This is a genomic window from Sphingomonas sp. DG1-23, assembly GCF_030730875.1.
Taxonomy (GTDB): domain Bacteria; phylum Pseudomonadota; class Alphaproteobacteria; order Sphingomonadales; family Sphingomonadaceae; genus Sphingomonas.
In genome coordinates this window covers 276575-391917 of record NZ_JAVAMA010000002.1, presented here as the reverse complement: position 1 = coordinate 391917, position 115343 = coordinate 276575, and the positions used below count along the sequence as shown (strand labels likewise).

96 protein-coding genes and 1 tRNA gene (2 of these 97 running past the window's edge) are annotated in these 115343 nt (G+C 67.0%); 60 read left to right on the top strand and 37 right to left on the bottom strand.

Annotation, left to right across the window (positions count from 1 at the left end; genetic code table 11):
* The 6 genes from Q9Q95_RS04885 to Q9Q95_RS04860 form a co-directional block, all read left to right on the top strand.
* A protein-coding gene (locus Q9Q95_RS04885) for a VirB4 family type IV secretion/conjugal transfer ATPase (RefSeq protein WP_306094476.1) crosses the window boundary here: on the top strand, nucleotides 1-244 show its 3' end. 2111 nt of this gene lie to the left of the window's left edge; 244 of the gene's 2355 nt are visible here — the last part of the coding sequence; its start codon lies off the left edge, out of view; it ends in the stop codon at nucleotides 242-244.
* 94 nt (nucleotides 245-338) lie between these two features.
* Nucleotides 339-1139, top strand: coding sequence for a virB8 family protein (locus tag Q9Q95_RS04880; protein ID WP_306094474.1), 801 nt, complete (start codon nucleotides 339-341; stop codon nucleotides 1137-1139).
* Nucleotides 1136-1840, top strand: coding sequence for a TrbG/VirB9 family P-type conjugative transfer protein (locus Q9Q95_RS04875; RefSeq protein WP_306094472.1), 705 nt, complete (start codon nucleotides 1136-1138; stop codon nucleotides 1838-1840). Before Q9Q95_RS04880 ends, Q9Q95_RS04875 begins: the two co-directional genes overlap by 4 nt.
* Nucleotides 1837-2931, top strand: a complete 1095-nt coding sequence (locus Q9Q95_RS04870) for a TrbI/VirB10 family protein (protein WP_306094470.1) — start codon at nucleotides 1837-1839, stop codon at nucleotides 2929-2931. The genes Q9Q95_RS04875 and Q9Q95_RS04870 overlap by 4 nt, the downstream gene beginning before the upstream one ends.
* The gene (gene virB11 / locus Q9Q95_RS04865; RefSeq protein ID WP_306094468.1) at nucleotides 2928-3920 is read left to right on the top strand and encodes a P-type DNA transfer ATPase VirB11; all 993 of its coding nucleotides are present in this window, start codon (nucleotides 2928-2930) and stop codon (nucleotides 3918-3920) included. Before Q9Q95_RS04870 ends, virB11 begins: the two co-directional genes overlap by 4 nt.
* Before the next feature lie 95 nt (nucleotides 3921-4015).
* Nucleotides 4016-5263, top strand: coding sequence for a sugar MFS transporter (locus Q9Q95_RS04860; protein WP_306094466.1), 1248 nt, complete (start codon nucleotides 4016-4018; stop codon nucleotides 5261-5263).
* Here Q9Q95_RS04860 and pgmB read toward each other — a convergent pair.
* The 3 genes from pgmB to Q9Q95_RS04845 all read right to left on the bottom strand — a co-directional run bounded on the left by pgmB (nucleotide 5242) and on the right by Q9Q95_RS04845 (nucleotide 9304).
* Nucleotides 5242-5904, bottom strand: coding sequence for a beta-phosphoglucomutase (pgmB, locus tag Q9Q95_RS04855; protein WP_306094464.1), 663 nt, complete (start codon nucleotides 5902-5904; stop codon nucleotides 5242-5244). The genes Q9Q95_RS04860 and pgmB overlap by 22 nt on opposite strands.
* Nucleotides 5901-8120: a glycoside hydrolase family 65 protein gene (locus Q9Q95_RS04850; RefSeq protein WP_306094461.1), complete on the bottom strand. Its 2220-nt coding sequence runs from the start codon at nucleotides 8118-8120 to the stop codon at nucleotides 5901-5903. The genes pgmB and Q9Q95_RS04850 overlap by 4 nt, the downstream gene beginning before the upstream one ends.
* A 92-nt stretch (nucleotides 8121-8212) precedes the next feature.
* Nucleotides 8213-9304 carry a LacI family DNA-binding transcriptional regulator gene (locus tag Q9Q95_RS04845; protein ID WP_306094459.1) on the bottom strand — a complete coding sequence of 364 codons (1092 nt, stop codon included), beginning with the start codon at nucleotides 9302-9304 and terminating at the stop codon, nucleotides 8213-8215.
* Nucleotides 9305-9395: 91 nt separating this feature from the next.
* Here Q9Q95_RS04845 and Q9Q95_RS04840 point away from each other — a divergent pair, with 91 nt between their 5' ends.
* On the top strand, nucleotides 9396-11861 hold the full coding sequence (locus Q9Q95_RS04840) for a TonB-dependent receptor (RefSeq protein ID WP_306094457.1): 2466 nt from the start codon (nucleotides 9396-9398) through the stop codon (nucleotides 11859-11861).
* Nucleotides 11862-11930: 69 nt separating this feature from the next.
* On the opposite strand, the gene Q9Q95_RS04835 is transcribed toward Q9Q95_RS04840, so the two are convergent.
* The 3 genes from Q9Q95_RS04835 to Q9Q95_RS04825 form a co-directional block, all read right to left on the bottom strand.
* Nucleotides 11931-13949 carry a glycoside hydrolase family 97 protein gene (locus Q9Q95_RS04835; RefSeq protein ID WP_306094455.1) on the bottom strand — a complete coding sequence of 673 codons (2019 nt, stop codon included), beginning with the start codon at nucleotides 13947-13949 and terminating at the stop codon, nucleotides 11931-11933.
* A gap of 73 nt (nucleotides 13950-14022) precedes the next feature.
* Nucleotides 14023-17430, bottom strand: coding sequence for a TonB-dependent receptor (locus Q9Q95_RS04830; protein WP_306094453.1), 3408 nt, complete (start codon nucleotides 17428-17430; stop codon nucleotides 14023-14025).
* A gap of 183 nt (nucleotides 17431-17613) precedes the next feature.
* Nucleotides 17614-19044, bottom strand: a complete 1431-nt coding sequence (locus Q9Q95_RS04825) for an MFS transporter (protein WP_306094452.1) — start codon at nucleotides 19042-19044, stop codon at nucleotides 17614-17616.
* Nucleotides 19045-19190: 146 nt separating this feature from the next.
* Between Q9Q95_RS04825 and Q9Q95_RS04820 the strand changes: the two genes are divergently transcribed.
* Together Q9Q95_RS04820 and Q9Q95_RS04815 are read left to right on the top strand one after the other, a co-directional pair.
* A complete protein-coding gene (locus tag Q9Q95_RS04820; protein ID WP_306094450.1) occupies nucleotides 19191-20204 on the top strand; it encodes a LacI family DNA-binding transcriptional regulator in 1014 nt (337 codons plus the stop codon).
* Nucleotides 20201-20989, top strand: a complete 789-nt coding sequence (locus Q9Q95_RS04815; protein ID WP_306094448.1) for an IclR family transcriptional regulator — start codon at nucleotides 20201-20203, stop codon at nucleotides 20987-20989. The genes Q9Q95_RS04820 and Q9Q95_RS04815 overlap by 4 nt, the downstream gene beginning before the upstream one ends.
* Before the next feature lie 99 nt (nucleotides 20990-21088).
* Here Q9Q95_RS04815 and Q9Q95_RS04810 read toward each other — a convergent pair whose 3' ends face one another.
* Complete coding sequence (locus tag Q9Q95_RS04810) at nucleotides 21089-21466, bottom strand: hypothetical protein (RefSeq protein WP_306094446.1); 378 nt, start codon at nucleotides 21464-21466, stop codon at nucleotides 21089-21091.
* Between the two features lie 75 nt (nucleotides 21467-21541).
* Nucleotides 21542-22216: a protein-L-isoaspartate(D-aspartate) O-methyltransferase gene (locus Q9Q95_RS04805; RefSeq protein ID WP_306094444.1), complete on the bottom strand. Its 675-nt coding sequence runs from the start codon at nucleotides 22214-22216 to the stop codon at nucleotides 21542-21544.
* Nucleotides 22217-22444: 228 nt separating this feature from the next.
* Between Q9Q95_RS04805 and Q9Q95_RS04800 the strand changes: the two genes are divergently transcribed.
* The 7 genes from Q9Q95_RS04800 (at nucleotide 22445) to Q9Q95_RS04770 (ending at nucleotide 34261) form a co-directional block, all read left to right on the top strand.
* Nucleotides 22445-23440 (top strand): nucleoside hydrolase, encoded by a 996-nt coding sequence (locus Q9Q95_RS04800; RefSeq protein WP_306094442.1) that lies wholly within the window; start codon nucleotides 22445-22447, stop codon nucleotides 23438-23440.
* A gap of 20 nt (nucleotides 23441-23460) precedes the next feature.
* A complete protein-coding gene (locus Q9Q95_RS04795; RefSeq protein ID WP_306094441.1) occupies nucleotides 23461-24924 on the top strand; it encodes a hypothetical protein in 1464 nt (487 codons plus the stop codon).
* Entirely contained in the window at nucleotides 24924-26615 is a 1692-nt protein-coding gene (locus tag Q9Q95_RS04790) for a multicopper oxidase family protein (RefSeq protein WP_306094439.1), read from the top strand. Before Q9Q95_RS04795 ends, Q9Q95_RS04790 begins: the two co-directional genes overlap by 1 nt.
* 633 nt (nucleotides 26616-27248) lie before the next feature.
* Nucleotides 27249-27935, top strand: a complete 687-nt coding sequence (locus tag Q9Q95_RS04785) for a hypothetical protein (protein WP_306094437.1) — start codon at nucleotides 27249-27251, stop codon at nucleotides 27933-27935.
* Between the two features lie 493 nt (nucleotides 27936-28428).
* Nucleotides 28429-29613 carry an efflux RND transporter periplasmic adaptor subunit gene (locus Q9Q95_RS04780; protein WP_306094435.1) on the top strand — a complete coding sequence of 395 codons (1185 nt, stop codon included), beginning with the start codon at nucleotides 28429-28431 and terminating at the stop codon, nucleotides 29611-29613.
* Between the two features lie 11 nt (nucleotides 29614-29624).
* On the top strand, nucleotides 29625-32825 hold the full coding sequence (locus Q9Q95_RS04775) for an efflux RND transporter permease subunit (RefSeq protein WP_306094433.1): 3201 nt from the start codon (nucleotides 29625-29627) through the stop codon (nucleotides 32823-32825).
* Nucleotides 32822-34261 (top strand): efflux transporter outer membrane subunit, encoded by a 1440-nt coding sequence (locus tag Q9Q95_RS04770; RefSeq protein WP_306094432.1) that lies wholly within the window; start codon nucleotides 32822-32824, stop codon nucleotides 34259-34261. The genes Q9Q95_RS04775 and Q9Q95_RS04770 overlap by 4 nt, the downstream gene beginning before the upstream one ends.
* A 3-nt stretch (nucleotides 34262-34264) precedes the next feature.
* Here the strand turns inward: Q9Q95_RS04770 and Q9Q95_RS04765 are convergent, their stop codons facing one another.
* Entirely contained in the window at nucleotides 34265-36229 is a 1965-nt protein-coding gene (locus Q9Q95_RS04765; protein WP_306094430.1) for a S9 family peptidase, read from the bottom strand.
* 155 nt (nucleotides 36230-36384) lie between these two features.
* On the opposite strand from Q9Q95_RS04765, the gene Q9Q95_RS04760 reads away from it, so the two are divergent.
* Nucleotides 36385-37002, top strand: a complete 618-nt coding sequence (locus Q9Q95_RS04760; protein ID WP_306094428.1) for an energy transducer TonB — start codon at nucleotides 36385-36387, stop codon at nucleotides 37000-37002.
* Between the two features lie 12 nt (nucleotides 37003-37014).
* On the opposite strand, the gene Q9Q95_RS04755 is transcribed toward Q9Q95_RS04760, so the two are convergent.
* A complete protein-coding gene (locus Q9Q95_RS04755; RefSeq protein WP_306094426.1) occupies nucleotides 37015-39864 on the bottom strand; it encodes a TIM-barrel domain-containing protein in 2850 nt (949 codons plus the stop codon).
* A 173-nt stretch (nucleotides 39865-40037) separates the two neighbouring features.
* On the opposite strand from Q9Q95_RS04755, the gene Q9Q95_RS04750 reads away from it, so the two are divergent.
* The 3 genes from Q9Q95_RS04750 to Q9Q95_RS04740 all read left to right on the top strand — a co-directional run bounded on the left by Q9Q95_RS04750 (nucleotide 40038) and on the right by Q9Q95_RS04740 (nucleotide 41827).
* Nucleotides 40038-40268, top strand: coding sequence for a hypothetical protein (locus Q9Q95_RS04750; RefSeq protein ID WP_306094424.1), 231 nt, complete (start codon nucleotides 40038-40040; stop codon nucleotides 40266-40268).
* A gap of 4 nt (nucleotides 40269-40272) precedes the next feature.
* Nucleotides 40273-40797: a gamma carbonic anhydrase family protein gene (locus Q9Q95_RS04745; protein WP_306094422.1), complete on the top strand. Its 525-nt coding sequence runs from the start codon at nucleotides 40273-40275 to the stop codon at nucleotides 40795-40797.
* An 85-nt stretch (nucleotides 40798-40882) separates the two neighbouring features.
* Nucleotides 40883-41827, top strand: coding sequence for a nitronate monooxygenase family protein (locus Q9Q95_RS04740; protein WP_306094419.1), 945 nt, complete (start codon nucleotides 40883-40885; stop codon nucleotides 41825-41827).
* 117 nt (nucleotides 41828-41944) lie between these two features.
* Here the strand turns inward: Q9Q95_RS04740 and Q9Q95_RS04735 are convergent, their stop codons facing one another.
* Nucleotides 41945-42403: a DUF1465 family protein gene (locus tag Q9Q95_RS04735; protein WP_306094417.1), complete on the bottom strand. Its 459-nt coding sequence runs from the start codon at nucleotides 42401-42403 to the stop codon at nucleotides 41945-41947.
* A gap of 76 nt (nucleotides 42404-42479) precedes the next feature.
* The gene (locus Q9Q95_RS04730; protein WP_306094415.1) at nucleotides 42480-42677 is read right to left on the bottom strand and encodes a YdcH family protein; all 198 of its coding nucleotides are present in this window, start codon (nucleotides 42675-42677) and stop codon (nucleotides 42480-42482) included.
* A gap of 150 nt (nucleotides 42678-42827) precedes the next feature.
* On the opposite strand from Q9Q95_RS04730, the gene Q9Q95_RS04725 reads away from it, so the two are divergent.
* Nucleotides 42828-42980: a YdcH family protein gene (locus tag Q9Q95_RS04725; RefSeq protein ID WP_306094413.1), complete on the top strand. Its 153-nt coding sequence runs from the start codon at nucleotides 42828-42830 to the stop codon at nucleotides 42978-42980.
* Nucleotides 42981-43087: 107 nt separating this feature from the next.
* Here the strand turns inward: Q9Q95_RS04725 and Q9Q95_RS04720 are convergent, their stop codons facing one another.
* Together Q9Q95_RS04720 and dksA are read right to left on the bottom strand one after the other, a co-directional pair.
* Nucleotides 43088-43465 carry a PilZ domain-containing protein gene (locus Q9Q95_RS04720; protein WP_306094411.1) on the bottom strand — a complete coding sequence of 126 codons (378 nt, stop codon included), beginning with the start codon at nucleotides 43463-43465 and terminating at the stop codon, nucleotides 43088-43090.
* A gap of 104 nt (nucleotides 43466-43569) precedes the next feature.
* Nucleotides 43570-44037 (bottom strand): RNA polymerase-binding protein DksA, encoded by a 468-nt coding sequence (dksA, locus tag Q9Q95_RS04715; RefSeq protein WP_306094409.1) that lies wholly within the window; start codon nucleotides 44035-44037, stop codon nucleotides 43570-43572.
* 418 nt (nucleotides 44038-44455) lie between these two features.
* Between dksA and Q9Q95_RS04710 the strand changes: the two genes are divergently transcribed.
* A complete protein-coding gene (locus tag Q9Q95_RS04710) occupies nucleotides 44456-45301 on the top strand; it encodes a hypothetical protein (RefSeq protein WP_306094326.1) in 846 nt (281 codons plus the stop codon).
* Between the two features lie 76 nt (nucleotides 45302-45377).
* Here Q9Q95_RS04710 and Q9Q95_RS04705 read toward each other — a convergent pair whose 3' ends face one another.
* Entirely contained in the window at nucleotides 45378-45719 is a 342-nt protein-coding gene (locus Q9Q95_RS04705) for a hypothetical protein (protein WP_306094324.1), read from the bottom strand.
* 114 nt (nucleotides 45720-45833) lie between these two features.
* On the bottom strand, nucleotides 45834-46292 hold the full coding sequence (locus tag Q9Q95_RS04700) for a host attachment family protein (RefSeq protein ID WP_306094322.1): 459 nt from the start codon (nucleotides 46290-46292) through the stop codon (nucleotides 45834-45836).
* Nucleotides 46293-46380: 88 nt separating this feature from the next.
* Between Q9Q95_RS04700 and serS the strand changes: the two genes are divergently transcribed.
* From serS to Q9Q95_RS04680, 4 genes are all read left to right on the top strand, one after another.
* Entirely contained in the window at nucleotides 46381-47652 is a 1272-nt protein-coding gene (serS, locus tag Q9Q95_RS04695) for a serine--tRNA ligase (RefSeq protein ID WP_306094320.1), read from the top strand.
* Between the two features lie 47 nt (nucleotides 47653-47699).
* A complete protein-coding gene (surE, locus tag Q9Q95_RS04690; RefSeq protein WP_306094319.1) occupies nucleotides 47700-48464 on the top strand; it encodes a 5'/3'-nucleotidase SurE in 765 nt (254 codons plus the stop codon).
* A 48-nt stretch (nucleotides 48465-48512) separates the two neighbouring features.
* On the top strand, nucleotides 48513-49580 hold the full coding sequence (locus Q9Q95_RS04685) for a M23 family metallopeptidase (protein ID WP_306094318.1): 1068 nt from the start codon (nucleotides 48513-48515) through the stop codon (nucleotides 49578-49580).
* Nucleotides 49581-49653: 73 nt separating this feature from the next.
* Nucleotides 49654-50661: a TrkA family potassium uptake protein gene (locus Q9Q95_RS04680; protein WP_306094316.1), complete on the top strand. Its 1008-nt coding sequence runs from the start codon at nucleotides 49654-49656 to the stop codon at nucleotides 50659-50661.
* On the opposite strand, the gene Q9Q95_RS04675 is transcribed toward Q9Q95_RS04680, so the two are convergent.
* On the bottom strand, nucleotides 50651-51424 hold the full coding sequence (locus tag Q9Q95_RS04675) for an AAC(3) family N-acetyltransferase (RefSeq protein ID WP_306094314.1): 774 nt from the start codon (nucleotides 51422-51424) through the stop codon (nucleotides 50651-50653). The two genes, Q9Q95_RS04680 and Q9Q95_RS04675, sit on opposite strands and share 11 nt — an antisense overlap.
* A gap of 36 nt (nucleotides 51425-51460) precedes the next feature.
* Between Q9Q95_RS04675 and Q9Q95_RS04670 the strand changes: the two genes are divergently transcribed.
* The 3 genes from Q9Q95_RS04670 to Q9Q95_RS04660 all read left to right on the top strand — a co-directional run bounded on the left by Q9Q95_RS04670 (nucleotide 51461) and on the right by Q9Q95_RS04660 (nucleotide 55084).
* Nucleotides 51461-51823 carry a DMT family protein gene (locus tag Q9Q95_RS04670; RefSeq protein ID WP_306094312.1) on the top strand — a complete coding sequence of 121 codons (363 nt, stop codon included), beginning with the start codon at nucleotides 51461-51463 and terminating at the stop codon, nucleotides 51821-51823.
* Nucleotides 51824-52166: 343 nt separating this feature from the next.
* Complete coding sequence (gene rimO / locus Q9Q95_RS04665) at nucleotides 52167-53495, top strand: 30S ribosomal protein S12 methylthiotransferase RimO (RefSeq protein ID WP_306094310.1); 1329 nt, start codon at nucleotides 52167-52169, stop codon at nucleotides 53493-53495.
* A 674-nt stretch (nucleotides 53496-54169) separates the two neighbouring features.
* Nucleotides 54170-55084, top strand: coding sequence for a hypothetical protein (locus tag Q9Q95_RS04660; RefSeq protein ID WP_306094307.1), 915 nt, complete (start codon nucleotides 54170-54172; stop codon nucleotides 55082-55084).
* On the opposite strand, the gene Q9Q95_RS04655 is transcribed toward Q9Q95_RS04660, so the two are convergent.
* Nucleotides 55081-55941: an aldo/keto reductase family oxidoreductase gene (locus Q9Q95_RS04655; protein WP_306094306.1), complete on the bottom strand. Its 861-nt coding sequence runs from the start codon at nucleotides 55939-55941 to the stop codon at nucleotides 55081-55083. The two genes, Q9Q95_RS04660 and Q9Q95_RS04655, sit on opposite strands and share 4 nt — an antisense overlap.
* 95 nt (nucleotides 55942-56036) lie before the next feature.
* Between Q9Q95_RS04655 and Q9Q95_RS04650 the strand changes: the two genes are divergently transcribed.
* A complete protein-coding gene (locus tag Q9Q95_RS04650; RefSeq protein ID WP_306094304.1) occupies nucleotides 56037-56954 on the top strand; it encodes a LysR family transcriptional regulator in 918 nt (305 codons plus the stop codon).
* On the opposite strand, the gene Q9Q95_RS04645 is transcribed toward Q9Q95_RS04650, so the two are convergent.
* Entirely contained in the window at nucleotides 56936-59293 is a 2358-nt protein-coding gene (locus Q9Q95_RS04645; RefSeq protein ID WP_371876690.1) for a membrane-bound PQQ-dependent dehydrogenase, glucose/quinate/shikimate family, read from the bottom strand. The two genes, Q9Q95_RS04650 and Q9Q95_RS04645, sit on opposite strands and share 19 nt — an antisense overlap.
* Before the next feature lie 241 nt (nucleotides 59294-59534).
* Here Q9Q95_RS04645 and Q9Q95_RS04640 point away from each other — a divergent pair, with 241 nt between their 5' ends.
* Entirely contained in the window at nucleotides 59535-60929 is a 1395-nt protein-coding gene (locus Q9Q95_RS04640; RefSeq protein ID WP_306094302.1) for a M17 family metallopeptidase, read from the top strand.
* Here Q9Q95_RS04640 and Q9Q95_RS04635 read toward each other — a convergent pair.
* Entirely contained in the window at nucleotides 60917-62836 is a 1920-nt protein-coding gene (locus tag Q9Q95_RS04635) for a bifunctional diguanylate cyclase/phosphodiesterase (RefSeq protein ID WP_306094300.1), read from the bottom strand. The two genes, Q9Q95_RS04640 and Q9Q95_RS04635, sit on opposite strands and share 13 nt — an antisense overlap.
* 124 nt (nucleotides 62837-62960) lie before the next feature.
* Between Q9Q95_RS04635 and Q9Q95_RS04630 the strand changes: the two genes are divergently transcribed.
* The gene (locus Q9Q95_RS04630; RefSeq protein ID WP_306094299.1) at nucleotides 62961-64334 is read left to right on the top strand and encodes an MFS transporter; all 1374 of its coding nucleotides are present in this window, start codon (nucleotides 62961-62963) and stop codon (nucleotides 64332-64334) included.
* On the opposite strand, the gene tpiA is transcribed toward Q9Q95_RS04630, so the two are convergent.
* Entirely contained in the window at nucleotides 64306-65052 is a 747-nt protein-coding gene (gene tpiA / locus Q9Q95_RS04625; RefSeq protein ID WP_306094297.1) for a triose-phosphate isomerase, read from the bottom strand. The two genes, Q9Q95_RS04630 and tpiA, sit on opposite strands and share 29 nt — an antisense overlap.
* A 116-nt stretch (nucleotides 65053-65168) precedes the next feature.
* Here tpiA and Q9Q95_RS04620 point away from each other — a divergent pair, with 116 nt between their 5' ends.
* Both Q9Q95_RS04620 and trpE read left to right on the top strand, forming a co-directional pair.
* Nucleotides 65169-67115: a peptidylprolyl isomerase gene (locus Q9Q95_RS04620; protein WP_306094295.1), complete on the top strand. Its 1947-nt coding sequence runs from the start codon at nucleotides 65169-65171 to the stop codon at nucleotides 67113-67115.
* A 1-nt stretch (nucleotide 67116) separates the two neighbouring features.
* A complete protein-coding gene (gene trpE / locus Q9Q95_RS04615) occupies nucleotides 67117-68622 on the top strand; it encodes an anthranilate synthase component I (protein WP_306094292.1) in 1506 nt (501 codons plus the stop codon).
* Nucleotides 68623-68652: 30 nt separating this feature from the next.
* Here the strand turns inward: trpE and Q9Q95_RS04610 are convergent, their stop codons facing one another.
* Nucleotides 68653-69066 (bottom strand): hypothetical protein, encoded by a 414-nt coding sequence (locus tag Q9Q95_RS04610; RefSeq protein ID WP_306094290.1) that lies wholly within the window; start codon nucleotides 69064-69066, stop codon nucleotides 68653-68655.
* 111 nt (nucleotides 69067-69177) lie between these two features.
* On the opposite strand from Q9Q95_RS04610, the gene Q9Q95_RS04605 reads away from it, so the two are divergent.
* From Q9Q95_RS04605 to Q9Q95_RS04575, 7 genes are all read left to right on the top strand, one after another.
* Complete coding sequence (locus tag Q9Q95_RS04605) at nucleotides 69178-69762, top strand: aminodeoxychorismate/anthranilate synthase component II (RefSeq protein WP_306094288.1); 585 nt, start codon at nucleotides 69178-69180, stop codon at nucleotides 69760-69762.
* 31 nt (nucleotides 69763-69793) lie between these two features.
* Nucleotides 69794-70489, top strand: coding sequence for an aspartate/glutamate racemase family protein (locus Q9Q95_RS04600; protein WP_306094286.1), 696 nt, complete (start codon nucleotides 69794-69796; stop codon nucleotides 70487-70489).
* A 74-nt stretch (nucleotides 70490-70563) separates the two neighbouring features.
* Nucleotides 70564-71559 carry an anthranilate phosphoribosyltransferase gene (gene trpD, locus Q9Q95_RS04595; RefSeq protein ID WP_306094285.1) on the top strand — a complete coding sequence of 332 codons (996 nt, stop codon included), beginning with the start codon at nucleotides 70564-70566 and terminating at the stop codon, nucleotides 71557-71559.
* Nucleotides 71556-72326, top strand: coding sequence for an indole-3-glycerol phosphate synthase TrpC (gene trpC / locus Q9Q95_RS04590; RefSeq protein ID WP_306094283.1), 771 nt, complete (start codon nucleotides 71556-71558; stop codon nucleotides 72324-72326). The genes trpD and trpC overlap by 4 nt, the downstream gene beginning before the upstream one ends.
* A gap of 159 nt (nucleotides 72327-72485) precedes the next feature.
* Nucleotides 72486-72950, top strand: coding sequence for a cyclic pyranopterin monophosphate synthase MoaC (moaC, locus tag Q9Q95_RS04585; RefSeq protein ID WP_306094281.1), 465 nt, complete (start codon nucleotides 72486-72488; stop codon nucleotides 72948-72950).
* Between the two features lie 64 nt (nucleotides 72951-73014).
* A complete protein-coding gene (locus Q9Q95_RS04580; RefSeq protein WP_306094280.1) occupies nucleotides 73015-73335 on the top strand; it encodes a hypothetical protein in 321 nt (106 codons plus the stop codon).
* Nucleotides 73336-73374: 39 nt separating this feature from the next.
* Nucleotides 73375-74307: a PilZ domain-containing protein gene (locus tag Q9Q95_RS04575; RefSeq protein ID WP_306094278.1), complete on the top strand. Its 933-nt coding sequence runs from the start codon at nucleotides 73375-73377 to the stop codon at nucleotides 74305-74307.
* A 23-nt stretch (nucleotides 74308-74330) separates the two neighbouring features.
* Here Q9Q95_RS04575 and Q9Q95_RS04570 read toward each other — a convergent pair whose 3' ends face one another.
* Nucleotides 74331-74846, bottom strand: a complete 516-nt coding sequence (locus Q9Q95_RS04570) for an SRPBCC family protein (protein ID WP_306094276.1) — start codon at nucleotides 74844-74846, stop codon at nucleotides 74331-74333.
* Nucleotides 74830-75189 (bottom strand): helix-turn-helix transcriptional regulator, encoded by a 360-nt coding sequence (locus Q9Q95_RS04565; RefSeq protein ID WP_306094273.1) that lies wholly within the window; start codon nucleotides 75187-75189, stop codon nucleotides 74830-74832. The genes Q9Q95_RS04570 and Q9Q95_RS04565 overlap by 17 nt, the downstream gene beginning before the upstream one ends.
* 109 nt (nucleotides 75190-75298) lie before the next feature.
* Between Q9Q95_RS04565 and Q9Q95_RS04560 the strand changes: the two genes are divergently transcribed.
* From Q9Q95_RS04560 to lexA, 3 genes are all read left to right on the top strand, one after another.
* Nucleotides 75299-76105: a hypothetical protein gene (locus Q9Q95_RS04560; RefSeq protein ID WP_306094271.1), complete on the top strand. Its 807-nt coding sequence runs from the start codon at nucleotides 75299-75301 to the stop codon at nucleotides 76103-76105.
* A 141-nt stretch (nucleotides 76106-76246) separates the two neighbouring features.
* Nucleotides 76247-77431: a gephyrin-like molybdotransferase Glp gene (glp, locus tag Q9Q95_RS04555; protein WP_306094270.1), complete on the top strand. Its 1185-nt coding sequence runs from the start codon at nucleotides 76247-76249 to the stop codon at nucleotides 77429-77431.
* Nucleotides 77432-77488: 57 nt separating this feature from the next.
* A complete protein-coding gene (gene lexA / locus Q9Q95_RS04550) occupies nucleotides 77489-78172 on the top strand; it encodes a transcriptional repressor LexA (RefSeq protein ID WP_306094267.1) in 684 nt (227 codons plus the stop codon).
* Between the two features lie 315 nt (nucleotides 78173-78487).
* On the opposite strand, the gene Q9Q95_RS04545 is transcribed toward lexA, so the two are convergent.
* Nucleotides 78488-80608, bottom strand: coding sequence for a ComEC/Rec2 family competence protein (locus Q9Q95_RS04545; protein WP_306094265.1), 2121 nt, complete (start codon nucleotides 80606-80608; stop codon nucleotides 78488-78490).
* 79 nt (nucleotides 80609-80687) lie between these two features.
* Between Q9Q95_RS04545 and gltX the strand changes: the two genes are divergently transcribed.
* Together gltX and Q9Q95_RS04535 are read left to right on the top strand one after the other, a co-directional pair.
* The gene (gene gltX, locus Q9Q95_RS04540) at nucleotides 80688-82130 is read left to right on the top strand and encodes a glutamate--tRNA ligase (RefSeq protein WP_306094263.1); all 1443 of its coding nucleotides are present in this window, start codon (nucleotides 80688-80690) and stop codon (nucleotides 82128-82130) included.
* Between the two features lie 25 nt (nucleotides 82131-82155).
* Nucleotides 82156-83439: a citrate synthase gene (locus Q9Q95_RS04535; RefSeq protein ID WP_306094261.1), complete on the top strand. Its 1284-nt coding sequence runs from the start codon at nucleotides 82156-82158 to the stop codon at nucleotides 83437-83439.
* Nucleotides 83440-83683: 244 nt separating this feature from the next.
* On the opposite strand, the gene Q9Q95_RS04530 is transcribed toward Q9Q95_RS04535, so the two are convergent.
* The gene (locus Q9Q95_RS04530) at nucleotides 83684-84547 is read right to left on the bottom strand and encodes a LysR family transcriptional regulator (protein WP_306094259.1); all 864 of its coding nucleotides are present in this window, start codon (nucleotides 84545-84547) and stop codon (nucleotides 83684-83686) included.
* A 126-nt stretch (nucleotides 84548-84673) separates the two neighbouring features.
* Between Q9Q95_RS04530 and Q9Q95_RS04525 the strand changes: the two genes are divergently transcribed.
* On the top strand, nucleotides 84674-84994 hold the full coding sequence (locus Q9Q95_RS04525; RefSeq protein WP_306094257.1) for a hypothetical protein: 321 nt from the start codon (nucleotides 84674-84676) through the stop codon (nucleotides 84992-84994).
* 39 nt (nucleotides 84995-85033) lie between these two features.
* Here Q9Q95_RS04525 and Q9Q95_RS04520 read toward each other — a convergent pair whose 3' ends face one another.
* The 4 genes from Q9Q95_RS04520 to Q9Q95_RS04505 form a co-directional block, all read right to left on the bottom strand.
* Complete coding sequence (locus Q9Q95_RS04520; protein ID WP_306094255.1) at nucleotides 85034-86431, bottom strand: ATP-binding protein; 1398 nt, start codon at nucleotides 86429-86431, stop codon at nucleotides 85034-85036.
* Nucleotides 86428-87543: a DUF2336 domain-containing protein gene (locus Q9Q95_RS04515; RefSeq protein WP_306094253.1), complete on the bottom strand. Its 1116-nt coding sequence runs from the start codon at nucleotides 87541-87543 to the stop codon at nucleotides 86428-86430. Before Q9Q95_RS04515 ends, Q9Q95_RS04520 begins: the two co-directional genes overlap by 4 nt.
* 35 nt (nucleotides 87544-87578) lie before the next feature.
* Complete coding sequence (locus Q9Q95_RS04510; protein WP_306094250.1) at nucleotides 87579-88754, bottom strand: hypothetical protein; 1176 nt, start codon at nucleotides 88752-88754, stop codon at nucleotides 87579-87581.
* Between the two features lie 202 nt (nucleotides 88755-88956).
* On the bottom strand, nucleotides 88957-90153 hold the full coding sequence (locus Q9Q95_RS04505; protein WP_306094248.1) for a DUF1343 domain-containing protein: 1197 nt from the start codon (nucleotides 90151-90153) through the stop codon (nucleotides 88957-88959).
* Nucleotides 90154-90406: 253 nt separating this feature from the next.
* Here Q9Q95_RS04505 and Q9Q95_RS04500 point away from each other — a divergent pair, with 253 nt between their 5' ends.
* Nucleotides 90407-90862: a DUF4126 domain-containing protein gene (locus Q9Q95_RS04500; RefSeq protein ID WP_306094246.1), complete on the top strand. Its 456-nt coding sequence runs from the start codon at nucleotides 90407-90409 to the stop codon at nucleotides 90860-90862.
* 401 nt (nucleotides 90863-91263) lie between these two features.
* Here the strand turns inward: Q9Q95_RS04500 and Q9Q95_RS04495 are convergent, their stop codons facing one another.
* On the bottom strand, nucleotides 91264-91797 hold the full coding sequence (locus Q9Q95_RS04495) for a DOMON-like domain-containing protein (RefSeq protein ID WP_306094244.1): 534 nt from the start codon (nucleotides 91795-91797) through the stop codon (nucleotides 91264-91266).
* 32 nt (nucleotides 91798-91829) lie between these two features.
* Between Q9Q95_RS04495 and tyrS the strand changes: the two genes are divergently transcribed.
* On the top strand, nucleotides 91830-93056 hold the full coding sequence (gene tyrS / locus Q9Q95_RS04490) for a tyrosine--tRNA ligase (protein ID WP_306094243.1): 1227 nt from the start codon (nucleotides 91830-91832) through the stop codon (nucleotides 93054-93056).
* A gap of 132 nt (nucleotides 93057-93188) precedes the next feature.
* Nucleotides 93189-93512, top strand: coding sequence for a PilZ domain-containing protein (locus Q9Q95_RS04485; RefSeq protein WP_306094241.1), 324 nt, complete (start codon nucleotides 93189-93191; stop codon nucleotides 93510-93512).
* A 2-nt stretch (nucleotides 93513-93514) separates the two neighbouring features.
* Here Q9Q95_RS04485 and recG read toward each other — a convergent pair whose 3' ends face one another.
* Nucleotides 93515-95575 carry an ATP-dependent DNA helicase RecG gene (gene recG, locus Q9Q95_RS04480; RefSeq protein WP_306094239.1) on the bottom strand — a complete coding sequence of 687 codons (2061 nt, stop codon included), beginning with the start codon at nucleotides 95573-95575 and terminating at the stop codon, nucleotides 93515-93517.
* 187 nt (nucleotides 95576-95762) lie between these two features.
* Between recG and Q9Q95_RS04475 the strand changes: the two genes are divergently transcribed.
* Entirely contained in the window at nucleotides 95763-96029 is a 267-nt protein-coding gene (locus Q9Q95_RS04475; protein ID WP_306094236.1) for a succinate dehydrogenase assembly factor 2, read from the top strand.
* Between the two features lie 138 nt (nucleotides 96030-96167).
* On the top strand, nucleotides 96168-99626 hold the full coding sequence (mfd, locus tag Q9Q95_RS04470; RefSeq protein ID WP_306094234.1) for a transcription-repair coupling factor: 3459 nt from the start codon (nucleotides 96168-96170) through the stop codon (nucleotides 99624-99626).
* A gap of 37 nt (nucleotides 99627-99663) precedes the next feature.
* Here the strand turns inward: mfd and Q9Q95_RS04465 are convergent, their stop codons facing one another.
* On the bottom strand, nucleotides 99664-100065 hold the full coding sequence (locus tag Q9Q95_RS04465; protein WP_306094232.1) for a hypothetical protein: 402 nt from the start codon (nucleotides 100063-100065) through the stop codon (nucleotides 99664-99666).
* Nucleotides 100062-102044 carry a bifunctional diguanylate cyclase/phosphodiesterase gene (locus tag Q9Q95_RS04460; protein WP_306094230.1) on the bottom strand — a complete coding sequence of 661 codons (1983 nt, stop codon included), beginning with the start codon at nucleotides 102042-102044 and terminating at the stop codon, nucleotides 100062-100064. Before Q9Q95_RS04460 ends, Q9Q95_RS04465 begins: the two co-directional genes overlap by 4 nt.
* Nucleotides 102045-102124: 80 nt before the next feature.
* Here Q9Q95_RS04460 and moaA point away from each other — a divergent pair, with 80 nt between their 5' ends.
* From moaA to Q9Q95_RS04445, 3 genes are all read left to right on the top strand, one after another.
* On the top strand, nucleotides 102125-103138 hold the full coding sequence (moaA, locus tag Q9Q95_RS04455) for a GTP 3',8-cyclase MoaA (protein ID WP_306094228.1): 1014 nt from the start codon (nucleotides 102125-102127) through the stop codon (nucleotides 103136-103138).
* Nucleotides 103135-103902 carry an NAD kinase gene (locus Q9Q95_RS04450; protein WP_306094226.1) on the top strand — a complete coding sequence of 256 codons (768 nt, stop codon included), beginning with the start codon at nucleotides 103135-103137 and terminating at the stop codon, nucleotides 103900-103902. The genes moaA and Q9Q95_RS04450 overlap by 4 nt, the downstream gene beginning before the upstream one ends.
* Before the next feature lie 104 nt (nucleotides 103903-104006).
* Nucleotides 104007-104081, top strand: a tRNA-Asn gene (locus Q9Q95_RS04445).
* 827 nt (nucleotides 104082-104908) lie between these two features.
* Here Q9Q95_RS04445 and Q9Q95_RS04440 read toward each other — a convergent pair.
* From Q9Q95_RS04440 to Q9Q95_RS04430, 3 genes are read right to left on the bottom strand one after another with little or no spacing between them, the layout of a single operon-like run.
* The gene (locus Q9Q95_RS04440) at nucleotides 104909-105781 is read right to left on the bottom strand and encodes a hypothetical protein (RefSeq protein ID WP_306094224.1); all 873 of its coding nucleotides are present in this window, start codon (nucleotides 105779-105781) and stop codon (nucleotides 104909-104911) included.
* Nucleotides 105778-106446: a bifunctional 2-polyprenyl-6-hydroxyphenol methylase/3-demethylubiquinol 3-O-methyltransferase UbiG gene (locus Q9Q95_RS04435; RefSeq protein ID WP_306094222.1), complete on the bottom strand. Its 669-nt coding sequence runs from the start codon at nucleotides 106444-106446 to the stop codon at nucleotides 105778-105780. The genes Q9Q95_RS04440 and Q9Q95_RS04435 overlap by 4 nt, the downstream gene beginning before the upstream one ends.
* A 2-nt stretch (nucleotides 106447-106448) precedes the next feature.
* Entirely contained in the window at nucleotides 106449-107312 is an 864-nt protein-coding gene (locus Q9Q95_RS04430) for a GIY-YIG nuclease family protein (RefSeq protein ID WP_306094220.1), read from the bottom strand.
* Between the two features lie 122 nt (nucleotides 107313-107434).
* On the opposite strand from Q9Q95_RS04430, the gene Q9Q95_RS04425 reads away from it, so the two are divergent.
* From Q9Q95_RS04425 to Q9Q95_RS04405, 5 genes are all read left to right on the top strand, one after another.
* A complete protein-coding gene (locus Q9Q95_RS04425) occupies nucleotides 107435-108565 on the top strand; it encodes a cysteine desulfurase family protein (RefSeq protein WP_306094218.1) in 1131 nt (376 codons plus the stop codon).
* Nucleotides 108562-109464, top strand: coding sequence for a DUF4007 family protein (locus tag Q9Q95_RS04420; protein WP_306094216.1), 903 nt, complete (start codon nucleotides 108562-108564; stop codon nucleotides 109462-109464). The genes Q9Q95_RS04425 and Q9Q95_RS04420 overlap by 4 nt, the downstream gene beginning before the upstream one ends.
* On the top strand, nucleotides 109461-112850 hold the full coding sequence (locus Q9Q95_RS04415; protein WP_306094213.1) for a hypothetical protein: 3390 nt from the start codon (nucleotides 109461-109463) through the stop codon (nucleotides 112848-112850). The genes Q9Q95_RS04420 and Q9Q95_RS04415 overlap by 4 nt, the downstream gene beginning before the upstream one ends.
* Nucleotides 112847-113647 carry a phosphoadenosine phosphosulfate reductase family protein gene (locus Q9Q95_RS04410; RefSeq protein WP_306094211.1) on the top strand — a complete coding sequence of 267 codons (801 nt, stop codon included), beginning with the start codon at nucleotides 112847-112849 and terminating at the stop codon, nucleotides 113645-113647. Before Q9Q95_RS04415 ends, Q9Q95_RS04410 begins: the two co-directional genes overlap by 4 nt.
* 77 nt (nucleotides 113648-113724) lie before the next feature.
* On the top strand, nucleotides 113725-115343 hold the 5' portion of the coding sequence (locus Q9Q95_RS04405; protein ID WP_306094209.1) for a sensor histidine kinase. 766 nt of this gene lie beyond the right edge of the window; only the first 1619 of its 2385 coding nucleotides appear in the window; its start codon is at nucleotides 113725-113727; its stop codon lies off the right edge, out of view.

Sequence of the window (115343 nt, the reverse complement as noted above, 5' to 3'; positions counted from 1 at the left end):
CGGCGGGTTCGGCCTGACCGAGCACGAGTTCGGCTTGATCCGCACCTTGCCCGACGACGCGCATTGCTTCCTCGTCAAACACGGCAATGAAAGCGTGGTCGCGCGGCTCAATCTGAGCGGCGAACGCGAATTGCTGACGATCCTGTCCGGACGCGAGCGCACCGTGCGCCTGCTCGACGAGATCCGCAGCCAGACCGGCGACGATCCGGCCGAATGGCTGCCGCGGCTGCTGGAGGTCGCATGAGCAGGATCGCAATCCGCGCCGGCCTGCCGCAAACCAGTCGCCGAGCGACGCGCGGTCGTGTATCCGCAAGTCCGGGGCGACGGGATCACGAGCAATGAAGAACAAGGCACGCGAGGCGCTGGACGCCTATTATCGCGAAGCCGGCAGCTGGGCGGAGGACCGGCACGAGGCGTTGCGCAAATCGCGCCGCACGGCGTGGATCGTCGGAAGCGTCGCTTGCGCCATCGCCTTTTTCGAAGCGCTGGCGCTGCTGATGCTGACTCCGCTCAAGACGGTGGTGCCCTATACCCTGCTCGTCGACAAGCAGACTGGCTTCGTGCAGGCATTGAAGCCGCTCGAGCCCGAGCAAGTGAGCGGCAATGCCGCACTGACCCAATCCTTTCTCGTCCAATATGTGATCGCGCGCGAAAGCTTCGACAGCGCATCGCTGCAGGCGAATTATCGCAAGATCGCGCTCTGGTCCGAAGGCAAGGCGCGCGGCGCCTATATCGCGGGGATGCAGGCGTCGAATCCCGATAGCCCGCTCGCCAGCCTGCCGCGCAGCACGGTCGTCGAGACGCGCGTCAAGAGCGTGTCTCCGCTCGGCGCCGGCGCCGCGATGGTACGCTTCGACACGATCCGCCACGATGCAGGCACGCGCTCGCAGGAGCCGCGCGCATGGGTGGTGGTGATCCGCTATCGCTATGCGGGCGAGCCGATGCGGCTCGAGGATCGTTTCGTCAATCCGCTCGGCTTCCAGGTCTCGCACTACCAGCGCAGTCCCGAAACACTGCAAACGCCCAATGCCGCGCCTGCCGCGCCGCAGGCGACGCCGGCCGCAGCGACACCGCTGGTCGTGGTACCCCGGCCCGCGCCGACGCCCACCGCCAGTCCGACGCCGGAGGTCGAGCTGTGAGGCACGCCACGGTCGTCGCGCTGTTCGCGGTCGCGTCCGCCTCCCCCGCGCTGGCCTGGCAGGATATGCCCGGCATGCCGGGGGCAACCGGCACGCGGGTGCGCAATGTCGACTACGTAGCCGATCAGGTGGTGCGCATCGAAGCGGCAGCGGGATACCAGCTCATGCTCGAGCTCGCCCCCGACGAGAGCATCGAGAATGTCGCCGTGGGAGACAGCGGCGCGTGGCAGGTGACGGCGAACAAGCGCGGCAACCGGCTCTTCATCAAGCCGATCCAGGCGGGAATCACGACCAACATGGTCGTGATCACCGACGTTCGCCTCTATTCGTTCGAACTCGTGCCGCTGCCCGGGCCGCAGCCGGATACCGCCTATTCGGTCCGCTTCCGTTACCCCGCGCCCGGCAGCAGCGGCGCTCCGAGCAAGGACGCCGAACCGACGGCGGGCCGCTACAAGATGGGCGGCGACGCCTCGTTGCGGCCGAGCGGCATGCATGACGACGGCGTGCACACCTATATCGAATGGCCGGAGGATCGCGCGCTTCCCGCGATCTACGCGGTCGACGCCAACGGCAAGGAAATGCTGGTCAACGGAATGATGCGCGATGGCCGCATGGTGATCGACAGCATCCAGGAGCGTCTGGTCTTTCGCGTCGACAAGCACCGCGCGACCGCCGTGCGCGTGGCGCCGGATCGCCGATGACCGCGAGCGCGCCTCCCCATACCGACCCGCAGCCGCCGGGTGAAGCGAACGTGATGCCGGTGGTCGCACGGTCCCAGCCGGGAGTGCCGACCTGGGCGATCATCGCGATCATTCTGGTTCTCGGCGCGATACTCTTCGTGGTGCTCGACGCGCGACGCAGGACCTTGACTGCGCCGGCGGTGCGTCCGGGCGCCGGCGACGGGGTTCCGGTCGCCGCCGCCCCGCCTCCGCTCTACGTTCCTCCCGTCGTGCCGCCGCCGGCGGCGATCGTCGCGATGCCGGTTCTGCCGCCCGCGCCGACGCCCGCCCCGCCCCCCGCGCCGGCACCGGTGGTGACCTATGTGCAGCAACCGATACCCGAGCCGCAGCCGGCACCGGCGGTAATCCCGCCGTCGCGGATCGCGACCGAGGCGACCCTGGTGATCGACAATACCACGCCGGGCGCCGTCGCCGCCCAGGCGGCGGGGGCGCCCGCCGAACAGAACCAAGGCAACCGCCAATCCGGGCAGGCCGGGGGCGTGGCGGGTGGCCGCGCCAGCGCCGGCGTGCTCGCCAATCGCGCCACGACCATCCCCCAGGGCACGCTGATCCCGGCGATCCTCGAAACCGCGCTCGATTCGACCCGCCCGGGGCTGGCGCGGGCGCTCGTCTCGCGCGATGTCCGCGGCTTCGACGGCACGCGGATACTCGTTCCGCGCGGCAGCCGGCTGATCGGCGAATATGGCGCGCAGATCGAAAGCGGGCAGAACCGGTTGCTGGTCAACTGGATCCGTCTGATCCGGCCCGACGGCGCAACGGTGGCGATCGGCTCGCCAGCGGCCGACCCGATGGGCAACACCGGCATCCGCGCGAGCGTGAACTCGCATTTCTTCGAGCGCTTCGCCGGCGCGATTCTCCAGTCGGCGCTCGATGTCGGCGTCAATCTCGCCTCGCGCTCGGTCGATTCCGGCGGAGTCGTGTTGCTTCCCGGCACCCAGAGCTTCCGCCCGCAGCCGACCCAGATCCGTCCGACGCTAAGGGTCAAGCCCGCCACCAGCATCTCGATCTTCGTCGCTCGCGACCTCGACTTCACCAGCGTCGAAGCGCGATGAGCGGCGCGAACGCCGAAGACGCCCCCGTCTATCTCCGTGCCTATCTCGCGCCCCTGACGGGCATGCTCGCGCGGCCAGACGTCACCGACATCTACGTCAACCGCCCCGGCGAGCTCTGGGTCGAGACGCTGGGAGGCGCGGTCGAACGGCACGATGCGCCCGGTCTCGACGCCGCCACGCTCGACCGCCTGTCGCGACAGATCGCCGCACTGTCGCATCAGGGCATCAGCCGCGAACATCCTCTGCTGTCCGCGGCGCTTCCCGACGGCGCCCGGGTCCAGATCGCGGCACCGCCGGCGACGCGCGGGCCGATGGCGATCGCGATCCGCAAGCACGTTTCCGCGGATCTGGGCCTGGCCGATTATGCCGCCGCCGGCGCCTTTGCGCATACCCGCCGCAGCACCCGGCCCGCCGCCGCGACCGTCGACGCTGAACTCGCGCGGCTGCACGAGGCCGGGGACATTGCCGGGATGCTCGCGCTCGCGGTCCGCGCACGAAAGAACATCCTCGTCTCCGGCGGCACCTCGACCGGCAAAACCACCTTCCTCAACGCGCTTATCCGCGAAATTCCGTCCGAGGAGCGGTTGATCCTGATCGAGGACACGCCCGAGCTGCACCAGCACCACGCCAATCTGGTGGGCCTGCTCGCAGTGCGCGGCGCGCTGGGCGAAGCGCGGGTCAACGCCACCGATCTTCTCGCCGCCTCGCTGCGCATGCGCCCCGACCGCATCATCCTCGGCGAGCTCCGCGGCGAGGAAGCCTATGCCTTTCTGCGCGCGATCAATACCGGCCATCCCGGCTCGATGACGTCGGTCCATGCCGATTCGGCCGAGCGCGCGATCGAGCAGATCGTGCTGCTCGTGCTACAGGCCGGCACGCAATTGAGCCGCGACGACGTGCGGCACTATGTGCGCAGCACGGTCGACGTCTACGTCCAGCTTGCCCGGATCGGCGGCAAGCGCAGCGTTGCCGAGGTGCTGCTGGCCTGAACGCCCCGGCAGCGAAATCGGGCGACTCATGAAAAGCATTCCATTGATCATCCGGCCGGGCTAGCGTGGGCGGAATATAGCCGCGGGAGAGGGTCATGGGGCGTCCGGCACTTGCCGTTATCGCATTGGCGACGAGCTACGCCGTGCTCGGCCTGCTGATGAACAGCGTCGGCACGGTCATCCTGCAATCGATCCAGCATTACGGCGTTTCCAAACCCGAGGCGGCGACGCTCGAGGCGTGCAAGGATCTGTCGGTCGTCGCGGCCTCGTTCCTCTTCGCGGTGCACCTGCCCAGATTCGGCTTTCGGCGCGCGCAGATCGCCGTGATGCTTGCCATCGCCGTCGGCGCGCTGCTGATGTCGGTCGCGGACAGCTTCGTCGCCACCCAGCTCTTCTTCGTGCTGACCGGCCTCTGCTTCGGCATCGCCAAGGTGGCGACCTATGCCTCGATCGGCCTCGTCCGGCCCGATCGCGAAGGCCATGCCAGCCTGACCAGCCTGATCGAGGGCATTTTCATGATCGGCATCCTCGTCGGAATCTGGATGTTCGGCTGGTTCATCGGCGGCGATCGCACCGGGCAGGACTGGCTGAACGTCTATCGCGTGATCGCCGCGCTCGCGGCGCTGGCGGCCTTGCTCTGGTGGTTCGCGCCGCTCGATGAAGCGCGCAGCCGCGCCCCGGCCGACATCGCCGCGCCGGGCTATCGCGACATGCTCGCGCTCGCCGTCCTGACCTCGACGATCGCCTTTCTCGCCGCGATCTTCCTCTATGTGCTGGTCGAGCAGAGCATCGGCACCTGGCTGCCGACCTTCAACAATCAGGTACTCCATTTGCCGAGCGCGATGAGCGTCCAGGCATCGAGCATCTTCGTCGCCGCGCTGGCCGTCGGGCGGCTGAGCGCGAGCGGCCTCGTCGCGCGGCTGGGATGGTTCCGGCTGTTGTTGATCTGCCTCGCAGCCATGGCGGCCCTGGTGGTGCTCACGCTGCCGACGACGCACGGTCTGCGGCTGCAGCCCGACGTGACATGGTTCAGTGCCCCGATCGCCGCCTATATCTTCCCGTTGATCGGCGTGTTCATGGCGCCGATTTATCCGATCGTCTCGTCGGTGGTGTTGAGCGCGCTGCCGCAACAGCGCCACGCGTCGATGGTCGGGCTGATGGTGATCTTCTCGGCACTGGGCGGCACGATCGGCTCGATCATCACCGGGATCGTGTTCGATCGTTTCTCGGGGCAGACCGCTTTCTATCTGGTGCTCGTCCCGATCGCGCTGATCGGCGTCGCCCTCTGGTGGCTGCGGCGGGTGACGGCGCGTGCGACGGGTCAGGCGGTTCCGTCGCAATAATCGCCGAGCCGGAAATCGGCGATCGACGGGATCAGGCGATCGGCTTCGGGAAGCGATCCGGCGGGACCGATCCCGAGCGACGCCATGCCGGCAGCGCGGATCGCAGCGATGCCGGCGGGGGCATCCTCGACGCCGAGCATCGCGGCGGGAGCAGTGTTCGTGGCGGCGGCGGCGGCGAGGAAGATGTCGGGCGCCGGCTTGCCGCGCGCGACGCCGGCGGGGTCGACCACGACATGGAACAGAGTTTCGACCCCCAGTCGGCGCAACAGCAGCGGCGCATTGCGGCTGGCCGAAGCCAGCGCGACCGCGAGCCCTGCGGCGCGGCAGGCCTCCACGGCTTCGCGCGCGCCCGGGAACAGATCGGCCGGGCCGAAATTCTCGATCTCCTCAAGATACCAGCGGTTCTTTTGCGCGGCGAGCGCGTCGCGGCGTCCGGCATCGAAGCCAGGACGATCGCCGAGGATCAGGGCGAGGCTGCCCATCCGGTCGACGCCCTTCAGCGCCTCGTTCGCTTCCTCGTCGAAAGCGATGCCGAGCGTATCGGCGAGCCGCTTCCACGCCCGGTAATGCGCCCGGGCGGTGTCGGTGAGCACGCCGTCGAGATCGAAGGCGACGCCGCCGAGCGGGCGCGGGAAAGTCATTGCGCCAGCGGCCCGGTCCAGCTTTCGCCGGGCGCAATGCGGATATCCTCGCCATTATGGGCGAGAGACAGCGCCGGCCCCGCGACGATTTCGTACCGCGCGCCCTCGCCCGTTACCGCCACCCGCAATTCGCTGCCGCGCCAGCGCATGCCGAAGCGGTAGCCGTTCCATGCCGCGGGCAGCTTCGGCCTGAAGCCGAACCCGTTTTCTCCCGGCCGGAAGCCGGCAAAGCCCCAGACCAACGCCAGCCATGATCCGGCGAGCGACGCCATGTGCACGCCATGATCGGTGTTGCCGTGCTGATCCTCGATGTCGACGAAGCTGGCGTCGCGGAAGAAACGCAGCGCCGCATCGTCATGGCCGACCTCGCTGGCGAGGATCGCGAAGCTCGAGGCAGAAAGCGTCGAATCATGGGTCGTGATCGGCTCGTAATAGTCGAACGCCCGGCGCTTGCGTGCCTGCGGGACGTCTTCGCCGCCCAGCACCATGCCGAGCACCAGATCGGCCTGCTTGCACACCTGATGGCGATAGAGCGTCATCGGGTGATAATGGAGGAGCAGCGGGAAACGATCCCCGGGCGTGCCTGCCAGATCCCAGCGCGGCTTCGACAGGAAGCTGGCGTCCTGCGCATCGAGATCGAGCGCGGAATCATAAGGCAGGTGCATCGCGTCGGCGGCGCGCGTGAAACGCTCCAGTTCGCTTTCGCGCACTGCCAATTTGCGCGACAATATCACCCAATCCGCGGGCGCCGCGGCCGCCATTTGGTCGGCGACCTTCCGGGCGAGCCGCAGATGCTTCTGCGCCATGCGATTGGTGTACCAATTATCGTCGACCAGCGCGGTATACTCATCGGGTCCGGTGACGCCGTGAATGTGGAATCCATCGGACCGCCAGTCGCCGAGCGCGAGCCACAGCCGCGCGGTCTCGATGAGCATCTCGGCGCCCATCTCGAACAGGAAGGCCTGGTCGCCGGTCGCATCGGCATAGAATCCGATCGCGAAACCGATCGCGGCGTTGATGTGATATTGCGCCGATCCGCTCGGATAATGCGCCGAGCATTCGCGCCCGGCGATCGTCCGCCACGCATAAAGCGCACCCGACCGATGATCGAGCGCGCGGGCATTGGCGCGGGCAGCGTCGAGCGTGCGGAAGCGATAGACGAGCATCGCGCGCGCCACCTCGGGCGCGACCAGGGCGAGCACCGGCAGCATGAACGCCTCGGTGTCCCAGAAATAATGGCCTTCATAGCCCTCGCCGGTCAGTCCCTTGGCGGCGGCGCTCGATCGCCCGTCGCGGCCCGCCGAGGCGAACAGGTGAAACAGATTGACGCGCAGCGCCGCGCTCGCGTCCGGATCGCCTTCGATCCGGACATCGGCACGCTCCCAGAAGGCGCCGAAAGCCGCGTGCTGCGCGGCGAGCGCGGCGTCGAAGCCGGCCGCTATCGCCGCATCCACACGGTCCTGCGCCTCGGCGCGCAGCGCATCCGACGTCGCGACGCCCACCGCATAGCCCGAGGCGACGACGAGCCAGTCGTCCTCGATCCGGGTGCGTTGCACCGCGGCGACGCCGATGCCGCTTCCGGGAAGCCGTTCGACGACCAGGCTCTCCTCGGCCTGTTCGGTCGCGAAGCCACCGGACGCGAGCTGCACGCCGATACGCGGATCGTCCGACTGGCCGACTGCACGCGGCGCGGCGGCGAGGAACGGCTCGAGGCGCGCCACCCCTTCCGCCTCGACGCGGAGGCGACGGAGCAAAAGCGGCGTGCCCTGGATCGGCACGAGGCGTTCGGCATGGATCGTGACCGCGCGACCATCGGCGAGCACCCAATGCGACCGCCTGCGCAGCAAGCCGGTGCGCAAGTCGAGTGCGCGGCGGGTCTCGACGAGATGCGCGGAAGCGAAATCGACCGGCGCGCCGTCGAGCAGCACCCGCAGCCCCAAAGGCTCGGCGACGGGAACGCGGGTGTCCGACGTTTCGGCAAAGCCGTGGAGCCGTTCATGATAGTGGATCGGGCTCTGTTCGAAGGCCTCGGCGAGGAAGGTCGAGGCGTGCGCGCGCTCCTCGATCACCCCGCGCACCCCGATCGTACCGTTCGAGAGCGCGAGGATCGTTCCGGCCCAGCCCGCGCGATCGGCATCGTCGCCGGCAATGACGAGCGTCCACCCGTCATCGGTGAACGTCAGATCCTGCTGCCGACCGCGTTCCGCGCCCCCCAAAAGCTCGCTCCTCATGCCAGTGCGGTTGGAGATAGCGGAGCTTTGATAACGATTTCAAGAATAATGCGCGACGGCTTCGCGGAGAGCCCCGCTCAGGTGTCGCGCTTGACCATCCGGGTCGGCAGCACGACCGAGGCGGGCCGATCGCCCTCGACCTGCTCCATCAATTTCTCGACCAGAAGCGCGCCGGCGACATCGGTCTTCTGATCGATCGTGGTGATCGCCGGGCTGAAATGCGCGGCCGGCGGGATGTTGTTGTAGCCGACGAGCGAGTAATCGCGGGGGGCCGTCAGCCCGCGATCGCGGAAGGCGCCGATCACGGCCATCGCGGCAGTATCCGAAAAGGCGAACACCGCGTCGGGCGGCGCCACGCCGGCGAGATAGGAAGCGACCGTCTCGGCAGTGACGGTGAACGCCATCGAGGCGATCGGCAGCAGGTCGATCGAGACGCCCCGCATGCCCTGCGCCGCGAGCTTGAGGCCCTCATAGCGCAAGCGCAATTCCTCATGGCGGATGTCGCCGACGAACAGCCAGCGGCGGCGGCGGTTGGCGACGAAATGCTCGCCGGCCAGCCGGCCGCCGCCGAGATTGTCGCTGCCGACCGCACAATAGCCGGCCTCGGGCGAGACAGCGCCCCAGACGACCAGCGGAATGTCGTGCTTGCCGAGCGCGCGCAGCATCGCGTCGCGCGTCCCCTGGCCGAGGACGATGAAGCCGTCGGCGCCGCGGGCGCGGTGGAAATCGCGAAAAGCACGGACATCGTCGAGCCCCGGGGGCGACAGCAAAAGGTCCTGGTTGCGCACCGACAATGCCTCGGAGACGCCGGCGAGCAATTCGAAGATGAACGGATCGCCGATCGCGCCATGCCGATGCGACCCGAAATCGAGCATCACCGCGACGGTGTTGGTACGCGCGTGGCGCAATTTCTGGGCGTTGCGATTGACCGCATAGCCGTGCGCCCGGGCGATCTCGAGCACGCGCTCGCGCGTCTCCTCGGTCACCAGCGGGCTGCCGTTGAGCACCCGCGAGACGGTGGGCGTCGACACTTCGGCGAGCCGCGCGATATCCTGCATCGTCAGCCTGTCCGAGCCGCCTTCGCGACTCCGCCGTCCCTTGATCGTGCCCCCGCTCATTCCCCGGTGGTAGGCGATCCGCCCACCCCGCAGCAAGCGCCGCGACGGCATCGTGACGCTGCCGTCTTGAAAAGCATTTCATAATTGCATAGCATTTACCAAAGCGAGGCAAGCGTGCCCGCTATTTTCAGGGGAGGTTACCATGCTTCGCACCGCATTTCTGATGCTCAGCGCCGCACCGTTCGCGCTCGCCGCGTCCGCCGTCCAGGCGCAGGACGCGCCCGATACCGGCGCCGCGGCCAGCGATTCGAGCCAGCGCGCCGAGGGCGACTCGCCCGATGCGGCCGACCAGACCGTCAGCGGCGAGGACATCGTCGTCGTCGGCACCGCCGGCGGCGGCACGCGCCGCCAGGATGCGGCTTTCGCGGTCACCACCTTGTCGAGCGACGCGATCGAGCGCGCCGCGCCCAACAGCACCGCCGATCTGCTGCGCACCGTTCCCGGCGTGATGGCGGAGAGCTCGGGCGGCCAGAACGGCGCCAACATCTTCGTGCGCGGCTATCCCTCGGGCGGCGACGCGCAATTCGTCACCTTCCAGCTCGCCGGCGTGCCGGTCTTCCCGCCTTCCACCCTCTCCTTCCTCGAGAATTCGCAGCTGATCCGGCTCGACGAGACGGTGCAGCGAGTCGAGGCGGTTCGCGGCGGCACCGGCTCGCTCTTCTCGAACGGCCAGCCCGGCCTCACCGTCAACGTCGTGCCGCGCACCGGCGGGGCCGACTTCCACGGCCTCGCGAAAGTCTCCTACACCGATTTCGGCGAGATTCGCGGCGATGCATGGATCTCGGGTCCGCTCAACGAAGACACCGGCTTCATGGTCGGCGGCTATTATGCCCAGGGCAACGGCATTCGCGATCCGCAGTTCCGCGCCGAGAAAGGCGGCCAGATCACCGCCAATGTCCATCATGATTTCGGCGGGCGCGGCTCGGTCGAGATCTATGCGCGCTATCTCGACGATCGCGGCCAATGGCTGCTGCCGATCCCGGTGGTGTCGACCAATGGCGAGATCAGCGCCTATCCCGGCTTCGACGCGGGCACCGGCGTGCTCGCCGGCCGCGAGACGCAGGTGACCACCAATCTCGTCGGGCGCCGGGTCGATCTCGCCGAAGGACGCGGTGCCAAGATATTCAACAGCGGCATCACCTTCGATTACGAAATCGCCGACGGGCTCCGCCTGCGCGAGCGCACCGCCTATCTCGGCGGCAACGCCGACACGATCGGGCTGGTGCCGGAGGGTCCGCCCGCTGCCGCTTCGGCGCTCGCCACCACGCTGGGCGGCGCCGGCTCGACGGTTTCGAGCCTGACCTATGTCAATGGCGGCGGCGCGGTTGCGGGCGGCGCCGATGCCCAGGTGATGCGCGCCGGCATCTGGGAAGTGCGCAAGAAGATCAGCTCGTTCGTGTCCGATTCGGCGATCGAATGGACGTCGGGCAACAACAAGCTCACCGGCGGCTTCTATTACGCCAATTACACGTCCTACGATAACTGGACGCTCGGCAATCAGGTGCTGCTCGCCGCCGAGCCCAATGCCCGGCTGCTCAACCTGACGCTCAACGGCGGCCGCGCGGCGACGCTCAACGGCTTTACCAGCGGCCCCGGCTTCCAGGTGCGCGCGCATTACGAAGGCAGCGACACTGCCTTCTACGCAGTCGACGAGTTCCAGCTCACCCCCGAACTGCGCATCGACGGCGGCGTGCGCTGGCAGCGCCACGTGGTCGACGCGACGATCCGCACGCCGGGCGGAACAGTCGATCTCGATGGCAACGCCGCCACGCTCTACGACAATTCGGTCTCGATACTCGGCGGGCCGCGCCTGATCGACTATTCGGATTCGGCCTGGTCGTGGACAGCAGGCGTCAATTACGACCTCACCGGCCAGATCGGCGTCTTCGCGCGCTACAGCCGCGGCAACAGCTTCCCGCAATTCGACAATCTGCGCGATGCCTCGGATGCGGACATCGCCAGTGATACCGGCCTGGCCGTCACTGCCGAGGTCGAGACCTATGAAGGCGGGCTCAAGGTCTCGATGCCGTGGCTCAACCTCTACGCCACCTTGTTCCACAACAAGTTCGACGGGCTCGCGACCACCCAGCTGGTCAACAACGTGCCGCTCAGCCAGATCGGCGGCGCCAAGGCGACCGGCGTCGAACTCGAGGGGGCGGTTCGGCCTTTCCCCGGCTTCAGCATCTCCGCAGCCGGAACCTGGCTCGACGCGACCTATGAGGACTTCTTCACCGGCGGCGGGACGACCGACAACACCGGCAACCAGGTCCAGCGCCAGCCGCGCTGGGCGTGGCGCGTGACGCCGGCCTATGAAGTCGATCTCGGCACGGTCAAGCCGTCGGTGTTCGCGACGCTGCAATATACCGGCGATCGCTATTCCGACCCCGAGAATGCACAGCTGCTGCCGCACTTCTACCAGCTCGATGCCGGCGTTTCGGTCGATGTCAGCGAACGGGTGAAGCTGCAGGTGACGGGCAACAATCTCACCAACGAGATCGGCCTCACCGAAGGCAATCCGCGGATCATCGGCGGGCAGGGCCAGGGCCCAATCCTCGCCCGACCGATCCTCGGCCGCTCGTTCCGTTTCAGCGCGGCGCTGAGCTTCTAACCCCTGCCCCCTCCTCCTCCGGCTTCGGCCGGAGGATATTTTTCCCCCTCGCGGGCGCGGGTCGCCCGATCAGCGGATCCGTCGAAAGCGGATCGCCGTACCCCCGCCGGGCGCGAGCGCAAGGTCGAGCACATCCACGCGCGTCACCACGCGCTTCTCAATTCTGTAAGCCTGCGGATTGGTGCGGTAATCGGCCTGCGGGCCATCGGCATAGATTTGCGCTTCGTAGCGCACGCCCGGCGCGAGGAAGCTGAGTGGCTGGCGCAGCGCACGGGCGTTCTCGTCGGTGATCGCGCCGAGATACCAGTCCTCGCCACCCCGCTCCTGTCGCGCGACGACGACATAATCGCCGATCTCGGCCTGGAGGGTGCGCGACTGTTCCCAGTCGGTCGGCACGTCCTTGATGAACTGGAAGGCATCGGGCCGCGCCTCGTAATTTTCGGGCAAGTCCGCGGCCATCTGCACCGGCGAATAGAGCACGACATATTCGGCGAGCTGAGTCGCCAAAGTCGACTGGACCCGGCGGGTCAGCTCGGTCTGGCCATGCGCGAGATCGAAGATGCCGGGGGTGAAATCCATCGGCCCGGCCAGCATCCGGGTGAACGGCAATATGGTGAGATGCTCGGGCGGGTTGGTCGGCACCCCCCAGGCGTTGAACTCCTGCCCGCGCGCGCCTTCGCGGCTGACCATGTTCGGCCAGGTGCGCCGCAGGCCGGTGTCCTTGACCGGTTCGTGCGCGTCGATCGCGATGCGATGCTTCGCCGCGGTCTCGACGACGCGGAGATGGTGGCGCACCATATATTGGCCGGCGAACCATTGCTTGCCGCCCTGGGCATCGACGATCTCGCCGCTGTGGCGGACATAGCCGGTCTTGACCACGCCGACGCCGAGCGCGGCGTACATCGCCATCGCATCCTCGAGTTGCGCCTCGTAATTCTCGACCGCACCGGCGGTCTCGTTGTGCCCGATCAGCCGGACCCCCTTAGGGCGCGCATAGGCCGCAAGCGCCGGCGCATCGAAATCGGGATAGGCGCGCGTGAAGCTGAACTTCTCGCCATTGGCGATCCAGTCGCCGTCCCAGCCCTGGTTCCAGCCTTCGACGAGCACCCCGCCGAAGCCGTTCTTCGCGGCGAAGTCGATATAACGTTTCACATTGGCGGTGTTGGCGCCATGGCGCCAGCCGCTGCCCCAGGTCGAGTGGTTGAGGTGCATCTCCCACCAGATCCCGACATATTTGCCGGGCTTGAACCACGAAACGTCGCCCAGCCTGTTGGGCTCGTTGAGATTGAGCTCGATCCTGCTGTCGGCCAGCGCCGCGGGGGAATCGCCGATCAACACCGTCCGCCACGGCGTGGTGAACGGCCCGGTCTTCTCCGCGGCACTGCCGTCGGGTGCCGGCATCAGCGAGGCAGTGAGCGTTCCCGTACCACTGCCGGCGAGCAGCATGCTGGGAAAGTCGACCAACGCCGCTTCGTGGAACGACAGATAGACGCCGTTGTCGCCCTTCAGCGTCAGCGGCGTCTCGGCGAGGGTGATCCGGCGGGCGTCGGTCTGAGTGTAGAGATATTCGTCGCGCTCCTGGCCGAGCGCCTGATACCACCAGGCTTGCTGCCGCCCGACGGGGCGGAACTGGGTGCGGTCAGCAGCGACCTTGACTGCCTGCCCGGCCGCGATGGCGCCATAGCCGTAGCGCAGGCCGATGCCGTCGTCGAAGATGCGGAAAGTGACGTCGACCGCGCGGTTGAGCGGCGTGTCTCCACTCAGCGTGACGGTCAATTCGTTGTGCCGGTCGCGGATCACGCGCTGCTCGCCCCAGGGCTGCTCCCAATCGGTGTCGACCGACTTGCGGCGCGGATTGGCGAGCGCGGCGAAGCGCGCGATCTGCTCGCCCTGAAAGCTGAGGCCCAATTCGCCCGGCGCCAGCACCGGCGTGCCGCGGCGGCTGACTGCGTAGGTCGCCCGGCCGTCGCGGACCTCGACGCAGAGTTCGATCGCTTTGCCCGGCGACTGCGCGCATTCGCGCGCCTCGGCCGCGGCAATGCCCTGCGCGAGGACGGCGAGCGAGACGGCAGCACGGCAAAAATGCATGGGAATTCCTTTGCTGGGCCCGAAAAAGGACGCGCCGCCGCCGGGGTAATCGCGGCGGCGCGAAGGAGGGTCCTCAGAACTTGGCGCGGACGCCGAACTGGAAACGGCGATCGACACGGCTCCACGCCGAGTCGAGATAGACCGGCCGCGCGCCCGGGGTTGCCGGAGAGTCGCCGAAGATCTGCTGCTGGTACACGCTCTTCGTATTGAGCAGGTTCGACGCGTCGACCGACAATTCGAGGAAGCGGTTGACCGAAAGCCGCAGCGATCCGTCGAGATAGCCCGCAGCCTTCTGGAACACCGGCAGGCCGATGCAGCAATCGAGATTCTGGGTCAGGTAGCGCGAGCGCCAATTATAGGCGAGGCGAAAGCCCACCGGGCCCTTCTCGTAGAGCGCGACCGCATTGAACGTATGCTTCGAGATGCCGGCCAACTGGTGCGAGTCGATCACCGATCCGGCGCCGCCCAGCGCCGGCTGCCCCGCGCCGACCGCGCCGAGATTGGCGCTCGACGAAGCATTGAGCAGGTTCGAGTTGTCGATGTCCGACTGGTGGACATAGGTGTAGTTCAGCTGCGTGCCGAGGCCGCTGAGCAGTCCCGGCAGGAAATCGAAGAAGGTCTGGAACCCCGCCTCGACGCCCATCAGCTTCCCGCCGTCCTCCGAATTGGCCGGCCCGAGGATCTGCACGGTCTGGGTCGACCCGTTGTTGGTGAAGCTGCGCGCAAACTGGCCGAAGCTGATGCTGCCGTTGAGCTTCTTGTAAAAGCCGGTGAGCGTGAACGAGCTGCTGCGACCCATATAATGCTCGAACGACAGGTCGAACTGGTCGGCGGTGATCGGCTGGAGCGCGGCATTGCCGGCATTGGCCTGGAACACGAAATTATAGCCGGTGACGTTCGCCGCGGTGTGCGCCGCGGTCGGCGAATTATAGACGATGTACGGCGAGTCCGGGGTGGTGTTGAGGATCGGCGCATTGATCGCAACGGTGTTGCGCAGGAAGCCGATATCGGGACGCGACATCGCCCGTGAATAAGCGAAGCGGAGGAAGCTCCTGTCGTCGAGCCCGAACCGGACATTGAAGCTCGGCAGCCATTCGGTGCTCGATGCCTTGTAGGTGTCGGGCGTGAAGCCGCCATTGGCGAAGGCGCGGATCTGCGGCGTGAGATAGCAGCTCGGATTGACGATGTTGTTGCCGCTCAGCGGGGTGCCGCAAGCCGGCAGATTGTCGAAGATGTTGCTCGCCGGAAAGGCGAGACTGCCTTCGCTGGTCTCGCGCGTCCGGACCACGCGCAGGCCGACATTGCCGACCACGCTCATCCCGCCGATCGTCTTGTCGTCGCCGCCGAAGCGCAGCATCAGATACGCCGCCTCGGTCTGCTCGCGAACCTTGAGCACTTCGCCCGGAGTAAAGCAGTCGTCGACCGTCGCCTCGGGCCGGTCGCAGATCGCGGTGTAGCCGGTCCCGACGGGAGAATTGGTGGCCGCACCGCCCAGCGCGCCGATCAGCTTGCCGAAATCCTTCAGCGTGTCGCGGTTGAGGAAGACGAGCGGCCCATTCGGGAAAACCTTCCCGTCATAGAATTCGCCCATCGAATAGGATTCCCAGATCCCGGCGCCATAGCCCTTGAAGTCGGGATGCCCGGTATTGCCCGCGCAATTGCCGCTATTGGTGGGATAGGCGCCGCCGGTGGTGTTGTCGGCGTTGAATCCCGGGCCGTTGCAGTTCCAGTTCGCGGCGATCGGCGTCCAGTTGAACGTCGAATAGCGGACATTCTGCTTGCGGTCGGCATAGCGCACGCCGGCCTTGACCGAGTCGAACCAGCCGTCCCCGCCGAATTCATATTCGAGGTCGCCGCGCAGCGCCAATTCGTTGGCGTCATTGTCCTCGACATGGCCCTGGATGAACGGGATCCAGTAATTGTGCGGGTTGGCGAGACCGCCCGCGGCATAATTGACGTTCGAACCCGGCAACAGTGCGACCTGAGGGGTGCCGTCTTCGTTGGTGCTGTACTGGAAATTCGCCATCGATCCGGCGGCGACCAGGATGTCGTTATTATAGGTCGATGCGTCGATATATTGCACGTCGAAATTGGCGTGCAGCTGGTCCGACACGTCCCATTTGAGATTGCCGGAAAAGTCGCGCGTGCCCTCGCGATGCGCGAAATTGCGCGCCTCGTTCTGCAGATACAGACCGTCGCGCAGCGTGGTGCAGACCGACGGCGCGGCGCAATTGTTGACGAAGGGCACGCCGGGGATGGCCGACCCGGCATTGATCGCGGCCTGAGTGCTCTCCCAGGTGCCGCTGAAGCTGCCATGTCCCTGGGTCAGAACGCCCGACTGGAGCATCCCGTTCGAACCGAACACCAGAGCGCCCGAGCCGTCCGCCGGCCCGAGATTGGTCGAGGTGCGCGGATTGAAGGCCGGCGTGCCGAAATAATTGCCGTCGAGGATCGTGTGGCTGGCGCGCTCGAACCATGCGTTGCGATAGTGCGAGTCGACATATTGCAGCGTCGCGCGGACGGTCCCGCCATTATTCTCATATTGCGCGGCGAGCGCGATGCCGCGGCGCTTGCGGTCATAATCCACTTCCGAATAGCGGATGCCGTCGGGCGCGTAGCGGAAGCCCGTGCCGCCGAAGGGATTGGCGGCGCAGGCGACGCTGCCGTCCGAATTCACCGTGCCCGCGGTCGCGGTGCCGAAACCGGCGCTGCAATAAGTGTCGATCTTGTCCATGATCACGCTCTCGGTGCGCGTGACCACCTTGCTCTCGGCATAGCTGGCGAGCAGGCCGAAGCGACCGATCGGGGTCTCGAAGACGTTGCTGATCAGCCCCGAGAATTCGGGGGTCCAGCGGTCCGAGCGGTCGCCATAGTTCATCCGGAAATTGCCGGTGACCAGCAGCCCCTTCTGGTCGAACGGCAGGCGCGTGCGCAGATTGACCGTGCCGGCCAGCCCGCCCTCGATCATCTCGGCGGTCTGGTTCTTGTAGGCGTCGACGCCGGCCAGCAATTCGGGCGAAACGTCGTTGAACTGGAGCCCGCGCGCCGAATCGGCCGAGAAGCTGTCGCGCCCGTTGAACTCGGTGCGCACCTGGGTGAGCCCGCGGATCAGCACGCCCGTGGGCTCGCCCGACGGGTGAGTGCTGTCGTCGGCGGACTGGAGCCGGCTCACGGTGATGCCGGGCACGCGCTGGAGCGCCTCGGCCGCCGACTTGTCCGGGAAGGCGCCGATGTCGGTGGCGGTGATCGAGTCGACGAAGGTGTCGGAATTCTTCTTGATGTTCTGCGAGGTATCGAGCGCGGCGCGCACGCCGACCACGACGATGTCGCCCCCTTCCTGCGTGGCATCGCCCTCGACCTGTGCCGTTTCCGGCTGGGTCTGCGCCTGCGCGGCCGATACGGCGCCGAATGCGATCAGCGCGCAGAGCGAAACGCCGCCCTGCAGCGCGCGGAACCGACGCGTCGAAAGATTGTCCGTCATGCATACCTCCCCATGTGCTCCGCTTTTCGCGGATGCGGTTCGGGCACAGCTCAGCGCTGCCCCTCTCGGTTGCATTAAATTGCGTAAGTTTGCACAACTTGCAAGTGGCTATTTTGCGCCTTCCTCTAGAGCGCAATCCCTTGCACGCCACCCTCATCTCGAAAACTTTTATGCAATGTTGCATTAGACGGGCGACGCCCTTGGAATGGTGAGCGCCAAACAGGCACCTATCGCCAGCGCCACCGCGGCGCCGGTCAGAGCTCCACCGGGAGCGCCGCCGAACGGGATCCGCACCAACGCGCCGAGCGTAGCGGCGGCAACGAGCTGGGGCAGCACGATGAAGATGTTGTGAATGCCCATATAGACGCCCATCTTCCGCGCCGGGACGCCGTCCGACAGCATCGCATAGGGCAAGGACAGGATCGCCGCCCAGGCCACGCCGATTCCGATCGCCGGCAGCCAGAGATCGCCGGCCCGCGCGAAGGTCGCGAAACCAAGCAGCCCCAGTGCGCCGCAGGTCAGGCACAAGGCGTGACAGGCGCGGCGGCCCACCCGGCGGGCGATCGCGGGGAGCACCAGCGCGACCAGTGCGGCGACGGCGTTATACTCCGCGAACAACATGCCGACCCAGTCGGCGCTGCGGGCATAGCCGGGCGAGGCGGGATCACGACTGACCGGATCGAGCGCGGCGACCGCCGGAATCGCATAGACCCAGAGCGCGAACATCCCGAACCAGGTGAAGAACTGGACCAGCGCCAGCCGCTTGAGCACCAGCGGCATGTGGAGGATGTCCTCGACGATCACGACCATGCCGATCGAGGTGCGCCCGCTCCGGCGCAGCGCCACCGCAGCCAGCTGTAGCAGCCCGAACACCGCCGCGATCCCCGCGATCAGATAGAGCTCGCGCGGCGGCTGCAACACCAGGGTGAGCGCCGCGATCAAGGCCCCGCCCGATGTCCAGCCGACGCCACTCCAGAGCAAGGCGGCAGCGCCGCGTTCGCTCGGCGCCTCGGGATGCGCGATATCGGCGGGGCCGGCAGCCAATGCCTCAGGCGGGCGCTCCGAGGTGGTCGCCACCGACCAGCCGACCGTCACCAGCAGCAGCACCGCGCCGGTGGCATAGGCTGCGGCGACGGTATCGCCCCCTCCCCGCACGCCGAACCAGTTGGTCAGCATCCATGGCAGCGCCGAGGCGAACACCGCGCCCGCGCCGATGAAGAACACCTGCAGCGCGAAGGCCGAAGTGCGCTGCGGCTCGGGCAAGGTATCCGCCACCAGCGCGCGAAACGGCTCCATCGCGATGTTGATCGAGGCGGTGAGCACCCACAGCATGACACAGGCCGACCACAAGGTGGTCACGCTCGGCATCGCCAGCAGCGCCAGCGCGGTGAGCAGGGCGCCCGCGAGAATATAGGGCCGCCGTCGCCCCAGCCGGCCCCAGGTCCGGTCGCTCAGATGCCCGACGACGGGCTGGACCAGCAGTCCGGTGATCGGCGCCGCGATCCACAACAGGGCGAGCTCGTCGACATCGGCGCCGAGCGTCTGGAATATCCGGCTGGTGTTGACGTTCTGCAGGCCCCAGACGATCTGCACGCCGAACAGGCCGATGCACATATTCCAGAGGTGCCAGACGGCGGGACGCCCTCGGGCGACGCGATCCGAACCGCCGGCGCGGGCCGATCGCTTTCTGATCGCTTGCAAAGTCCCCCTCACGATGCGCTACTAAGGCCGTGTTCGGCACTGCCGTCAGTCTGGGTCCGATGGGTAGCAATAGCAACAACAATACCACCCTGCAGGATCTGGCGACGCTGGCCGGCGTGTCGGTGTCGACGGTGTCGCGCGCGCTCAACGATCATCCGCTGATCAGCACCCGCACCAAGCAGCGCGTCTGGGCGCTGGCGCGCGATCATGACTATCCGTTCAAGCCGACCATGCCCGCGGGACCGATCGGCGCGGTGGGATCGATCGCGATCGTCACCCCGGTGATGCGCGGGCGGCCGCTGCCGCTGTCGCATCCCTTCTTCCTCGAATTGCTGGCCAATATCGGCGAGGCGGCGCGCGAGCGCGACTGCGACTTCACCGTCAGCCATACGTCGCCCACCAGCTTCGACGATCTGATCGTCGCGGCGACCACCAGCCGTGCGGACGGCCTGATCTTCCTCGGCCAGAGCATGCTCCACGAAGAGTTCAACCGGCTGGCCGAGACCAATGCCCGCTTCGTGGTCTGGGGCGCGCAATTGCCCGGGCAGCGTTATTGCTCGATCGGTTCGGACAATCTGCTCGGCGGCGGGCGCGCCACGCGCCATCTGGCGCGGCTCGGGCGGCGGCGGATCCTGTTCCTCGGCGGCAGCGATCCCGAAGCGATGCAGCGGCGGCGCGGCTATCAGGAGGCGCTTGCCGAAAGCGGGCTCGAGGCCGATCCCGACCTGATCGTTCCGGTCGAGTTCGAGCTCGAATCGGCTTATGCCGCAGTGAGCGGGCTGTTAAGGCGTGGCGTGGCGTTCGACGGCGTGGTCGCGGCAAGCGATCTGATCGCGCTCGGCGCGATCCAGGCGCTGCGGCGCGGCGGCAAGTCGGTGCCGCAGGACGTTTCCGTGGTCGGCTATGACGATATGCTGCTCAGCCGGTTGAGCACCCCGACGCTCAGCACCGTGCGGCAGGACACGTTCGCGGCAGGCCGGCTATTGGTGTCGCGAATCATGGACAAAGACGGCCATCAGGAGAGCAAGCGCTTGCCCACCGAGTTGATTGTGCGCGAGTCCTGCGGCGGATGAGCGACGCCGATCCCGCCGACATGCCGCGCGAACGCGCCGGCAGCCAGACGCTGCTGCGCGGCCTCGACATCATCGAGCAACTGAGCGGAGAGCCGCTGCGCGTCGCCGACGTGTCCGACCGGCTCGACCTGACCTTTCCGACCACCCAGCGGCTGGCCGCCGCGCTGATCGACCGCGGGTTCCTGAAGAAGCTGCCCAAAGGCAAGCTCGCGCTCGGCCCCAAGCTCGTCCAGCTCGGCTTCCTCGCACGCGAACAGATCGACATGCTCGGCCTCGCCCGCGCCGGCGCGGAGACGCTGTGCGATGCGATCGGGCTCTGCGTGTTCATCGGCGCGCGCGACGGCGACGTGGCGCTTCATCTCCACCGCGCGATGGGCCGCCAGCGAATCGAGGTGGCGACGCGTCCGGGAACGCGGCGCGCGCTCGCCGATACCGGGCTCGGCAAGGCGCTGATGTTCGACGACACGCCGGCTGCCTGGGCCCGGCTGTTCATGCTGGCCCGGCCCGAACAGGATGACGGGGCGGCGGCGATCGATGAGATGCGCGGGCATGTCGCGGCGGGCGTGGTGCTTCATCACAGCACCAGCGACGATACGATCCGTTCGGTCGCCGCACCGATCCGCGATGCGTCGGGCGCGATCGTCGCGGCGCTGAGCGTCGCCAGTCCGGTCCAGTATCTCGACGAGCAAAAGATGCGCGAAATCGCGCCGCAGGTCCTGCAGACGGTGCGCGAGATCAGCGCTGGGTTGGGCTGGCGCGGGCGAGATCCACGCGACCCCGGCTGAATAGACCAGTGCTCCTGCGAAAGCAGGAGCCCAGAGCTACGACGGGCACCGCTTGCGGCCCTGGGCTCCTGCTTTCGCAGGAGCACCATGGGAGCGAGGTTACGGCCGGCGCGGCTTGTTGCCGGGTCCGGCGCCGGGGCCGCGCCGCGGGCCCTGGCCTCCGCTGCGCGGCGGCCTGCGCTCGCCCCGCTGCACCGGCGTTGCCGCGGCCGGCGGTCCACGGCGCGGCTCGGCGCCTTGCGGGGCGACCGAATAGCCTTCCTTGAGCAATCGCGTGAAGGCCGAGCGGACATTGGTGGCGATCGCGGACTGCACTTCCTTCGGCAGATCGGCATAGGTGGTGTTCGGATGGATGCTGTTGAGTTCGCGCAGCAACGGGTTGGGAAGCCCGTTCGACGCGTCCTTCAGCGCCACGATCGAATCGAGGACGGTGGAGAACAGGATCTCCTGCATCAGGTCGGTAGCCGATTTTGCCATAGCCCCGCTTCAACGCCCGTCCGGGGCCGCGGTGTCAAGCGATGACTTGTTTCGCCAATGTGGCGGCAGCGCCGGCTAGACCGTCTCGAGCTCGGTGAATTGCACCGCCATCACTTCGCGGAGAGTCAATTCCTCGCCGTTGCGGACACCGCGCACCAGCCGCTGCGCGCCGGGCTCGCCGAGCGGCATCACCAGCCGGCCGCCTTCGGGGTCGAGTTGCGCGACCAATGCCTCGGGAAGCGTCTTCGCCGCCGCGCAGACGAGGATCGCATCGAACGGTCCGACCTCGGCCCAGCCGCGCGAGCCGTCGCCGATGCGGATCGCGACATTGTCGTGCCCCAGCTCGACCAGTCGCGCGTCGGCGATGCCGGCGAATTCCTCGACCACCTCGACGCTCCACACCCGCGCGACCAGCCGGGCGAGGATCGCGGTCTGATAGCCGAGCCCGGTGCCTATTTCGAGCACGCTGTCGCCCGGTTCGAGGTCGAGCAGATCGGTCATCAGCGCGACGATGAAAGGCTGTGAGATCGTCTTGTCGAAGCCGATCGGCAGCGGGCTGTCCTGATAGGCGAGCGCGGCGAATTGCGAAGGCACGAACAAATGCCGCGGCACGGCGAGCAAAGCGTCGCGGACGCGCGGCGAAGGCGCCGGCCGCCCGATCTCGTCGCGCAGCAGATCGAATTCGATGTCGATCACTTCGACCATGTGGCGGCGGAGGATCGCGAGATGCGCTTCGGTGAGCGGCTTCATGGTGATTTTCCTGAACGTGCGAAACAAATGAACGCACGAGCCGCCCGGCGGCAACATGTTTCCGCATTTCGCCGGTTGACTTCGGCGACGACTCGCAAGTTTTAACGAATAAAAGGAAATGCCACTCAATCTTGATGGAATATTTACCGTCGCAAGTTGCACCGGAACAATAACTGGCATAACGTCGAGTCCAACGCACAACTCTATTGATGCGCTTGGGGGATCGACATGTCCGAAGTCCCATCCATGCCTGCGACCGTCGACACGATGACGCCTTTGGTCTTCATCCACGACGCCGCGATCGACGATTTCGTCGCGACGCTGCTCATCGAATCGATGCCGCAATTCGATTTGAAGGGCGTGATCATCGCCAATGCCGATTGCGTGCCGCAGCCCGGCATCGAAGTCGCGTCGCGGGTCAACCAGTTCATGGGCAGGCCCGATCTCCCGCTGGGCCTGAGCAAGGCGCGCGGCTGGAACCCCTTTCCCTGGCCCTATCGCGACGACTGCATCCGGCTCGGCGGCATTCCGATCCTCGCGCCGTTCCAGTCGAACGTGCCGACGCCGCCGCCCTCGGGCGACGATCTGCTGGCCGGAATGCTCGAGGCGGCGATCGAGACGGGCACGCCGCTCACCGTCCTGCTCACCACCGGCTTCACGCCGCTCACCGAAGTGCTCGCCGCGCGGCCCGAGCTGGCGCAGGGGATCGGGCAGATTGCGTGGATGGGCGGCGCGCTCGACGTGAAGGGCAATCTCGATCCGTCGACGATCGACCCGACCATCGCCAATCCGCATGCGGAGTGGAACGTGTTCTGGGATCCGTTCGCCGCCGACGAAGCGCTGGCCAATCTGGGCGAGATCGCCGTATTCCCGCTGGACATCACCGATACCGCGGCGGTCACCCCCGCGCTGATGGCGACGCTGCAGGCGCAGGGCGCGCAGTACAGCTTCTCGCAATTCGCCTTCGAGGCATACGGCCTCGTCTCGGACGAGCCCTTCTACGACATGTGGAACGTCACCTCGACGGTGTGGCTCGACGCGCCCGAACTTTATGCGGCGCCGCGCCGGACGCCGTTGCAGGTGGTGCAATGGGGCTTCGAGCAAGGCTGGCTCCAGCCGGCGCCGCCAGGGTCCGGGCGGCCCTCGCACAACGTCTATCTCAGCTTCGCCGACCAACCGGGTTTCTACGATTATGTGACCACGCGCCTCGCCCGATCGGCGTGACGCAACAACAGGGGACGACCATGGGGCAGGTATTTCGCAGGTTCGCCCGGGCCACGGGGCTCGGCGCGCTGTTCGGGCTCGTCGCGGTCGGCACGACGAGTTGCAAGCAGGCCGAGGCACAGGGCGGTGGCAATGCGCCCGCCGCGCAGTTCGCCTTCCGCAATTCGGCCGATACGCCCCCGCCCAATCCCGGCCGGATCTTCAAGCTCAGCGACGATTACCCCAAGACCCTGCCCGGCGCCTGCGCCGAGTGCGACTGGCTCAACATCCCGGTGAGCTTCGACACCGCTTTTCCGCCCAAGGAGACGCCGCACGCCTGGACGCAGGGCAAATGGGCCGACTATATCGCCTCGATCCTGCGCTATGTCCGCCAGGGGCAGGATCCCAATCTGCGCGACGAAGTCGGCTTCCTCGTCGATGTCGGCGGCAGCACCCGCTGGTTCAACGTGCCGTGGATGGCCTTCGACCCCAGCGTCGGCCGCGAATATCGCCACGGCACCACCAACGAGCGCACCGCCGAGCTCGAGGATCTGATCGGCCCCGACGGCAAGCCGCTGCCGCCCGACGCGGACTCGATCGGCGCCGCGCATTTCCTCCCGCACATGACTGCGGCCTGCAAGCAGCGCTACCCGCGCGGGTTCGAGACCTGGTCGGTCGGCTATTACAATCCGCAGGGCGGCTATGCGATCGGCAAGGCGATCCCCAGGGACGGCGTGCCGAGGGTGGTCGACTATATGGGCTCGCCGATGCCCGACGGGCTGCCCTTCCCGACCGGCACCACGGTGGTCAAGGTGCTCACCACCAACGCCCCGGTCGATTGCGTGCCCTTCCTCGCCGGATCGCCCGAATGGCGCGTCAATCGCCACGTCCAGAACCCGAACACCAAGGAATATATGTGCAAGCGCGAGGTCCAGGTCTCGCGCATCGTCCAGATCGACGTCGCGGTCACCGACCCGCGCTCGCCGAGCGGCTGGGTCTATGGCACCTATGCCTATAACGGCACGATCAAGGGCGCGACCTTCTGGGACCGGCTGATGCCGCTCGGGGTGCAATGGGGCGCCGATCCATGGACCTTCCCCGCGGTGCCGAAGCGCGACAGCCTGCCGCTCCAGCAATCTGTCGCCAATCCGAAGATGGACATCTTCCAGCATATGGGCTGCCAGGGCCGCCTCGCCGGTCCCGTCGACAATCCGCAATCCTCGTGCATGTCGTGCCACGCCAGCGCCTATGCCGCGAAGCCGGGGTCGCTGTCGGTGATGGGGACCAACGTGCCGCCTTCGTTCGGATTCGACGGGCTGTGCCAGGCCTATTCAGCCGACAATGCCGCCTATTTCCAGACGACGCGCCCGCCGCAGAGCTTCCCCGGGGGCAAATATCCGAACGCGATGTCGCTCGACACCTCGCTCCAGCTCGAGGTCGCGTATCAGGAATATGGCCAGTTCGCGACGGCGAAGGCGCCCAAGCCCTGCAAGGACCCCAGCTGATGCCGGGGCCGGTATCGCGCCGCGACCTGCTGAAGGGCGTCACGGCGGCAGCGGCGGCGGGGGCGACGCTCGCCCCCGCGGCGGCAAAACAGGCGGCCAGGGCCGGCGGCGACTTCTTCGAGCTGCGCTGCGCCTTCAAGGACACGATCCTCGACGGCAACAAGGTGCGGCTGCGCGCCTATAACGGCCAGGTGCCGGGGCCGCTGATCACCACCCGGCCCGGCGAGACGATGCGGATCCGGGTGAGGAACGATCTCCCGCGCTACGATTCGCGCGGCTGGAACGGCAATCACAATATCCCGCACAAGCTCGACACCACCAACCTCCACGTCCACGGCATGGACGTCATCCCGCATCTGTTCCAGCCGCTCGGCACCAGCGACCCGCTCGCGCCGATGATCGGGATCGGGCCGGGCGAGCATCTCGACTACAGCTTCGAGATCCCCGACGATCATCCGCCCGGGCTCTATTGGTACCATCCGCACCATCACGGCTCGACCGCGGTGCAGGTGGTCACCGGGATGGCCGGCCCGATCATCGTCTATGGCAAGATCGACGAGGTCCCCGAGATCAAGGCGGCGCGCGACATCCCGCTGGTGATCCAGGATGTCGGCCTGTTCCCGAGCGACACCGATCCCAATCTGTGGACCTACGAGCCCAGGCAGAACGCGATCTGGCAGACCTTTGGCGGCAACGTCACCATCTACGATCCCAAGACCGGGCAGGCCGAGCCGACCAAATTGAAAGGCGGTTTCACCACCGGGGACTATGCGCTGCGTTATTACCTGATGAACGGCCAGCCCTTCTTCAAGGAAGTCCATGACAATGCCAACCCGACCAGCCCGACCCCGAGCCAGCTGAAGCCCCAGCGCATCCGCATGCGCCCGGGCGAAGTGGTGCGCTTCCGCATGCTCAACGGCTGCTCGGACAATCTGATGCCGATCCTCGTCGAAGGGCACGACATGCATCTGATCGCGCTCGACGGCGTCAATTTCGACGCGGTGCGCACGATCGCGCCCTACGGCGCCGACGGCGGCGGTCAGGTGATGCTGTCCCCCGCCAACCGCGCCGAATTCCTGATCAAGGGCAACAGCAAGCCGGGCGTCTACCGCATCCTCCAGCTCGCCCAGTCGCAGCAATTCCTCGCCAGCCCGCAAAAGGTGATCTGCGAGATCGAAGTGGTCGGGACCCCGACCAACATGGCGCTGCCGACCAGGCTGCCGCCCGCCGCGCGTTATTATCCGCTGATCAAGCCGTCCGAGATCAAGAATATCCGCACGATCGAATTCGGCGGCACTTTCCCGGGGGTGGTCAACCCCTTTGTCGGGATCGATTTCCTGATCAACAACATGCAGTACGGCGAAAGCGCAGTGCCGACCGTGGTCAATCTCGGCGATTGCGAGGAATGGCATCTGGTGGTCGAAGGCGCGCATCATGGCGGCACCGAGGGGCACCCCTTCCACATCCACGAAATCTCGTTCGAGCTCATCTCGATCAACGGCGTGATGCAGCCGCCGGGGACGTTCATGGACACGATCTGGGTGGCCAAGGATACGACCGTGGTGGTGCGGATGCGCTTCATCGGCTGGCCGGGAAAGACGGTCTTCCACTGCCATATCCTGCCGCATGAGGACACCGGGATGATGCAGAATTTCCTGATCAGGCCGGCGGGTGGGACGGGGCATCATTAGGCTGAGAGCCGTCGCGGCGCGTTGCGGGGGCATCCGTTTCTTACGTCATCCCGCCGCAAGCCGGAATCTCGTGCGGTTGCTCTCCCGCGCCTTCGCCTGAGGTCCCCGCCTTCGCGGGGATGACGGGTGCTGATTCGGGCAGTCGAAGTTGCGAAAATTGCGGGTCTGGCGCGGTTTTCGCCGGATCCCCATCGGAAGCCCGGTGCGGCGCGCCGGGGACGCCCCTGCTACGCGCCGCCCGCGCGACACTGGCGCGCCGCCGACGCGCCCCACAGGCGGCACCAACGCGGCGTGCACGCGGCGCATACGCATCGGCACATAACTCCCGGCAGAACCTGCCGGACAGGCCCGCGTGCCGCGATCGGTTCGACGATTGCGAAAGAGCGGTCGGTAATTTCGGCCGCCTGCGGCAAGCAGACGAAATCCTACATTGCAAGGGGCGGGTTCGTATCCCCTCCGTCATCCCGGATGTCAGGCCGTAACTCATAAAAGCGGACGGGCAGGAAACGCCCCGGAAACAGACATTCACGCCGGTCTGCTATCAGCCATTGCAGACATATGCACAGCGGCACTATTGTTGGGCGGTACTTCACGCCTAGCCGTCTATCACGATCTTTCGAAAAGGAGTGTCGAGTGGGCCTGTCCAATGTTCCCCGCTTCGGCTCCTATAGCTTCGAGACATGGGCGGATCATTGGCGAGACGCGCTGCTCTGGGACCCCCTTGCTTCGTTTACTGTAGTGCTGGCCCTCTCGACTGTGGCGCTCTGGCTTGCAACCAGAAAGCTTTGGAAAGGGGCAGAGGCTCAAGCTATCCTTCAATATAGAGCCTATGTCGGCATCGATCGTATCGACGTCACAAAGATACCGATGGAAAGCGAGGAGCCCGTTTCCGCTTGGAAATTTGAGTTTTGGTGGACGAACTCTGGTTCAACGCCTGCGCGAAATTTGTCCATTATCTCGGGGCATTATCTACACGACAAAGTTATGACTAAAGATCATCGTTACGATAAACAAAACACAATCATTAGGAACTTCAACTTAAGGCCTAATGGTGAAGCAGCGGGAACGATTGTAATTCCTACTAAGTTGTTGACCGCATATGGCCCTAGAATGAAACTGTATGTATACACTTCGGTTGAATACGATGACATATACTCGCGTACCCGCCGTAGGCGGACGGAGTTTTGCGCAGAGGTCTTATTTTCGGAGGACTGCTATCATCGTTCCTGTGTCGTCAATATGCCCCTCTACGGGCCATACAACGGGGCAGATGAAGATTGTTTGTTTAAGCCACGTGAGAAACTACTTGGATCGAGATGAAGCGAATGTCAGCTAATCACCCGGTCTCGGCCGTTGACGCCTTCCCCGAAGCGGCCGTTTATGCGTTCACGCCCCAGGCTGTCCCGGAAACCGGAGGTTTTACGTTGGAAAGCCTTCAGTCCGGGATCCACCGCGCCGCTTGATGCTTGCCTCACGGTGGATCCCGGACAGCTCGATTTTCTATTCAAATCCGAGATTTGAAGAAAATCGGCTTCCGGGATGACGATCGGGGATATGAACCCCCAGCCCCGATCCTCACCCGATTTGCGGGAATCTCGCGCCCGCGCCGTCTTATCACGAAGTGCTCGATCTCCGATGGCGTGGCGCTGCGCGCCGCTACGGATTCGAGCCTTTGCCGGGTTTCCGAAGGAACGGCTGCACTTGCGCCCGGGCTCCGCAGCCTTGCGCCTGATGCATCCGTACCGATAGGTACGAATCTGCTTGCAACCCCGGCCGAGTGCTTTAATTGCTGCACCGCAGAAAGGGGAAGCTTGTGCGTCTTGCGCTTGGTATCGTTGCATTGTCGTTGCTCGCCGGATGCGGCGGAGAACAGGCACCCCCTGCCCCGCCGCCGGCGCAGGTGACCGTCGCCACGCCCGTCCAGCGCGAGGTGGTCGACTGGGACGATTATACCGGCCGCTTCGTCGCGCCGCAGGACGTCGAGATCCGTCCGCGCGTCAACGGCGTGGTCACGGCGATCCACTTCCGCGACGGTCAGGACGTGCGCCAGGGCGCGCCCTTGTTCACGATCGATCCGCGCCCTTACCGCGCCGCGCTCGCCCAGGCCCAGGCCCAGGCGACCCGCGCCAATGCCGCGCTGTCGAACGCCCGCCAGGTCACGGCGCGCAGCCGCAAGCTCGCCGGCGCACAGGCGGTCAGCACCGAAGAGCTCGAGGCCAACATCGCCGCCGAGCGCACCGCCGCGGCCGATCTCGCCGCCGCGCGCGCCGCGATCGACAATGCGCAGCTCAATCTGAGCTTCACCACGGTCCGCGCGCCGTTCAGCGGCCGCATGTCGGACCGCAAGGTGAGCATCGGCGACTCGGTCGCCGACGGCCAGACGATCCTCACCCGCATCGTCTCGCTCGATCCGATCTGGTTCGAGTTCGAAGGCGCCGAGAGCTTCTACCTCAAGAATCTGCGCCAGGATCAGCGCGGCGAACGCGGCTCCTCGCGCACCACCGCCAACCCTGTCCAGATCCAGCTCGCCGACGAAAGCGAGTATCGCTGGAACGGCCGGATGGAATTCCTCGACAATGCCGTCGATCCCGATTCGGGAACGATCCGCGCGCATGCCGTGGTGCAGAACCCCAACCGCTTCCTGACCCCCGGCATGTTCGGCCGCGCCCGGCTGCTCGGCTCGGGCACCTACAAGGCGATGCTGATCCCCGACGAGGCGATCGTCACCGACCAGACCCGCCGCCTCGTCTATGTCGTCGGCAACGACAACAAGGCAGTGCCGCGTCCGGTGGAAGTCGGCGCGACGGTGGAGGGCCTGCGGATCGTGCGTGACGGCCTCGCCCCGACCGACCGGGTGGTGATCACCGGCGTCGGGCGGCTTCAGCCCGGCGCGCCGGTGCAGCCGGTCAAGGGCGTGATCAAGGCCGATCCGACCAAGCAAGCCGCGCCGACCGCTCCGACGCAGGAGCCGGCCTCGGGCCAGGCGACTGTCCGCTAGGGACCGCACCGATGAAATTCCCCCATTTCTTCATCGAGCGGCCGATCTTCGCGGCGGTGCTCTCGATCCTGATCGTGATCATCGGGGCGATCGCCTATCCGTCGCTGCCGATCGCGCAATATCCGAGCATCGCGCCGCCGACGGTGGTGGTCACCGCGACCTATCCGGGCGCGAGCGCGGAGACGCTGGCCGAAACCGTCGCCGCACCGATCGAACAGGCGATCAACGGCGTCGAGAACATGATCTACATGACCTCGTCCTCGACCGGCAACGGCCAGACGCAGATCACGATCGCGTTCAAGCAGGGTACCGATGTCGATCAGGCGCAGGTGCTGGTGCAGAACCGCGTCCAGCAGGCCGAACCGCGCCTGCCCGAGGACGTGCGGCGTCTGGGCATCACGGTGAACAAGAATTCGCCCGACTTCCTGATGGTGGTGTTCTTCACTTCGCCCGACGACAGCCTCGAGATCCCGTACATCTCGAACTACGTCACCCTGCAGGTGCTCGACCGGATCGCGCGCGTTCCCGGCGTCGGCCAGGCCCAGGCGTTCGGCGGCCGCGACTATAATATGCGCGTATGGATCGACCCCGGCCTCGCCGCCGCGCGCGACATGACCGTCGACGAAGTGGTCAATGCGATCCGCGGGCAGAATCTCCAGGTCGCCGCCGGCGCGGTCGGCCAGCCGCCTTACGGCAAGGCCAGCCCCGCCTTCGAGCTGGGCGTGCAGGCCAAGGGCCGGCTGAGCACCCCCGAGGAATTCGGCAAGGTCGTGGTCAAGCGCGACACCGAAGGTCGGCTGACCTATCTGCGCGACGTCGCGCGGATCGAGCTCGGCGCGCAGGATTACAGCTTCAACGGCTATCTCGGCGGCAAGCGCGCCGTCGGCATGGGCATTTTCCAGATGCCCGGATCGAACGCGCTGGCGACCGCCGACGCGGTGAAGAAGGAACTCGACACGCTCTCGCAGAGCTTCCCTGCGGGCATGAAATATTCGATCGACTACAATCCGACCGAATATATCTCGGAATCGATCAGCGCGGTCGAGCACACCTTGGTCGAGGCGCTGATCCTCGTGGTGCTCGTGGTGCTGGTCTTCCTGCAGAGCTGGCGCACCGCACTGATCCCGATCATCGCGATCCCGGTGTCGCTGGTCGGCGCCTTCGCGGTGCTGCTCGCGTTCGGCTATTCGCTCAACACGCTGTCGCTGTTCGGGCTCGTCCTCGCGATCGGCATCGTCGTCGACGACGCGATCGTGGTGGTCGAGAATGTCGAACGGCTGATGGAAGAGGAAAATATCGGCCCGCGCGAAGCCGCGCACAAGACGATGGACGAAGTGTCGGGCGCGATCATCGCGATCTCGCTGGTGCTGGTCGGCGTGTTCATCCCGACCATGTTCATCCCCGGCATCTCGGGCGCCTTCTACCAGCAATTCGCGATCACCATCGCCTCGGCGACGATCATCTCGGCGTTCGTCTCGCTGACGCTCTCGCCGGCTTTGTGCGCGCTGGTGCTCAAGAAGCCCGAGCACGACAAGGCGCCGCGGCCCGGCCTGCTCGGACTGCCCGGGCGCGCGGGCAAGAAGTTCAATGCCGGCTTCAGCTGGCTCTCGCACCGCTATAGCCGCCTCACCGCGCGGCTGGTGCGGATGCTGGTGATCGTCGGCGTCGTCTATGTCGCGCTGATCTTCGTCGTCGGCTGGCGCTTCACTGCGACGCCGAGCGGGTTCATTCCGCCGCAGGATCAGGGCTATCTGATCGGCGTGGTCTCGCTGCCGCCGGGTTCGTCGCTGCAGCGCACCGACGCCGTGGTACGCGAGGCGATCAAGGAATCGATGAAGCTCGACGGGGTGCAGACCTCGATCGGCTTTGCCGGCCTCGACGGCGCGAGCTTCTCGACCGCGCCGAACGCAGGCGTGGTGTTCTTCGCGCTCAAGCCGCACGCCGACCGCAAGCAGAGTGCCGACGAGATCCAGCAGGCGCTCTATCCGGCGCTCGGCGGGATCAAGGGCGGCGACATCATGGTGATCGCGCCCCCGCCCGTCCCCGGCATCGGCACCGGCGGCGGCTTCAAGATGATGGTCCAGGACCGCAGCGGTCAGGGCTATCAGGCGCTGGCGCAGGCGAGCTTCGCGATGATGATGGGCGCGAACCAGGCCGAGGGCGTCGCCGGCGCCTTCTCGCTGTTCAACACCGGCACCCCGCGCCTGACCGCCGAAGTCGACCGCGACCGCGCCGAGCGGATGGGCGTGCCGGTCGCCAACATCTATTCGACGCTCGGCTCGTATCTCGGCTCGGCCTATGTCAACGACTTCAACTATCTGGGCCGCACCTTTCGGGTAACCGCGCAGGCCGACGCCGCCTATCGCGACGACGCTTCGGACATCCAGGCGCTGAAGACGCGCTCGGCTTCGGGCAAGATGGTGCCGATGAGCGCGGTGATGGCGCTCAAGAACGACGCCGGACCCTATCGCGTCGTGCGCTACAATCTCTACCCCGCCGCCGAATTGATGGGCGACACCAAGCCCGGTTTCTCCACCGGCCAGTCGCTCGACTCGATGGAGGCGCTCGCCGCGCGGACCCTGCCCAAGGGCATGGGCTTCGAATGGACCGAGCTGGCGTTCGAACAGCGCCAGGCGGGCAATACCGGCGTGATCGCCTTCGGTCTCGCGGTGGTGTTCGTCTTCCTGCTGCTCGCGGCGCTCTACGAGAGCCTCGTGCTGCCGCTGGCGGTGATCCTGATCGTGCCGATGTGCCTGCTCGCCGCGATCCTCGGCGTGAATCTGATGGGAATGGACAACAATATCCTGACGCAGATCGGGCTGGTCGTGCTGATCGGCCTCGCCGCCAAGAATGCGATCCTGATCGTCGAGTTCGCGCGCCAGGGCGAGGAGGAACAAGGGCTCGAACCGCGCGCGGCGGCCGAGCAGGCGGCGCATCAGCGCATGCGCCCGATCATCATGACCTCGATCGCGTTCATTCTCGGCGTGCTGCCGCTGGTGATCGCGAGCGGCGCCGCGGCGGAGCTTCGTCAGGCGCTGGGCGTCGCGGTGTTCTTCGGGATGATCGGCGTGACCTTCTTCGGCCTGCTGTTCACCCCGGCATTCTACGTCATGGTCCGCAAGCTGGCGGGCTGGGCGGAACGGCAGCGCGCGCGCTTCTCGCACAAGAAGCCCGACGCGCCGCATGCGCCCGAAGCGGAGGCCATGGCATGAAGCGCCTCTCGATCCTCGCCGCAGGCCTGCTCTCGGCCTGCGCGGTCGGCCCGAACTATGAGCGGCCCGCGACGCCGCCGACCGCGGCGGGCAATTTCGTCGATCCCGGCGTCACCAAGGTCTCCACCGGCGCGGTCGAGGGCGAATGGTGGCATTTATTCCGCGATCCGGTGCTCGACCGGCTGGTGGTCGATGCGCTGGCGCACAATACCGACATCCGGGTCGCCGCCGCCAATCTGAAGCGCGCCCGCGCCTTGCTGTCGGAAGCGCGCAACCAGCGGCTGCCGACCACCGACCTCAGCGCCCGCTACACGCGCCAGCGCCAGGGCGGAAACGCAGTCAACTTCCCTGGCGTGCAGAGCAGCGAATTCGACTTCTTCCAGGTCGGGCTCGACGCGGGCTATCAGGTCGATCTGTTCGGCCAGGTATCGCGCTCGATCGAGGCGGCGCGGGGCGACCTCGCCGCGGCGCAGGCCGGGCTCGACGCCGCGCGCATCGCCATCGCCGCCGAGACCGCGCGCACCTATGCCCAGGCGTGCAGCTTCGCCGCGCAGGCTGCGGTGGCACGCGAGACCGCGCAGCTGCAGGACCAGACGCTCGGCCTCACCCGGCGGTTGCTCGAGGCGGGCCGCGGCACCCAGCGCGACGTCGACCAGACCATGGTCCTTGCCGAGAATGCGCGTTCGCAGGTTCCGCAGTTCGAGGCCGAGCGCCGCGCCGCGCTCTATGCGCTCGCGACCCTTACCGGCCGTCCGCCGGCCGAGACCGATGCCGCAGCGGCAGGATGCACCGTCGCGCCGCAGGTCAGCGGGCTGATCCCGGTCGGGGACGGCACCGCCCTGCTCGCCCGCCGTCCCGATGTCCGTCAGGCCGAGCGCCAGCTCGCCGCCGACACCGCCCGGGTCGGCGTGGCGACCGCCGCGCTCTATCCCTCGATCCGCCTGCTCGGCTCGGTCACGCTCGGCGCGCAGGATATCGGCGACCTCGCCAAATCGGATTCGTTCGGCTTCTCGCTCGGGCCGCTGATCAGCTGGAGCTTCCCCAATATGGGGCAGGCCCGCAGCCGCCTGCGTCAGGCCGAAGCGACGTCGGAGCGCTCGCTCGCGGCATTCGACGGCGCCGTGCTGACGGCGCTCCGCGAAGTCGAGCAGGCGCTCGCCCGCTATTCGGGCGAGATCGAGCGCAACGTCGCGCTCCGCCGTGCCGAGACTGCCGCGACCAACGCCGCGCGGATCGCCGGCCTCCGCTTCTCCGCGGGCCGCGACACCCTGCTCCAGCGCATCGACGCCGAACGCGACCGCGCCAGCGCCCGCGCCACGCTCGCCCAGTCCAACGCGGCGCTCGCCGAAGCGCAGGTCGCATTGTTCAATGCGCTCGGCGGCGGCTGGGAGACTGCGCCGGCGCCCGTGCGACGCGAGCCGGCCGCCACGCAATAAGCCTCAATTCTCCGGCGGATCGGCCGGATTGTGTTTGGCGAGGAAGCTTTCGAGACGCGTGAGGAAATCGGCGAGGTTGGCCGAACTCTCCAGCCCATGGCCCTCGCCCTCGTAAAAGGCGGAGGTGATCTCGGGCCCGAGATCCTTTCGCCTGGCGAGTGCCTTGATCATCTGTTGCGCCTGTTGTGCGGGCACGGTCTTGTCGAGCGTCCCGTGCGCGATCAACACCGGCACGCGCAGCCGCGAAGCCTGGGCGAGCGGCGACAGCGCCTTGAGATCGGCGTCCTTCTCGCCGCGGATCCGCTGCTGCCATTGCTTGAAGTAGCGCGTCGCACTGAACATCTGGCGATCGTAGCGCAGCATGCCGGGCAGGTCGGTCACGCCGGCGAGGCTCGCGGCGCAGCGATAGCGTTCGGGGTTGCGGATCGCACCCCACAAAGCGACGTAACCGCCATAGGATATCCCCATGATGCAGACCCGCTTCGGGTCGATGATGCCCTGGCCGGCCAGCCAGTCGACGCCGTCGTCGACATCGTCCTGCATCTTGCGGCCCCATTGGCCGTAGCCCAGCTCGACGAAGCTCTTCCCATAGCCGGTCGATCCGCGGAAATTGGGCTGGAGCACGGCATAGCCGCGGCTGGCGAGGAACTGCACGTACGGATCGTAGCGCCAGCCGTCGCGCGCAAAGGGCCCGCCATGCGGCAGGAGGATCAGCGGCAGGCCCTTCCCGGCCCGCCCCTGCGGCAAGGTGAGATAGCCGGGGATCGAGACGCCGTCGCGCGCCGTGTAGCGGATCGGCGCGACGGTGCTCAGCCGCGCCTCCGAAAGCTTCTGATAGGGCTTCACCAAGGTTTCGAGCCGCCGCGCGGCCACGTCGAACGTATAGAAGGTGCCCGGATCGCTCGCCCCGCCCGACCAGATCAGCAGATGCTTCCCGTCAGCGCTGCTGTCGATGACGACCGAAGCAAGATCGGGGAAAGCCTTGTCGAGACGCTTCTGCACGGTCTGCATCGCGGGCGATATCCACGCCACCCGCGTGCGATCGTCCTCATAGGAGATGCCGGCGATCGCGCGCGTCTGCGGATCGGGAACGATCGCGGTGACGTCGACGGCGGGATGTTCGTAGATCGCCTCGCCGATCTGCCCGCTGCCGAAATCGAAACGATATGCCGCGAACCGCCCCGTCCGCGTATTGGTGACGATCGCCCCCATATTGTCGCCCGGGAAGAAATAGACGCCGTCGACCGAGCCCTCGCTCTCCTCGAACCGCGGCGAGCGCACTTTGGCGAGCGCCGCGCCGGGCCGATCGCGATACCACATCGTCCAGCGGTCATCGTCATAGGCGATGCCGGCGCGGACCACGCCATTGGTGTCGGCGAACCAGCTCCAGACATTGGGCCGCGCCTTCTCGACGATCTCGCTGGCGCCCGAGCCGAGATCGATGCGCCGCACCAGCGGTGTCTCGCCCACGGCCTTCGGCGCGGCGAGCAACAGCCACTCGCCTTCCGGATCGACGTGAAGCACTTCGCCGGTGAGGAAAAGATTGTTCTTCGGATCGAGATCGTGAAGCGCCCCGGTCCGAAGATCCAGCACCGTCAGCCTGGCGATCTGCAGCGTGAGGCCGAGCACCTCCAGCACGAGATCCGACCGGACGAGCAGCCGGTTCGGACCGGCCCAGCGCACGTCCGAAATGGGAAGCGCGCCGACGTCATAATATTGCGGCTCGGTCGCCGTGCCCGCGAGCGTGGTGACGAGCAGCCGCGTCTTGACGCCGTTATGCTCGACCGCGGCGACCCTCGCCGCATCGGGGGACAGTTTCGGCAGCGAGAAAGCGGGCTTCTCGGCAAAGACCGCCGCAGGGATCGGGACCGCAGCGGGAAGCGCCGCCGGCGTTTGCGCAGTCGCACCCGGCGCGCACAAAAAGAGAAATGCCGCGCCGCCGAAACGGCTCAGCCGAATTGCCCGCATGATCGCCCCCTTCGCCGAGGACCGGCGACACGCCGAACCTAAAGCGGGGCCGCCGCGCAATGCAAGCCTCGCTGCCGTAGCCCGCGGCGCGTGACGATTGCCTATCGGCCTGCCGCACGTCATGCTGCCTTCCTCGCATTCGAGGGAGGCCGTTGATGATCACGCTGTTGCTCGTAGCCCTGCAGGCCGCGCCGCTTGCCCCCGAACCGCCGCGGCTCGTCGATCCGCAGCCGGTGATCACCTATGACGATTATCCGATGGAAGCGATCCGCCGCGGCGAAGCGGGGATCGTATCGGTCCTGCTCGCGGTCTCGCCCGAAGGCAGCGTCACCGGGTGCAAAGTCACCGAATCGAGCCTTTCGAAGCTGCTCGACTCGCAGACCTGCGCCCTGCTCTCCAGGCGCGCGCATTTCGAGCCGGCGACCGATGCGAGCGGCCGCAGCATCGCCGGCGAATATCGCATGTCCACGCCATGGGGATTGGAGAAGGAGCACCAGCCGCGCAGCACGATCGACGCGACGTTGCAGGTTGCGGCGCTTCCCAACGGCTATGTCCGCCCCGCCAAGGTCCAGCTCGTCTATTATGCGGCAGGCGCGCCCAAGGAGTGCGCGGTGCTCGCATCGAGCGGGAGCGGCGCGGCGGACCGGACCGCGTGCGACTATGCCACGCGCACCTTCCGGGCCGAGGCGCCGAAGAGCGGCTCGTCCTCGGCTGCCGCGGCGGTGCGCTATTTCAACGCCAGCTTCATGGTCGACAAGGTCGCCTCGCGCTGAGCCGGCGGGCGATCACGGTCGCCGGACCGTGATCGCCGTCCCGTCATAGACGAAATTCTGCGGCGATTCAGCGAAGTCCGGCGCCACGGCGCGGCCCGGCAGGTAGAAGCGCACCGACACCGCGCGCTTCTTCTCCATCCCGTCGAAACCGCCTTCGCGCGCACCGATCGTCAGCGTCGCGCCGGCTTCGTCCCATTTCACCGGCACCCGCGCGAACTTGCCCTGCTTATAGGCCGGGCTGACGCCGTCATCCTCGTAGAGCGAGAAGGACCCGTCGGCACCGGTGAAGACGTGCAGCACGATCGGCCCGTCGGGCTGTTCGCCGACAAAATTGAGCGCGGCGCCGGTCGGCACGATCGATCCGGCGCGGACGAACAAGGGCATGCGCTCGCGCGGCGCCGCCGCCTCGATCGTCTGGCCGCCCTTGAAGAAGGCTCCCGTCGCGAAATCGTACCAGCCGGCGCCTGCGGGCAGATACAGGTCGCGCGCCCGGGCATGGAATTCGGTCACCGGCGCGACGAGGAAGGCCGGCCCGAACATATAGGCGTCGTCCACATTCCACGTCTTGCGATCGGCCGGGAAGTCCATCACCAGCCCGCGCATCATCGTGCCGTCCTTGTGCCAGGTGTCGGCGGCGATGGTGTAGATATAGGGCATCAGCCGGTAGCGCAGGCGATCGTACCAGACCATCGCGTCGTACATCGCCGGATCCCCGGCCGCGATCTCGAAGATCTCGCGTTTCGGCGTCTCGCCATGGCTGCGGAACAACGGCGAGAAGGCGCCGAACTGGAACCAGCGCAGATTGAGCTCGCGCCATTCGGCGACATGCGCCGGCTCCTGATTGGTGTAGCGGTCCTCGAGCGCGAAGCCGCCAATGTCGTGCGTCCAGTTGGGCACCCCCGACATCGACAGATTAACCCCGGCCGAGATCTGGTCCCGGAAATCGTCCCAGCGCGCAGTGACGTCGCCAGACCACAGCGCCGCGCTCGCCCGCTGGATGCCGCCGAAGCCAGAGCGCGACAGAATGAAGGGCCGCCGTTCGGGCTGGGCGCGGCGCAGATTCCCGGCCACGCCTTCGACATGGACGAGCGGATAGCTGTTGAACACTGCGGCCCCCGGCCCCGCCGCCGGCGAGCCCATCTGATAGGCGCGTTCCTCGATCGACAGGTTCGAATGCCAGTCGGGCTCGTTCGAATCGAGCCACCAGGCGTCGAAGCCCTTCGACACCAGTTTCTCGGCGATCTGTTTGAAATAGAGGTCGCCGGCGCCGGGTGCGTAGGGATCGTAGAAGGTGTTGGCATAGCCGGGCCCGACCCAGTCCTTCTGTCCGGCGTCGAGCGGACGGCGATACAGAAAGCCTCTGGCGTCGAGCGCCTTGCCGTTCTCGGTGTGCGGATAGAATTTGGCCCAGACCGAGATCATCACTTGCGTGTTGAGCGCATGCGCTTCGTCGACCATCGCCTTGGGATCGGGGAAACGCGTCGCGTCGAAATCGTGACTGCCCCATTGGTCGTCGACCCAATAGCGCCAGTCGAGCACGACATTGTCGATCGGGATCTGCCGCTTGCGATATTCGCGGACCACGCCCAGCAATTGCTCCTGCGTGTCGTAGCGCTGGCGGCTCTGCCAGAAGCCATAAGCCGAGGCGGGCATCATCTCGGCCTTGCCGGTGAGCCCGCGATAGCCGGCGATGACTTCGTCCATGTCGCGGCCGCCGACGAAGTAATAGTCGATCGACCGGCCGACATCCGAGGAGAGCCAGAGCGAGTGGCGGTCGGGCTCGGCCAGCGGATCCGAATGATAAAACGCGAGATAGCCGGCATTGGGTTCCCATTCGACCCGCAGGTCGACCGGCTTGCCCTTCGTCATCTCCAGCTCGAAATTGTGGAACCACGGGTTCCAGTTCTGCCGCCAGCGCGACAATATCTCCTTGCCGTCGGCGAAGACCTTCACATAGCTCGACGAATAGAGCCGGAACTTGTGCATGCCAGTCTTTTCCGGCGTGACGCTGCCGCTCCACACAACGTTCTGCTTGCCGACCACCACGCCGGCGGTGTTCTGCCCGCTCTCCGGCGAGGCGACAGTCTGCGCCTTGGCGGCCGCGGGCCAGTTCTTCTGATCCCGGATGAACTGATAGTCGATGAACGGCTCCTGCCGGGTCACCGCGGGCTTGTCGTCGAGGAAATATTCGGCCTTCCAGCCGGGCTTGCCGCCGCTAGACACCTTCAGCCCCTGCCCGACATGCGCGTAAGGCAGCGGATTGCCGAAGCGCGTGATCGAGGCATTGTCCCAGAGCAGCCCGTAATTGCGCGTCGACACGAGGAACGGGATCGCGATGTCCATATTGTGCTGGGCGAGCTCGACGTCCTCGCCGTTATAGTTCATCTGCCGGTTCTGGTGCTGGCCGAGGCCGTAAAACCCCTCGTCGGTGCCGCGGTTGAATTGCTGTTCGGTGGCGAGGAAGGGTTTGCCGTCGGCGCTGGTCGGCGTGAAGCGCCGCCGGGTCTCGTCGAGGACGAGCTTGCCGGCGGCGTCGCGGAACTGGACGCGGCCGTCGGAAAGCCGGATCTCGGCGGTCGCCTTGGGCAGCTTGAGCGTCACCAGCCCCCTCACCTCGGTCACTACCGGATCGCCCGCCGCCTCCGCCGTCACCATCAGGCTTTTGGGCAGGTTGAGATCGCTGGCCGGAACCGCCGTCACCCGGAACGCAGCGTCGCCATAGGCCAATACTCGCACGCGCTTCGCCGCCCCCTGGTCCGGAGTGACGATCACGCCGTGCGTCACCCGCTCGACTTCGGACGCCAGTGCCGTGCCCGACATCAGCATCGCGGCAAGCGCCGCGCCGCGCAGCAAGTTCCTCAAGCCCCGTCTCCTGTTTTTTATGGATGCTATGTATTTTCAGATCATCCGTCCAGCGGGGCGGCGCACGACCAATGCCGCGGCCTACGCGGTGATCCGCAGGATGCCGGCATTGAAGCGTTAACCTTGGCAGGCTAACGAAACCTCGGGATCACGCGGGGGCGGGTTTGAGGACGATGGCCGAGTTTTTCATCTCTATCTACGCGATGCTGGCGATGTTCGTGCTGTTCGCGATGCAGCGCAACCAGCGCGAGCAGCGGCCGAACCCACAGATGGTGACGCTCGTCGGCTGGGGCCTGTTCTCGCTTTCCTCGACCCTGGCGATCCTGCTCGGCGCGGTGAGCCTCGCCTTCGCGCTCGGGCTGCACATGCCGGTGCCCGCCGGCTTCGACGCCCCGCTTTTCTAAGGCCATGCCGCTCTATGAACTGGGCGGCCAGCAACCCCGGATCGCCGCCGACGCATGGGTCGCGCCGAGCGCCGACCTGATCGGCGACGTCCAGCTCGCCGAACTGGCGAGCGTATGGTTCGGCACGGTGATCCGCGCCGACAATACCTCGATCCGGATCGGCGCGCGGACCAACGTCCAGGACGGCGCGATGCTCCATTCCGATCCCGGCGCGCCGTGCACGCTCGGCGACGACGTCACCGTCGGCCATCATGCGATCCTTCACGGCTGCACGATCGGCGATCGGGTGCTGGTCGGCATGGGCGCGACCATCCTCAACCGCGCGGTGATCGGCGCGGATTGCCTGATCGGCGCCGGCGCGCTGATCACCGAAGCCAAGACCTTCCCGCCCGGCCATCTGATCGTCGGCGCGCCGGCGAGGGCGATCCGCCCGCTCGACGACGCGCAAAAGGCGATGCTCAGGGCGTCGGCGGCGCTCTATGCCGCCAAGCAGCGCGACTATGCGCGAAGCCTCCGCCGAGTCGGCTGAAGCGGTTTACCGCCGGATCGGCCCTGCCGTAGCGTCGCCGGCAGCGGGATAGACAGCCCTATCGGTTGCGCTACAAAACCGATCCATGGCTCTTCCTCCCTTGTTCGATCGCCTCCGGCTTCCCGTCATCGGCTCGCCGCTGTTCATCATCTCGGTGCCCGATCTGGTGATCGCGCAGTGCAAGGCGGGGATCGTCGGCTCGTTTCCGGCGCTCAACGCCCGGCCGCAGAGCCTGCTCGACGAATGGCTGCACCGGATCACCGAGGAACTCGCCGCGTGGGACCGCGCCAACCCGGATGCGCCGGCCGCGCCGTTCGCAGTCAATCAGATCGTCCATCGCTCGAACGACCGGCTCGAGGCCGATCTCCACACCTGCGCCAAATGGAAAGTGCCGATCGTGATCACGTCTCTCGGCGCGCGGCCCGAGCTCAACGATGCGGTGCACAGCTGGGGCGGGATCACGCTGCACGACGTCATCGACGATCGCTTCGCCCATAAGGCGGTGGAGAAAGGCGCCGACGGGCTGATCCTCGTCGCCACCGGCGCGGGCGGACATGCCGGCAAGCTCAATCCCTTCGCGTTCGTCCAGGAAGTGCGCGAATGGTTCGACGGGCCGGTGATCCTGTCGGGCGCGATCGCCACCGGCCGCGCGGTGCTCGCCGCGCAGGTGCTCGGCGCCGACCTCGCTTATATCGGCTCGCCCTTCATCGCGACCGACGAGGCCAATGCCGTCGACGCGTACAAGCAAGGCATCGTCGAGGGCCGCGCCGCCGACATCGTCTATTCCAACCTGTTCACCGGGGTGCACGGCAATTATCTGCGCAGCTCGATCATGGCCGCCGGGCTCGACCCCGACAAATTGCCCGAGAGCGATCCCAGCGCGATGAACTTCGGCGGCGCCAAGGCGTGGAAGGAGATCTGGGGCTCGGGCCAGGGAATCGGCGCAGTGACCGCGGTCGAACCGGCGGTGGTCAAGATCGAGCGGCTGAAGCGGGAATATGCCGCGGCGAAGGCGGCTTTGGGTTTCTAGCCGTTTGCGCGAAATGGAATAGTGCTCCTGCGGAAGCAGGAGCCCAGGATCGCAAGCGAAACACTCTGTTACTCTGGGCTCCTGCTTTCGCAGGAGCACGACAGCCCTGATAAACTTCTAGAACGAAGCGGCCAGCCGGTCGAGCATGCGGCGCGCGGGGCTGTCGTCCACCAGCGGCTCGTCGAGCGAGGCATCGAGGCGTGCGACGCGGCGGTGCAATTCGACGCTGGTGGCAATGATCGCGCGCGCCTGGGGCGGCATCGCGTCGAGCGTCGCCGAGTCGGTCTCGGGGGCGTCGCCGAGCCGGCGCGACGGCGACAGCGCGTCGACGGCAGTCAGCTCGCCCGCCTCGACTGCGCGCTGGGTAAGCAGCCACGCGATGATGTGCATCAGCCGGGTGGTGACCTTGAGCGACTCGCACGAGAAGGTGACCCGGCTCAGCGCCTCGAGCGACTCGCGCTCGGCGCGGCCGACGACGTCGAAATAGGCGCGCGCCTCGTCGGCGAGCAGCATCGCCTCGACATAGAGCGAGTCGACCAGCCTGCGATGGATCGCCGAGGTTGCCTGCTGCGTCATCCGACAAGGGAGTGCCATATCGGAGGCGCCAGTTGAATGCTTAATATTGCAGGACTTTCGTCCCGCCCCGGGAGGATCAGGCGATGATGTCGGGAACCAGTTCGTCTTCGAGCTGGGTCATTTCGTCGCGCAGCCGCAGCTTGCGCTTCTTGAGGCGCGCGAGCTGGAGCTGGTCCGCCGACCCGGTCTGGCCGAGCGCCTCGATCGCGGTATCGAGATCGCGATGCTCGGACCTGAGCGCCTCGAGCCGCCGCTGGATCTCGCTCTCGTCCATCTCTGCCCCCTGTTACGCGTCACATTATCGGCAACGAACCATCGCGGCTTTTCCGCGGGCTGTCGATTGCGCCCAATACAGGGGGCGACAAGCGGTTCGAAAGGTGATCTATTAGCTCCCCCCGGCGCTTATCGAAGGAGGAACGCTTCCATGCAGAACGCGCATTTCGTGGCACTCAACGCCAAGCATTCGACCCTGGATCAACGGATCGCCGCCGAGTCGCAACGGCCGTTACCCGACCAGATGCTTATCGCGGAATTGAAGAAGCAGAAGCTGCGCGTCAAGGAGGAGCTCAGCCGCTAGCGCGGCCATCCACAGCTTTGTTGCGGGAGGTGCGGTCTGCGGCCGCACCTTTCCCGGATGCCGAATTCAAGCGCGACGATGCGAAGATCGAAAATGCCCCGGCGCGATCAGCGCCGCGTGAGCACCGGCTTCGCGTAGGACGTATTTTGCGCGCCCTTGCCGACCGGCTTGCGCGCCAGCATCGGGTCGATCTCGATATCGAAGGCGACGCCGACGCGGCCGTCGGTAGCCCAGGCGATACGCCCCTTCACCCAGCCGACGCCGCGGACTTCGATCTCGACGGGCGTGCCCATTTCGACCGGCGCGGCATATTCGGCCATCAGGCCGCCCGAAGAAAGGTTGCGCACGCGCACCTGAGCGACCTTTTCGTCGCCGGCGATGCGGAACTGCGCCGTCAGCATCAGGCTGTCGCGCGAACCACTACGCTGGCCGGCGAAGTCGTCGGCCGAGAGCGTGTTCACGGAATCGGTAGAGAACTGGTCCATCGGAGCTGCTCAAACGCCAAATTGAATTGCGGGGATTAGAGCAGCAATCCCTGACGAAAGCGTAAATTAAAAGGGCCGCAAAAACGATGCGGCCCAAAAAATTGCTATTCGTCGCGCGATACCTTCTCGTTGCGCTCGTGACGCTCCTGCGCCTCGACCGTCATCGTCGCGATCGGCCGCGCCTCGAGCCGGGCGAGCGAAATCGGCTCGCCGGTCACTTCGCAATAGCCATATTCGCCTTCGTCGATCCGGCGCAGCGCCGCGTCGATCTTGGCGATCAGCTTGCGCTGGCGATCGCGGGTGCGCAGCTCGATCGACCAGTCGGTCTCGCTCGATGCGCGGTCGGTGAGATCGGCCTCGCGCAGCGAATCGGTCTGGAGCTGGTTGAGCGTGCCTGCCGCCTCGCGGTAGATCGCGTCCTTCCACGCCAACAGCTTCTCTCGGAAATAATCCTGCTGCCGCGCATTCATGAAGGGTTCGTCGTAATGCGGGCGATAGCCCTCATCGCCGTCGTTCGCCGCCGCCGGAAATTGTTTTCCCGTTTCGTCGGACCGTTCCCAAACAGTAGCCATCCCCACTCTCCACACCGGTCGCCCAAGTGGCCTGGCCGCTGGACGACTGCCTTTTGCCCGCACGCCCTATACTTGCGCGCGAAGGCATAAACAAGCGCGCTATTATGGCAGGCGCGCTGACTAATTCCCGGTAACATGGAGGAAATTAGCCCCGGCTGAACAGAGGTCGAACGGCGACCTTCGTTAACCCTGTCGCTTCACAAGTAACGACCTTGCCCGCGCGAGAACCGTACCGAAACCGTACATTAACCATAAGCTCTGCGCCGGGAACGCAAAAAACCGTCCAAGAACAGGGTAAATGGCGCTCGTTTCGCTTGCGCTTAATAGTTTGTTTTGCGTTTCTTGCGCATTGAGGGCGCAGAAGCTGCTGACGGTTCCGTGGGGAGCGAGGCGCCAGCAACAGGAAGAGTGGGACATCATGTCGGTTCGCATGGCCTTGGCGAAACTCTGCGCATGTGCCTGTGGCGGCGCAGTCATCGGCGGCGGCGGCGTCTATGCCGTCGAGCGCGTGACGCAGCCCAGCGTGGTGAAGCAATATACGGTCGCGAAGAAGCGCGTCGTCCGCAAGGCGGCCGTGGCAGGCACCGTACGCAAGAAGCTCGTCCGCCGCGTCACCACCACCACCACCCAGGCCCAGCCGCAGGTCGTCGTCGTGACGACTCAGGGCGCCCCCATCCCGCTTCCGCCGCGCGAAATGCCGGTGGTGGCGGCCGCGAGCAGCGCGGCAGCCGGCGTGGTCGGCGGTTCGGGCGGCTATGGCGGCTTCGGCGGCGGCTTCTTCGCCGGCGGCTTCTTCGGCAGCTCGGGCAGCAGCTCCGGCAGCAGCGGCATCAATATCGAGATTTCGAGCGGGGGCTCGTCGACCAGCACGTCGTCGGGCGGCTCGTCCACCTCGACCGGCGGCTCGTCGACTTCGACTTCGACCGGCGGCTCCTCGACCTCGACGTCGAGCGGGGTGAGCTCGTCGACTTCGTCCTCGACTTCTTCGTCGACCTCGTCGTCCACTTCGTCCTCGACTTCGTCGAGCACTTCTTCGAGCGGCAACTGGAGCACGTCGAGCGGCTGGAGCACCTCCAGCGGCTGGGGCTGCAAATGGGGCAAGCATTGCGGCGGATCGAGCGGCCATCACGGATCGAGCGGCTCGTCGGGCGGCCCCGAGCCGGTCCCCGCCCCGCCGATGGTCCTGCTGTTCGGCGGCGCGGCCGCGGCGCTGATCGCCCGCAAGCGCTGGGCCAGGAAGAAAGCCGATTCGGCCGGCGCATGATCCCGTGCTCCTGTGCAAGCGGGAGCACGGGCCAACCGGATTGTGCAGGACCTCCTTCCGACCAGCGGCGGGACAATCAGGCTCTTCGATATACTACAACGCGATTGACCACGGTGTCACAACTGGACACCGTACTGGAATCATATGCCACATCGACGACGTAGTTCGATGAAAACGCCAGCATGATCGAGCCGATAATAGCATCGTAGTTCGGCGCGCCGAGCGGCAAGATCATTCGGTTCGCGTCGCACGGACTACCGGGGTTCACTTGCGCGCCGTCCAGCTTGAACGAGAATCCCCCGGCGGTGGGGTAGAGATACAATATCTTGCGCTGCATTGCCCAAGCATCCTGAGCATTTGCCGCGCCCGGCATCGCCGCCAGCAATGCAAAAGCGACACCGATTAAAACACGCTTCATTACACCCCCCATTTCGCAAGAGATTACCATCTCCGTGACGCGAGGGGAGGTCAAGGCGCTACGCGCCGACCTTGTCTGTCAGGGTCGACGCGCAGGGTATCCCTGGCACGACGGCTAGTCCGCCCTGGCAAGCGCCTCCTCGATCTGCGGCACGGTGTGCCCGGTCAGATCCTTGTCGATCTCGGCCTTGAGCCGGTCGCTCACTTCCTTGTGATAATGTTTGCGCAACTCGCCCAGCGTTCGCGGCGGCGCGATGATGATCAGCGATTCGAACTCGTTGGCGAGCGCGCGCTTCTTGAGCAGCGCCGCCGTCTCGGCGGCGAAGCGATCTTCCTCGAGCTGGTGGAAATCGACTTCCTCCATATTGCCGCCGCCCCAAGCGCCGCCTGCGGTGCGGGTGCCCATCGCGCCGCCGGCAAGGTCGGTCGCCTGCTCGCTGTGCGCGGGATTGTGCTTGTCGACCACCTTCTTCTCGACCTGCAGGTTGGGATATTCGGCATCGCCTTCGTTCCTGAGGAACAGCATCTTCCGGCCATCCGCGACCACCACGACTGTATCGTGCGGAACCAGCATGTCTCGTCTCCTTGGTTTCGTTGCATCTCCAACGCAGCCATGGGGCTCAGGGTTGCGCCGGCCATCGCGCGCAGTCATACGCCCGGCCATGCACGACATCCGCTTCATCCGCGAAAATCCCGAGGCCTTCGACGCCGGACTGGCGAAGCGCGGGCTCGCGCCGCGATCGGCCGAACTGCTCGCGCTCGACGAGCGCCGCCGCGCGCTGATCACCGAGGCGCAGACCGCCCAGGCGCGCCGCAACGAAGCGTCGAAGGCGATCGGCGCGGCCAAGGCGCGGCGCGACGACCCGACCGATCTGATGGCCGAGGTCGCGGCGCTCAAGGAGCGGATGCCGGCGATCGACGCCGAGGAAAAGGCCGCCGGCGCGGAGCTGACCAGCCTGCTTGCGGCAATCCCGAACCTGCCCCTCGCCGACGTTCCGCAAGGCGCCGACGAGGAACACAATGCGCTCGTCCACGAACGCGGCACCCTGCCCAGCTTCAGCTTCGAGGCGAAGGAGCATGACGCGATCGGCCCGGCGCTGGGGCTCGATTTCGAGACCGGGGCATTGCTCGCGGGCTCGCGCTTCACTTTCCTGCGCGGCAGCACCGCCCGGCTCCACCGCGCGCTCGGCCAGTTCATGCTCGATACGCTGACCCGCGAGCACGGTTTCGAGGAGGCGGTGGTTCCGCTGCTGGTGCGCGAGGAGGCCATGTTCGGCACCGGCCAGCTCCCCAAATTCGCCGAGGACAGCTTCCACACCACCGATGGCCGCTGGCTGATACCGACCTCCGAAGTCAGCCTGACCAACAGCGTGCGCGAGCAGATCCTGCCCGAAGCGATGCTGCCTTTGCGCTTCACCGCGCTGTCGCCCTGCTTCCGTTCCGAGGCGGGCTCGGCGGGGCGCGACACCCGCGGCTACATCCGCCAGCACCAGTTCGAGAAGGTCGAGATGGTCTCGATCACCACCCCCGACCAGTCCGAGGCCGAGCACGAGCGGATGACCGCCTGCGCCGAGAACATTCTCGACAAGCTCGGCCTCGCTTTCCGCCGGATGAAGCTCTGCACCGGCGACATGGGCTTCTCGGCAGCGCGGACCTATGATCTCGAAGTGTGGCTGCCCGGCCAGGCGCGCTATCGCGAGATCTCGTCCTGCTCGACCTGCACCGACTTCCAGGCGCGCCGGATGAACGCGCGCTACCGCCCCGAGGGCGAGAAGGCGACGCGCTTCGTCCACACGCTCAACGGCTCGGGACTCGCAGTGGGGCGGACTTTGGTCGCGGTGGTCGAGAATTATCAGCAGGCGGACGGCTCGGTGGCGGTGCCCGAGGTGCTGCAGCCCTATCTCGGCGGGCTCAACCGGCTGGAGGCGAAGTGAGGGCGGCCCTCATTCCTCCCCGTGCTCGCTCGGGGAGGAATTAGAAGATGCGCATCCTGCTCACCAATGACGACGGCATTCACGCGCGCGGGCTCTCAGTGCTCGAGCGGATCGCGCGGACGATTTCCGACGACATCATGGTGGTCGCGCCTGCCGAGGAGCAATCGGGCAAGAGCCGTGCGCTCACTTTGACCGAGCCGTTCCGCGTCCGCCGCATGGACGACAGGCGCTATGCGGTTCGCGGCACGCCGACCGACTGCGTGATGTTCGCACTCGGCGAGGCGATGAAAGGTTCGCCGCCCGATCTCGTGCTTTCGGGAGTCAATCGCGGCGGCAATCTCGGCGAGGATGTGAGCTATTCGGGCACCGTCTCGGCTGCGATGGAAGGCGCCCTCGCCGGCATCCGCTCGGTCGCGCTCAGCCAGCGTTACGAGCGCACCGGCATGGGCGATCAGGTCCCGTTCGACACCGCCGAGGCCTGGGGCGAACGCGCGCTGCGCCCGTTGCTCGACGCGCCCTGGGCGCCGCGCACCCTGGTCAACATCAACTTTCCGTCGGTTCCCGCCGATGCCGTGAAGGGGATCAAGCCGGTCGCGCAGGGTCTGCGCGATTATGGCCGGGCCGGGCTCGACAAGCGCGTCGATCCGCGCGGATTTCCTTATTATTGGCTGGCGATGAGCCGCCTGCCGCACACCCCCGATCCCGAGACCGATCTCGAGGCGATCGAGCAGGGATGGATCACGGTGACCCCGCTCCATCTCGATCTCACCCACCGCAACTCGCTGGAAAGTCTCAAGTCGGTCTATTGTTAAGCCCCGAGGTTTACCTTATTAAATTGTTAAGGGGTAAGGGGGTTCGCAATGCGCCGAATGGGGGCACTGCTGTTCGGCGTCGTGTTGATGTCAGGCTGCATACCGGCTGAGGCCGGACGAGGCGCGCGCAGCTATGACGCGCCCGAGCAAAATCGACCGCAGGAGCAGTTCGAGCGCCGCTCGCTCGATCAGGACGTGCGCGCTTTGCCCGCGCCGCCGCCCGCCTGGGAGGCGCGCCGGGTCACTGCCGATGCGCGGCAGGTGACGAGCTCGACCTATGTCGTCCAGTCGGGCGATTCGCTGCGCACCATTGCGATTCGGACCGGCGCCGGCTCCGAAGCGATCGCCCGCGCCAACAATCTCGCGGCACCCTTCGTCATCCAGCCCGGCCAGCGGCTGAGCATCCCCGGCGGGCGCTATCACCTCGTCCGCGCCGGCGAGACCGGCATTGCGATCGCCCGCGCCTATGGAGTCGCCTGGTCGCGGATCGTCTCGGCCAACGCGCTCGCCGAGCCGTATATCCTGCGGACCGGCCAGCGGCTGCTGGTTCCGGGCAGCCGCCCCGAGACGATCGAGGAGCGCGCCGCGCGCTTCCATCTCGACATCGACGACATCCTCACCGGCGGCGAACCCGCGCTGGCGGCGAATGCGAGGCCCGCGAGGCCCACGCCCTCCTCCGCGCGCGTCCTGCCGGCGACGACTCCGGTGGCGACGCCGAGCACGCGTATCGCGGGCCAGTTCGCGTGGCCGGCCAAGGGAACGATCGTCAAGCGCTTCGGTCCCGGCAAGAGCGGCGAGCGCAACGACGGCATCAAGATCGCCGTCCCGCTCGACACGCCGGTGCTCGCCGCCGCCGACGGCGTCGTCGCCTATGTCGGCAGCGACGTGCCGGCATTGGGCGGGCTGGTGATCGTCAAGCACGGCAACAGCACGACGACGGTGTACGGCCATGCCGGACAATTGCTCGTCCAGCGCGGCCAGTCGGTGAAGAAGGGCCAGATGATCGCGCTCTCCGGCAATTCGGGTTTCGCCGACCGTCCCGAGCTTCATTTCGAGATCCGTCAGGGGCGCACCCCTGTCGATCCGATGTCGAGGCTGCCCGCGCGGCGAGATTAGTCCTCCCCTGGCGGGGAGGATCGATGAACCTTCCCCTTGCCCCTGCCTTGCAGGGAGGGGATAGAAGCGCAGAATGCCCGTGCTCCCCCCCGCGACGCTCAAGCGCAAATCGAGCCTGCCGGTGTGGGTGTCGATCGGCTGGCGGGTGCTGGCGGTGCTTGCCCTGCTCGGGCTGGCGGTGGGCGTCCACTGGATCGAGCGCGACGGGCTCAAGGACACCGCCGACGGATCGGTGAGCTTCCTCGACATCCTCTATTTCACGTCGATCTCGGTGACCACCACCGGCTATGGCGACATCGTGCCGGTCAGCACCTCGGCACGGATGTTCGACGCGTTCGTGGTCACGCCGATCCGCGTCTTCGTGGTGCTGCTCTTCCTCGGCACCGCCTATAATTTCGTGCTCAAGCGCACCTGGGACAAATGGCGTATGGCAGTGATCCAGCGAACCCTTTCGGGGCATATCATCGTGGCCGGTTACGGCACCACCGGCTCGGAAACCGTCGACGAACTGATCGCGCGCGGCAGGGATCGCGGCAGCATCGTCGTGATCGACCAGAACGAGAATCGGCTCGGCCGCGCCAGGGAGTGCGGATGCACCGTGCTGCAGGGCGATGCGACGCGCGACCAGATTCTCAAGGACGTGCGGATCGAGTGCGCCGAATCGATGATCGTCTGCGCGGGGCGCGACGACACCTCGATCCTGATAACCCTCACCGCCCGCCACCTCGCCGCCGCGATCCCGATCAGCGTCATCGTCCGCAACGAGGATAACGAGTTGCCCGCGCGTGCCGCCGGCGCGACGACGGTGGTTAATCCGGTGAGCTTCGCCGGGCTGTTGCTCGCCGGCTCGTGCCAGGGGCCGCATCTTTCAGGCTATCTGATGGACCTCGCTTCCTATCACGGCGAGGTCGAGCTCGCCGAGCGCCCGGTGCGGGCGGAGGAAATCGGCAAGCCGCTCGCCGCGATCGAGACGGGACTCGGCGTCCGCATCTATCGCGACGGCGCGCATTTCGGCCACAAGGCGCCCGAGGCGAGGGCATTGCAGGCGGGCGACCTGATCGTCGAGATCGTCACCGGCTGATCGCGAGGTTCTCCCGGGCTTCGTCGCATTCCTCGCAATTCTCCGCGGCATCGTGGAGGAAGATCAGCGGATCCGCCCGGATCCGCGGCACCGCCACCCGGATCAGAGCCTCGGCATCGAACAATCGCGCTTCGGCATTGCCTACCCGCCCCTCGCGCTGGAGCCCCTCGGCACGCAACCAGCCGTCGGCGAGCGCGAATTTTTCGCAGCAGCTGTCATTCTCGCCATAATGGACCTGCGCGCCATCGGCGGCGGTATAATGGAAGTCGCTGCGATACGGCGCGCCGCCCAGCAATTCGGCGAGATGCAGCATGGTGTTGGCGTCATGCCCGACTCCGAGCAGCAGGATCGCCCCGCCGGCCTCGCGGATGCGGTCGATCGCGCTGCCCGGCGCCGCGGGCGGCAACACGAACGGCCCGCCGGTGATCCAGCGCGCCTCGGGACCGATCGCCGCCACTGCGTCGAAATGCGCGCTGCGGATCACGCCCGGCTGCTGCCAGAACAGCGAAGGCAGGATGCCGAGATCGTCGCGATTGGGGGTAATCGCGGGGTCGAACGGCACATCGTCGTCGCCGGTCGCGGAGGGCATGGCCAGCGTGCCCTGCGGGCCGAGCGCCGCCCGCAGCGCGGCGATCAGCCCAAGCGGGCCGCCCGCCACCGGCCGCACCGCGCGAAAGCTCGAATGTACCAGCAGCACCCCGCCTTCGCGCACCCCGAGCGCGCGAAGCTGTCCCACCAGTTCGTCGTGCGTCGCGCTTTTCATGCTTGACCCTTCGCCCGGGGCCATGATGGTCGCTGCATGCCTGCCACTTTCCTCGCTCGCGTCCTGCCGATCCTGCTGCTGGTCGGTTCGAACATCCTGATGACTTTCGCCTGGTACGGCCATCTCAAGTTCAAGGACAAGCCGCTGCTCGCAGTGATCCTCGTCAGCTGGGGGATCGCCTTTTTCGAATATTGCCTCGCCGTGCCGGCGAACCGCTGGGGCAGCAATTTCTATTCGGCGGCGCAGCTCAAAGGGATGCAGGAAGTGATCACCCTCGCGGTGTTCGCGGTCTTCTCGATCCTCTATCTCGGTCAGAAGATCACCGCGAACCATCTGATCGGCTTCGCGCTGATCGCAACGGGGGCGTTCTTCCTGTTCCGGGCACCCGTGTCGGCCTGAGGCTGCGGCCACATGAAACACGAATGATCGGGATCGGTTGGAGAGCGGTCATCAAACCGCGATCGTCACCCCAGCCTTGTGCCGATCCACCACGCCTCACCCGATGGCATTTGCCTCGAAGTTCTTGAGTTGCCGCCCGGTGGACCCCGGAACAGGTCCGGGGTGACGGTTGAAGTAGTCAATGTCCATGACAGGGCGGAAGCGGTCGTTCCCGTCAGGGTCTCCGACCTCCGCAGCCTGAGAAACTGCATCGCCTCTTCCGGTCACACCGGCACGATCGTGAACCATGCGCAAAACCCCCGGCTAGCAATTTCCCCCAAAATCCCTATGTCGCCCGCCAATCATGGCAACCAAACTCCCTGACTCCCCGCGCATCGGGATGGTGTCGCTCGGCTGTCCGAAGAACCTCGTCGACAGCGAACGCATCCTCACCAAGCTGCGCAGCGACGGCTATGCGATGTCGCCCGACTATCAGGGCGCCGACATCGTGCTCGTCAACACCTGCGGCTTTCTCGATTCCGCCAAGGAAGAGAGCCTCGAGGCGATCGGCGAGGCCATCGCCGAGAACGGCCGGGTCATCGTCACCGGCTGCATGGGCAAGGAAGCCGAGGTCATCCGCGCGCGCTTCCCCAACGTGCTCGCGGTCACCGGCGCGCATCAATATGAGGAAGTCGTCGGCGCGGTGCACGAGGCGGCGCCGATGCCGCCCTCGCCCTTCGTCAATCTCGTGCCCGATGCCGGGCTCAAGCTGACTCCGCGCCACTACAGCTACCTGAAAATCTCCGAGGGCTGCAACCATCGCTGCGCCTTCTGCATCATCCCGAGCCTGCGCGGCGATCTGGTCAGCCGCCGTCCCGACGCGATCCTCCGCGAAGCCGAGAAACTGGTCGAGGCCGGCACGAAGGAATTGCTGGTGATCAGCCAGGACACTTCGGCGTACGGCGTCGACATCCGCAAGGAGCCGCGGATGTGGAAGGGGCAGGAAGTGGTGCCCCACATGACCGATCTCGCCCGCGAGCTCGGCAAGATCGCGCCATGGGTACGGCTGCACTATGTCTATCCCTATCCGCATGTCGACCATGTCATCCCGCTGATGGCCGAGGGGCTGGTCCTCCCCTATCTCGACATCCCGTTCCAGCACGCCGCGCCCAATGTGCTGCGCCGCATGCGCCGCCCCGCCAACGAGGCCAAGGTGCTCGAGCGGCTGCGCGGCTGGCGGGCGATCGCGCCCGACATCACGATCCGCTCGACCTTCGTCGTCGGGTTCCCCGGCGAGACCGAGGAGGATTTCCAATATTTGCTCGACTGGCTCGACGAAGCCCGGCTCGACCGTGTCGGCGCGTTCCGCTTCGAGCCGGTCGAGGGTGCGTCGGCGAACCTGCTCCCCGATCCGGTGCCGGAGGAAGTCAAGGAAGAGCGCTACGCCCGGATCATGGAGAAGACCGCGGCGATCAGCGCGGCCAAGCTCCAGGCGAAGATCGGCCGCACGCTCGAAGTGATCATCGACGAGGTCGGCGAGGATGGTGCCACGGGCCGCAGCCAGGCCGACGCGCCCGAGATCGACGGCGAGGTATTCCTCCGCGACGCGGGGCATCTCAACCAGGGCGATATCGTCCGCGTGACGATCGAGGATGCCGACGAGCACGACCTTTACGGCGTGCCGCTTCCCTGAGCGGGCGGAACCGTCTCGCGCTTGCGGTCGTCTCGCCGTGAGTCCCACATGCTCAGCGAGTGCGGCGCTTCATAGCGTCGTACGCTGCGCTCGCGATTCACCGATTGATTCCCCTGCAGGTCTGGGAAGGACCAGGCCTGCTCCATGACCGAGACGCTCTCGCGCCTGGGATCATAATCGAGATCGACGCGTGTCGCCCAGCCGCCCGGGCATTCGGGCCCCCGCCGGTTGACGCGCGTATCGACAAGCGGAACTTGTCCGCATCACACAATATCGCGACAGGCGGCTCCTCGTCGTCATCCGACGCGACCGTCCGGTCATAGCCGACGATTTCCAGCAATTCAGGCAGGGACGTCCGGGCGCGCGCGACGTCCGCGAAAGCGCGTATCCCCTCCGTCACATCAGGGGCGCCCTGATACGCATTCGGCACGGCCTGCTGGCCGCAGCCCGCCAGCAGTGGCACTCCAAGCACTGCGGAAACCCATGCGCGCGCGCCATGCCTCCCCGAACAACCGGCAATGGCATCTTGCCGCGCCCTGCATAAATCTCAACAACACGCTGGTTCAGCAATGCTTGCATGAGGAATAGTGCAACATGCCATCGCTTCGTCCACCGCTGCCGATCACCGATCGCTACGGGATTGGTCGGCGCGTCGCGCGCCTGGATCGCTGACGTTGCGACGCCCCCTCCTCTCCGGCCTCATCTGGCTGGCGCTGGCCAGCGCGGCTGCGGGAGACCCCGATACCCGCGTCATCCCCACCGACCCACTGACGGCGCCGGACGACGATTTCGCCCGCCATCGCGATCCCGCCGAGTGGCGGGGTCTGACAGTCAGTCGCATCGAGTTTCGCGAGGAGCGCGCGGCGTGGCGATTGTGGCGGATCGCCAACGTCCGGCATCGCCGCGGCCCCTTGTGGTTCGTGCCGCACGACAATGAGAATGCCGGCTTCGAAGCGGCGCTCGAGGCGGTCCGCAAATATGGCGGCACGCTGATAGCAGTCGATACCGGGATCGCCGAGGACGGCCTGCGCATGAACCGAGCGGTCGACTATGGCCGCCCCGTCGATCCCAACCGCAATTTCGACACTGCCCTGCCCGGCTATGCCCGCCGCATCCTCGCCGACCTGCGCCGCGGCATGCCGATCATCGCGCTCCACACCAATGCGCGGGGCTTCGACACGGGCGAATCGCGCTGCAACCAGTCCGATCCCTCGGGCCAGGGGGTGATCTCGATCCGCTATTGCGACGACACGCTGACGCCCAGCCCGTCACGGCGCCGCGCCTGGCCGTGGGACGATGACGACACCGTCGCTTTCGCCACGTACCGGACCGGAGACGCCCCTTCCGCCGCCTTTTGCCGCGACGGAATGATCGCCGCCGACTTCAACGTGGTGCAGGAGCGCGTCGTCGCCAGCGATCGATCCTTGTCCAATTACGCGGTGCTCCACGGACTCGACTATCTCAACTTCGAGACGCTCGATCGCGGCGACGACGCCGCCGGTCTTGCCGAGGGCCGCCGGCGTCTGGTCCACATCATCGATCGTGCGCTGGCGATGTGCGCGCCCAAGGTGAGGCCGATCGCACGCTAGCCGGCGATGGCGTCGAGCGCCGCCACTGCCTCCGCCGGCAGCTTCAAATCACGCACCGCCAGATTCTCGCGCAGATGCGTCAGCGAGGAGGTGCCCGGGATCAGCAGGATGTTCGGCGCGCGCTGGAGCAGCCACGCCAGCGCGACCTGCATCGGCGTCGCCGCGAGGTCCGCCGCGACCCGATCGAGCGCGCCCGACTGGAGCGGCGAGAATCCGCCCAACGGGAAGAACGGCACATACGCGATCCCGGCCTCGGCCAGCATGTCGATCAGCGCTTCGTCGTCGCGATGCGCGAGATTATAATGGTTCTGCACGCAGACGACCGGGGCGATGCTGCGCGCCTCGGCGATCTGGGCCGCAGTGGCATTGCTGACGCCAAGATGCCGTACCAGGCCCTGTTCGCGCAGCCTCGCCAGCCGTTCGAATTGCGGTGCGATCGGCCCCTCGCCCGGGCCGTGGATCGCGCCCATGATCCGAAGATTGACCGTGTCGATCGTCTCGAGTCCGAGATTGCGCAGATTGTCGTGCAGCGCCGCCTCGATCTCGTCGGGACTGAACGCGGGCAGCCACGACGCATCGGCACCGCGCCGCGCGCCGACCTTGGTGACGATCACCAGATCGTCGGAATAGGGGTGCAGCGCCTCACGAATGATCTGGTTGGTGACATGGGGGCCATAAAAGTCGCTGGTATCGATATGATCGACGCCCGCGACGATCGCCGCGCGCAGCACCGCGACTGCCGCGTCGCGATCCTTGGGCGGGCCGAACACCCCCGGCCCGGCGAGTTGCATCGCGCCATATCCGACGCGGTTCACAATATGGTCGCCCAGCGCCCAGGTCATCGGATAGTCGGTCATCGGTCGAACTCCTTTTGCAACGCCGCCCAGCTAAGCCTTGCGCGCACGAACGATAATCAGCCATAATCGGCACGGGCTGTGCGGATTTTCGGACAATGGACGTCGACCTCGGCGATTTGAACGCGTTCCTCGCGGTGGCGCGCGCGAAAGGCTTTCGCGAGGCGGCGCGGGCGACGGGCGCCAGCGCCTCGGGTCTCAGCGAAGCGGTGCGGCGGCTCGAGACCCGGCTCGGCGTTCGCTTGCTCCATCGCACCACGCGCAGCGTCGCGCCGACCGAAGCAGGCGCACGGCTGCTCGAACGGCTCGGCCCTGCACTCGGCGAAGTCGAGGCGGCGCTCGATATCGTCAACCGGTTCCGCGACCGGCCGGCAGGCACGCTCAAGCTCAACGTGCCGGTGATCGCCGCGCGACTGATTCTCCCGACGATCCTGCCCGGCTTTCTCGACGCCTATCCCGAGATCCAGCTCGAGATCGTTGCCGAGGACAATTTCGTCGACCTGCTCGCTTCGGGTTGCGACGCCGGTATCCGCTATGACGAACGTCTCGAACAGGACATGATCGCGGTTCCGATCGGCCCGCGCGTCCAGCGTTTCGCGGCCGGCGCGGCGCCCGGCTATCTCGCCCGCCGCGGCGTGCCCGCACATCCGCGCGACCTGCTGGACCATGCCTGCCTGCGCGGCCGCTTCGCCAATCGCGGACTCGTCCCCTGGGAGTTCACCCGCCAGGGCGAGACCGTCCGCGTCGAACCCGCCGGCCCGCTGGTCGTCAGCCTCAGCACCGCCTTCGATCTGCTGATCGCCAGCGCGATCGCCGGCGCCGGCATCGTCACGTCGTTCGAGGATCTGCTGCGCCCGCATTTCGACAGCGGCGCGCTGGTGCCGGTGCTCGAAGATTGGTGGGAGCGCTTTCCCGGCCCGTTTCTATATTATCCGGGGCGTCGCCTCGTCCCCGCGCCGCTGCGCGCGTTCATCGACTATGTGAAGGCGCACCCGGTTCAGGACGGCAGCGCATAGGCCACCACTTCGTCGCTCACCGGCGTCTCCATGAAATGGTGCCCGCCGGCATAGAGGACGAGATATTGCTTGCCGTTCATCTCATAGGTCATCGGCGTCGCTTGCCCCCCGCCGGGCAGCACGTCCTTCCACACCGTCCTGCCGGTCCGCAGGTCGATCGCGCGGATCAGATTGTCGGTCGCCGCCGCGACGAAGATCAGCCCGCTTGCGGTCACTACCGCTCCGCCATTGTTCGGCGTGCCGATCGTGATCGGCAGCATCGACGGGATGCCGAACGGGCCGTTGGTCCGCGCTTCGCCGAACGCGCGGTCCCAGATCGTCTTGCCGGTGGCCATGTCGATCGCGCGAATCCCGCCATAAGGCGGCTGCTTGCACAGCATGCCGGTGAAGGGCAGCCGCCAGCCGGCATTGACGTTGATCGCGAAAGGCGTGTTGGCCTGCGGATCGCCCGCGCCTTCCGCCCCGCCGATATTGCCGCGGGCCTGATCGCGCGGCGCCCAGCCGAGCTTGTCGGCCTCGGCGCGCGGCACCAGCCGGACGTAGTTGGGCATGTCGTTGTAATTGGCGACGATCACCCCGCGCGCCGGATCGACCGCGATCCCGCCCCAATCGGTCCCGCCATTATAGCCGGGATACTCGATCGAATGCCGGTCGGCCTCGGGCGGAGTGAAGAAGCCCTTGTAACTCGCCCGGCGGAACTGGATGCGGCAGATCATCTGGTCGATCGGCGACATGCCCCACATGTCGCGCTCGGCCAAATCGGGCTTGCGAAGCGTGTGCCACAGCGACACCGGCTGGGTGGGCGCGCGTTGGTCGGGCTCCACCCCGCCGCCGGGCACCCGCATTTCGCCGATCGGAGTCAGCGGCCGCCCGGTGCGGCGATCGAGCACATAGATGTCGCCCTGCTTGGACGGCAGGACGAGCGCCGGCGTGCCTTTGTAGTCGACGAGGGTCGCCTGCGCGCCGAAGTCGTAATCCCACACGTCCTTGCGCACCGCCTGGAAGCGCCAGCGCGGCTTGCCCGTGGCGACGTCGAGCGCGACCAGCGAGGTGGCGAATTCGTTTTCCTGCGGACGGCGCAGCGACGAATAATAGTCCGCCGCGGCATTCCCCATCGGCAGATAGACCAGCCCGAGCTGCTCGTCGCCCGAGGCCATCGTCCACATGTTCGGCGTGCCGCGGGTCCATTCCTGCCCCTGCGGCGGATAGCCGTTCCATTCGGGTCGCATCATGTCCCACGCCCAGCGCAATTGGCCGGTGCGCGCGTCGAAGCCCTGGATCACGCCCGAGGGCGCCCAGCGATCCTGACCGTCGAGCACCTGATGCCCGGTGACCAGCACGCCGCGCACCAAAGTCGGCGGCGAATTGATCGAGACGAAGCCGTCGGGGACCTTGCCCATGCCGAGCTTGGCGTCGACCTGGCCGTTGGTGCCGAAATCGGCGCAGAGCCGGCCCGAGCGCGCATCGACTGCGATCAGCCGCGCATCGAGCGTGCCCTCGATCACCCGCGTCGCGCAGGGCTGGTCCGCCGCGATGCCGGGAACCGCATAATAGACCACGCCGCGGCAGGCCGCAGTGTAGGGAATCGCATTGTCGGGCACCTTGGGGTCGTAGCGCCAGCGCTCCCTGCCGCTCGCCGGATCGAGCGCGATCATGATGTTCTTGGGCGTGCAGAGGTACAGGCTGTCGCCGACTTTGAGCGGGGTGTTCTCGGCGCCATAGGTGCCCCGGATCTGGGGCGACGACGGCAAGTCGCCGGTGTGGATCGTCCAGGCGCGCTCGAGCTTGCCGACATTCTCCGCGTTGATCTGGGTCAGCGGCGAATAGCGCCGCGCGCTGGTGGTGCCGCCATAGACCGGCCAGTCGGCGCCGACCTGCTGGCCGGAGGGATCGGCCATTCCCTGCGTTCCCGCCGCGGGCAGGCCCGCGAGCACGGGGTTGGGCGCGTTCGTGGCGGCGACCCAGAAATTCGTCGCGGTGAGCACCAGCGCGGTCGAGGCGCCCGCCGCCGCCAACCGCCAGCGATCCGGACGACGGCTCAGCGTCGCCATCGCCGCGATGACGCCGAGCAGCAGCACCACCGGCGCGATCACCCGCGGCACCTGCGCCCAGCCATTGGCGCCGACTTCCCACCATGCCCAGACCAGGCTCAGCACGACGATAGCGAGATACAGCCACCCGCCCGTCGTCCGCCCGCGGACCAGCAGCACACCCGAGACGATCATCGCCGCGCCGGCGAGCAGGTAGTAAAGCGACCCGCCGAGCAAAGCGAGCCACACGCCGCCGATCGCGAGCACCAGCCCGATCAGCGCGACGAGTCCGCCGACGAGGATCGACAGCCAGCTTCCCCATCGCGTTTGCGCGCCGAGGATCGCGCCATCATCGCGCACGGACGGCGGTTCGGAATAGCCACGAATATCGGTCACACGCTGTCTCCCGCGAACGCGGCGCTTCCGCCGGGCAGGAAGCGTCAGGGCGTTGGGGCAACCAGCCGGGCGCGGGGCCAGTTCCGAAATGAACAAAATTTCATCTTGGCGGCAGGGGCTAGGCGGAGCGGCCTTGCGACCCTAGATCACGGCCATGCCTGATCTCTCCTCGCTGATTCAACCCGACCGCGGCCAGCCCGCGCGCACCATCCATCTGATCGACGCCAAGGGCTATGACGCCTGGCTCGCCGCCCAGCCGCCGCGGCATCGCACCGCCGCGCAGGCGCAGAAGCTCGCGCCGGTCGGCTATTCGAGCGCGATCCTCCCCGGCGACGGACCCGAGGACTGGTCGGTGGTCAGCGTGGTCGCCAATGTCGAGCGGCTGACGCCGTGGTGCCTCGCCAAGCTCGCCGAGACCTTGCCCGAGGGCATTTACCGCGTCGAGGGCCGCGAGCCGGGCAAGGCGCTCCATGGCTGGCTCACCGCGCAGTACAGGTTCGACCGCTACAAGAAGAAGGACGACAAGGCGCAAGGGCCGCGGGTGCTGCTCACCGGCGATCCCGCCCGGATGGAAGAGGCGCTGCGCCTCGCCGCGGTCACCTTCAAGCTGCGCGACCGGATCAACACCGGCGCCAACGACATGGGGCCCGCCGATCTCGAGGCCGCCGCCGCCGATCTGGCCAAGGAATATGGCGCGACGCTGACCGTCGCCAAGGGCAAGGAAGTCGAGAAGGGCTATGGCATGCTCTGGGCGGTCGGCAAGGCCGCCGGCGAGGGCCGCGAGCCGCGGCTGATCGAGCTCGAATGGGGCAATCCCGAGCATCCGCGCATCGCCATCATCGGCAAGGGCGTGTGCTTCGACACCGGCGGGCTCGACATCAAGCCCGCCGCGGGAATGCGGCTGATGAAGAAGGACATGGGCGGCGCCGCGCACGCGCTCGCGCTCGCCGAACTGGTGATGCAGCACCGCCTGCCGGTGCGCCTCCACATGCTCGTCCCCGCAGTCGAGAATTCGATCAACGGCGAGGCCACGCGCCCCGGCGACGTGATGATCTCGCGCAAGGGCCTGTCGGTCGAGAACAGCAACACCGATGCCGAGGGCCGGCTGATCCTCGGCGACGCGCTGACCAAGGCGGCCGAAAGCAACCCCGAATTGGTGTTCGACTTCGCGACCCTGACCGGCGCCGCGCGCGTCGCGCTGGGCGCCGACCTCCAGGCGCTGTTCGCCAATGACGAGACTCTCGCCGCCGACCTGCTTGCCGCGGCCGAGGCCGAGGCCGATCCGATGTGGCGGATGCCGCTCTACGATCCGTACAAGGAGGCGCTCAAGTCCGACGTCGCCGATCTGGTCAATGCGGCCGAAGGGCCGTTCGGCGGCGCGATCACCGCCGCCTTGTTCCTCAAGGAATTCGCCCCCGAAAAGGCGCAATGGGCGCATTTCGACATCTTCTGCTGGAATGGCAGCCCCAAGCCCGGCCGGCCCAAGGGCGCCGAGGCCGTCAGCCTGCGCGCGACGTGGAAGGTGCTGAAGGACCGCTACGCCGGCTGAGCCGCGCCGGTTTGGGCGATGTCCTCGACCGACATCGGATAGCCGTAATGGAAGCCCTGCCCCATCGCGCAGCCGAGCCGGGCGAGCGTGCGCGCGGTGGAGGCCGATTCGATCCCTTCGGCCACCACCGGCAGCCCCAGCGTGTTGGCGAGCGTGATGATCGCGTGGACCAGCCGCATCGCCGCGGGATCTCGCTCCATCGAGGTCACGAAGCTGCGATCGATCTTGAGCCGGTCGAACGGCAGCATCTGCAGATGCTGGAGCGATGAATAGCCGGTGCCGAAATCGTCGAGCGCCAGCTGGATGCCCTGATTCTTGAGCGAGGCGATCGTCTGCTGGGCGCTGTCGGCGTCGATGATCAGCGCATTCTCGGTGATCTCGATGGTCAGCCGCGGCGGCGGGAAGCGCTCGCGGGTCAGCACCGCCAGAACCTTCTGGCTGAACCACGGATCCTTGAGCTGGGTCGGCGACACGTTGATCGAGATGCCGATGTCCCAGTCGCGCGTCTCGCGGCAGGCACGCCGGAGCAGCCGGAGCATCAGCACGTTGATCAGCCCGCATTCCTCGGCGATCGGGATGAATTGCTCGGGCCCGATCTCGTCACGATCGCCGCGCTGCCACCGCGCGAGCAATTCGTAGCCGATCACCGCGCCGCTCGCGAGATCGACGATCGGTTGATAATGCGGCACGAAAGCGTCGGTCGTCATCGCCTCGCGCAGTTCGCGCTCGATTTCGGCGCGGCGGCGGATCTCGGCGTCGAGCATCGGCTCGAACGCGCAATGCTGGCTGCGCCCCGATTGCTTGGCCTTGTAGAGCGCGATGTCGGCGCGCCGCATCAGCGTCTCGCGGTCGGCGGCGTCGTTCGGATAGAGCGAGATACCGACGCTGGCGCCGATATGGTGGACCAGATCGGACCCGGCAAAAGGCTTGAGCATCGCCTGGACGATGGCGTGCGCGACGCGGCGCGCGCCTTCGCCGTCCGAATCGACGATCACGGCGAACTCGTCCCCGCCGAGACGATAGCTGGTCGCGTGCGCGCCCGTCATCGCGCCGAGCCGCGTCGCGACGTCGCGCAGCAACTGGTCGCCGGCAGGATGGCCGTACACGTCATTGATCGACTTGAAGCGATCGAGATCGAGGATCAGCAGCCCGAGCGGCGCGTCTCCGGTCATCCGGCTCTCCAGCGCCTCGGCGAGCGCGCGGCGATTGGGCAGCCCGGTCAACGGGTCGTGATAGGCGAGCTGATGCGCACGCTGCTCGGCGCCCTGCGCGCGACGCTGTTCGGTCGCCATATCGGCGCGCGAGGTCAGCACTTCGATGAAGCCGACATGGCTTGCCTGCAGCATCCGCAGGATCACCGCGGTCACGACAAGGATGTTGAAGCCGACCCCGCGCAGGAACCAGTCCGGCGAGAAGAGCAGGCAGAGCGTGACCGGCGCGGCGCCACACAGCAGAACCGCATGGCCGGCCCGCGGCAGCGACTGGAGGCAATAGCAACAGCTGATCGCGCCGATGAAGATGTAGAGCGCAATGCAGGCGCGGCGCACCAGATCGGCCTGGATATAGAGGACCAGTCCCCAGCCGCCGAAGCCGAGGCTGAGCGCCATCGCGACGATGGTGGTCCCGATCAGATAGCGCGGGATCTGCTCAGGGTCGGGCACGGCGCCCCGCCGGCGCAGCCAGAAAGCGGCGCGTACGCCGCCGAGCAATGCCAGCACCACCGGCATTCCCAAGCTCCACCACACGCTCACCGTGCCGTGCGACGCGAAGCTGAGGAAGGCCGCATCGACCATCATCAACGCGTACATCAGCGGCACCTGCTGACGCAGGGCGCGAAACTGCTCGACCAGAATCGCCTGATTCTGCTCGGTGCGGATAGCGACGGCCGGGGCAGCGCGCCTGAACATAGTCAAATATAGCAGCGAACGCAGGCCCGATTGCGTTTCTTGCAACGATTCAGCAGCTTGACCGCACGCGCCCTCCCGCACGCGGGCGCTCCCGCCGCGCGGGCAACCCTGCTAGCCTGCCGCCATGTCAGCCCCGCACCCCAGGCTCACGCTCGTCGCCTGCATCCTCGCGTCGAGCCTCGCCTTCATCGACGGATCGGTCACCAATGTCGCCTTGCCGGCGATCGGCGCCGATCTGGGCGCCACGCCGGCCGAGCTGCAATGGACGATCAACGCCTATCTGTTGCCGCTGTCGGCGCTGTTGCTGATCGGCGGTGCGGCGGGCGACCATTTCGGGCGGCGCAAGCTGCTCGTCGTCGGGATCGCGATCTTCGCGCTCGCCTCGATCGCCTGCGCGCTCGCGGCGGACCTGACCGTGCTGCTCGCCGCGCGCGCAGTGCAGGGCGTCGGCGCCGCGATCCTGCTGCCTAATAGTCTCGCCACGCTCGGCCACGTCTTTACCGGCGAGGCGCGCGGCAAGGCGATCGGCACCTGGGCCGGGGTCGGCGCGATCGCCGGCGCGGTCGGGCCGCCGCTCGGCGGCTGGCTGGTCGACGCGATCGGCTGGCGGGCGATCTTCTACGTCAACATACCGGTGGCGGCGGCTGCGATCCTGATCGCATTGCGCTATGTCGAGGAGAGCGCCGAGGGCGAATTGCCGCTCGATCTGCCCGGTGCGTTCGCCGCGACCGTCGCCCTCGGCGCAGTCACCTGGGCGCTGACCCTGTGGTCGAGCCACCATGCCTTCGGCGCCACCGTCGCGGTCGGCCTCGCGATCGGATGCGCCGCGACTGCCCTGTTCCTGTGGATCGAGCATCGTCGCGGCGCGCGCGCGATGATGCCGTTCGCGATGTTCGGCTCGCGCGCATTCGCCGGGCTGACCCTGCTCACCTTCCTGCTCTACGGCGCGCTCGGCGGGGTGCTGCTGCTCCTGCCCTATGTGCTGATCGAGGCGGCCGGCTATTCGGCGCTCCAGGCGGGGCTCGCCTTGCTGCCGATGCCGCTCGGCATGGGACTCGCCTCGCGGGTGATGGGGCGGCTGACCGCAAGGGTCGGGCCGCGCTGGCCGCTGACGATCGGCGCGTTCGTCGTCGCGATCGGCTTCGCCCTGCTGGTGCTGGTCGACGAGGGCGCACCATACTGGGCCTCGGTGTTCCCCGGCTGCCTCGTCATCGCGATCGGCATGTCGAGCGTCGCTGCGCCGCTCACCACTGCAGTGCTCGCCTCGGTCGACGACAAACATGCCGGCACCGCCTCGGGGTTCAACAGCGCGATCGCGCGGACCGGCGGGCTGATCGCCACCGCGATCGCCGGCGCGGTGATCGCCAGCGCCGGCCGCGAGCTGATCACCGCCTTCCATGGCGGCGCGCTGGTCGGTGCCGGCCTCGCCGCCGCATCGAGCGTGGCGGCGCTGCTCACGCTCGGCCAGGTCAGGAAAGCGACGCCGCAGCCTGAATGATCGGTACGAATTTCTCCGCGGTCAGGCTCGCCCCGCCGACCAATGCGCCATCGACATTGTCGACCGCGAGGATGTCCGCCGCATTCGCCCCGGTCAGCGATCCGCCATAGAGAATGCGAATCCCGTCGGCCGCGTCGCCCACCATCGCGCGGAGCTTGGCGCGCGCTATCGCGTGGATCGCGGCGATGTCCTCGAGCGTCGGGGTCTTGCCCGTGCCGATCGCCCAGCGCGGCTCGTACGCCAGCGTCAGCCAGTCGGCCGCCGCGCCTTCGGGAAGCGATTTCTCGATCTGGGACTGGACGATCCGCTCGGCACGGCCGGCTTCGCGTTCGGCCTCGGTCTCGCCGCAGCACAGGATCACCTTCAGCCCGTGCCGCCGCGCCGCCGCCGCCTTGGCCCAGACGTCATGGCTGGTCTCATGCTGGTCGGCGCGCCGCTCCGAATGGCCGACGATCGTCAGCGTCGCACCGCATTCGCGCAACATCGCGCCCGAGATGCAGCCGGTATGCGCCCCCTTGTCGGCCGGATGCACATCCTGCGCGCCGATCGGCAGCGCTCCGGCCACCGCCACCGCGGGGGCGATCAAGGTGAAGGGAAGGCACAGGGCGGCGTCGACCTGCGGGTTGGTCGCGGCGGCGGCCGCGATCGCCTCGACTTCGCCGAGTTGCGCCTTCAGCCCGTGCATCTTCCAGTTTCCGACGACCAGCTTGCGACGCATGTCCCCACTCCTCCTGTTTTGCGGCAGGCGATACCAAGCCGCACGCGCTGCACAAGCTTGAAGGCAGCCCGTCCGCGCCCTAAAGCACGCCAAATCCCTCTTTCGAACGGCCCTTCATGCTCAATTTCTTCCGCCGCTTCACCAAGTCGCGCTTTGGCCTGATCGCGGTGTTCGTCTTCCTCGCGGTGATCGCGCTCGCCTTCGCCGCGGGCGACATCACCGGCGTCCGCGCCACGGGAGGCGGCGACGGTGGCAAGGTCGTCGCCAAGGTGGGCAGCCACGTGATCACCGATCGCCAGGTGCGCGAGCGGATCGATCTGTTCCTGCGAAATCTCCAGCGCGACGGGCAGAACGTGACCATGGAGCAGTTCCTCGCGCAAGGCGGGCTCGAACTGACGCTCAACGAGATGATCAACGGCGTCGCGATGGTCGAATTCTCGCAGGATTCGGGCATGCAGGTCAGCAAGAAATTGATCGACGGCGAGATCGCCAACAATCCGGCATTCTTCGGGATCGACGGCAAGTTCAGCCAGAAGCAGTTCGAGGATCTGCTGTCGCAGAACCGGATCTCCCCGGTAACGTTTCGCGCGCAGATGACCGACGAGCGCTACGGCAATTGGCTGGTCAATCGCGGCACGCTGGGCAACCAGATCCCCAACGGCGTCCTCCTGCCTTATGCCTCGCTCGCGCTCGAGCGCCGCGCCGGGATCGTCGGGCTGGTCTCGACCATCGCGATGGATCCGGGCGCCGACCCCGACGACAAGACGCTGACCGCCTGGTACAACGGCAAGCGCGCGCGCTACATGGTGCCCGAACGCCGCATCGTCCGCTACGCGATGGTCAAGCCCGACGCGCTGCGCGCCGGCGCCGCCGCCACCGAAGCCGAGATCGCCGACGCGTACAAGAAGGCCGGCGCCCGTTTCGCCGCCACCGAGAAGCGCAGCGTCCGCCAGCTCGTGCTCCTCGACCAGGCCACCGCCAACCGCGTCGCCGGCGAAGTGAAGGGCGGCAAGCCCCTCGCCGCCGCGGCGGCCGCTGCGGGCCTCGAGCCGACCAGCTTCGACGGCGTCGAGAAGGCCGCCCTCGCGCGCCAGACCGCGCCCGCGGTCGCCGACGCCGCTTTCGGCGTTGCGCAGGGCGGCGTGGCCGGCCCGGTCCGCTCACCGCTCGGCTGGCACGTGCTGCAGGTCGAGAAGGTCGAGCAGGTCGCGGCGAAGACGCTCGATCAGGCGCGCACCGAACTCGCCGGCGAGATCAGCGCGCGCAAGCTCGCCCAGACGCTCGTGACGCTGCGCCAGTCGATCGAGGACGGCATCGCCGACAGCAAGAATTTCGATGAGGCCGCGGCCGACGCGAAGCTCATAGCCGAGCGCACGCCCGCGCTGACCGCCGCCGGCGCCAATCCGGAGGACGAGGCCTTCAATCCCGATCCTGCGATCGCCGCGGTGATGCGCGCAGGCTTCGGCATCGAGCAGCCGGGGGACGAACCGCAGATTGCGCCGCTGGGCGCCGATGGCAGCTTCGCATTGGTCGGGCTCGAGCGGATCGTTCCCGCCGCGCCGCGCCCGCTCGCCCAGATCCGCGAACGGGTGGTGAAGGATTATCTTGTCGAACAGGCGCTCACCAAGGCACGCGCCGTCGCCAGCGCGATGATCGCCAAGCTCGAAAAGGGCGTGCCGATGCAGCAGGCGCTCGCCGAAGCCGGAGTGACCAAGGGCCCGCCGCCCAAGCCCTTCGACTTCAAGCGGCAGGAGGTGCTCGGCCCGAACATGGCGCCCTATCTCCAGATGGCGTTCAGCATGGCGCCCAAAAAGGCCAAACTGGTCGAGGGGCAGAACCGCGAAGGCTATTACGTCGTCTATCTCGACAAGATCGAGGAGCACAGCGCCGCGAACGACCCCGCCGCGATCCAGCGCGTGCGCGGCGACATCGCCCCGCAGATCGGCCCCGAATATGCGCGCCAGTTCATCGCTTCGATCCGAAATCACCTGAAGGTCACGCGCAACGACAAGGCGATCGCCCAGCTGCGCGCCGATCTGAGCCGCACCGGCTCGGCACGCTGAGGTGATCCAGGGCGTCGAAGCCGCACGGGCGGCGCTCGTCGCCGGCCGGCCGGCGCTGCTGTGGCACCGTCAGGTCGCCGACACCGAGACTCCGGTCGCGGCGGCGCTCAAGCTGGTCGAGCCCGGGCGCGGCGATTTCCTGCTCGAATCTGTCGAGGGCGGCTCGGTCCGCGGCCGTCACAGCCTGATCGGCCTCGCCCCCGATCTCGTGTTCCGCGCGACCGGGGCGGAGGCGGCGATCAACCCGCATTGGCTGGTCGACCGCGACGCCTTCGCGCCCTGCCCCACGCCCACGCTCGAGGCACTGCGCAGCCTCGTCCAGAGCTGCCGGATGGACGTGCCGGCGGAATTGCCGCGCGCGCTCGCCTGCCTCGTCGGCTATTTCAGCTACGAGACCGTGGGACTGGTCGAGAAATTGTCGCGGCCGGCGCCGAACCCGATCGGCGTGCCCGACATGATGTTCGTCCGGCCGACGGTGATCCTGATCTTCGATCGGCTCGCCGACACGCTCTTCCTCGTCGCGCCGGTCTGGCCCGATGCGTCGCGCGCGCCGCAGGCGCTGATCGATGCCGCGGCCGAGCGCATCGACGCCACCGCCGCGCGCCTCGCCACCGCGCCGCTCCCTGCGCCGGTGCGCGCCGACCCGGGCGAAGTCGCGCTGACTCCGGTGCTCGCGCCCGGCCGCTATGGCGAGATGGTCGCGCGCGCCAAGGACTATATTGCCGCCGGCGACATCTTCCAGGTCGTGCTCGCCCAACGCTTCACCACGCCGTTCGCACTGCCGCCGTTCGAGCTCTATCGCGCGCTGCGCCGGGTCAATCCCTCGCCGTTCCTCTATCATCTCGATCTGCCCGGCTTCGCGCTCACCGGTTCGAGCCCCGAGATCCTCGTCCGCGCGCGCGACGGCGAGATCACCATCCGCCCGATCGCCGGCACCCGCCCGCGCGGCAAGACCGCCGCCGAGGACGAGGCCAACCGCGCCAGCCTGCTCGCCGATCCCAAGGAACGCGCCGAGCATCTGATGCTGCTCGATCTCGGCCGCAACGATGTCGGCCGCGCCGCCGAAGCCGGCAGCGTGCGCGTCACCGACAGCTACACCGTCGAATTCTACAGCCACGTCATGCACATCGTCTCGAACGTGGTCGGCAAGCTGCGCCCGGGCAGCGACGCGCTCGATGCGCTGTTCGCCGGCTTTCCCGCTGGCACCGTCAGCGGCGCGCCCAAGGTCCGCGCCTGCCAGATCATCGCCGAGCTCGAGCCGGAGACCCGCGGCCCCTATGCGGGCGGCGTCGGCTATTTCTCGCCCGACGGCTCGATGGACAGCTGCATCGTGCTGCGTACGGCTTTGGTCAAGGACGGGGTGATGCACGTCCAGGCCGGCGCCGGCATCGTCGCGGATTCGGACCCCGCTTATGAGCAGCGCGAATGCGAAGCCAAGGCCGGGGCGCTGTTCGCCGCCGCGCGCGAGGCAGTGGCGCGGGCCAGCGAGGCAGGGTTCGGGCAGTAACTCCCTCTCCCAAAGGGAGAGGGAATAATTTCAGTTCTCTGGCCCCGTCACCCGCGCGGCCTTGGCCTTCTGGTCGACGCGCTCCTGATACCATTGCCGGATCGCGGCGCGGGTGCAGCCGGTCTGGCCGCCAATGCCGACCGGCGAGCAGCTGTTGGGCAGTCCGGCGCGGTTGAACTCCTCGACGCTCTCCACGCGATTGGTCCATGCGTTCGAGGCCGGCCCTTCCTTGGGCTGCTCGCGGAAGCGCTTGGGAATCCGATAGGGCGATTCGCCGGCATTGGCGCACACCACGATCTCGTCCGGGCTCTGTGCCTTGGGGCATTGCTCGTCGCCATAGAGCAGGACCGAGCGCACGCGGCTGGGCGGGCCGTCGCCCTTCGCGCCGTCCTGGGGCGCGGCGGGGCCGACGAGCAGCGCGGCGAAGAGCAGGGTAGAAAGCATGGAAACTCCTTTGAACGCACGTCAACGCCTCTGTGCCGCCGGCGTTGCCGCCGCACTATGGCCGCGCCAAGGCAATTGTGAGATCGCGCGAAACGCCTTAACCGCAGCTGCATGATCCTCGTTCTCGACAATTATGACAGCTTCACCTGGAACCTCGTCCATTATCTGATGGAGCTCGGCGCCGAAGTGCAGGTCGTCCGCAACGATGCGCTCACCGCGCGCGACGCGATCGCGAGCAACGCGCAGGCGTTCCTGATCTCGCCCGGGCCCTGCACGCCGAACGAGGCGGGGATCAGCCTCGATCTCGTCGCCGCCTGCGCCGAGCTGGGCAAGCCGTTGCTGGGCGTCTGCCTCGGCCATCAGGCGATCGGCCAGCATTTCGGCGGCCAGGTGGTCCGCGGCGGCCTGATGCACGGCAAGACCTGCCCGGTCGAACATGACGGCACCGGGCTGTTCGAAGGGCTCCCCTCGCCCTTCACCGCCACCCGCTATCATTCGCTGATCGTCACCGACATCCCCGAAGATCTCGTCGTCAACGCCACCGCCGACGACGCTTCGGTGATGGGCTTCCGCCATCGCGAGTTGCCGATTCACGGCGTCCAGTTCCACCCCGAGAGCATCGCCACCGAGCACGGCCATGCGATGCTGGCGAATTTCCTCAGGCTGGCGGGGATCGAGGCCAAGACGCTGGCCTGATCCGACTCAGGCGACAATTCCGGAGCCACCCATGCGAATGATCGGTCTGATCGGCGGGATGAGCTGGGAGAGCTCGGCTGAATATTATCGCATCCTCAATCAGGGCGTGCGGGATCGGCTCGGTCCCACCGCCTCGGCGCGATGCCTGCTCTGGTCGTTCGATTTCGCCGAGATCGAGAGGCTCCAGCATCAAGGCGACTGGCAGAGTCTGACCGCGCGCATGGTCGATGCCGCCCAGCGTCTCGAAGCGGCAGGCGCCGAGCTGCTGCTGATCTGCACCAACACCATGCACCTCATGGCGCCCGCGGTGCAGGCGGCAGTGCGGATCCCCCTGCTCCACATCGCCGACCCCACCGCCGGGCGGATCAAGGCGAGGGGCTTCGCCAAGGTCGGCCTGCTCGGCACCGCGTTCACGATGGAGCGGGATTTCTACAAGGGCCGGCTTTCCGACGCTCATGGTCTCGACGTGATCGTCCCCGGCGACGCGGATCGCGCGATCGTCCACCGGATCATCTACGAAGAGCTGGTCGCGGGGAAGGTCATCGAAGAATCGCGCGCGGCCTATCGCGAGATCATCGCCCGGCTGATCGAGCGCGGTGCCGAAGCGATCATCCTCGGCTGCACCGAGATCATGCTGCTGGTGCGCCCGGAGGACAGTGCGGTGCCGATGTTCGACACCACCCGCCTCCATGCCGAAGCCGCGGTCGCCGGCGCGCTGGCCGACTGACGCCACAGCCGGGCTTGGGTGCGCCCCATCAGGATTTGCTCGACTCGGGCGCGCAGCCTCGGGATAGAGATGGCGTGACCGTCTCGACTCTCCTCCCCGATCCCGCCTCGCCGCTCGCCCGCGAAAGCGCGGCGCAGGCCTTCGCCGACATTCTCGACGGCACTGTCTCCGAACCCGAGATCGAGGCCTTCCTGATCGCGCTCAGCATCCGCGGCGAGACCAGCATCGAGATCGCCGAAGCCGCGCGCGCAATGCGCGACCGGCTGATCCCGATCACTGCCCCCCAGGGCGCGATCGATGTCTGCGGCACCGGCGGCGACGGCCATCACACGCTCAACGTATCGACCGCAGTGAGCCTCGTCGTCGCGGCGTGCGGCGTCCCCGTCGCCAAGCACGGCAATCGCGCCGCCTCGTCCCGGGCGGGCGCCGCCGATACGCTCGAGGCGCTGGGCCTCGACCTCGACCGCGCCGCCGCGCGCGCCGAGGAGAGCCTGCACGAGCTCGGCATCGCCTTCCTGTTCGCCCAGCATCATCACCCTGCACTGGCGCGGATCGGCCCCTTGCGCCGTCGTATCGGCCGGCGGACGATCTTCAACCTGATGGGGCCGCTCGCCAACCCGGCGCACGTCACCCGCCAGCTGATCGGCATCGCCCGCCCCGATTACGCACCGACCTATGCCGAGGCGCTGCTCCAGCTCGGGTCGGAGGCCGCCGCGGTCGTCTCGGGCGAGGATAGCCTCGACGAGCTGTCGACGGCAGGCGCCAGCATCCTAGTCAATGTCGGCTGCGCCACTCTGCCCACCCGGATCACCCCCGAGGATGCCGGCCTGCCCCGCCACCCGCTCGCGGCGATCCGTGGCGGCGACCCCGAATATAATGCGTTCGCGCTCCGCCGCCTGCTGCTCGGCGAGACCGGCGCCTATCGCGACGCGGTGCTGCTCAACGCCGCCGCCGCTTTGATGGTCGCCGGAAAAGCGGACAATCTGGTCGACGGCGTCGAGGAGGCGGCCGAGGCGATCGACGGCGGGCTTGCCAACGGCCTGCTCGATTGCTGGATCGCCTTCGCATGAGCACCATTCTCGACAAGATCCTCGAAACCAAGCGCAGCGAAGTCGCCGCGCGCCGTGCCGCGCCGGCCGCGCGCCCGGCCCCGGGGGCGCCGCGCGGCTTCAAGGCGGCGCTCGACGCCAAGGTCGCCGCAGGGGGCTTCGGCCTGATCGCCGAGATCAAGAAGGCCAGTCCGTCCAAGGGCCTGATCCGCCCCGATTTCGATCCGCCCGCGCATGCCCGCGCCTATCAGGCCGGCGGCGCCGCCTGCCTTTCGGTGCTCACCGATCGGGAATATTTCCAGGGGCATGAGGATTATCTGATCGCTGCGCGCGCCGCCTGCGACCTGCCGGTGATCCGCAAGGATTTCATGGTCGATCCGTGGCAGGTCGCGGAATCGCGCGGGATCGGCGCCGATGCGATCCTGATCATCGTCGCCGCGCTCGAAGACGATGCGATGGCGGAGATCGAGGCCGCCGCGCTGGACCTTGGCATGGACGTGCTGGTCGAGGTCCACGATGCCGACGAGCTCGAACGCGCGCTCCGGCTCAGGTCCCGCCTCATCGGGGTCAATAATCGTAACCTCAAGACCTTCGAGGTCGATCTTCAAAAGACCTACGAACTTGTCCGCCACGCGCCGAAGGACTGCACCTTCGTCGCCGAATCGGGCCTGACCAGCCGCGCCGATCTCGACGCGATGGCCGAGCACGACATCCGCTGCTTCCTGATCGGCGAGTCGCTGATGCGCCAGCCGGATGTCGAGGCGGCGACGCGGGCGATGATCGGATGAGGGGGCGGGATACCCATTTCCCTCTCCCCTTGTGGGAGAGGGAGGGAGCCGACTTTAGTCGGCGGAAGAGTGAGGGGGAGTGAGACTCAATCCCCCTCACTCTTCCCACTCGCTGCGCGAGCGGGCCCCTTCCTTCTCCCATAAGGGGAGAAGGAGCCGATGACTCTCACCCATCTCGACGAATCCGGCGCCGCGCACATGGTCGACGTCGCCGGCAAGGCCGTCACAGCGCGCGAGGCCGTCGCCACCGGGCGCATTACCATGTCGCCCGAAGCCGCCGCCGCGGTCCGCGCGGGCAGCGTCAAAAAAGGCGACGTGCTCGCCACCGCGCGCATCGCCGGTATCATGGCCGCGAAGAAGACCGCCGAGCTGATCCCGCTCTGCCACCCGCTCCCGCTCACCCGGGTCGCCGTGGATCTCGCCCCCGACGAGACCGGAGTCACCGCCACCGCCACCGCCGCCACCGAAGGCAAGACCGGAGTCGAGATGGAGGCGCTCACTGCCGTCAGCGCGGCGCTGCTGACGCTCTACGACATGGCCAAGGCACTCGATAAGTCCATGACGATCGGCGATATCCGCCTGCTGTCGAAAAAGGGTGGCAAATCAGGCGACTGGACCGCCTGAGCCCGGAACGGCCCTGCCGCGCCATCGTTGTCCTGTCATCGAATTGTCATGAAGGGCGAAGGCGTTGCGCGAAGTTTCGGTGCTCAAGGGGCTCGGCTATCTCACTTCCACGCTGAGCGTCGTCCTGCTCGGCATCGTCGCGATCGAGACCGCAGAGCGAAGCCCGGTGCTGCTCGCCTGTCTGGTGCTCGGAATGATCGCGTCGATCGCAGGCATGCTCCTGCGCTGGCGTTCGCATCGCCTCGAACAGCATGAAAAGGACCGGGACGGTGCCCGATCCCCGGCCTTCCCGCCGCGCGCCGTTAGGGATTCTACAACCGCACACATTAACCCCGCTTTCAGCCCCCTCAAGCAAGGACGAACCACGGATCGCGTGGGAAAATAGTTGATGATTCAGGCACTCAGGTCCGCAACGATTTTTTCGTTGTCCGCCGAGCCGCCGCGCGCCGTCCGGCATCAGCCCGACGCGCAGGCGGCGTTCGATGCCGCGTTCCTCGTCGGCGATTCCGGGCGTTTTCCTTGCTCGCTTCAGCGGCTGTCGTCGGCAGGTGCCACGCTCCAGATCGAGCTCGAGTGCACCGAGGCCGCGCCGCTCCACCTCGAAATGACGAGCGGCCAGACCATCCCGGGCAAGATCGACTGGTTCGCCGACGGCGAGATCGGCTTCCTGTTCGACGAGCCGATCGACATCATCAGCACCCTCGCGCGCACGTTGGCGAACCTCCCCGCCGAACGCCGCTCGATGCCGCGCGTCGAGATTCACCAGCTCGTCGCGATCCGCTGCGGCAACAAGGTCGAGCATGCCCGCACGCGCAACATCTCGTACGGCGGTGTCGGCATCGACACCAAGCTCGCGCTCGCCATCGGCGATCCGGTTCATTTGACCTTCGATGCGCTGCGCCCGCTCAACGGCGTGGTCCGCTGGGCGCAGGACGGCCAGGCCGGCATCGCCTTCAACGCGGAACTGGGCTGGCAGACGCTGATGCCATGGCTGCGCCACGCCCAGCGCGCGCAGGCCGCCAATGCCCCCGCTGCTCCGGCGCCGACCCCGCATAGCCCCGAGCGCGAGGGCATGATCCCCGACAAGCACGCGATCCGTCTCGATGCGCCGGCCAGCATCCGCGAGGGCGTGCGCTGGTGGAATGCGCGCGTCCGCGGCCTTACCGCGCATCTCGTCGAACTCGAGACGCGTGCGGTATTCGCGCCGGGCGCCCAGCTCTGGGTATCGCTCCCCGAGATCGGCGGCGCCCCGGCCAACGTGATCGAAGCGCGGCACAACCGCATTCTCTGCGAATTCCGCCTGCCGCTGCGCCCGCGCGAACTCAGCCTCGTCTCCGGAAATCAGAAGCCGGGCTGAACCGCCCGCGCGGCGCTAACGCATCATGCCCCGTCCGCATTCGCGCCGAGGCTGGCGAGGAGCGCGTCCAGCTGGTCGAACTGCTCGGGCGTCCCGCCTTCCATCCCGACAAAGGCCTCGTCGAGCGCTTCCTTCGAAGGATAAAGTTCCTGAAACGCCAATAAGGTCTTGCCGCCCTGTTCCTCGAAGGTGACGGTGGTCACCGCGCCGTCCGCGCCCTCCTCATTGGTCCATACGAGGCGAGCGTTCGGGACAACCTCGACATATTTGCCGAAGAAGACCAAAGGACTGGCGGCGTCCTGTCCGAACTCGAGCCGGTATTTGCCGCCGGTCCGGACATCCATCTCGCAGGAAAGCAGCGGCACACCCATCGACTTCGGCGCCCACCACCGCATGAACAGCTCGGGCCGGGTCCATGCCTCGAACACGATGCGCACCGGCGCGTCGAAGATCCGCGTGATCACCAGCTCCCGGTCCGACTTGCGTTCGACCCGCGTCGGGCTTTGCGTTGAACGCGAAGCGCTATCTTTCAGGCCCATGACTTTCCTCCCTTGCTTTCAATTCTTCCACGATCTTGTCCAGTTCGTCGAAGCGTGCGGTCCAGAGCTGGCGGTATCCCTCGATCCACGCCATCTCGGCCTGAAGCGCGCGAAGCCCGAGCCTGCAGGTCCGCACGCGTCCGACCTTCTCGGTCGCGACCAGTCCCGCTTTCTCCAGGACCTCGACATGCTTCTTCATGCCGGTCAGGGTCATGTGGAACCGGTCGGCAAGATCGGTGATCGAAGCGTTCCCGCGCCCGAGCCGCTCCAGCACGCCGCGCCTCGTGGCATCCGAGAGCGCGGCGAACGAAGCATCGAGTTGGGCATCGGAAAACTGAACCATCTGGCTCAGTGTTATCATCGCTGTACGCGCACGCAAGGGTCCGAGGAAGCTTGCCCGTCGCCAATTGTTCGTTCAGCCTGGCGAAATAAGGGGTCGCGGGGGATATGGCATGATAGCGTCGCTGGTCGGTGCAATGGCTTTCGCAGCAGACGCGCAGGCGATGCAAACCGCGCAAGCCGCGCGCTGGGCGTTGCGCGCCGATCCTGTGCTTTGCGTGTTGGAACGACATGACGCCGGGTCACGCGCCACTCTGTCGATCCGGACGATCCCGGGCAGCGATGCGTATCTGGTCGCCATCGCTGCCCCCGGCATCAAGAGGCAGGCATCCTATGTGCCGGCGTCCCTGATCTTCGCGCCCTCGCAGAAAGTGTTGAACGGGCGCGCAGATGTCCTGAAGCTCGAGACGGGCATGCGCGCCGTCCGGATGGACGGTGTGGCGCCGGATTTGCTCGGCGATCTTTCGGGCGCCGACACGGTGACGGTGGCGATGCGGTCGGGCGACAGCGCGACGGTGCCGGTCGCGGGCAGCGCGAAGGCTGTCGAAGCGCTTCGTCGTTGCAACGCGGATCAGTTGATCGAATGGGGCGCCGATGCCAGGCAGTTCGCGCCCGGCGGTACGACACCGGTCGCTCTCAGGCATCGGGATGCGTGGTTCTCGAAAAGCGAGTTGCTGAAGGTCAAGGGACAGTCGCGGCAGCTCGACGTCGACGCGGTGTTCCGCGTCGCCGTGTCGCCGGACGGGATGGTCGCAGAGTGCCATTCGTCGAGCGACAAGACCGAGAAGGGCGTGGAAAAGACAGTCTGCGGCATGGTTTTGGGCAAACCGCTCTTCGCTCCGGCCAAAGACGCCGGCGGCCGCGCGGTTCGCGGAGTCGCAACGTTCCGCATCCTGCTGGCGAGCCGGCCAACCCTCTAGGAACAATGCCCGCCGGGATTTCGGGTGGCGTATCGAACCGGTCTGAACGCTCTCGCGCCGATCCATCCGTTCGGGCGCCTCCCGTCTTTCGTCCGTAGCAAAGCCTTGCGCCGCCCCCCTCTCCCGGCAAAGGGTGGGGCGATGACTCGGCTTCTCCCCCTTTCCCAAGCCTGGTCGCGGCTGTTCGCGCTCGCGCCGCAACTACCGGTCGAGCGGGTGGCGATCGCGGCCGCGGCCGGACGCTGGGCGGCGGCCGACCTGCACGCACTGCGCACCCAGCCCTCGGCCGATCTCTCGGCGATGGACGGCTATGCGATCCGCTTCGCCGAATTGCCCGGGCCGTGGCGGGTGGTCGGCGAAAGCGCCGCGGGCCGCGGCTTTGCCGGGCAAGCGGGCCTCGGTGAGGCGGTCCGCATCTTCACCGGTGCACCGCTGCCGCTCGGAACCGACACGGTGATGGTCCAGGAGGAAGCAGCGCGCGATGGCAACACCCTCCGCCTCGCCGGCGAGGGCCCGGCGACCCAAGGCCGCAACGTCCGCCGTCGTGGGCTCGATTTCCGCGAAGGCGATTTGCTGATTCGCGCCGGCGAGCGCCTCACCCCGGCGCGCCTCGCGCTGGCAGGCACCGCCGGCCATGGCCATGTCGCGGTGCGCCGCAAGGTGCGCGTCGCGATCGCGGCGACCGGCGACGAACTGGTCGCGCCGGGCGCCCCGATCGGCGAGGCCCAGCTCCCCGAAACCAATCGGTTGATGCTCGCCGCGCAGCTCGCCGGTCTGCCGGTCGAACTGCTCGATCTCGGTATTCTCCCCGATCGCCGGGAAGTGCTGGAGACCGCCTTCCGCGCCGTCGACGCCGATCTGCTCGTCACCAGCGGCGGCGCCTCGGTCGGCGATCACGATCTCGTCCGCCCCGCGCTCGAGGCCGCTGGCGCGACGATCGACTTCTGGCGGATCGCATTGCGCCCGGGCAAGCCCGTGATGGCGGGCAGGCTCGGCGAGACGGTCGTACTCGGCCTGCCCGGCAATCCGGTCTCGGCATTCGTCACCGCCTTGCTCTTCGTTCGCCCGCTCGTCGCCCACCTCGCCGGCGCCGTGGATCCGCTGCCCGCCACGCGCGCTGCGACCCTCGGCGAGCCGCTCGCTGCCAATGGCGAGCGCACCGACTATCTCCGCGCCGAGATCCGCGACGGCCGCGTCTTCGCCTCGACGCTCCAGGACAGCGCGATGCTCCGGACGCTCGCCCGCGCGACCTGCCTGATCGTCCGTGCGCCGCACGCGCCCGCGGCGCGAACCGGCGACCCGGTGGAGATCCTCGACCTCGCTTGACAAGCCACCGGAACATTGCATAAACGTTCCGTGTCTGTTCTAGACAGGAGGATCTGGATGCTCACGCGCAAGCAGCACGAGCTCATCTGCTTCATTGCCGACCGTTTGGCCGAGACCGGCGTTTCGCCTTCGTTCGAGGAAATGAAGGAAGCGCTCGATCTCAAATCCAAGTCGGGCGTGCACCGGCTGATCAGCGCGCTCGAGGAACGCGAGTTCATCCGCCGCCTGCCCAATCGCGCCCGCGCGCTCGAAGTGCTGCGCGTGCCCGAACGCAGCGACGCCAGGAAGCCGGCGCGCACCGCGGCGCAGCCCGCAACTTTGACAAGTTCGGCCAAGGCGCCGCCGCCCGCGCCGGCCAATGACGTGGTCGAGATTCCGCTCCATGGCCGCATCGCCGCGGGTACTCCGATCGAAGCGCTCGAAGGCTCTACCATGCTTCCGGTTCCCGCCGCATTGCTCGGATCGGGCGAGCATTATGCGCTCGAGGTCGCCGGCGATTCGATGGTCGAGGCCGGCATTCTCGACGGCGATTACGCGCTGATCCGCCGCACCGAGACGGCGCGCGACGGCGAGATCGTCGTCGCCTTGATCGAGGATGCCGAGGCGACGCTCAAATATTTCCGCAAGGAAGGCGCGATGATCCGGCTCGATCCGGCCAATCGCGATTACAGCGCCCAGCGCTATCGTCCCGATCAGGTGCGCGTGCAGGGTCGGCTGGCGGGGCTGTTGCGACGCTACTGACCGGTCGGCGCCGGTCGGCGCCCGGCTGGTTCGCTACGGAGCCCCTGGGGCGAGCGTCAGCTGGCCGAGATCGACGTTCATTTCGCCGGGCTGGCTCTCGGCGCGCCTCGGCTCCGTCGACTGGCTCGATGGCGCGTTCAGCGCGGGCGATCTTTCGCGAGAGACCTTTTGATGGTGTCGGTCCTGCTCCGGCTGCGGATGTCGGGGATCCTCGACGAATATCCGACCTCGACGCCTATGCCGCCGCGGCGAAGCGCGCGCCGCTTATGCGGGCGCTTTCGCCGCGCAATGGCGATCAACGCGCCGACCTGAACGTCACCGGCGATCACCGGGCCGCGCCGGATATGGCGGTTGCACCGTCGGCGGATCGAGCCACGGGTGCCTGCCGCCGCCGCGCACCGTCCGCACCGCCATATCGCCGAAGCGGACCGCCACGCCGCCGGTCCGGGCGAGCGTTTCGCGGTCGAGGCGCAGCCAGCGCGGCGCGCAGCCGGGCGGCAGCCGGCGTTCGCTCACCACGACATCGGCGGTCCGGCACGCCGCGATCATTTCGCGCCACGGCACCAGATAGCCGCTCCGCGTCGCCAGCACCCGCCACCGCCGCGCGCCCGCTGCAACCCCGACGAGGCACAGATCGGGACTGCACCGTGCGTCCGGCGCCTCGGAGAGCAAGGCGAGTTCGGCATCCTCCGCGCCGCTATTCTCGCTCAGCGTCGCGCGCATATAATCGCCGGCACGGTCGCGCAGCAGCGCCATCTCGCCGTTCGCCATCCGGATCGCGAGATGCCGGCCGTCGCCGGTGACCAGCAGATCGGGCGGCGGAGTCAGCAGCGCCCAGCCCAGCCCGAGCGCGAACGGCGCCACCCCTGCCCAGCGCAGCCGCGTCCGCCACAAGGCGATCCACAGCCCGCCTGCGACGATCAGCGCATAGGCGCCGCCCGGCATCGCCGGCAGCGCCGCCACTGCGCCCGGCGCCGACGCAGTCACGTGCGCGAGCCACAGCAACAGATCGAGCGCCCGCGCCGTCAGCCACCAGAACGGCGCGCCGATCCCGATCAGGTCCAGCGCCAGCGCCAGCGCCTCGAGCGGCATGATCACGAAAGTGGTCAGCGGGATCGCGACGATATTGGCGAGCGCGCCATAGACGCCGGCTTTGTGGAAGTGGAACAGCCCGATCGGCATCAGCGCCAGCTCGACCGCCACCCCGGTGAGCAATAGCGAGCCGAGCCCGCGCAGCAATCGCCGCCCGCGTCCCTCCTCGCGTCGCCTGAACCAGCCGCGCACCCGCGGGCTCTCGTGCAAAGCGACGATCGCGGTGACCGCGGCGAAGCTCAGCTGGAAGCTCGGTCCGGCCAGAGCCTCGGGCCAGAGCAGCAGCACGAGGAAGGCACCGGCCGCGACCAGCCGCAGCGTGATCGCCTCGCGCCCGAGACTCAAGGCGAGCAGGACGAGCAAAGCCGCCGCGCACGAACGGATCGTCGGCACCTCGGCGCCGGTCAACAGGGTATAGCCCACCGCGGCCAAGGCTCCCGCCCCGGCTGCGACCAAAGGCAGCCGCCAGCGCAAGGCGAGCGTCGGGCTCAGCGCGAGCAGCCGCAACACCAGCAGCATCGCCGCGGCGGTGACCGCAGTGACGTGGAGGCCCGACACCGAGAGCAGATGCGCGAGGCCCGAACGGCGCATCGCCTCCGAATCCGCCTCGGCGATCGCGCCCTGGTCGCCGGTCGCCAGCGCGCTGGCGACGCCGCCGCCGCTGCCGGCGATCCGCGACTGGATATGCATCGAGAGCCGCGTCCGCAGATCCACACCCGGCGCGGCGGCCGGCCGAACCACCTCGACCGGCGCAAACCCCTTCCCCGTCGCGCCCAGCCCGGCGAACCACGCCACCCGCGCGAAATCATAGGCGCCGGGCACCGCCGCAGCCGGCGGCGGCATCAGCCGCGTGCGCAGCCGGATCACCGCCCCCTGCGCAATCCCCGCCACGGCGTCCGCCCGCGCGAGATTGACCCGCAGCCGCGGCGGAAGATCGGCATGGCCGAGCGGCGCCAGGGTCACCCGCACCATGTCCCGCGCGGGAAGCTGCTCGACTCGTTCGACCCTGGCCGTGACGACGACCACCGCCGGCCGCGCGAGCACCGGCGCCGAGACGCGTTCGCTCCGCCACCAGATCAGCGCGCAGCCCGCCGCCAGCGCGAGTGCGGCGATCGCCACCACCCGCGGCGCCCTGCCTTTGCCCGGCAGCGCGATCGCCACCAGCGCCAGCGCGACTCCGCCGAGCGTGAATCCGATCCAGCGCGCCGCATCGGGCAACAGGAACCACGCCGTGATTCCCGCCCCCAGGACCACCGGCAGCCACAGCACCAGTTGCTCGCGCTCGGCCTCGAGCCATTTCTCTATCGCGGCAATGCCGTGGCGAAACCCAGCCCTCGCCCCCATTTGAAGGGCGGGCAACCCCGTGCTAGGGGCCTCGGCGGCTGAGCTGGCCATCGATTTTACAGTCTGGGAGCACGCGCGGTTGAGCGCAACATCTGATACCGGCGGCAAGCCCGTCGTCACCCGTTTCGCGCCGTCCCCCACCGGGTTCCTCCATATCGGCGGCGCCCGCACGGCCTTGTTCAATTTGCTGTTCGCCCGTCATCATGGCGGCAAGTTCCTGCTGCGGATCGAGGATACCGATCGTGCGCGCTCGACCGAGCCGGCGATCGCGGCGATCCTCGACGGGATGCGCTGGCTCGGCCTCGATTGGGATGGCGACGAAGTCTATCAGTTCGCGCGCGCCGCGCGTCACGCCGAGGTCGCGCATGCGATGCTCGCGGGCGGCCACGCCTATAAATGCTTCGCCACGGCCGAGGAGCTCGAGGCGATGCGGGCGGAGCAGCGCGCCAACAAGCAGCCTTTGCGCTATGACGGCCGCTGGCGCGATCGCGACGAAAGCGAGGCGCCCGAGGGCGCCCCCTTCGTCCTCCGCCTCAAGGCGCCGCGCGAAGGCAGCGTCACGATCCAGGATCAGGTCCAGGGGCCGGTCACCGTCAACAATAGCGAGCTCGACGACATGGTCCTGCTCCGCTCGGACGGCACCCCGACCTATATGCTCGCGGTGGTGGTCGACGATCACGACATGGGCGTCACCCATGTCATCCGCGGCGACGACCATCTCAACAACGCGTTCCGCCAGTTGCCGATCTATCGCGCCATGAACGCGATAGAGGGGGGCTGGGACGAGCCGGTCTATGCGCACATCCCGCTGATCTTCAATCCCGACGGCACCAAGATGTCGAAGCGCAAGAACGCCGTCGCGGTCGATGAGTATCGCGACGATCTCGGGCTGCTTCCCGAGGCGGTTTCCAATTATCTCCTCCGGCTCGGCTGGGGGCATGGCGACGACGAGATCATCAGCCGCGAACAGGCAGTCGAATGGTTCGATCTCGCCGGGGTCGGCAGGAGCCCCTCGCGCTTCGACCTCAAGAAGCTCGAGCATCTCAACGGCCATTATATCCGCGCGACCGACGATTCCCGCCTCACCGGGCTCGTCGCGAAGCGGCTGCCTTTCGAACTTTCGGAATCGCAGTCGACGCTGCTCGAGGCGGCGATGCCTTCGCTGAAGCCGCGCGCGGCCAATCTCAACGAGATTGCCGATGGCGCCATGTTTCTTTTCAGGACACGCCCGCTGGAACTCGACGAGGGGGCCAGGGCTTTGCTCGAAGGCGAGGCGCCCACGCTTTTGTTTCGGATCCATGTCGCGCTTGACGCGGCGGGAAGCTGGGATACGGAGGCGCTCGAAGCGGCGGTACGGACCGTCGCCGGCGATGCGGGAGTCAAGCTCGGCGCGGTCGCGCAGCCTTTGCGCGCCGCATTGGTCGGGCGACGCACCTCTCCGGGCATCTTCGACGTTCTGGCGTTGCTGGGGCGGGAGGAAAGCCTGGCCCGCATCGCCGATCAAATGACCAAGCCCGCCTGATCCGGGCCCAACAAGGACGACGTTTATGAGCGATACCGCGAAGCTTCAGGTTCCGGGTAAGGAAGTCGAATACCCGATCCTCACGGGCAGCGTCGGCCCGGACGTCGTCGACATCCGCAAGCTCTACGCCCAGACCGGCAAGTTCACCTACGATCCCGGCTTCACCTCCACCGCGAGCTGCGAATCGGGGCTGACCTATATCGATGGCGACGAGGGCGTGCTGCTCCATCGCGGCTATCCGATCGGCCAGCTCGCCGAGCAGTCGAGCTTCATGGAAGTCGCGTATCTGCTGCTCAACGGCGAATTGCCGAACGAAAGCGAGCTCGCCAGCTTCAACACCACGATCACCCGCCACACCATGCTGCACGAGCAGCTCGCGACCTTCTATCGCGGCTTCCGTCGCGATGCGCATCCGATGGCGGTGATGTGCGGCGTCGCGGGCGCGCTCTCGGCCTTCTATCACGATTCGACCGACATCACCGATCCCAAGCAGCGCATGATCGCGTCGCACCGGCTGATCGCCAAGATGCCGACGATCGCGGCGATGGCGTACAAATACAGCGTCGGCCAGCCGTTCCTCTATCCCGACAACAGCCTGTCCTACACCGGCAATTTCCTGCGCATGACCTTCGGCGTCCCGGCCGAGGAATATGTCGTCAATCCGGTGATCGAGCGCGCGCTCGACCGCATCTTCATCCTCCACGCCGATCACGAGCAGAACGCCTCGACCTCGACCGTGCGGCTCGCCGGCTCGTCGGGCGCGAACCCGTTCGCGTGCATCGCGGCGGGCATCGCCTGCCTGTGGGGTCCGGCGCATGGCGGCGCCAACGAGGCCGCGCTCAACATGCTGCATGAGATCGGCCGCCCCGAGCGCATCCCCGAGTTCATCGCCCGCGCCAAGGACAAGAACGATCCGTTCCGCCTGATGGGCTTCGGCCATCGCGTCTACAAGAATTACGATCCGCGCGCGACCGTGATGCAAAAGACCGTGCGCGAAGTGTTCGAGGCGCTGAAGGTCAACGATCCGGTGTTCGAAGTCGCACTCCAGCTCGAGGAAATGGCGCTCAAGGACGATTATTTCGTCGAGAAGAAGTTGTTCCCGAACGTCGATTTCTATTCGGGCGTGATCCTGTCGGCGATCGGCTTCCCGACGACGATGTTCACCGCATTGTTCGCGCTCGCCCGCACCGTCGGCTGGGTCGCGCAATGGAACGAGATGATCTCGGATCCCGAGCAGAAGATCGGCCGCCCGCGCCAGCTCTACACCGGCCCCACCCAGCGCGATTATATCCCCGTCGGCCAGCGCTGAGCCTGTTCTGAAAGCCCCTCCCAGGGGCTGAACTCATTTGCCGTCATCCCGGAAGCCGATTTTCTTCAAACCTCTGATTTGATCAGAAAATCGAGCTGTCCGGGATCCACCGTGCCACAAATATCCAGCGGCGCAGTGGATCCCGGACTGCAAGGCTTTCCAACGTAAAACCTGCGGTTTTCCGGGAAAGCCTAACATCCGGGATGACGTACGGGGCTTATTGAATAGGGACCCTGGGAGGGGATCAAACCTCGCCTTCGATCCAGTCCCGAAACGCCGCCATCGCCGGGCTCGGCACCCGCGACTTGAGCCAGGTCAGCCAATAGCGCCCCGTCGCCACTTCGAGCGCGAACGGCCGCACCAGCGCCCCGTCGTCCAATGCCCGGCCCAGCATCGCTGCCGGTGCCAGCGCCACGCCCGCCCCCTGCATCGCCGCCTCGGCCATCGCCAGCGACGAATCGAATACCGGCCCCTTCAGCGTCGGCGCCGCGACTCCGGCCGCCTCGAACCAGCGCTGCCATTCGTCGGCACGATAGGAACGCAGCAGCGGCGCCCTCAATAAGTCCTCCGGCTCGCCAAGTCCTCGCGCCAGCGCCGGCGTGCACAAGGGAGTCAATGGCGCCGCGATCAGCGGCACGGCCTCGGTCGCATGCCACGCGCCGTCGCCGAAGCGGATCGCCAGATCGAGCCCCTCGCCCGCCAGGTCGACCCGGTTGTTGTTGGTGAACAGCCGCAGATCGACTCGCGGATGCGCGGCGCGGAACGCCGGCAGCCGCGGCAGCAGCCAGCCGGTGGCGAAGGTCCCCACCGCCGCCACCGACAGCAATTGCGTCGCCTCGCCGCCGGCGATCCCCTCGACCAGTTCGGCGATCCGATCGAAGCTCTCGGCCAAAGCCGGCTGGAGCGCCACGCCTTCATCGGTCAGCGCCAGCCCGCGCGGCAGCCGGCGAAACAATTGCACGCCCAGCCGCGTCTCCAGCGCCTTGATCTGGTGGCTCACCGCTGCCTGGGTCACGCACAATTCGATCGCGGCGCGGGTGAAGGAAAGATGGCGTGCCGAGGCCTCGAACGCACGCAGGGCATTGAGCGGCAGATGCGGGCGAACCATCGCCGGGGCATAAGCCGAACCAATGGCCGAGGCCAGAACCTGTACCGGAGACTACAAGTCGATTCAGCAACGCGAAGCGTAATGCCGGCTAATCTTCGGTCTGCGGGATAAAGAGAGGACCCTGTGATGAAGATTGCCAAGATCATCGCCGCCGCCGCGCTCGCCGTCACCGGCATCGCCGGCACCACCGCCAGCGCCGCGCCGGTTACCGTCGTCAGCGCGAGCGCCGCCGTTCAGGATTATGGTTATGGCTATCGCGACGGCTATCGCTATCGCGACCGCGACCGTTGGGAGCGTCGCGATCGCTGGGACCGCCGCGATCGGCGCCATTGGGATCGCGGACGCGGCTATGACCGCGGTCGTTATTATCGCGGCCACCGTGCGCGCCGCGTCTGCTGGAACGAATGGCGCCGCGGCCACCGCGTGACCGTCTGCCGCCGTCGCTGACCATAATGAGGCGCCTGCCGGTCCCGGCGGGCGCCTCGCTCACCCCCGCCAGGGGAGCGAGAAGACGAACCGCGCGCCCATCCCCGGCGCGCTGTCGACGCTGAGGTCGCCGCCCATCGCCCGGGCAAGCCGCCGCGCGATATACAGGCCGAGGCCCGAGCCGCCCGGCTCGCTGTCGTCGACCCGGCCGAACTTCTCGAAGATCCGGGCCTGATCCTCCAGTGCGATGCCCTTGCCCTGATCGGCGACGATCACGCAGGCCTTGTCGCCGTCGCGCTCGAGCCGGATCCACACCATCGCCTCGGGCGGCGAATAGCGCACCGCATTGCCGATCAGATTGACCAGAACCTGCAGCGCACGGCGGAATTCGCCGGTCGCCGGCAAGGTCTCGTCGGCCGCCGGCCTGTCGATCCGGACTTCGGATTGCGCCGCACGCACGCCGAGCAGTCCCGATGCCCGCCGCGCCACGTCGGCGAGGTCGATCGGCTCGAGCGCAATCGCGAAATCCTCGCGCTCGATCGCCTGCAGGTCGACCAGGTCCTCGACCAGCCCGAGCAGGTGCCGGCCGGCATTGGCGATGTCGCTGGCATATTCGGCATAATCAGGCTTGAGCGGCCCATCGAGCTGCGCGCTGATGCTGTCGGCATTGGCGATGATCTTGCCGAGCGGGCCGCGCAGCGCGCGATCGAGCCGTTGGCTGAACGAATCGGGAAACCCGCCGAACGCCGCCGCGGGTGCCGGCAAGGGCGCGTCGGGACCGGGCCCGGGCGGCAGCGGCGCGTCGAGCATGTGCGTCGCGCCGACAAAGCCTGCAAAGCGCCCGCCAGGGTCGCTGCGCGGCGTCGCGGCGAGCCGCGCCATCCGCCCGGTGCCGCGGATCTCGGCCTTCTGCCCGTCGAACTGCGCCTGCGCCGCGACCGCGTCGAGGATCGGCAGATTGCCGCTCTCGTCCTGCTCGAGCCGGAACAACCGGGTCAGCGGCTGGCCCAGCATCGCGCTCGACTCGAAGCCATAGCGGTCGCCCGCCTCGATCGACAGGAAGGTGATGCGCAGCGACGCGTCGGTTTCCCACAGCCAGTCGGCGGCCGAGCGGAAGAAATCGCCTTCGCGCTCGAATTCGCTCGCAGTCGCGCGCCACGCGGGGCGCTGCCGCCAGCCGCTCACTTCGAGCCGCACCCCGCCCTCCTCGGGCTCGGCGCGGACCCACAAATCGAGATCGTCGTCGCCATCGGCGGCAACCACGTTGCGCGAGATCGCAATGCCCAGCCGCTGCGCCAGCCGCGCCAGCGTGGCGATCTGCGGCACCGCCAGCGGCGCGCCGGGTTCGCCGCCCGCCCGCGCATTGAGCTCGGCCAGCCGCGGCTCGGCGTCGACCAGCCGTCCCTCGCGGTCGAGCCGTCCGCAGGCGACGGGAAGCGCGCGATCGATCGCGTTCATGCCGCTCTCGTCCCGGCCAGAGCCAACATCGCCGCACGATAATCGGGGTCGAGGCGCAGCGGCGCGATCGCCGCGCGCGCGTCCTCGACCGGGATCGCCACGATCGAATCGAGCCGGTCGGCGAAACGCTCGACGTCGCGACGCGGATCGGCCTCGCAGAGCGCGAAACCGATCTGCGCGATCGTCGCGCGGCCCAGATCGAGCGCGCGCAGCCCCAGCCACAGCCGGTCGGCGGTCGAATCGAGCACGATCTCGCGGGCGAGCGGGTACCCGACCCCCAAGGCATGCGCGAACAATGCGATGAACAATACGATCCGCCGGTCGCCCAGCGCCTCGACCAGCAACTGCGGCAATTCCCCCACCGGCGCGTCGATCGCCGCGGCGAAGCGCATCGCCGCCGCCTCGAGCCGCCCACCTTCGTCATACGCCGCGAGGCTGCGCTGCGCCGCGTCCGAGAGAGCGCGGTCGAGCACCGGAAGCGCGCCGTCGGCCATGTCGCCGATGCGTTCGCGGAGTGCCGCCGAAACCCACCAGACCAGCCGGTGGTGCAGCTCGGCGGGCAAGTCGGTATAGGTCAATTGTGCCACATCGGGACCGGCGCGGCGCCGGCTCTCCGCCACCAGCACTGCCATCGCCCCGCCGGCGCGCGCGCGATCGGGATCCTGAACGAATCGATTGACGAGGCTCGGCCGCCGCGGATCCTCCGGCGCGTTCATCGGCAGCGCCGCGGCGAGCGCGTCCTGCCGCACCCGCGCGATCAGCTCTGCCATCAGCGCCGAATCGCGCAACAGCCCCGAAAGGAACAGCCGCTCGAACACGCCCGCCTCGGTGCGCAGCACCGACGCCGCCAGCCGGCTCTCGCCGCGGCCGCTCAGTATCTGCGCGCCCTGTTCGCGGATGTCCGCCTCGATCGTGTCGATCAGCGCCCGCAGCAATTGCGCCAGCGCGATGCGCGTCCGCTCGTCGAGTCGCGCCTCGTCGGGAAGGAAGAAATCCTCGATCGCCACCGCCAGTCCACGCGGGACGCGCGTCTCCGCAGCCGTCGCGGACGCGAGCAGCGGGGTGGCGCCGCCATTGGCGCCGGGGTTTATGTCGACGGGGTTATCCGACATCGACCTCTAACTAGCGGAATGTCCTTAAAGCGAAGCTAAGCTTTTTCGCGGGTGCCCTCAACCGCTCCGGCGAGCGTCAGGAACGCATAGAGCGCGACCGCGGCGAGTCCGAACTGGACGATTCCGGCCAGGGCGAAGGGTGTGAGCAGCAGCAGATGCGCCGAAGGGCTCGCCCACCAGCGCCGGTGGCGCGACGGTGCGCGCTCGATCAGCAACTGCGCCGCCAGCGCCACGAGCGCCAGCACGAGCGGCGTGGTGGTATCGAGCCGCGCCCGCTCCATCCAGCCGCAGCCCAAAGCGACTCCGCCGAACAGCAACAGCAGCGCCCATTCGACCCCGCGGGCCCGGCGTTCCTCGCCGCGCAGCGCTGCCATTGCCCCGCCGGTCGCCAGCGTGGCCGCAGAGAGCAGGGAGACGATCAGCCCGGTGCCTTCCCAATCATAGCCGATCGCGCCGAGCGAAAGCAGCGCGAGCACGCCACCGATCGCGAGCAATCCCCAGGCGGGGAAATTGCGCGAGACCAATTCGGGCAGCGCCATCCGCGCGATGCGGGTGAACACCCAGCGATCGGCCCAGTCGATCCGGCGCTCGGTCAGCGCGGCGAGCACTCCGGTGTTGCGCGCGGCCAGGCCTTCGGCGCTGTGCTCGACGGCATGACCGCCGCGCAGCCAGCTCGCCGTCAGCGGAATATGCTCGGCGCCCGATTGCGCCGCGACGCGGAGCAATGCCGACTGGAAGTCGTAATCCTCGGGCATCTGCGCGATCTGGCCGAGCTGGCCGACCGAGATTCGCGCCACCCCCGCCCAGCAATCGCGCATGTCGAGCCGCTCGATCGCGGCGGGCGAGCCGGCATCGTCGGTGACCAGCAAGGCCTCTGGGCCTTCATGCCCCATCCGGTCCATCACCGGATCGGTGGTGACCAGCCCGTCGGCCATCACCAATACCCGCGCGCCTTCCTCGATCTTCTCGGCGGCTTCCTCGGCAGAGCGCACGATCTCGACGCCGACTTCGCCTTTCCCCGCGCGGCCGACCGCGGCGAGCAACGCCGGCGTCATCCGCCCGACCGCGACCAGCACTTGCTCGGCCCCCGCGCCGACGAGCAGCCGCACCTGATATTCGAGCAAGGTCATGCCGCCGAACGGCAATGTCGCGACGAGCGTCCCCGGACGGTCGTTCGCTTCCTCGATCGCAAAAATAAGCCCCGCCAGCATGGAGGGGTGGTTAGGCGGATTGCGCGCCCCGCGCAATTCCTCCCCGAGCTTGCTCGGGGAGGGGGACCGCGCTCGCAGGGCGTGGTGGAGGGGCGAGCCGAAGGCGCGGCTCTCGCACGCCGCGAAGGACACCGCCGCTGCGCGGCGCCCCTCCACCAGCTTCGCTGGTCCCCCTCCCCGAGCAAAGCTCGGGGAGGAATTCTCAATACAACAGAAAACCCCGCCGCGCCTCGGCCCAGGCCGCTTCGTCCGGCAGAGTGATCGCGTCGAGATCGCCCGCTTCCGCTCCGGCATCGTCGACCCATTCGCGCAGTCCCGGGCCGCCGTTGATCACGTCGATCGCCAGCTTGTCGAAGACATATTCGTACGGGAAATCGCGCCACAGAGCATAATCGGGATATAGCCGCCGGACAGCCTTGAACCCCAGCGCCTGCAGCCGCCACGGGCGGAACGCCGCATGATCGTAAGCCGGCCCCTCGGCGTGGAGGAACACGCCCGAGCAAAGCTGCCCGACATGCTTGTGGAAGGTCGGCTGGAACCAGAAGTCGCGCAGCGTGCAGCCGGCGAGCCAGTCGGGCGCAAGGCGGCGCATCTCGGCGATCACCGCCTTCGCGTCCACGTCCGGCGCGCCGAACAATTCGAGCGGCCGCGTCGTCCCCCGCCCCTCGGACAGGGTCGTGCCCTCTATCATCACCGTGCCGGCATAAGCGCGCGCCATGTTGACGTTGGCGGCGTTGGGGCTCGGATTGATCCACGGCCGCTCGGCGGGCCAACCGAAGCCCGGCCCGGCGTCGGGCGCCCAGCCCTCCATCGCGATCACGCGATAGGGCAGGTCGAGCTTGAAATGGTCGATGAACCAAGCGCCCATTTCGCCCAGCGTCATGCCGTGGCGCATCGGCATCGGCCCTGCGCCGACGAAGCTCTCCCAGCCGGGCAGCAGGGTCAGCCCCTCGATCGGGCGCCCCGCCGGATTGGGCCGGTCGAGCACCCACACTTCCTTGCCGTGCGCCGCCGCCGCCTCGAGCACGTAGAGCAGGGTGGTGACGAAGGTGTAGATCCGGCACCCGACATCCTGCAGGTCGATCAGGATGACGTCGAACGTTCCCATCGATTGCCCGGTCGGCCGCCGCACCTCGCCGTACAAGCTGAACACCGGCATGCCATAGCTCGGATCGGTATAATCGGGCGACTCCATCATATTGTCCTGCAGATCGCCGCGCACGCCGTGCTGCGGGCCGAACACCGCCGAGACATTAACCCCGCTGGCCACCAGTGCGTCGAGCGAATGAGTCAGGTCCGCGGTCACCGACGCAGGATGCGCGAGCAACGCGACGCGCTTGCCTTCGAGAGGTTGGCGAAGTTCAGGACTCGCAAGGAGCCGATCGATACCGAAAAGCATGCCAGCGAGGTGCCGGGAGTCGTCGCGCGACGCAAGCCGGATCGTCGCGTGTTTGCGCCCCCTCCCCTTTTCGTCGCCCCGGCCTCGTGCCGGGGTCCACGGCGCCGCGATCGATTCGCTCTCGCTCGCGGGCCGTCGCTCAGCCTCCCGGTGGCCCCCGGCACAAGGCCGGGGTGACATTCAGGGCATGACGGCCGGACACTTAAGCCCCGCCACGGGTTCCCTCCGCTCCACCAGCGAAGGAAGCACGCCGATGATCCGATCGATCCTCATGGGAATAGTCGCCGGATCGCGCTCGATGACGCCGCTCGCGATGGTCGCCAATGCCGCGCGCACCGGCGAGCTGCCAGCGGATAACGGCGCGGCGCGCTTGCTCGCCCACCCGCTCGTCTCGCTCGGCGCGACTGCCCTCGCCACCTACGAGCTGGTCGGCGACAAGCAGAAGAGCGCGCCCGACCGGATCATCCCGCCGGCGGTGGTAATCCGCAGCCTCAACGCCGCCTTTGCCGGCATGGCGCTCGCCCCGCGCAACCAGCGCTTCGCCGCTGCCGCGCTGGCCGGCGCGACCGCAGTGATCGCCTCTTATGCCAGCTTTGCCCTGCGGATGCGGGCGATGCGGAAACACGGACAGGCCTCGACCGGATTCGTCGAAGACGCACTCGTCCTGTCGACCGCCGCCGCTGCCGTCCGCGCCCGCGTGCCGGGTTGAGCGCAGACGCGCCCCTCCTTCGTGGGAGTGACGGCTGGAGATTCCGCAACCTCGTCACCGCACCCTTGCAATATAGGATTTGATTTGCTTGCCTCGGGCGGCGGCAGGCTTGGCCGCCTGCTCTTTGACATCGTCGTACACCCTCGCAACATCGGCACTTTCACGGCGCATTCGGTAGCTTCGGTGTCGCTTCACAGGCGCGTCGGTGTCGCTGGAGCGTGACCTTGGGCGGGCGATACCGGCGCGGACCTGCCGCCTCGGTGTCGCTTCACCGGCGCGAAGGCGGCGCTTTGGAGCCGCGAAACTGGCGCGGCACCGGTATTTTCGGCCGGAAACTGGGGAAAACGGCGCCAGACCCGCACTTCCGCAACTTCCAACCGCCGCGCATCGCAACTTTGCCGTTACGCCGCCGCCGGCACCTCCCACGCGAAATTGGCCTCATGGTGGAAGTCCGGCTTGCCCGGCGGGTGCGCGAGCGACCAGAACGAACGCTTGCCGCCCGCTTCCTCGATCACCGCAGTGACGCCGACGCACCAGTCGCCGTCGGGCAATCCGGACAGGTCCACCGCGGCGCGCATCTCGCCGCCCCACCATTCGATCGCGGGCACTCCCAGCGGCAGGTCGGCCATTCCCGCGCGATAGCCGGTGAAGCGATACGCCGCCCATTCGCCCGAGGGCGAGAAGTTGAATTCGTAATAGGCGTCGCTGCCTTCGGGCCGGACGAACAGCTCGAAGCAGGTATGCTTCCACAATTCGTCCGCGCGGCGCGGCGTCGCGATGCCGGGCGCCACCAGATCGCCCCCTCCCTCGACGCGATATTCGATCAGCCAGCGACCGTCGCCGCCGCACGCCAGCATCACTTCGATGCCGCGCACCGCCACCGGTTCGAAATCGGGATGCGGCACCAGCGTCCCATTGCCCAATCCTCTCCCCAATTCACTTCCTCCATGCTAGGCGGCGCCGCATCATGACCGAATACCAGTCCGAACTGCTCCGCCTGCTCTCTTCGCGCGGCTATATCCACCAGGTCACCGACCCGACGGGCCTCGATGCCCTTGCCGCACGCCAGATCGTTCCCGGCTATATCGGCTTCGATCCGACCGCGCCTTCGCTTCACGTCGGCAGCCTCGTCCAGATCATGCTGCTCCGCCGGCTCCAGCAGGCGGGCCACAAGCCCATCGTCCTGATGGGCGGCGGCACCGGCAAGGTCGGCGACCCCAGTTTCAAGGACGAGGCGCGGAAACTGATGACGGTCGATACGATCGCCAGCAACATAGCCTCGATCAAGACCGTGTTCGAGAACTTCCTGACATTCGGCGACGGCCCCACCGACGCAGTGATGGTCGACAATGCCGAATGGCTCGACGCGCTCGAATATCTCCCGTTCCTCCGCGATTACGGCCAGCATTTCTCGGTCAACCGGATGCTCAGCTTCGATTCGGTCAAGCTGCGGCTCGATCGCGAGCAGTCGCTGTCGTTCCTCGAATTCAATTACATGATCCTCCAGGCCTATGACTTCCTCGAACTGTCGCGGCGTTCGGCATGCCGGCTGCAGATGGGCGGGTCGGACCAATGGGGGAACATCGTCAACGGCATCGAGCTGTCGCGTCGCGTCGACGGCACCGAGGTCTATGGCGTCACCACCCCGCTGATCACCACCGCCGATGGCGGCAAGATGGGCAAGACCATGTCGGGCGCGGTGTGGCTCAATCCCGACCAGCTCTCGCATTACGATTATTGGCAGTTCTGGCGGAACACCGACGATCGCGACGTCGGCCGCTTCCTGCGGCTGTTCACCGATCTGCCGCTCGACGAGATCGCCCGGCTCGAGGCGCTCGAAGGCGCGGAGATCAACGAAGCCAAGAAGATCCTCGCCAACGCCGCCACGGCGATGTGCCGCGGGCCGGATGCCGCCGACGAAGCCGCCGAGACCGCACGCCGCACCTTCGAGGAAGGCGCCGCCGGCGAGGCGCTGCCGAGCTTCGCGGTGCCGGGCGGCAGCATCGCCGTCGTCGACGCGTTGATCGCGCTCGGGCTGTGCCCGTCCAAGGGCGAGGCGCGCCGGAAAATCGCCGAGGGCGCGATCAAGGTCGACGATCAGCCGATCAGCGACCCCGCGGCGAGCGTGGCGGTCGCCGGCCAGGTCAAGATCAGCTTCGGCAAGAAGAAGCACGGCCTGCTGGTTCCGGCCTGAGTTTCCGATCCTCCCCCGCAAGGGGAGGATGAGCCGCCCGGCATAAGCCTCTGTTAAGCAGCTTCGTTTGAACCGAATTCACGCGCGCCCGCTATCGCAGCAGGCGTACCTCTAGGTTTGAGCGGGGCGCGTGTGAGCTTCAGTATCGGCAATCTGGCCTTGGCCGACGACCGGCAGGAAATGCGCGACGACGTGCATTACCGCGCCCGTGCCTACGGCCCCGACGCCCGCCAGCTCACCTTTCTGGTCGTCAACCTCTCGCCGCATGGGCTGATGGCGCGCTGCGACACCCCGTTCGAGACCGGCGATCGCCTGCGTATCGTGCTGCCGGTGGCGGGCACCCTCGTCGCCGAAGTCCGCTGGTCGCTCGGCGGGCGACTGGGGTGCCAGTTCGATCCCGCGATCGATCTCGCCAGCTATTACGAGCTCGTCGCAGTGCTGCTGAAGGGCAAGTAACGCTACCCGGCGCGCAGCAGCGCCACCGCCGCATCGCGCTCGAACAGATACAGCGCCGTCCGCGCCGCCTCGCCGCGCGGCGTCTTGAGCCCGCGATCCTGATCGACCAGCAACCGCGCATCGGCATTGGCCGCGACGATCAACGCCTGCATCATCTCGGGGGTCGCCAGCCGGAACTGCTGCTCGCCCGACTGGCGGGTGCCGAGCAGTTCGCCGCCGCCGCGCAGCTCGAGATCGCGCTCGGCGATCAGGAAGCCGTCATTGGTATCGCGCATCAGCGCCAGCCTGGCGCGCGAGGTCTCGCTCAAGCCGGCGCCGCGCAGCAGCACGCAATGCGACTTGCCCCCGCCCCGGCCGACGCGCCCGCGCAGCTGGTGGAGCTGGGCCAGCCCGAAGCGGTCGGCATGCTCGATCACGATCAGGGTCGCATTGGGCACGTCGACCCCGACCTCGATCACCGTCGTCGCGACCAGCACACCGGTCCCGCCCGCGGCGAAGCGCGCCATCACCGCATCCTTCTCAGGCCCCTTCATCCGGCCATGGACGAGCCCGACCCGGTCGCCGAACCGCATCTGCAGCTCCGCCGCGCGCTGCTCGGCGGCGGCGAGGTCGACCTTCTCGCTCTCCTCGACCAAAGGGCACACCCAATAAGCCTGCTTGCCCGAGCCGAGATGCCGGCCCAGCGCCTCGACGATCTCGCTCAGCCGGTCCTCGGACATCACGCTGGTCGCGATCGGCTCGCGCCCCGGCGGCATCTCGTCCAACCGGCTGACGTCCATCTCGCCATGCGTCGCCAGCTGGAGCGTGCGCGGAATCGGCGTCGCAGTCATCACCAGCAGATGCGGCGGCACCTGCGCCTTGCTCTGCAGCATCAGCCGCTCGGCGACTCCGAAGCGATGTTGCTCGTCGACCACCACCAGCCCAAGATCCTTGTAGCGAACCCCCTCCTGGAAGATCGCGTGCGTCCCGACCAATATATCGATCGAGCCGTCGGCGAGCCCCATCAAGGTCGCCTCGCGGGCCTTGCCCTTGTCGCGCCCGGTAAGGATCGCGACTCTTACGTCCAGTCCCGAGAGCATTCGAGTAAGTGTCTCGAAATGCTGGCGTGCGAGGATTTCGGTCGGAGCCAGCATCGCCCCTTGCGCGCCGGCCTCCGCCGCGATCAGCAGCGCCATCGTCGCGACGAGGGTCTTGCCCGAGCCGACATCGCCCTGCAGCAGCCGCAGCATCGGCTGGCTCTGCGCCATGTCGCCCTCGATCTCGCGGATCGTCCGCGATTGCGCCCCGGTCGGCGCATAAGGCAGCTGCAGCCGATCGCGCAGCCGCCCGTCCCCTGCGAGCGGCCGCCCGCGCTTGGCGCGGGCCTCGCCACGCACCAGCAGCAGCGCCAATTGGTTGGCGAAGATCTCGTCATAGGCCAGCCGCTCGCGCGCCTTGGCATCGGCGGGGTCGGCGTGGATCGCAGCCAGCGCTTGCTTCCATGCCGGCCAGCCATGCTGCGCCTTGAGACTCGGCTCGATCCATTCGGGCAATTCGGGCGCGCGTTCGATCGCCTGCGCCGCCAAAGCGGCGATCCGCTTCGACGTGATGCCCTCGGAACAGGGATACACCGCCTCGCGCCCCACCGATTCGGCCTCTTCGGGCGCCAGCACCAGATCGGGATGGACGATCTGCAATTCCTGCCCGTAGGTTTCGAGCTTGCCCGAGACGAAGCGCGCCTCGTTGAGCGGCAGCAGCTTCTTCGCCCAGCCCGAATTGCCGCCGAAAAAGACGAGCGTGACGTAATTGCCCCTCGCGTCCACCGCCTGCACCCGCGCCGGCGCCCGCGCGCTCCCGCCGAAGCGATAATTCACCGCGGTCAGCGTAATCGCGATGATCCGCCCGGCATCCGCCGCGTCGAGCTCGTCGCGCGGCACGCGATCGATGAACCCGGTCGGCAGGTGAAAGGCGACGTCGACCGCCCGCGCCAGCCCCAGCCGCTCGAGCGGTTTGGCGAGCCCCGGGCCGATGCCCTTCAGTGCGATCACTTCCGCGAACAGTGGATTGAGAATGTCGGGCCGCATCACGCTCGACCTAGTCCAACGCGTGCTCCTGCGAAAGCAGGAGCCACGATACAGGCGGGATCGCCCTTGGCTCCGAGTTCCCTGCTTCGCAGGAGCACTGGCTTTCCATGCCCCGAAACCCTATCTGGGCGACAGACCCAGCCGACCGCGCTCAAAGCGCCGCCGGCCGATTTGCGTTGGAGATATTGTGGACCGCGAACACCGCCTCAAGCGCCTGCGCTTCCGCGCCTGGCACCGCGGCGTCAAGGAAGCCGATCTGCTGATCGGCGGGTTCTTCGACGAGCATGCGACGGGCTGGAACGACGCCGAGATCGACCTGTTCGAGGAGATGCTCGAGGAACAGGATGTCGATATCATGGCTTGGGCGATGGGAACCGCCGCCGTCCCCAAACGCTACGAGGGAACCATAATGAATGCCCTCAAGACTCTGAACTACGTGCCGATTTCGACTTAACCAATCCTCCTCCCTGAAAGGGAGGGGTCAGGGGTGGGTGCGCGCGAAGCGCGCTCGCTCCTCGGCCAAGAAGGCCGACGCTAGAGCGTCGGCACCCACCCCCGGCCCCTCCCTTTCAGGGAGGGGAGCAAGAAGCAGATGCCCGACCTCAAGAAGATCCTCACCGCCACGCGTCCGCTCACCCTTTCGGGCGCCCCCACCGGCTTCCTCCCCTGGATGCTGGCCGATCTCGCCCGCGCCGGCGGCACCGCGGTGTTCGTCGCGCCCGACGAAGCGGCGATGCGCGCGATCGCGTCGACCGCGCCGTTCTTCGCGCCCGAACTCGACATACTCAGCTATCCGGCATGGGATTGCCTTCCCTATGACCGCGCCAGCCCGACCTTGCGGGTCATGTCCGAGCGGCTCGCCACGCTCCACGCGCTTCAGAGCAAATCTGAAAAGCCGCGCCTGCTGATCACCACGGTCAACGCCGCCAGCCAGCGCACGCTCACGCCGTTCCGCATCCGCCAGCTGGTCGCTCGCCTTGCCCCCGGCGAGCGGATCGGCCTCGACAAGCTTTCGGCGCTGCTCCAGGCCAATGGCTATGTCCGGGTCGACACGGTGAACGACGCCGGCGAGTTCGCCGTCCGCGGCGGCCTCGTCGACCTCTTCCCGAGCGGCGCCGAGCAGGCGCTCCGCCTCGACTTCTTCGGCGACGAGATCGAGTCGGTCCGCACCTTCGATCCACAGGACCAGCGCACCACCGGCCGGGTCGACGGTTTCACCTTGCTTCCCGCGTCCGAGGCCTTGCTCGACGAGGAATCGATCAAGCGCTTCCGCGGCCGTTACCGCGAGAAGTTCGGTGCCAACGCCACCGGCGATCCGCTGTATCAGGCGATCAGCGATGGCCGCCGTTTGGCCGGGATGGAGCATTGGCTGCCTCTGTTCGAGGAGCGGCTCGACACCCTGTTCGCCCACCTACCCGACGAAGCCGTGATCGTCCGCGACTCGGCAACAGGCGGTGCCGGCGAGCAACGCTTCGAGGCGATCGCCGACTATCAGCAGAACCGCGTCCGCGCCGAATCGACTGCCCCGGGCAGCTATCGCCCGCTCGCCGCCGACACGCTCTATCTGTCCCCGGACGAATGGGCGAAGGCGCTCGATCACGGCCCGGTCCATATCGCGACGTCGTTTCACGAGCCCGAATCGGGCACTGTCCTCGACTTCAACGTCGACGGCCCGCGCGATTTCGCTCCCGAGCGGGCCGGCGGCAACAATGTCTACGAAGCCGTCGTCGCGCACCTCGCCAAGGTGCGGAAAGACGGGCGCAAGCCGATCCTCGCCAGCTATTCGAATGGCGCGCGCGAACGCCTCTCAGGCCTGCTCGGCGACCATGGCCTCAAGGGCGCGCGCGCCGCCGATAGCTGGCAGGAAGCGCTTGGCGTAGCGGATAAGGGCATCGCCCTGATCGTCCTGCCGCTCGATCACGGCTTCACGGCGCCCGATGTCGCGGTGCTCACCGAGCAGGACATGCTCGGCGACCGCCTCGTCCGGCGTTCGAAGCGGCGCAAGAACACCGACGCCTTCCTCCAGGAGCTCGCCACGCTCTCGCCGGGCGACCTCGTCGTCCATATCGAGCACGGCATCGGCCGCTACGAAGGGCTGACGCAGATCCCGGTGCAGAAGGCGCCGCACGATTGCGTCGCGCTCTCTTATGCCGGCGGCGACAAGCTCTATGTGCCGGTCGAGAATCTCGAAGTGCTCAGCCGCTATGGATCGGGCGAAGAAGGCGCGACTCTCGACCGGCTAGGCGGCGAGGCGTGGCAGCGCCGCAAGTCGAAGATGAAGGAGCGGATCCGCGAGATTGCGGGCGAGCTGATCCTCACCGCCGCCAAGCGCGCCACGCGCCCCGCCGAAATCGCCGAGCCCGATCATGGCGGCTATCCCGCCTTTGTCGATCGCTTCCCCTATGAGGAAACCGACGACCAGGACCGCGCGATCAACGACGTGCTTGAGGATCTCGCCGCCGGCCGCCCGATGGACCGGCTGATCGTCGGCGATGTCGGCTTCGGCAAGACCGAGGTCGCGCTGCGTGCCGCGTTCGTCGCGGCGATGGCGGGGATGCAGGTCGCCGTGGTCTGCCCGACCACCCTGCTCGCGCGCCAGCACCATCGCAATTTCGTCGAGCGCTTCCAGGGCTTCCCGATCGAGGTCGGACGCTTGTCGCGCCTGGTCCCCGCCGCCGAGGCCAAGGCGGTCAAGGAAGGTCTGGCCGAAGGCAAGATCGACGTGGTCATCGGCACCCATGCGGTCCTCGCCAAGACGATCGACTTCAAGCGGCTCGGCCTCGTCATCGTCGACGAGGAGCAGCGCTTCGGCGTCACTCACAAGGAGCGCCTGAAGGCGATGAAGGCGGACGTCCACGTCCTCACGCTCACCGCCACGCCGATCCCGCGCACGCTCCAGATGGCGATGAGCGGCCTGCGCGAGCTTTCGGTGATCCAGACCCCGCCGGTCGATCGTCTCGCGGTGCGCACCTATGTCATGCCATGGGACCCGGTCGTGCTGCGCGAGGCGCTGTTGCGCGAGCATTATCGCGGCGGCCAGGCCTATTTCGTCACCCCGCGCATCTCGGATCTCCCCGATATCGAGAAGTTCCTGCGCGAGGACGTGCCCGAAATCACTTATGTCGTCGCGCACGGCCAGATGGCGCCGACCGAAGTCGAGGAGCGGATGTCGGCCTTCTACGACCGGCGCTACGATCTGCTCGTCTCGACCACGATCATCGAATCGGGGCTCGACATCCCGAGCGCCAACACGCTGATCGTCAATCGCGCCGACAAGTTCGGGCTAGCGCAGCTCTACCAGATCCGCGGGCGCGTCGGCCGCGCCAAGACCCGCGCCTACGCCTATATGACCACCCCGCCCGAGCGCCAGATGACCGAAGCGGCTGGCAAGCGGCTCAAGGTGCTCTCCGATCTTGAATCGCTGGGCGCGGGCTTCCAGCTCGCCTCCCACGATCTCGACATTCGCGGTGCGGGCAATCTGCTCGGCGACGAGCAATCGGGGCATATCAAGGAAGTCGGCTACGAACTCTACCAGTCGATGCTCGAAGAGGCGATCATGGATGCCAAGGCCGGCGGCCTGCGCGACGACATCCGTCCCAAGGATCTGTCGCCGTCGATCACCGTCGATGCGCCGATCATGATCCCCGAGGAATATGTCCCCGATCTCGATCTGCGCATGGGCCTCTATCGCCGCCTCAACGAGGTCGAGGATACCCGCGGGATAGAGGAATTCGCGGCCGAGCTGATAGACCGGTTCGGCAAGCTCCCCGAGCCGACCGAGAATTTGCTCCAGCTGATCGAGGCCAAGCTCAACGCCAAGACCGCCTGCATCGCCAAGATCGACGTCGGCCCCAAGGGGGCGCTCGTCACCTTCCATGACGACAAATTCCCCAACGTGCCCGGCCTGCTCGCTTATGTCGACAAGCTCGAAGGCACGGCGCGGCTCCGCCCCGATATGAAGCTGGTCATCAACCGCGCCTGGGCCAACCCGAGGGCACGGCTGCACGGCGCGCTGCAATTGTCGCGCGGGCTGGCCAAGGCGGCGGGGTGAAAATTCCTCCCCCAGCTTGCTGGGGGAGGAATTGAGCTCACCCTTGGCCGCCGAGCACGATCTCGACTTCTTCCTCGTCCTCCAGCGCCTCGGCGTCGAATTTCTCGCGGGTCATGTCGAACGCGCCGGTCAATCCCTCGACCACCCAGCTGCCCATGACGAGGGTGCCGTCCGCGTCCACGGTACCGGCGTAGCGCACGGCGTGGGTCCAGCCGCCACTGCCGTCATATTGCTTGGTGAAGCGCAGGCTCGCGCCGTCGCGCTGGCCCATGACCCGCGCCTTGCGGATGCTTCCGCTCGCCTCGTCCGGCTCGGTGATCGTTCCCGTCACCGCGCCGTGGCGCTCCTCGAGCAGCGCGATGAAGCCGTTGTCCTCATGCCCGGCATAGGCCGAATAATGCCCGTACCAGACGCCCGTCAGATCCTGCGGATCGCTCATCCCTGCACCAGATTGGCGAGCGCGGGCACGTCGAGCGGTTCGGCGCAGAGATAACCCTGGAAATATTGGCAGCCTTCCTTGGCCAGCAAGTCCAGCTGCGCCTCGGTCTCGACTCCCTCGGCGACCACCGCGAGCCCGAGCGAGCGCGCCATGTCGATCACCCCGCGCACCACTACCCGGTCGCGATGCGCGCCGGTGATGTCGTGGCTCAGGCGCTTGTCGATCTTGAGATAGTCGAGCGGCAGCGCCTTCAGATAGGCAAGGCTCGAATAGCCGGTGCCGAAATCGTCGATCGCCACCCGGCATCCTGCGGCGCGGAGCTGCGACAGCAGTCGCGCCGCTTCGGTCAGATCGGCCATGATCCCGCTCTCGGTGATCTCCACCGTCAGCCGCGAGCGGGGGAAGCCGCTGGCGTCGACGCGCCCGAGCAGGCTGTCGGCAAAGCCGGCGCGCGCCACGTCGCTCGCGGTCACGTTGATCGACAGCCGCAGCCGGGCGAGCTTCGACGGCCATTGCGCGGCGGCAGTGAGCGCGCGGCGCTGGACATGGTCGCTGAGCTGCGCCTCGAGCCCGGCGCGCTGCGCGGCGAGGAACAAGGTTTCGGCGCCGATCTCGCCCAATTGGGGATGCTGCCAGCGCGCCAGCGCCTCGACTCCGACGATTTGTCCTGAAGCGATTGCCACCTGTGGCTGGAAACGCACCCCGATCTCGCTGCGTTCGAGCGCGCGGTGCAGATCGTTGGCGAGTTCTTCCATCGGCGGCGCATTGGGCTCGGCCGGGACAGCATCGCCGAGCAAAGCCTCGCTCGCGCGCCGCAACAGGCTCGCCGCCGAATCGCCCGCCACGCTGGCCGCGCTCGCCATTCTGGCGCCGAGATGCGCGATCTCGCCGCCCGCGACGAAGGGTCGGCTGATCGCCTCCTCGAGCCGGGCCTCGGTTGCGGCGAGCTGCGCGGCGCCGGCGCCCGGGCTCGCGACGAGAAACTCGGAGCCGCCGATCCGCGCGACGACCGCCTCGCGCCCCAACAATTCGCGCGCCACTTCGGCCGCGCGCCGCGAGACGCCGCGGAGCAGCGCGTCGCCGGCTTCGCGACCATAGGCCGTGTTCACTGTCTCGAAGCGGCTCAGCCCGATCAATATCGCACCGATCGTCTGGCCCTCGGCGAGCTGGCGGTCGATCCAGCGCCGCGCGCTGGTGGCGTCGCGCGCGCCGGTCAAGGCGTCGCGCACCGCCACGCTGGCGTCGGGCGCCACGCCGAGTGCCTCGACCAGCGCGTGGAGCGAGCCGCCCTGCGGATCATATTGGAGATGCTGGACGACGCGTCCGACGCCGGCGAGATCGTGCGCGAACGCCGTCGAGCCATGATCGCCACCCAGCCGGCGAAGCGCGGTCCGGACGAGGGTCCTATCCTCGGGATCGAGCCGCCGCATCACCGAGAGCAACCCCGGCGCCTCGCTCAGCCCGAGCAGATTGGCGAGGCCGGGCGTGAGCTGAAGCGAGCCCATTTCGCGGTCGAACCGCCAGCCGAGCGGTTCAGGCGCCCCGCTGCTCTGCCCCCGCGACTGCGCCAGCCGCTCGACATGGCGGTGTGCGAAGCGAATCGCATGCGCCATCGCCGCCGACGACATCGGGCTGCCGAGGAAATGCGTCGCGCCGGCATCGTAGAAATGCCGCATGTGCACCGTGTCGCTCTGCGAGACGAGGATCAATATCGCCCCGCCATGCGCCTCGACTGCCCTGCCCAGCGCCCTGGTGGCGTCGAGCCCCTCGCTCATCGCCCCGCGCGCGTCGATCACCGCGACGCTGGCGCCGCTGGCGAGGAAGCGCTGTTCGAGCCCGTCGGGACGCCGCGCCGCGACCACCCGCCAGCCGCCGCCGGCAGCCGCCGCAGCCACTTCGTCGCGCTGGCGGAAGGACAGCACGAACACCGGAATATCGGTTGCGGCGGCGGGGTCGGCGATCGTGAAATTATCATCCATTGCCCCCTCGATAGCGGGAAGCATCGACCACCGCCATCCGGAGGGTTGTTTGGCCGCGCGCAAGGCCTTACCCCGGCATCATGGCCAGCGCCCCCGCCCCTGACGCCGACAAACTGGTGGACCGCCACGGCCGCGCGATCCGCTATCTGCGCATCTCGGTCACCGATCGCTGCGACTTGCGCTGCCGCTACTGCATGGCCGAGACGATGACCTTCCTCCCGCGCAGCGCATTGCTGAGCCTAGAAGAGATCGCGCTGATCGCAGAGCGCTTCGTCGCGCGCGGCGTGCGGAAAATCCGCCTCACCGGCGGCGAGCCTCTGGTCCGCCGCGACATGATCGAGCTCGCCTGGCGGCTCGGCCGGCAGATCGGCGCCGGGCTCGACGAGCTCACCCTGACCACCAACGCCACGCGCCTCGCCGCGCATGCCGAGGAATTGTTCGCCGCGGGGATGCGCCGGATCAATGTCAGCCTCGACAGCCGCGATCCGGCCAATTTCCGCTACATCACCCGCCACGGCGACCTGACGCGGGTGCTGGAGGGGATTGCCGCCGCCAAGGCGACCGGCCTCAAGATCAAGATCAACATGGTCGCGCTCAAGGGGCTCAACGAGCACGAAATCGCCCCGATGCTCGCCTGGGCGGCGGACGAGGGCCATGACCTCACCCTGATCGAGACGATGCCGCTCGGCCGGATCGACGAGGATCGCGCCGACCGCTTCCTGCCGCTGCCGCGGGTGCTCGCCGATCTGCGCGACCGCTTCGATCTCGTGTCCGACGATCACCAGAGCGGCGGCCCTGCGCGCTATTGGCGGCTGGCCGGCACCGGTACGCGGCTCGGCCTGATCTCGCCGCTCACCGGCAATTTCTGCGCGACCTGCAACCGCGTCCGCCTGTCGACCGACGGCAAGCTCCATATGTGCCTCGGCCACGAGGATTCGGTCGATCTGCGCGAAGCGATCCGCTCCGGCGGGCTCGCCGAGGTCGACGCGCGGATCAGCGAGGCGCTCGATCTCAAGCCCGCCGCGCACGATTTCCGCATCGCCGCCGGCACTGCGCCCGCGGTCTCGCGCCACATGAGCGTCACCGGCGGATGACGCTCCGCGCGCTCGTCGCGTCGCCGACTCCGCCCGCGCAGGCCGCGGTCGAGGAGTTGCGCAGTGCCTATGACTGGGTCCCCCTCGAACAGGCCGAGGAAGTCGTCGCGCTGGGCGGCGACGGCTTCATGCTCCAGACGCTCCATGCGATGCTCGAGCGCCGCCGCATCGTCCCCGTCTTCGGGATGAACCTCGGCACGATCGGCTTCCTGATGAACGACTGGCGGCTCGAGCGGCTCGAAGAGCGGCTCGCCCGCGCCAAGCCGTTCCGCGTCTCGCCGCTCAGCATGACCGCAGTGACGATCAGCGGCGAGCAATGCGTGCTGCCGGCGATCAACGAAGTCTCCTTGCTCCGCGAGACCCGCCAGACCGCCAAGCTCGAAGTCACCGTCAACGACCGCGTCGTGCTCGAGGAACTGGTCGCCGACGGCATGCTGGTGGCGACCCCGGCGGGCTCGACGGCGTACAATCTCTCCGCCAACGGCCCGATTCTGCCGCTTGGCTCGGCGCTGCTCGCGCTCACCCCGATCAGTCCCTTCCGCCCGAGGCGCTGGCGCGGCGCGATTCTCCCCGAAAAGACCCGCATCGGCATCCGCGTCCTCGAGGCCGACAAGCGCCCGGTCAGCGCCGTCGCCGACCAGCGCGAGATCCGCGAAGTGTCGCACGTCCAGATCGAGATCGACCATATGCGCGACCTCACCCTGCTGTTCGATCCCGAGCATGCTCTCGATGACCGCATCACGATGGAACAATTCATCGCCTGAGGCGGCCGCGGCAAAAAAGAGGCGCGAACCGCTATTGCCATCTCCGAAAACCCGCTGCTATAGGCGCGCCTCCGCAGCGGCTCAGGCCGCTAAGAAGACGGTTTTCCCCGGTAGCTCAGCGGTAGAGCGTTCGACTGTTAATCGAATGGTCGCCTGTTCGAATCAGGCCCGGGGAGCCAGCCGCCTTCAGCCCCAGAAATCCGATTGTTTTCAATCGGTTGAGGTCTGAAGGTGCCAAATAGGCTAATTGGCGGTGAACATGCGATGTCGTAACCCACTAGGGTTGCGGCATTTTTTGTTCAAATCCGGATCGGGGTTTCCATCTGTTACCTTTCGCGTCGAAATTGTCGTTTGCGGCGCTGATCATCCAGCCCGCGAGCTAATCGTTATCGCACTACCCTTGCCTCCCTTTGCTGAGCACCGTGCTGATGCGCTCATCGAAGGTTTCGACCAGTTAGTTACGACTCAGCGATGTTCTCCTTCGCAATATGAGTCGGTTTGAAAGGCCGCGCGAGGCCTAGGGCACTCAAGTGCCAAAAGGGGCACTTCAGCGCCGCTTGCTTCGAGTCACGCAGGCATAAAGAACGCATGCACGTCGCTCCTCATGTCGCCTGACGGGCCGCAAGCCGACTGGCGGTTTTCAGACGTCGAGATACGATTTGCGGACATTCGTAAAGCGACCTGCCAAAGCACGAGGGAGACGGCGTGCCGCCCGTATGATGCCACCAACTTCTCAACGGACGGTGCAATCACGACCTGCGACTGGCCTCCGCAGGCGGGCTCTGCCGCCTCATTTATCCACGCCCTGCACAGCACCGCTTCAGCTTTGAGGTGGCCGTGCTAGAAAGCGGCCGATGGCCGCAATCACCGCGCAGGCGCTGCCAAGCGGCCGCATGCACAGCAATGTGGGCCCTTTACGGGTTGATGGCGCCCGGCCATGGCTGGACCAAGGAGTGCCTCCAACAGGGAGCCACTCCCGGAAAGTCAGTCTGGCGATGCCATTCGACTAGGTCAAAGATCCCGACGCGGCGGCGCTGTTGGCTGCGGCGGGTTCCGCGAGGAGCTTGAGATCGCCCGAAATGACCAGATCCGGCATTGGCGGGTGGGCCTTGCTCGGGTTGCTCCGCAGCGCTTCCCGCCGATCGAGAAGGCGCTTCTGCTCCGCAAGCATGACCCCGTCCAACTGCCGCGGATAGACATACTCGCTGTACCGCGCCGGATCCATTTCCAGACTGCCGGCAGCCGCCAGCTCGAGGAACCGGAAATGCGCGCTGGCCTTGCTGAAATAGGGCATGAGCTGGATCGAGACCGCGCTGCTCCCCTTCTCCGACATTAGCTTGCGCAGTACTTTGCCGTTGTCGACGACGGCGTCCAGCAGGGTCTTGTCGGCGGGCGCCAGCCCGGCAAGCCAACCATTGGTCAGCAACGCAGTCAGCGTCCGAAAGTTGGCCGCATCAGGCTGGTTCCGCTTCAGCTCCTGAGCTAGAATCTTGTTCTCGCCACTCAAGTGCAGGAACGGTCCGACGAAATCCGACAGCCGCTTCTCGATCGACTCGATCTCAAGCTCATTCGTCTTCTGGATGATAGTGGCACGCCCGTTTCGAGTGGTGCCGATATAGCCGACCACCGCACCCAGCAGTGCTGCCATACCACTCAAAGCGGCCGTCCATAGCGGGTTCAGCCCTCCTCCCGACTGAACGCGGACCGGCTCGCGGAGCGTCAGCACGGCCTCCACCGGCACTGCACGTGGCGAAGGCGCGACTTCCGCCGGGCGCAACACAGCGGGGGTCGCCCCTTTTTCGTTCGCCGCGAGCGCCGCCGCGGCCCCGCAGGTGGTGAGCAGAAATGCCAGAGCGAGCCCGGTGCGCACCGCGCTCACTTGGCGCGCGCCATGCTTGAAATCCAACCGGGCGCGACCGTCCCGGTCGCCGTTCCCGTGACGGGCGGCTCGCCTGTGATTTCGAGAATGTCGAATCCAGCTCCGGCCAGCTGCGTGCTCCACAGGTCCTCATCGTAGAGAGTGAACCAACGGCCTGTCGCATCCACGACCTCGCCGCGGCCGCGCTTGACGGAGGAGAAAAGAACGCCGCCGGGGTGCAGCATTGCGCGCAGCGCACCCAAGGCCACGCCGATGCGGGGACGGTCGATGTGAAGCAGCGATGCCATCGCCCAAATACCATCGAACCTGCCGAGTGCCGGTGGAGCTGCCAGATCCCCGACGACCACTTCGCATCCCGAATGCTGTCGTGCGAACTCCGCCAGTTCCGGCGAGAGATCCAGGCCCACCGCCGTCATGCCTCTTGCTCGAAACTGGACAAGATCTCGTCCCGCACCGCAACCCGCGTCCAGGATCCGTGCCATCGGCGGAAGCAGCGCGAGGAACTGTTCAACGCGCTCCGATGTGTCGATCTTTGCCGTAAGCGCGGCATAGTCGGCGGCGCAGCTGTCATAATAGCGCAAGGTGCTCCGGGCCTTCTCGCCCGCCTGACTGCCTGCTTCGATCGGCGCCCCTCCCGTGGGGTGAAGAACTTCGGTCGAAAGCATGTTTACGAGCAACCTCCGCCATCAACATAGTCGGGGCGGCGCCGCGACGCCAGTCGGCGGCGTGCTGACGCGCGAACGTTTGACGAGAAACTCGCCCTGAGGTCGCCCAACGGGGCGTAGACGAACTCCCCGCCCAGCGACCAGCCATTGCCATCGCAGTAATCCAGGAGGCGCCGTTCCTCGACATGCGCAGCGTCGGCCGACGGCAGGAGTTTCAGGCAGACCGGAATGTAGTGGATCGCCGCGCCGAGAGGCAGGCCGTGGGCAAGTTCAGAGATACGTCGATCGATATCTGAAGTCCGGCCAATCTTGTAGACGGCATGGTCGTCCAGAGGGGCGACATTCGGCGCCAGGACCGAAAGGGCACCATCGAGAAGGAGGAGATAAACGCAGCACGGCCCATCGGATACCTGAACCGTTCGCGCCGAAAATGTGGGGGCTGGTCCTCGCGAACTTCTCCGTTCTGTTTGCCAGTCGCCTGCCGATATGGCCCGACGGATTCTCGACACCTCTTGTGCGAGGCCCTGGCGGTTTTGCGAGAACTCCTCCCAGACCAGGCGGTCGATTGCGCCACCGGGACGAAGCCCGGCATTTTGGCCGGCAGGCGCATCTGGGTCATGTTTCCCGAAATTGCGCAGGCGCATCGCAATTCCGTCCGGATTGCGGAAGGATGGCAACACCGCGCGCCCATCGCGGCGCCCCGCCGCGCGCAGGACATGGGAGAGTGCCTGCACATCCGGATGCCCCTTCTCGGCTTTGGGAGTGCTGAGGTACAAGTTCATCAGCAGAATGGTTTCGTCGCGGGTCCAGTCCGGATTGCGGCCGACCTTGCCCGCCGATGCGCCGGTGTTGCCAGTTTCACTCATCCACTACCCGCCAAAGCTTGATCCAGTCCCCAGAGAATGCGCCAGTCGGGCGCAATCGCCTAATGACCTGAGATTCCGCGTCGTGTAGGTGTCCGGAGGGTATTTTCGACGCCGGGGACCAATTGGCAATCTATCTGGACAACATGGCCGCGACACCTGTCGATCCCCGGGTCGCAGACCAGCACCGTGCGGCGATGACCGAAAACCCCGCCAATCCCAACAGCTCGGAACACGCCCTTGGCATCAAGTCACAGGAGGCGATCGAGCGGGCCGGGTTAGCCCTGCTTCGCGCGGTCGGAGCCCGGCAGGAAGATATATTGTTCACCCCGGGTGCCTCTGCTGCATTGTGGGTAGCCGTCCAGGACGCCATCGCGCGCGTTTCGGGCCGCCTGGCGCGGGTAGCGGTGACCGAAGTGGAGCACCCTTCCCTGCTCGCTGCGCTGCGCCGAGCTGAAGCTGACGGCCGCCTGACCCTGTCGGTCATCGGCGTCGATGAAGATGGTGCTCCCCGTCTGGAAATCGCGGAAAATGCACTCAGGGAGGGTGTCGACCTGCTCTGCACGATGGCGGCGAATAACGAGGTCGGAACGATCACCGATATTGGCGCACTCGCCGCGCTGGCGGAACAGTATGGCGCCCGGCACCTCGTGGATGCCAGCCAGGCCGCAGGCCGGATAGGCATGTCCGCAATCCTCAGGGCCGATCTATTCGTCGTCAGCGGCGCGAAGGCTTACGGTCCCCGACGCGCGGGCGCATTGATTGGAAAGTTGACGGGGCACGCCTCTCGTCTTGCGCACGACGTGTTCGGCAGCCCGGACGCGCCCGGAGCTGTTGCTCTGGCGTTAGCATTCACGCTCCGCGCCTCCGAAAGAGAAAGCGACGAGCCGCGCATCGCCGCCATGCGGGACGCGCTCCAGTCGCACCTGCTGGCCAACGTGCCCGGGCTCCGGGTAAACGGGTCCGGTGCCGCGCGATTGGCGGGCAGCCTGCACGTGTCGACACCCCATCTCCCGGGCGAGGCTGTGATCGGCCGGCTCTGGGGCAAAGTGGCGCTGTCCACGGGCGCTGCGTGCCAGTCGGGCGTTCCGGGCCCATCGCACGTACTTTCTGCAATGGCGATTCCGGAATGGGCGAGGGACGGCGCCATTCGAATCGGCATTGGCCGCTTCAACACCGAGGATGAGATCGCGGAGGCCGGCGTGATGATCGCCGCAGCCCTGAATGCGGCCACGCCTTCACGGAGATACGCATGACACTTGCCGCGGTGCGGCCCCGCTTTAGCGGGCACGAGACATTTGCATGTCGGTTCGCATGGCTGCCAAAGGCGGTGCGGCTGATCGCGCGGGAGCCGAGGGCCCTGTCGGACGACGAACGCGCGATCCTCGAGCTGGGGCTCGGCAAGAATATGGTGCGCGCCCTGCGCTTCTGGCTTGAGGCCTTCGATGTTGCATCGGCGGATGCAGGCACCTGGTCGCTCCTGCCCTTTGGCCAATCGTTGTTCGGCCCGGACGGGCTGGATCCCTTCATCGAGCGCGTCGAGACGCAGTGGTTGCTGCATTGGCGTCTCAGCACGGAGGTCGAAAATCCGCTCTTCGCTTGGCGCCACATCCTGTTCCGCAGGATGCGACCGGACTTCACACGCTCCGAACTGCTGACGGAAATGCGCATCGAAGGTGAGCGGCTCGGTTATGAGCATTCGGACGTCACATTGCTCCAGCACGCCGATGTTTTCGTTCACAGCTATCTCGGCTCGCTGAATCCGGCATCGCCAGAAGATGCGCTCGATGGCCCGCTGGTTGACCTTGGTCTTCTCCGCCGTCTCGGCCGTCGCCGTGGCGGAACGGATCGGTTCGAGCCGGTGTTCGCCCTCGCCCGGCTGCCGATTGAAGAGATCGGCGGCCCGGTGATCGACTACGCTATTGCCAGCTATTGGAACGCCCGGCGCGCCGGGGAATCGGTGGTGACGTTCCGCGATCTCGCCCATGGCGAGGGATCGCCGGGGGCCACGTTGCGCATCGAGACTGATGATTTGCGCGACCATCTCGAACGATCGCCGGACCTCTGGTCATACCGGCCATCCGGCGACGCCGGGACGGTTACCGCTGTGTCCGGCCTGGACGAGGCCAGTTTGCTGAAGAAGGTCTACGCGTGAGCAAGGCAGAGAAAATTTCGGGCCTGCTCGGTGCGCCTGGCATGTTTTATCGGTCAGTCGCGCTGGAGCGGGACGCAGGCGACGCCTCGGCGGGGTGCTCCTTCGTGCTGACGCCCTGGCTGGAACGCGGCGCCAGCGAGATCCTGTCCGGCTTGCAGGCCGGCGGAACGCGCCGCGCATGGCGCATGATCGGCGACTTCGGCGTCGGCAAGTCGGCGCTCGCTCTCGCGATCGTGCAGGCGCTGGATCCGCGCATAGCAAACCCCGAAATGCCCATGCGCAAGCTGGCGGATGCTGCCGGCGGCGCGCCGCGCATGTTTCCCTTGCTGGTGACCGGATCACGCGATGGCCTGGCAGCGGGACTGACTGCAGCGATTGCCAGGGCTATCGGAACCGAAGGTCTCATTCCCGCGAAGCGCGCCACCGCACTCGCCAAGAGCAAGGACCCGTTCAAGGCGATCTCCGGCCTGCGCGATGCACTTCGCGAAACCGGTGCTTTCGATGGCCTGTTGCTGGTCATCGATGAAATGGGCAAGTTCCTGGAGGCCGCTGGCGAGGAAGAAGGATTCGACGTCTTCCGCCTGCAGGCGCTTGCCGAAGAAGCGGCGCGCAGTGGAGGCGCGCCCCTGGCCGTGATTCTGATCCTTCACAAGGGATTCCAGTCCTACGCCGAAGATTGGCGCACCGCCCGGCGCAGCGAGTGGGAAAAAGTGGCGGAGCGGTTCGAGGAGATGGTCTTCGACCATCCCTTGTCGCACACTGCAGCCCTGTTGTCGGCGGCGCTGAGCGTAAATCAGACGAAGATCCCAACTTCGGCGCGCAAGGCGCACAGTGAGGCGGTCGAGCGGGTCCGAGCCTTGGGCTGGCTTGGTCCGCGAAGCGGCAAGGGTGACGAGGGATGCTGGCCGATCCATCCGGCGGCCATTCCCGTCATGGCGCGTTTCTTTGCGAGCTTCGGTCAGAACGAACGCTCGCTCTTCGGATTTGCGGCGAGCGAGGAGCCGAACGGCCTGCGCGCCTTCGCTGCCGAGACCGGGGCATCAGACGGCCTCTATGGCGTCCGCCATTTCTTCGACTATGTCGCATCCTCATTCGGGCACCGGCTCACCTCCCGTGCAGGCGCGGGTGAATGGTCGCGAATTCGCTCGGTACTCGACCGGGCAACAGATGCCGATCTGGTCGAGAGCGCCGTTCTGAAGACGATCGGGCTGCTGAACCTTCTGGACGCACCAGACCTGTCCGCGAGCCGGGACAGTGTCCGGGAAGCTTTGGTTCCTGAATTCGCCGGAGACGAGGTCGAAGCTGCGTTCGAGCGTCTCATCGGCGGTGGCCTGCTGTTCCGGCGCCCGGGCCGAGCGGAGCTTCGGCTCTGGACGAGCCGGCGTGTCGATCTGTCGGAAATCTGGAGCGAGGCGGAGCGGGAGCTCGACGCGCGAACAGTGATCAAGGAACTTCCGCGCCACCTTTGCAGCCTTCCGATCCGGCCGCACGTGCTGGCACGCCGCCACTCCGTAACCACGGGCACGAACCGGCGGTTCGCGGTGCGCTGCACCCATGCTTCGGCACTTGCCGGCTATGGGGGACATGGCAATGCCGATGGCGGTATCGTCGCCGTCCTGTGCGGCAGTCCGGAAGATCTGCGGATCGCACGCGCATGGTGCGCGGAGACAACCAGCCAGGATGACGCGATGATCGCCATCGCCGTGCCCTCGCTCGGTGATCTTGGCCATGCGATGGTCGACCTGCTGCGACACCGCTGGGTCGTGACAAACGCGTCGGCACTCCAGGAAGACGCATATGCGACGGCCGAGATCGAACGCACCATCGGGGAACTCGAGGCTCGGCTGATCTCAGCGGTGGAGTCGACGCTCGGTCTCGGCGGCCACGCCCCTGCCTCCGAAATCGACGCGTTCTGGAAGGGCGAGCTGGCCTTCATCGACCGGCCCCTCCACGTGTTCGTCTCAACGCTTTGCGATCAGATCTACGACCAAGCCCCGCTTGTCGAAAACGAGCTCGTCAACAAGCAGGTTCTGACTTCTGCGGGCGCCGCCGCCCGCCAGCGGCTGATCGAGAAGATGTTCTCGGCGGCTCACGATCCCGAGTTGGGCTTCGCCGCCGGGAAAGCTCCCCCGGAGCGTGCGCTGTATCTTTCGCTCCTGCGCCGCGGCGGACTGCACCGCGAGCAAGATGGCGCCTGGGCGATCAGCCCGCCGGCACTCGGCCAGGATGCGTTGCGGCTGGCACCGGCACTGGCTGCGATCGACGGGTGCCTTGCGGCAACCGGCGAGCGCGTTGCGATACCGGCGATCTACACCGCGCTCGAAGCTCGACCATACGGCGTTCGGCCCGGGCTCGCGCCCGTGCTCCTGGCCGTTACGCTTGTCGCTGCCGGCCACCGTGTCGCCCTGTTCGAGCGCGGAACCTATTGCCCGCGCATCGACGGGGCAGCGTTCATGCGTATCCTCAAGTCGCCGGAGCACTTCACGCTTCAGCTGGTGTCGCTGGAAGGCATTCGCGCCGAGGTATATCGGCAACTTGCAGAGCTGCTGGGCCGGGGCGCGGAGCAGCCGGGCATACGGGCCGTGGTCGATCCGCTGATCCGCTTTGGCGTGGATCTGCCCTTCCATGCGCAGAGCACGGCGGCCCTGAGCGCCGAGGCGCGCGCCGTCCGGCAGGCCCTCTCCCGGGCCCGTAGCCCGGTCGATCTGGTGTTCGACGATCTACCGACCGCATGCGGGGTTCAGCCTTTCGCGCATGAGGCTGCACCAGACGCGGACCGGGTGGACAGCTTCGTTCGCACACTGGATGCCGCAGTGACCGAATTGCGCGGTTGCTATCCGAAACTCCTCGACCAGATGCGGGAGGAACTGCTGGAGACGCTGGGCGCGCCCGATCGGGCGACACTCACCGAGCGCGCCGCCGCCCTCTCCTTCCGGCTTACGGAGCAGCATCTTCGCACTTTCGCGCTTCGACTGGCCGATACCGGGCTGTCCGAAGAGAAATGGATCGAGGCGCTCGGTGGTGCCGTGCTGATGAAGCCACCGGTGCGGTGGCTGGATCACGACGTCGCGACGTGGCGCTCGCGCCTGGCCGACATTGGCTCGCAGTTCCGGCGGGTCGAGGCGACGGCGTTCGGAAAAACGAAGGTGAAACGCAACGCGGTGCGCGTCTCGCTTACGCGGATTGATGGACAGGAACGGGCAGTAATCGTCGACATCGACGGCCTGAGCGATCATCAGACGACTGTGCTCGGCGCGATCGAGCGTATGGCGACCGAGGCGGATCTGAGCCTCGATACAGTGGCGGCGCTGCTGTCGCTGGAAAGCATGCAGAAGGACAAGGACGTGACGATCGGCAAGCATGAAGCGGAGCGGGATCACGGATGACACGTCACGTTCTCAGCCTGTCGGGCGGCAAGGATAGCGCCGCGCTCGCGGTCTACCTACGCGACCGCGTGCCCGAGATGGAGTATATCTTTCACGACACCGGGAAGGAGCTTCCCGAGACCTACGACTATATGGCGCGTCTCGAGAGCATCCTCGGCCGACCGGTCACCCGCACCACTCCGGACGATCCCTTCGAGCACTGGCTCGCGGTCTATGGCGACATGCTGCCGTCCAACCACCGGCGGTGGTGTACCAAGATGCTGAAGTTGAAGCCGTTCGAGACCTATATCGGCGACGACCCCACCATCAACTATGTCGGGCTGCGCGCCGATGAGAAGCGCACCGGCTATATCAGCACCAAGCCCAACATCACCGCCGTTTACCCTTTCCAGGAAGACGGCCTGGTCCGTGCGGATGTCATCCGGATCCTTGAGGACAGCGGCCTTGGCCTCCCCCCGTACATGGAATGGGGCCGATCGCGTTCCGGATGCTATTTCTGCTTCTACCAGCAGAAGATCGAGTGGGTTCGCCTGAAACGGAAGCATCCCAACTATTTCGAACTCGCGAAACAGTATGAAGTGCGCAGCGCGGCGGTCAGCGAGAGCTTCACATGGTGCAGCGGCGAATCCCTCACCGAGCTCGAGCAGCCCGAACGCATGGAGCAAATCGAGCGGAACCATGAAGCCGCAATGGCGAGGCGTACGGCCCGCCGGGAGAACCTGCCTCTGTCAGCGGTCCTTGGCGGCGCCGAGATCGAGGAAGAGGAGCCGGAAGGCTGTCTGATCTGCTCCCTCTGAATTCGATCCAAAATGGCGTTTTTTGGGGATTGCGACTTAGCTTGCCTTCAAACTTCAATGTAGTGACAAGATAAGCCATGTCGTTCACATTCGCCGCACGCACGATCCTGGAGCTTGGCAAGGAACTGATCAGCTCCGACGAGGTCGCGCTCTACGAACTCATCAAGAACTCTGTCGACGCCAAGTCGCCGACGGTGAAGATCACTGCCAACATCGTGTTGGAAAAGACTTCGCTTCAAGCCGCTCTTGACGCGATCGGCGGCGTCGGCCGCAAAGCGGAGGATCCGCCCATCACCGTCGGCGAGGTGATGGCCATGCTCGGGGCGTCCAAGCCGGACAACGTCGACGACGATAAATTCGCGGCCTTCCTCGGCGCGCTCGATGGCGCGTCCGACACGGCTGGTCTGCGGAAGCGGCTCCTCGAGATGTACGCCACCCACAATTGGATTGAGGTACGCGACGACGGATCGGGGATGTCGCTGCAGGACCTGAGCGACATCTACCTCCGCATCGGCACCCGGTCCCGCCGCGCCGATAATATCGACGGCGCGCAGTTCCTCGGGGACAAGGGCGTCGGGCGACTTTCCGCGATGCGGTTGGGAGAGCACCTCAACGTCAGCACGACGCGCACCGGCGAGGCGACTTGGCATTCGCTCGACATCGATTGGCGCCAATTCTCCCATGACCGCGACATGGACATCGGCGAAGTCACGGTCGAACCGGTGGAAGGCGAGCTCAAGGACGACACCCGTGTGCAAGGCACGACTTTAAGGATCTCCGACCTGACCGGCAACTGGAGCAAGGACCGCTTCAGCGAACTCCTCCAGGGCAAGATAGCGCGGATGATCGACCCGTTCGAGGCGGGTGCCGGCAACCGATTGCTCGAGGTGCACCACAACAAGACCCGGGTCTTGGTACCCTCGGTGCCGCAGTCGCTGCTAAAGGCCGCGCATGCTTCCGCCCGCGGCGAACTGAAGTTCGAGGAGGAGACCGGCGAGCCCGTGCTCGAAGGCATGGTCTCCTACCACCGCTACGATCAGCACCGCCCGCTTAACCAACGCGGCGCAGAGATCTACTCGATTGCCCAGAAGTCGGTGAAGCGAAGGGGCAAGCGGGGCCACGCGACGTTCCAGAACGAGGCGATCAGACCCGATGCCATTCGCGATCTTGGCCCCTTCAAGTTCGACGTCTACTGGTTCAACCGCCGAATCGTTGAGCCGGTCGCGTCCTTGACCCTGACCGCCAGCGAGACACGCGAGGAAGTAGCCAAGTGGTCGGGCGGACCGATGCTCTATCGCTACGGCTTTCGCGTGCTTCCGTACGGGGAGCCGCAGGATGACTGGTTGAACCTAGACGTCGTCGCCTTTGGGGAATCCGGGTTCAAGTTGAATAGGCAGCAGGTGGTCGGCCGGGTGAGGGTGTGGTCCCCGCACACCGCTCTCAGCGAGCAGACCAACCGTCAGGGCCTGATCGATTCCGACGCGGCGAGCGCGCTCCGCACGATCATGATGTGGGTGCTCCACGTCGAGCTCCGGAACCTCATCAATGACGTCGACAAGGCCGAACAACTCACCAAGCGGGAGGCCGAGGAGAAAGCGCTCGCCTTCCGCGACACGCAGCACGAGGTCGAGTTCGCCGTGGCCGAGCTCAGGACCAAGCTCGACCCGACCAACCGTCCGCTCATCGATCGAGTGTC

Bases quoted from the DNA above. Each gene is read 5' to 3' on its own strand.
- Q9Q95_RS04520 (WP_306094255.1), bottom strand. From the start codon at position 86,431: ATGAACGCGATCGATCGCGCGCTTCCCGTCGCCTGCGGACGGCTCGAC.
- Q9Q95_RS04545 (WP_306094265.1), bottom strand. From the start codon at position 80,608: ATGGGGGCGAGGGCTGGGTTTCGCCACGGCATTGCCGCGATAGAGAAA.
- Q9Q95_RS04800 (WP_306094442.1), top strand. From the start codon at position 22,445: ATGTCCGAAGTCCCATCCATGCCTGCGACCGTCGACACGATGACGCCT.
- surE (WP_306094319.1), top strand. From the start codon at position 47,700: ATGCGCATCCTGCTCACCAATGACGACGGCATTCACGCGCGCGGGCTC.
- Q9Q95_RS04845 (WP_306094459.1), bottom strand. From the start codon at position 9,304: ATGCCGTCGCGGCGCTTGCTGCGGGGTGGGCGGATCGCCTACCACCGG.
- Q9Q95_RS04705 (WP_306094324.1), bottom strand. From the start codon at position 45,719: ATGAAGCGTGTTTTAATCGGTGTCGCTTTTGCATTGCTGGCGGCGATG.
- Q9Q95_RS04790 (WP_306094439.1), top strand. From the start codon at position 24,924: ATGCCGGGGCCGGTATCGCGCCGCGACCTGCTGAAGGGCGTCACGGCG.
- moaA (WP_306094228.1), top strand. From the start codon at position 102,125: ATGGCCAGCGCCCCCGCCCCTGACGCCGACAAACTGGTGGACCGCCAC.
- Q9Q95_RS04435 (WP_306094222.1), bottom strand. From the start codon at position 106,446: ATGCTTTCGACCGAAGTTCTTCACCCCACGGGAGGGGCGCCGATCGAA.
- Q9Q95_RS04650 (WP_306094304.1), top strand. From the start codon at position 56,037: ATGGACGTCGACCTCGGCGATTTGAACGCGTTCCTCGCGGTGGCGCGC.
- Q9Q95_RS04430 (WP_306094220.1), bottom strand. From the start codon at position 107,312: ATGAGTGAAACTGGCAACACCGGCGCATCGGCGGGCAAGGTCGGCCGC.
- serS (WP_306094320.1), top strand. From the start codon at position 46,381: ATGCACGACATCCGCTTCATCCGCGAAAATCCCGAGGCCTTCGACGCC.
- tyrS (WP_306094243.1), top strand. From the start codon at position 91,830: ATGACCGAATACCAGTCCGAACTGCTCCGCCTGCTCTCTTCGCGCGGC.
- Q9Q95_RS04680 (WP_306094316.1), top strand. From the start codon at position 49,654: ATGCCCGTGCTCCCCCCCGCGACGCTCAAGCGCAAATCGAGCCTGCCG.
- Q9Q95_RS04560 (WP_306094271.1), top strand. From the start codon at position 75,299: ATGATAGCGTCGCTGGTCGGTGCAATGGCTTTCGCAGCAGACGCGCAG.
- Q9Q95_RS04795 (WP_306094441.1), top strand. From the start codon at position 23,461: ATGGGGCAGGTATTTCGCAGGTTCGCCCGGGCCACGGGGCTCGGCGCG.
- pgmB (WP_306094464.1), bottom strand. From the start codon at position 5,904: ATGACTTTCCCGCGCCCGCTCGGCGGCGTCGCCTTCGATCTCGACGGC.
- Q9Q95_RS04675 (WP_306094314.1), bottom strand. From the start codon at position 51,424: ATGAAAAGCGCGACGCACGACGAACTGGTGGGACAGCTTCGCGCGCTC.
- tpiA (WP_306094297.1), bottom strand. From the start codon at position 65,052: ATGCGTCGCAAGCTGGTCGTCGGAAACTGGAAGATGCACGGGCTGAAG.
- Q9Q95_RS04530 (WP_306094259.1), bottom strand. From the start codon at position 84,547: ATGGTTCGCCCGCATCTGCCGCTCAATGCCCTGCGTGCGTTCGAGGCC.
- Q9Q95_RS04700 (WP_306094322.1), bottom strand. From the start codon at position 46,292: ATGCTGGTTCCGCACGATACAGTCGTGGTGGTCGCGGATGGCCGGAAG.
- Q9Q95_RS04655 (WP_306094306.1), bottom strand. From the start codon at position 55,941: ATGACCGACTATCCGATGACCTGGGCGCTGGGCGACCATATTGTGAAC.
- Q9Q95_RS04765 (WP_306094430.1), bottom strand. From the start codon at position 36,229: ATGCGGGCAATTCGGCTGAGCCGTTTCGGCGGCGCGGCATTTCTCTTT.
- Q9Q95_RS04670 (WP_306094312.1), top strand. From the start codon at position 51,461: ATGCCTGCCACTTTCCTCGCTCGCGTCCTGCCGATCCTGCTGCTGGTC.
- Q9Q95_RS04505 (WP_306094248.1), bottom strand. From the start codon at position 90,153: ATGCTTTTCGGTATCGATCGGCTCCTTGCGAGTCCTGAACTTCGCCAA.
- Q9Q95_RS04600 (WP_306094286.1), top strand. From the start codon at position 69,794: ATGCGAATGATCGGTCTGATCGGCGGGATGAGCTGGGAGAGCTCGGCT.
- Q9Q95_RS04710 (WP_306094326.1), top strand. From the start codon at position 44,456: ATGTCGGTTCGCATGGCCTTGGCGAAACTCTGCGCATGTGCCTGTGGC.
- Q9Q95_RS04735 (WP_306094417.1), bottom strand. From the start codon at position 42,403: ATGACGCAGCAGGCAACCTCGGCGATCCATCGCAGGCTGGTCGACTCG.
- dksA (WP_306094409.1), bottom strand. From the start codon at position 44,037: ATGGCTACTGTTTGGGAACGGTCCGACGAAACGGGAAAACAATTTCCG.
- Q9Q95_RS04740 (WP_306094419.1), top strand. From the start codon at position 40,883: ATGGCTCTTCCTCCCTTGTTCGATCGCCTCCGGCTTCCCGTCATCGGC.
- virB11 (WP_306094468.1), top strand. From the start codon at position 2,928: ATGAGCGGCGCGAACGCCGAAGACGCCCCCGTCTATCTCCGTGCCTAT.
- Q9Q95_RS04410 (WP_306094211.1), top strand. From the start codon at position 112,847: ATGACACGTCACGTTCTCAGCCTGTCGGGCGGCAAGGATAGCGCCGCG.
- Q9Q95_RS04860 (WP_306094466.1), top strand. From the start codon at position 4,016: ATGGGGCGTCCGGCACTTGCCGTTATCGCATTGGCGACGAGCTACGCC.
- Q9Q95_RS04725 (WP_306094413.1), top strand. From the start codon at position 42,828: ATGCAGAACGCGCATTTCGTGGCACTCAACGCCAAGCATTCGACCCTG.
- Q9Q95_RS04610 (WP_306094290.1), bottom strand. From the start codon at position 69,066: ATGCTTTCTACCCTGCTCTTCGCCGCGCTGCTCGTCGGCCCCGCCGCG.
- Q9Q95_RS04630 (WP_306094299.1), top strand. From the start codon at position 62,961: ATGTCAGCCCCGCACCCCAGGCTCACGCTCGTCGCCTGCATCCTCGCG.
- mfd (WP_306094234.1), top strand. From the start codon at position 96,168: ATGCCCGACCTCAAGAAGATCCTCACCGCCACGCGTCCGCTCACCCTT.
- trpC (WP_306094283.1), top strand. From the start codon at position 71,556: ATGAGCACCATTCTCGACAAGATCCTCGAAACCAAGCGCAGCGAAGTC.
- Q9Q95_RS04745 (WP_306094422.1), top strand. From the start codon at position 40,273: ATGCCGCTCTATGAACTGGGCGGCCAGCAACCCCGGATCGCCGCCGAC.
- recG (WP_306094239.1), bottom strand. From the start codon at position 95,575: ATGCGGCCCGACATTCTCAATCCACTGTTCGCGGAAGTGATCGCACTG.
- Q9Q95_RS04825 (WP_306094452.1), bottom strand. From the start codon at position 19,044: ATGTGCATCGGCCTGTTCGGCGTGCAGATCGTCTGGGGCCTGCAGAAC.
- Q9Q95_RS04870 (WP_306094470.1), top strand. From the start codon at position 1,837: ATGACCGCGAGCGCGCCTCCCCATACCGACCCGCAGCCGCCGGGTGAA.
- Q9Q95_RS04460 (WP_306094230.1), bottom strand. From the start codon at position 102,044: ATGGATGATAATTTCACGATCGCCGACCCCGCCGCCGCAACCGATATT.
- lexA (WP_306094267.1), top strand. From the start codon at position 77,489: ATGCTCACGCGCAAGCAGCACGAGCTCATCTGCTTCATTGCCGACCGT.
- moaC (WP_306094281.1), top strand. From the start codon at position 72,486: ATGACTCTCACCCATCTCGACGAATCCGGCGCCGCGCACATGGTCGAC.
- Q9Q95_RS04465 (WP_306094232.1), bottom strand. From the start codon at position 100,065: ATGAGCGATCCGCAGGATCTGACGGGCGTCTGGTACGGGCATTATTCG.
- Q9Q95_RS04820 (WP_306094450.1), top strand. From the start codon at position 19,191: ATGGGTAGCAATAGCAACAACAATACCACCCTGCAGGATCTGGCGACG.
- Q9Q95_RS04685 (WP_306094318.1), top strand. From the start codon at position 48,513: ATGCGCCGAATGGGGGCACTGCTGTTCGGCGTCGTGTTGATGTCAGGC.
- Q9Q95_RS04815 (WP_306094448.1), top strand. From the start codon at position 20,201: ATGAGCGACGCCGATCCCGCCGACATGCCGCGCGAACGCGCCGGCAGC.
- Q9Q95_RS04535 (WP_306094261.1), top strand. From the start codon at position 82,156: ATGAGCGATACCGCGAAGCTTCAGGTTCCGGGTAAGGAAGTCGAATAC.
- Q9Q95_RS04515 (WP_306094253.1), bottom strand. From the start codon at position 87,543: ATGTCGGATAACCCCGTCGACATAAACCCCGGCGCCAATGGCGGCGCC.
- rimO (WP_306094310.1), top strand. From the start codon at position 52,167: ATGGCAACCAAACTCCCTGACTCCCCGCGCATCGGGATGGTGTCGCTC.
- Q9Q95_RS04880 (WP_306094474.1), top strand. From the start codon at position 339: ATGAAGAACAAGGCACGCGAGGCGCTGGACGCCTATTATCGCGAAGCC.
- Q9Q95_RS04805 (WP_306094444.1), bottom strand. From the start codon at position 22,216: ATGAAGCCGCTCACCGAAGCGCATCTCGCGATCCTCCGCCGCCACATG.
- Q9Q95_RS04620 (WP_306094295.1), top strand. From the start codon at position 65,169: ATGCTCAATTTCTTCCGCCGCTTCACCAAGTCGCGCTTTGGCCTGATC.
- Q9Q95_RS04720 (WP_306094411.1), bottom strand. From the start codon at position 43,465: ATGGACCAGTTCTCTACCGATTCCGTGAACACGCTCTCGGCCGACGAC.
- Q9Q95_RS04525 (WP_306094257.1), top strand. From the start codon at position 84,674: ATGAAGATTGCCAAGATCATCGCCGCCGCCGCGCTCGCCGTCACCGGC.
- Q9Q95_RS04835 (WP_306094455.1), bottom strand. From the start codon at position 13,949: ATGCATTTTTGCCGTGCTGCCGTCTCGCTCGCCGTCCTCGCGCAGGGC.
- Q9Q95_RS04420 (WP_306094216.1), top strand. From the start codon at position 108,562: ATGACACTTGCCGCGGTGCGGCCCCGCTTTAGCGGGCACGAGACATTT.
- Q9Q95_RS04640 (WP_306094302.1), top strand. From the start codon at position 59,535: ATGCCTGATCTCTCCTCGCTGATTCAACCCGACCGCGGCCAGCCCGCG.
- Q9Q95_RS04730 (WP_306094415.1), bottom strand. From the start codon at position 42,677: ATGGACGAGAGCGAGATCCAGCGGCGGCTCGAGGCGCTCAGGTCCGAG.
- Q9Q95_RS04635 (WP_306094300.1), bottom strand. From the start codon at position 62,836: ATGTTCAGGCGCGCTGCCCCGGCCGTCGCTATCCGCACCGAGCAGAAT.
- Q9Q95_RS04750 (WP_306094424.1), top strand. From the start codon at position 40,038: ATGGCCGAGTTTTTCATCTCTATCTACGCGATGCTGGCGATGTTCGTG.
- Q9Q95_RS04510 (WP_306094250.1), bottom strand. From the start codon at position 88,754: ATGCTGGCGGGGCTTATTTTTGCGATCGAGGAAGCGAACGACCGTCCG.
- Q9Q95_RS04770 (WP_306094432.1), top strand. From the start codon at position 32,822: ATGAAGCGCCTCTCGATCCTCGCCGCAGGCCTGCTCTCGGCCTGCGCG.
- Q9Q95_RS04570 (WP_306094276.1), bottom strand. From the start codon at position 74,846: ATGGGCCTGAAAGATAGCGCTTCGCGTTCAACGCAAAGCCCGACGCGG.
- Q9Q95_RS04775 (WP_306094433.1), top strand. From the start codon at position 29,625: ATGAAATTCCCCCATTTCTTCATCGAGCGGCCGATCTTCGCGGCGGTG.
- Q9Q95_RS04450 (WP_306094226.1), top strand. From the start codon at position 103,135: ATGACGCTCCGCGCGCTCGTCGCGTCGCCGACTCCGCCCGCGCAGGCC.
- Q9Q95_RS04830 (WP_306094453.1), bottom strand. From the start codon at position 17,430: ATGACGGACAATCTTTCGACGCGTCGGTTCCGCGCGCTGCAGGGCGGC.
- glp (WP_306094270.1), top strand. From the start codon at position 76,247: ATGACTCGGCTTCTCCCCCTTTCCCAAGCCTGGTCGCGGCTGTTCGCG.
- Q9Q95_RS04605 (WP_306094288.1), top strand. From the start codon at position 69,178: ATGATCCTCGTTCTCGACAATTATGACAGCTTCACCTGGAACCTCGTC.
- Q9Q95_RS04500 (WP_306094246.1), top strand. From the start codon at position 90,407: ATGATCCGATCGATCCTCATGGGAATAGTCGCCGGATCGCGCTCGATG.
- Q9Q95_RS04760 (WP_306094428.1), top strand. From the start codon at position 36,385: ATGATCACGCTGTTGCTCGTAGCCCTGCAGGCCGCGCCGCTTGCCCCC.
- Q9Q95_RS04840 (WP_306094457.1), top strand. From the start codon at position 9,396: ATGCTTCGCACCGCATTTCTGATGCTCAGCGCCGCACCGTTCGCGCTC.
- Q9Q95_RS04565 (WP_306094273.1), bottom strand. From the start codon at position 75,189: ATGGTTCAGTTTTCCGATGCCCAACTCGATGCTTCGTTCGCCGCGCTC.
- Q9Q95_RS04810 (WP_306094446.1), bottom strand. From the start codon at position 21,466: ATGGCAAAATCGGCTACCGACCTGATGCAGGAGATCCTGTTCTCCACC.